Below are 115,343 nucleotides of genomic sequence, written 5' to 3'. Positions count from 1 at the left end.
TCTATGAAGCAACGCCTAAAAAGCTTACTCAAAAAATGGTTTCCTACGATTCATCCGCTGCCAGCTAAACGGCTAGCTTACTGGGAAAAAGAACTTCTGGCTGCACCACCAGATATTAAGGATGAAGAAGCCATTAAACATGTGGAAATACTGGATCGCCTTAATGATAAAGAATGCTGGATTAGAAATCCTCAGCGCCGTTTTAGGAGCATAAACTTGATTCCAGTAACACTGGGGATTATTAGCAGCTTGGTATTAAACGTTAACAATTTTATCGAAGAACGAAAGAGTAATGAATCAGAAATTTATCGGTGGGTTAATATAGCTAAAAAGGAATATGGTGAGAAATTTTACTTACGCGATGATTTACCGGGTTATCTGAAAGATACACGCTATATTGGCAATGATAAAGAAATTTCACTAAGAAAATATTTATATTATCGATATACCTTTTATCCAAGTAGTTCCAGACTTCTCAAAATTGATATAAGTTTCTTGCTGCTCTATCTGCTAATTATCCCTCCTTTTGTCTGGGGAGTGTTTTTTTCACGGCGACAAGCACCATTAATTATCGATCGCGAACAGCAGATCTTTTATACCTGGTATAAAGGCAAAGCTTATGCTGCCCGCTATCCACAAGTAGGTATGGCAGAAAAAACTAATATTATGTTCCTCAAAGTCTACGGCTTGGACGAGAACAATCAACTTATCGGGCGAGGTTTTATCCCTAACGTCAGCAGTTACTCTTTTGCTTTCTTAAGCAGTGGTAATGATAAAGGTTTGGCGCTGGCTTTTATTGTGAAATTCTTATTAAATGGTAAAGAGGCAGTCAGTAAAGTGGATTATAAACGCCGTGAGCCGCTTATTTGGTGGAGTAAAGATAAAAGACCCGCCGACTTAGAAGCTCAAATTCCGTTGATTTTGGCCGAATTGGATCGCTTAGGTCCCCCTGATGAAGATCTTTCCGAATGAAGCAACGATTGAAAAATTTACTCAAAAAATGGTTTCCTACTATTCATCCATTGCCAGCCCAACGGCTGGCATGCTGGGAAAAAGAAATTCTGGCAGCACCATCAGATATTAAGGATGCAGAAACCATCAAACATGTGGAAATACTGGATCGCCTTAATGATAAGGAGTGCTGGGTTAGAAATCCCCAGCGCCGTTTCAGGAGTCTTAACTTGATCCCAGTAACTCTGGGAATTATTAGCAGTCTGGTGTTAAATGTTAACGATTTTATTGAAACATGGCGGGCAGCGGAAAAGAATCTGCTTTGGTCTGTTAATGATGCAAAAAAAGATTATGGTGAGAAATTTTATTTGGATCCTGCTCTACCAGATTTTCTTAAAAAGTATGAATATATTGCTCATGATAAAGAAATTTCCTTGAGAAAATACCTGTATTATCGCTATAATCATTATAGATATAGCAATAATATTTTAATAACTGATATGGCATTTTTATTGCTTTACCTACTGATTATTCCACCCTTTGTATATTGTATATTTTTTTGGCAGAGTCAGGCACCATTAATTATCGACCGTGAACGACAGATTTTCTACACTTGGCATAAAGGTAAAGCCTATGCTGCCCGTTATCCACAATTAGGTATGCTGGAAAAAACCAATATTCTGTATCTCAAAGTCTACGGACTGGATGAAAATAATAACCTTATCGAGCGTGTCTTTATCCCTAATGTCAGCAGTTATTCTTTTGCTTTCTTAAGTAGTGGCAATGATAAAGCGCTGGCAGTAGCCTTTATGGTGAAATTCTTATTAAACGGCAAAGAAGCGGTCAGTAAAGTGGACTATAAACGCCGTGAGCCGCTTATTTGGTGGAGTAAAGATAAAAGACCTGCTGATTTAGAAGCCCAAATTCCCCTAATTCTGGCTGAATTGGATCGCTTAGGTCTCCCTGATGAAGATCTTTCCGAATGAAGCAACGATTAAAAAACTTACTCAAAAAATGGTTTCCCACTATTCATCCATTGCCAACCAAACGGCTGGTCCGTTGGGAAAAAGAAATTCTGACAGTACCGCCAGATATTAAGGATGAAAAAACCATTAAACATGTAGAAATATTGGATCGCCTTAATGATAAGGAATGTCACATTCGCAATCCACAACGCCGTTTTAGGAGTATTACTCTAATTCCTGTTACACTAGGACTAATTACCAGTCTAGTGTTAACTGTGAATGATTTTATAAAAGAACGAAAGGATACTGAATCAGATATTCATTCCTGGGTAGAGCTAGTAAAAGAAAAATATGGAGAAAAGTTTTATCTGCGTAACGATTTACCAGACTATATGGAAAATGCCCGTTATATTGGTAATGATAAAGAAATATCACTAAGAAAGTATTTATATTATCGTTATACTTTTTACCCAAGCAGTACTCGATTGCTCATAATTGATATAAGTTTCCTGCTACTCTATCTACTGATTATTCCCCCATTTGTATATTGTATATTTTTTTGGCAGAGCCAAGCGCCATTAATTATCGACCGTGAACGACAGATTTTCTACACCTGGTATAAAGGTAAAGCTTATGCCGCCCGTTATCCACAATTAGGTATGATGGAAAAAACTAATATTTTGTATCTCAAAGTTTATGGATTGAATGAAAATAACAACCTTATCGAACGTGTCTTTATCCCTAACGTCAGCAGTTATACTTTTGCTTTTTTAAGCAGTGGCAATGATAAAGGTCTGGCATTGGCTTTTATGGTGGAATTCTTATTAAACGGCAAAGAGGCAGTCAGTAAGGTGGACTACAAACGCCGTGAGCCGCTTATTTGGTGGAGTAAAGATAAAAGACCTGCCGATTTAGAAGCCCAAATTCCCCTAATTCTGGCAGAATTGGATCGCTTGGGTCCCCCTGATGAAGATCTTTCCGAATGAAGCAACGATTAAAAAACTTACTCAAAAAATGGTTTCCTACTATTCATCCATTGCCAGCCCAACGGCTGGTCCGTTGGGAAAAAGAAATTCTGACAGTACCGCCAGATATTAAGGATGAAGAAACCATTAAACACGTGGAGATACTGGATTACCTTGATAACAGGGAGTGCCATGTTCGTAACACTCAACGCCGCGCTCGGAGTATTGCCTTGATCCCAGTCACACTGGGGATTATTAGCAGCCTGGTATTAAACGTTAACGATTTTATTGAAACATGGCGGGCAGCAGAAAAGAATTTGCTTTGGTATGTTAACGATGCAAAAAAAGATTATGGTGAGAAGTTTTATTTGGATCCTGCTCTACCGGATTTTCTTAAAAAGTATGAGTATATTGCTTATGATAAAGAAATTTCCTTAAGAAAATACCTATATTATCGCTATAACCATTATAGATATAGTAATGATATTTTGGTAACTGATATAACATTTCTGCTACTTTATCTACTGATTATTCCTCCTTTTGTCTGGGCCATCTTTTTCTTACGCCGTCAGGCACCATTAATTATCGATCGCGAACGGCAGATCTTTTATACTTGGTATAAAGGCAAAGCTTATGCCGCCCGCTATCCCCAAGTAGGCATGGAAGAAAAAACTAATATTCTGTTCCTCAAAGTTTATGGCCTAGACGAAAATAATAACCTTGTCGGGCGTGGTTTTATCCCTAACGTCAGCAGCTATACTTTTGCTTTCTTAAGTAGTGGCAATGATAAAGCGCTGGCAGTCGCCTTTATGGTGAAATTCTTATTAAACGGCAAAGAAGCGGTCAGTAAAGTGGACTATAAACGCCGTGAGCCGCTTATCTGGTGGAGTAAAGATAAAAGACCCACTGATTTAGAGGTACAAATTCCGTTGATTTTGGCCGAATTGGATCGTTTAGGTCCCCCTGATGAAGATCTTTCCGAATGAAGAAACGATTAAAAAATTTACTCAAAAAATGGTTTCCTACTATTCATCCATTGCCAGCCAAACGGTTGGCTCGTTGGGAAAAAGAGATTCTGGCGGCACCACCGGATATCAAAAATGAGGAAACGATTAAGCACGTGGAAATATTGGACTACCTTGATAATAAAGAATGTCATATTCGCAATACCCAACGCCGCGCTCGGAGTATTGCCTTGATCCCGGTCACACTGGGGATTATTAGTAGCCTAGTGTTAAACGTTAACGATTTTATAGAGTCACGAAAAAATAATGAAGTATGGATACATGGTTGGGTAGATTTAGCGAAAAAAAATATGGCGATAATTTTTATCTGCGTAATGATTTACCAGACTATAGGGAAGGAGCTAGTTATATTGGTAATGACAAAGATATCTCTCTCAGAAAATACCTACATTATCGCTATAACTTTTCTGAATATGGTAATGATGTTTTTATCACTGACATGATATTTCTATTACTCTATCTTTTAATTATTCCACCTTTTGTATGGGCTATGTTTTTTTTACGCCGCCAGGCACCATTAATTATCGACCGTGAACGACAGATTTTCTACACCTGGTATAAAGGCAAAGCTTATGCTGCTCGCTATCCACAAGTAGGCATGGCAGAAAAAACTAATATTCTATTCCTCAAAGTCTACGGCCTGGACGAGAACAATCAACTTATCGGGCGAGGTTTTATCCCTAACGTCAGCAGTTACTCTTTTGCTTTCTTAAGCAGTGGTAATGATAAAGGTTTGGCGCTGGCTTTTATTGTGAAATTCTTATTAAATGGTAAAGAGGCAGTCAGTAAAGTGGATTTAATAAAGAATGTCATATTCGCAATACCCAGCGCCGTGCTCGGAGTATTGCCTTGATCCCAGTCACACTGGGGATTATTAGCAGTCTGGTCTTAAACGTTAACGATTTTATTGAAACATGGCGGGCAGCGGAAAAGAATCTGCTTTGGTCTGTTAACGATGCAAAAAAAGATTATGGTGAGAAATTTTATTTGGATCCTGCTCTACCGGATTTTCTTAAAAAGTATGAATATATTGCTTATGATAAAGAAATTTCCCTAAGAAAATACCTATATTATCGCTATAACCATTATGAATATAGCAATAATATTTTAATAACTGATATGGCATTTTTATTGCTTTACCTACTGATTATTCCTCCTTTTGTCTGGGCCATCTTTTTCTTACGCCGTCAGGCACCATTAATTATCGATCGCGAACGGCAGATCTTTTATACTTGGTATAAAGGCAAAGCTTATGCCGCCCGCTATCCCCAAGTAGGCATGGCAGAAAAAACTAATATTCTGTTCCTCAAAGTTTATGGCCTAGACGAAAATAATAACCTTGTCGGGCGTGGTTTTATCCCTAACGTCAGCAGTTATTCTTTTGCTTTTTTAAGTAGTGGCAATGATAAAGCTCTGGCAGTCGCCTTTATGGTGAAATTCTTATTAAACGGCAAAGAAGCGGTCAGTAAAGTGGATTATAAATGCCGTGAGCCGCTTATTTGGTGGAGTAAAGATAAAAGACCTACTGATTTAGAAGCCCAAATTCCCCTAATTCTGGCTGAATTAGATCGCTTAGGTCCCCCTGATGAAGATCTTTCCGAATGAAGCAACGATTAAAAAACTTACTCAAAAAATGGTTTCCCACTATTCATCCATTGCCATCCCAACGGCTGGCCCGCTGGGAAAAAGAAATTCTGGCGGCACCACCAGATATTAAGGATGCAGAAACCATTAAGCACGTGGAGATATTGGACTACCTTGATAATAAAGAATGTCATATTCGTAACACTCAACGCCGCGCTCGGAGTATTACTTTAATCCCAGTTACATTAGGAATTCTTAGTAGTCTTATTCTAAATATTAATGAATTTATCAAAGAACGGAAAATTGATGAAAAAGCTATTCATCGATGGGTTGGCTACGCAAAAAAAGACTATGGCGAAAAATTTTATCTACGGAATGATCTACCTGCTGATATGGAAGATGTCCGTTATATTGGTAATGATCAAGAAATTTCGCTAAAAAAATATTTATATTATCGTTATACCTTTTACCCAAGTAGCACTCGACTTCTCATTATTGATATAAGCTTCCTATTGCTTTATCTGCTGATTATTCCACCTTTTGTATGGGCTATATTTTTCTTACGCCGTCAGGCACCATTAATTATCGATCGTGAACAACAGATCTTTTACACTTGGTATAAAGGAAAAGCCTATGCTGCCCGCTATCCACAAGTAGGCATGGGGGAAAAAACTAATATTTTTTATCTCAAAGTGTATGGCCTAGACGAAAATAATAACCTTGTCGGGCGTGGTTTTATCCCTAACGTCAGCAGTTATTCTTTTGCTTTTTTAAGTAGTGGTAATGATAAAGCTCTGGCAGTCGCCTTTATGGTGAAATTCTTATTAAACGGCAAAGAAGCGGTCAGTAAAGTGGATTATAAATGCCGTGAGCCGCTTATCTGGTGGAGTAAAGATAAAAGACCCACTGATTTAGAGGTACAAATTCCGTTGATTTTGGCCGAATTGGATCGTTTAGGTCCCTCTGATGAAGATCTTTCCGAATGAAAGCTAGCGTTAAAAAGTCATTTCCTACTATTCATCTTACACCAGCCAAATGGTTGGCATGCTGGAGAAAAGAAATTCTGACTGTATCGCTGGATATCAGGAATGAAGAAATCATTAAACATGTGAAAATACTGTATTGCCTGAATGATTTCTTTCTATCCGCATTTACAATTTATTCACAAGCATAATTTGTAATAACAACGCTTATTGAGGCGAACAGTAAAAATCCTTATTTTCCGCTTTTTCCATCATATAGGGGTAAAATTGCCAGAATAGTGCTTCAAAGTCAGCGTAATGTTGTTCTATATCCTGAAATGATCCAGATAAAGCCGATAATCTGGGATGCCTTCGGGCCATGCCTGTTAATACATCTGCGATAAATGCAAGATCTGCATAGCGGATTAGCCAGTTTTGCGGCCATAAAAATTCATTCAGCTCCTGAAATTTTTCAGGAGTGTAATAAAGATGAGGTTCAATTTGGTTGCGGGCATGGTGAATAAATGCCGGTAATGAGTAAGTGGGAACTAATTTATCCCAATACAAGGAGAGGAAGTGATCCCAGATAATATCCAAAGTGATCGGCGCAACCCGTCGATATGGAGCACTGAACAAGTGACGAGCTTGAATAACCAATGGATGGGTATCTGTTAATACGTCAACCCGCCGATGCATACGAATACCGGCAACCACATCAGCGCTGTATTGCCCCTCTGGATTACCGCGCACAAAATCTGCCATCAGATTCCCTAACAGGGAACTGTCAGCCAGAGTAGCTAAGTGAAGGTGAGCGAGAAAATTCATTCGGTGATTGTAATATAAATCCGCGAAGTTATGTGCTTATTTGTTGCACCCTCAGAGCTGCGGCACTAGACTAGTCCGCCTGTTTTTCTGAATGATTAAATATAATGCGTGTCTCCGATTTTACTTTTGAACTTCCTGACGAAATGATTGCTCATTACCCTCAACCACAACGCAGTGGCTGTCGTTTGCTCTCGCTTGATGGTGAAACGGGGGCATTAACGCATGGTGTTTTTACGGATGTTCTCGATAAGCTGAATGCCGGAGATTTACTAGTTTTCAATAATACTCGCGTCATACCTGCGCGTATTTTCGGCCGAAAGGCTACGGGCGGTAGGTTGGAAGTGCTGGTTGAACGGGTGTTGGATGATAAGCGGGTACTTGCACATGTGCGTGCTTCCAAAGCGCCAAAAGCGGGAACTGAGCTGTTGTTGGGTGACAATGAAAGTCTTAAAGCAACCATGTTGGCCCGCCATGATAGTCTGTTCGAAATACGTTTTGATGATGAGCGCGATGTGTTGTCTATTTTGGATGATGTCGGTCATATGCCTTTGCCGCCTTATATTAATCGTCCTGATGAAGAGGCAGACCGTGAGTTGTATCAAACTGTATACAGTGAGCGGCCCGGGGCGGTAGCTGCGCCAACCGCCGGTCTGCATTTTGATGAGCCATTGTTGGAAGCGCTGCGTAAAAAGGGCGTGGAGATGGTTTTTGTGACATTGCATGTTGGTGCCGGTACTTTCCAACCAGTGCGGGTAGAGACTATTGAAGACCATATTATGCATGCCGAATATGCAGAAGTGCCACAGGATGTGGTTGATGCTGTGCTGGCGTGTAAGGCGCGAGGTAACAAAGTTGTTGCTGTTGGCACAACCTCAGTGCGATCGCTGGAAAGTGCAGCAAAAGCCTGCCAGGATGGGTTAATTGCGCCATTTTTTAATGACACGCAAATTTTTATCTATCCGGGTTTTGAATATCGAGTTGTGGACGCGTTGATTACTAATTTCCATTTGCCGGAATCGACACTTATCATGCTGGTTTCTGCGTTTGCGGGTTATAAAAATACGATGAATGCTTATAAAGAGGCGGTTGCGGAAAAATACCGTTTCTTTAGTTACGGTGATGCTATGTTTATTCGTCGTAATCCTTTGGCTTGCAAGGAAAAGATTTCTTAATTTAATGTAATAATTATGGCATTGACTGGAATATATTGTTGAAGTTGTTGTAAATAGGGTTATGTGAATATCTCAGCTCAACGGTAAATTTCAATTTTGTCTGGTTTTAAACAACAGCATCGGACTGTTTATCTGATGCCTGGAGGTTAAGTGAAATTTGAATTACAAACTACCGATGGTCAAGCCCGTCGTGGTCGTCTGATTTTTGAGCGTGGCGTGGTAGAAACGCCGGCATTTATGCCAGTTGGGACTTATGGCACGGTAAAAGGGATGACACCGGAAGAGGTAAAGGAAACTGGTGCGCAGATCCTGCTTGGCAATACTTTCCATCTGTGGCTACGTCCAGGGCAGGAAATCATGAAACTTCATGGTGATCTGCATGGGTTTATGCAATGGCATGGTCCAATCTTGACGGATTCAGGCGGTTTTCAGGTATTCAGCCTTGGCGCAATGCGTAAAATCAAAGAGGAAGGTGTACATTTCCGTAACCCAATCAATGGTACCCCAGTTTTCCTTAGCCCAGAAAAATCGATGGAAATTCAGTATGATTTGGGCTCTGATATTGTCATGATTTTTGATGAATGTACGCCATATCCTGCTGATTGGGATTATGCGAAACGTTCGATGGAGATGTCCTTACGTTGGGCGGCGCGTAGTCGTAAGCGTTTTGATGAATTACAGAATAAAAACGCGTTGTTTGGTATTATTCAGGGAAGTATTTACGAAGATTTACGTGACATCTCAGTAAAAGGTCTGGTAGAGATTGGTTTTGATGGATACGCTGTAGGTGGTCTGGCGGTAGGGGAGCCTAAAGAGGATATGCACCGTATTCTTGAGCATGTCTGTCCGCAAATCCCGCAAGATAAACCGCGCTACCTGATGGGCGTGGGGAAGCCAGAAGATTTGGTGGAAGGGGTTCGTCGCGGCATTGATATGTTTGATTGTGTGATGCCGACCCGAAATGCCCGTAATGGTCATCTTTTTGTGACCAATGGTGTGATTAAGATCCGTAATGCCAAACATAAAGAGGATACTTCTCCGTTGGATGAGCAGTGTGACTGTTATACTTGTCGGAATTATAGTCGGGCATATTTGCATCATCTCGACCGTTGTAACGAAATTCTCGGTGCAAGGCTGAATACTATCCATAATTTGCGGTATTATCAGCGCCTGATGGCTAAGATTCGTCAAGCTATCGAAGAGGGTAATCTTGAACAGTTTGTTGAAGATTTTTATCAACGGATTGGTAAACCCGTTCCGGCATTAAGTATTTGACTTAAGTTGTGATTGACTGGTTTCAGTGTGTATAGCATATTGCGGCTGGTTTTTGATTACTATTGAATTTGATAACAATGAGGGAAGTTTAATGAGTATTATTTCTGAAGCAGCAGCATCTGCTGGCGCACCGGCTCAGGGAAGCCCATATTCTTTGATCATCATGCTGGTCGTTTTTGGCTTGATCTTCTACTTCATGATCCTGCGTCCACAACAGAAACGTACTAAAGAACATAAAAAGCTGATGGATTCTATTTCCAAAGGTGATGAGGTGATGACCAATGGTGGTTTGATTGGTCGCGTCACTAAAGTTTCTGACACGGGTTATATCGTTGTAGCACTGAATGAGACTACTGAAGTGACCATTAAACGTGATTTCGTCGCTGCCGTTTTACCGAAAGGTACGATGAAAGCTCTATAATTTCTGATTTTCCCGAAGGGAACTGCCGTGCTAAACCGTTATCCTTTGTGGAAGTATCTGATGCTGATCGCTGCGATCCTCATCGGTTTGCTTTATGCACTTCCCAACCTTTATGGTGAGGATCCGGCTGTACAAATCACTGGCGTGCGAGGTGTCGCCGCCAGTGAGCAAACGCTGGTCCAAGTCCATAATGTTTTAGAAAAGAATCAAATCGCGAGTAAATCTATTACGCTGGAAAATGGCGCGATTCTTGCTCGTTTCAATAATTCCGATATTCAGCTTCGTGCCCGTGAAGTATTGATGTCCACATTAGGCGATCAATACGTGGTGGCATTGAACCTGGCGCCAGCAACACCAACCTGGTTAAGTAAGGTTGGTGCCGAACCAATGAAGTTGGGCCTTGATCTGCGAGGTGGGGTGCACTTCCTGATGGAAGTGGATATGGAAACCGCGTTAGGCAAACTGCAAGAGCAGAATATTGATGGTCTGCGCACTGATTTGCGTGAAAAGGGTATTCCTTATTCCACTGTTCGTAAAATTGATAATTACGGCGTAGAAATCCGCTTCCGTGATGAAAAAGCGCGTGCTGAGGCGGAAAACTATCTGACAGGTCGTCACCGTGATTTAGTTTTCAGTATCGGAACTAATAATACTCTGAAAGCGGTGATGAGTGATGAACGTCAGCGCGAAGCCCGTTCTTATGCGGTACAACAGAACATTACTATTCTACGTAACCGTGTTAATCAACTGGGGGTGGCTGAACCATTGGTTCAGCGTCAGGGCGCTGACCGTATTGTGGTTGAATTACCGGGTATTCAGGATACCGCTCGTGCAAAAGAGATTCTTGGCGCGACAGCAACGTTGGAATTCCGTCTGGTTAATACCGGTATTGATTCTACCGCGGCTGCATCAGGTCGTGTGCCTGGTGATTCTGAGGTGAAAAACACCCGTGACGGTAATCCGGTTGTGCTATATAAGCGTGTTATTCTGACCGGTGATCACATTACAGATTCAATCTCGGATGCCGATGAATATGGTAATCCACAGGTGAGTATTTCACTGGACAGTGCCGGTGGCACAGCGATGTCTAATTTCACCAAAGACAATGTTGGTAAGCCAATGGCAACACTGTTTGTGGAATATAAAGACAGCGGTAAGAAAGATGCTAACGGTCGGGCGGTGTTAGTTAAACATGAAGAAGTGATTAACATTGCTAATATTCAGACTCGTCTGGGGAACAATTTCCGTATCACGGGCCTTTCCAATGCAACCGAAGCGCGTCAGTTATCCTTATTGTTGCGTGCGGGAGCTTTGATTGCGCCGATTCAGATTGTGGAAGAGCGTACCATTGGACCAACCCTTGGTCTGCAAAATATTGAACAAGGTTTAGAAGCTTGTCTGTGGGGCTTAATTGCATCAATTCTGTTTATGGTGATTTACTATCGTAAATTTGGCGTGATTGCGAGCAGTGCGTTGTTGGCTAACTTGGTGTTGATTGTCGGTATCATGTCTCTGCTGCCAGGGGCGACGTTAACCATGCCGGGGATCGCGGGTATTGTGCTAACGCTGGCGGTGGCGGTTGATGCTAACGTGCTGATTAACGAACGTATCAAAGAAGAATTGCGTAATGGCCGGACAGTGCAACAAGCGATACATGAAGGTTATAAAGGGGCTTTCTCCAGTATTATTGACGCTAACCTGACTACGTTGATTACTGCGGTCATTCTTTATGCTGTTGGTACCGGGTCAATTAAAGGCTTTGCGATAACAACGTCAATTGGTGTCGCGACTTCTATGTTCACCGCTATTGTAGGTACTCGAGGGATCGTCAACCTGCTATACGGCGGTAAGCGTATTAAGAAGCTGTCAATTTAAGGAGCACGTTGTGGCACAGGATTATACTGTTGAACAATTGAACTATGGTCGCAGAGTCTATGACTTTATGCGCTGGGACAACGTTGCTTTCGGAATTTCGTTGCTGCTGTTGGTAGCTTCTGTTTTTGTGATGGCAACCCGCGGATTTAACTGGGGACTCGATTTTACCGGTGGTACGGTAATCGAAATCAAACTCAGTCAATCTGCTGATCTGGATAAGATGCGTGATAGCCTGGCAAAAGCGGGTTTTGAAGATCCGCTGTTGCAAAATTTCGGTAGTAGCCGTGATGTCATGGTGCGTATGCCACCGGTTACGGGAGCGGCTAATGAGGAACTGGGTAAAAAGGTTATTAAGGTCGTTAATGACACCATTGATAAAGATGCGAGTGTCAATCGTATTGAAATTGTTGGTCCGAGTGTCGGTGCTGAGCTCGCCCAAGATGGTGCAATGGCGTTACTGGCGGCGCTTGTCTGTATCTTGATTTATGTTGGGTTCCGTTTTGAATGGCGTTTAGCATTGGGTGCGGTTCTTGCCCTTGCCCATGACGTCATCATCACATTAGGGGTTCTATCACTGTTTCATATCGAGATTGACCTGACCATTGTGGCATCGCTGATGTCGGTTATCGGTTACTCATTGAATGACAGTATCGTGGTTTCTGATCGTATCCGTGAGAATTTCCGTAAGATCCGTCGTGGTACGTCGTATGAAATTATGAACGTCTCTCTGACGCAAACATTGAGCCGTACAATCATGACGTCCGCGACTACCTTACTGGTGGTGCTGATGTTGTATATTTTCGGTGGCGCGATGTTGAAGGGTTTCTCACTAGCGATGTTAATCGGTGTTTCTATCGGTACGGTATCTTCTATCTATGTTGCTTCCGCTTTAGCGTTGAAACTGGGTATGAAGCGTGAACACATGATCCAGCAAAAAGTTGAAAAAGAAGGGGCTGATCAGCCATCTTTGTTACCTTAATTATTCTGCCTTGATGCTGTTCAAACACCCTGTGAGTATCCGGCTGACAGGGTGTTTTTTATTCAGATTAAGGATAAACTGTAAATTTAGTTTGGATTAACCATCAGGAAACGATATGCATTGCCCATTTTGTGCTGCTGTTGATACCAAAGTGATTGACTCTCGTTTAGTTGGGGATGGCTCGCAGGTGCGCCGACGGCGCCAGTGTCTTGAGTGTCATGAGCGATTCACCACTTTTGAAATGGCTGAGTTGGTTATGCCTAGAGTAATAAAAAGTGACGATATCCGAGAGCCGTTCGATGAAGAAAAATTGCGCCGCGGTATGCAAAAAGCACTGGAGAAGCGCCCGGTTAGTTCTGATGATGTAGAGATGGCGATTAGCTATATTAAATCTCAGTTACGTGCTACCGGTGAACGGGAAGTTCCATCCAAAATGATTGGTAATCTGGTCATGGATGAATTGAAGAAATTGGATAAAGTTGCTTATATCCGTTTTGCTTCTGTTTATCGCAGCTTTGAAGATATTCGTGAATTTGGCGAAGAGATTGCTAAATTACAAGGTTGAGCCAGTGAATAACGATAAAAAATATATGGCGCGTGCTTTGGAATTAGCGCGTCAAGGGCGCTTTACCACGTCACCTAATCCCAATGTAGGTTGTGTGATTGTGCGTGATGGGCAGATTATTGGGGAAGGTTTTCATTTACGTTCTGGCGAGCCACATGCTGAGGTTCACGCTTTACGGATGGCCGGAGATAAAGCTAAGGGCGCAACTGTTTATGTCACGCTTGAGCCGTGCAGTCATCACGGTAAAACACCGCCTTGTGCTGATGCGTTGATTGCGGCTGGCGTTAGCCGTGTGGTCGCGGCGATGCAGGACCCTAATCCACAGGTAGCAGGAAGGGGACTTTATAAGCTGCAACAGGCTGGTATTGCAGTAGAGCATGGTCTGATGATGGAAGAAGCTGAATCTCTCAACCGGGGATTTTTGAAACGGATGCGTACCGGATTCCCGTATGTTCAGTTGAAGATGGCTTCTTCTCTTGACGGGCGAACTGCATTAGCTTCTGGTGAAAGTAAATGGATTACATCATCTCAAGCTCGCGATGATGTACAAAAATTCCGTGCTCAATGTAGCGCGATTCTGAGTTCCAGTAGTACAGTTCTGGCTGATGATCCTCACTTGACGGTTCGTTGGAGTGAATTGGATGCGGAAACTCAGGCGGCTTATCCCGAGGAAAATCTTTGTCAACCGGTACGTGTTATTGTTGACAGTCAGAATCGTGTTGGTCCTCAGCATCAGGTGATACAACAGCCCGGTTATTGTTGGCTGGCTCGCACTAAAGCAGATGAACATGACTTATCTGAAAATGTAGAACAGATACTGTTGCCTGCTCATGGTGTTGGGGTAGATTTAGTGTCATTGATGATGCAGTTGGGGAGGCGCCAGATCAATACGGTCTGGACTGAGTGCGGGGCGTTGTTGGCGGGGGCGTTGCTAACTTTAGGATTGGTGGATGAACTGGTTCTTTATGTTGCGCCAAAAGTGCTAGGTGATACGGCTTGTGGTTTGTTTGCTATTCCTGAACTCAAAAATCTGGCAGCGGCGCCAGAATTTGACATTTTTGATATACAGCAAGTTGGCCCTGATCTTCGTTTGCGTTTGCGGCCGGTATACTGACTGAATATATGAGTGTGGATTAATTTGCCTGTTTTTATGCTCCGTTGCTAAATCGGCAGGCGCGGCTAACGAAAGAATATGATAGAATCCGCCCCCCTGCGGATATGAACAGATAGAAGGAAGGCTATGAACGTAATCAAAGGTGTTGTTGCAGCTCCACAAGCTCGTGTGGCGATTGCCATTGCACGTTTCAACAACTTCATTAATGACAGTCTGTTAGGAGGCGCGATAGATGCGCTTGAGCGTATCGGTCAGGTTGCCTCAGAGAATATCACTGTTGTCTGGGTTCCTGGCGCTTACGAGTTACCATTAGCAGTTAAGACATTGGTTGAAACCCGAAAATATGACGCCGTTGTCGCGCTAGGTACAGTTATCCGTGGTGGTACCGCTCATTTTGAATACGTTGCTGGTGAATGCAGTTCTGGTTTGTCTAATGTGGCGATGTCCAGTGAAATCCCAGTGGCATTTGGTGTTCTGACTACAGAAAGCATTGAACAGGCGATTGAGCGCGCTGGAACCAAAGCGGGTAATAAAGGCGCAGAAGCTGCATTAACCGCGCTGGAAATGGTCAATGTAATTAATGCCATTAAAGGCTGATTTTAGTTTTAATTAAGGGGAATCTTGTGAAACCTGCTGCTCGTCGTCGTGCTCGTGAGTGCGCTGTTCAGGCTATATATTCATGGCAATTATCTGGCAATAGCGTTGCTGATGTTGAATTACAGTTTCTGTCGGAGCAGGACGTCACTGGTGTTGACGTAACCTATTTTCGTGAATTGCTGTCAGGAGTAGCTGTGAATGCAGTTAAGCTGGATGCTTTGATGGCTCCTTATCTTTCCCGTCAGCTCGAAGAGTTAGGTCAGGTAGAAAAAGCCATTTTGCGTGTTGCTATGTTTGAACTAAGTTATCGTGATGATGTCCCTTATAAAGTGGCTATTAACGAAGCTATCGAATTGGCAAAAGTCTTCGGTGCTGAAGATAGTCACAAATTCGTGAACGGAGTACTGGATAAATCTGGTCCAGCAGTACGCAGAAAAAGATAAGCTACTGCTTGTCGGGTTTTTCCCACCGTAGACGATGATTTGTAAGGCCGGGATACCGGCCTTATGTTCATGATCATCAGTAATTTTTTGGGATTTTATTATGGCATGTGGCGAATTTGACCTCATTGCACGTTATTTTGATCGCCAGGAGACTAACCGGCGTGATGTAAATTTAGGTATCGGTGATGACTGCGCACTGATGACACTGGCCGATAAACAACAATTGGCGGTTAGTACGGATACCTTAGTTTCAGGCGTTCATTTTTTACCTGATATCTCCCCTGAAGATTTAGCTTACAAATCTCTCGCTGTGAATCTTAGTGATCTGGCCGCAGTCGGCGCTGATCCTGCTTGGCTTTCATTGGCTTTAACATTACCAGAAGTGGATGAATGCTGGCTGAGTAGTTTCAGTGACAGTTTGTTTGAACAATTGCGTTATTACGGTATGCAGCTTATTGGCGGCGACACTACCCGCGGCCCAATGAGTCTGACGTTGACGATTCATGGCTTAGTTCCCGCAAGCAGAGCGTTACGGCGTGCTGGCGCAAAAAATGGCGATTGGATTTATGTGAGTGGATCGTTGGGTGATAGTGCGGCGGGTTTAGCCCTGTTGCAAAACCGTCTACAAATTTCTGATCCGATATCCCACAACTGGTTAGTTCAGCGTCATCTCAGGCCGCAGCCTCGTATTTTACAAGGGCAAGCGCTACGTGGCCTGGCAACATCAGCTATTGATTTGTCTGATGGTTTGATTTCTGATTTGGGTCACATCCTGAAAGCCAGCCGATGTGGAGCCAGAATAAACCTGGATGCGATTCCTTACTCTGATGCGATGAAACAATATGTTGAACCGCAGCAAGCTTTGATGTGGGCTTTGAGTGGTGGTGAGGACTATGAATTATGTTTTACCGTCCCGGAGCGGAATCGTGGTGCGTTGGAAATTGCGTTAGCGCATACCGGTGCTGGTTTTAGCTGTGTTGGACAGATCATGGCGGAATCGGAAGGTATTCGTTACTACAGCAATAATAAAGAGATTAAATTAGATCTAAAAGGGTTCGATCATTTTATTACCGAGGAAGCACATGGATAAGGCAAAGCGTCGCTTACGGATGAGCAATCCCTGGCATCTATTAGCGACAGGTTTTGGTAGTGGGCTGTCGCCGGTCGTGCCGGGGACAATGGGATCGGCAGCGGCTATTCCGTTCTGGTTATTACTGGTTCAGTTCCCGGAATGGATTTGCTGGTTGGTGATTATTGTCGGGATGTTTTTCGGCATAATGATTTGTCAGCGTACTTCTGATGATATGAAGGTTCATGACCACGGCAGTATTGTCTGGGATGAATTTATCGGTATGTGGATCACATTGATGGCAATCCCTGTGATTAACTGGCAGTGGGTTTTGACCGGTTTTATGGTGTTCCGTATTCTCGATATGTGGAAACCGTGGCCAATTCGCTGGTTTGATCGCTATGTTCATGGAGGATTAGGCATCATGTTGGATGATATTATCGCCGGTGCATTTTCTTTCGTGATTGTTTGGTTACTGGCGTTTTATCAGATTTTGACTTTTTGAGGTGTGGTGTATTGGCTACCTCTGAAAGGGGGACTCATTTTTTGCTTCATACTTGGAGTAGTGATCGGGTAGCTGCGATAACCGCTAACTTCTGTGGTAGGTGATTTTTCTACAGAAAATTCCGGTTTGGGATAGTTGTGTGAGGACAAAACCGTAAGTTTCTGCGTAAAAGTGCCCCAACAGAGATTCTCGTTGAGTTCAATCAACCGCTTGTTCATGTTATCTGGATGCTCCCAATACACCTCCCCTTTCCTTGGGCATGTAAATGCTTCGCGATGTTATCATCGTCGCAGTCAGGTGCGCCAAGTACCCATACCGGATAGTCAGAAACGAAGGCTTCCAGCTCAAGTTTTTTGCCGACAGTTTCCATTTCTTCAACGGATGCAGAATCCCAAGAGAACACCAGTCTGGCAATGATCTGGTTGCACTTGGTACAAGGAAATATCTTAGGTTGAAGTTGGGTATCACCCAACCGAGTACCGTGAACAACTACTCCGCCGATTTCTTAATGCCCATTTTTAAATATGACGTAGGCGTTTCCCTGTCGTTTAGCAGAGATATCTGGTAGTAGTTGTAATTTATTGTGATTGGTTGGCTTCGTTCATTTAAAGCTTTCCCGCAGTGACTAGTGCCGCATGTATTGTTTTTAATGGTAACAGCAAAGATAGATGGGCATCTAATAGCGGAATAGCACCATAGCTGGTGTACCACTCGGCAACACGCTCATTCTTGGCATCAATTAGCAATGCAACCCCGCCAGCCTGCGTGGCCACCAATAAACAGCGCCGACCAGCAGCTAGCAACAACTGGCCACCGAGTCCTTGACTCTGTACTGAAAGATCTACAGCCAGACGGCCAAGCCGAAATACTGGCACTTCATGTCGAGCCAGACCACGTTTAATCACTTCCGGTGCACGTTCATAAGCAATAGAAGCGGGGCTTAGACTGTAGTAACCCAATACCGTCCGATTGCTCTCGCTAACCGCAAGGTAGGTTTTTGCCCCACCTTTCTCATGGCTCTGCCTTGCATGGCGATGTAAAAACTGATTCAACGCCTCATCACCACAGTCAAAAGCACCGCGATAATGATGTTTGCCTATAGGCTCTTCGTGCCAGATTGGTAGCATCATGATTGTTTCGGCAAGGCAAATGCTGCGGCCAACAATTTATCATTCGGTGCCGGTGGGTTATCCAAAAGATCCAGAACATGCAAACTATCTCTTTCGGTCAGCTCCAGTCGTTCGTTCTCGTCGATAATCTTCCGTGCTGCTGACATCACATTGCGGAGCACGAACTCAGTCAAGTTGGTATGTTGTAAAGCGGCTGCACGCATCAACAGCGACTTTTCTTCTGAGGCAATACGTAGCGACATTCGGTCATTAGTTTCTACTGGGATCTGAGGCATTGTTATGTCCTCCTATTTATACGCATTGAAATTGTACACTAAGGTGTGCCTATTAGCAAAATGTACACAATGAAAGCGTACGCGTACCGTATCAAATACGAACGTTTTTGGCACGGCAGTGACCTCTATCGATTTTGTTATTTTCAGAAGACGACTGCACTGGATTACTGGGTTTGTGTAGAGCCTTTGGTAGGTATTGTTACTTGATTCTGAAAATAGTGCCTTTTTATAGAGAAGAATGCGGAAAATACATATCATCTAACTTGAGGCACTTCCTACTATAATCCTAAACTGAGGATAATAGAATAAATATCCTATTATCCCTATACACTCAGGAAAATAGCCTTTTATTGATACTATTTTGAATACCTACGGCATCAAGCCCTAAATCCGCTCTGATTTCTTCCTGACTACCTTGTGGAACAAATTGGTCAGGCAAGCCAATATTCAGAATTTGCACCAGACGACCTTCCTGCATTAGCAGTTCATTAACGCCACTTCCGGCGCCGCCCATAATGGCATTTTCTTCCAGCGTGACCAATAAATCATGGTTATCAGCCATTTCTAATATCAATTCTTTATCCAGTGGTTTGACAAAACGCATATCAACAACAGTCGCATCCAGTGACTCTGCTGCTGTTATTGCATCGGGTAGCAGAGTACCAAAGTTCAGGATCGCCACCTTCTTACCTTGACGACGAATAACACCTTTACCAATTGGTAATTGTTCGAATGGTTGGCGTTCTGCCCCCGTCCCGGTTCCTCGTGGATAGCGCACGGCTACTGGACCTTGCTGATAATGATAGCCGGTATGCAGCATCTGTCGGCATTCGTTCTCGTCACTGGGCGCCATAATGACCATGTTGGGGATGCAACGAAGGAATGAAAGATCAAAGGCGCCTTGATGTGTCTGACCATCAGCACCTACGATACCTCCGCGATCTATTGCAAATAGAACAGGTAGATTCTGAATGGCGATATCATGGATAACTTGGTCATAAGCACGTTGGAGAAATGTTGAATAGATAGCAACAATCGGCTTGTAACCACCAATTGCCAAACCAGCGGCAAAAGTCACGGCATGTTGTTCTGCAATGGCGACATCGAAGTATTGATCAGGATATTCACGGGAGAAACGCACCATACCAGAGCCTTCGCGCATGGCTGGTGTGATTGCCATCAGTTTTTTGTCATTGGCGGCTTCTTCGCATAACCAGTCTCCAAAGATTTTGGAGAAAGTAGGGCGGTTGTCTGAGCTTTTAGGTAATGCGCCAGTAGTCGGATCAAATTTAGGTACCGCATGCCAACTGATAGGATCTTTTTCGGCGGGTGCATAGCCTCGACCCTTTTTAGTCATGATGTGCAGTAGCTGTGGCCCTTTCAACTCACGCATATTTTTCAGCGTTTGGGTCAATGTCAGTACATCATGTCCGTCGATGGGGCCAATGTAATTAAAACCCAATTCTTCAAACAGAGTGCCAGGAACAACCATGCCTTTGATATGTTCTTCGGTTTTTTTCAGTAGTTCTTTAATCGGAGGTAGATTGGAAAAGACTTTTTTCCCACCTTCCCGCAATGTGGTGTAGAGTTTACCGGATAGAAGTTGAGCTAGATGGTTATTTAACGCACCAACGTTCTCTGAGATAGACATTTCGTTGTCATTAAGAATAACTAACATATCCGGGTCGATATCCCCGGCATGGTTCATCGCTTCGAAAGCCATGCCTGCTGTTATCGCGCCATCACCGATAACACAAACTGTACGGCGACCTTTGCTTTCGCGTTGAGCGGCAATTGCCATACCTAATCCAGCACTGATAGAGGTCGATGAGTGGCCGACACATAAGGTGTCGTATTCACTTTCATCCCGCCACGGGAAAGGGTGAAGCCCATTCTTTTGACGAATCGTATCAATACGATCTCGGCGTCCTGTCAAGATTTTGTGAGGATAAGCCTGATGGCCGACGTCCCATACCAATTTGTCGAAAGGCGTTTTATAGACATAATGTAACGCTACAGTCAGCTCAATGGTGCCAAGACCGGAGGCAAAGTGACCACTAGAGCGACTGACACTGTTTAGCAGGAATTGCCGAAGTTCATCACATAACTTCGGCAGGCTCTCTTTTGGTAACATACGAAGTTCTTCAGGATTTTCCGCTAATGCCAATGTTGGGTATTTGGCTATATCAATGCTCATTTGATACTCGTTAAGAAGTGTTTATTAATAGCGCTGCCAGTGGGTAAATTTACCGGCAGACCTTAGTTGTTACGTTCAATGATAAAGCTGGCAAGTGCGCGCAGCATGGTTGTGTTATAAGATTTATCTTCCAGTTTATTCAAAGCTTGTAATGCTTCTTGATACAGTTCGTATGCTTTTTTCTGTGCTTGTTCTAACCCTAGTAATGCGGGGTAAGTGCTTTTTCCTAGCTGTTGGTCACTGCCTTGGCGTTTTCCTATCATTTCGGTATCGCCAATGACATCAAGAATGTCGTCCTGAACTTGGAATGCGAGCCCGATGGCTTGGGCATATTGATCCAATTCAGGCAAGACGTCATGCCCACGTTGACCTGCGCCATATGCGCCCATTCTGACTGCGGAACGGATAAGTGCGCCCGTTTTGTGGCGATGAATTTTTTCTAGCATATGGAGATCGATGTGTTTGCCTTCTGCTGCCAGATCCAGGGCTTGGCCGCCACACATACCGGCTACGCCACTGGCGGTTGCCAATTCAGCAAGCATTTCGAGGCGATCTGCTGTTGTAACATCCGGCATTTCTCTTTTAGATAGGATTTCAAATGCCAGCGCTTGTAATGCATCTCCCGCCAGAATTGCGTGAGCTTCGCCAAATTTTATGTGGCAGGTCGGTTGTCCACGGCGTAAATCATCGTTATCCATCGCCGGTAAGTCGTCATGGATTAATGAAAAGGCGTGGATACATTCAACGGCTGCTGCTGGAGCATCCAGATTATTTGCGGATAACCCAAACATTTCACCAACGGCATAAACTAAAAATGGGCGCAGGCGTTTACCACCGAGCAAAGTACCATGTTGCATTGCGTGAACGAGCGGGTTGTCTGCAAATGCCAGTGAAGATAGTGTGCTTATCAGAACGTTATTGACTCGTTGTTGACAGATTTTAAGCTGTTCTTTAAATTGGGTTGAATTTTGTTCAGACATAGGCTTATTCAGTATCCGGGGAGAAATGACTCAGTGGAGATTGGGTGTCGTCGTTAAGCAGAATCTGAACTCGCTGTTCTGCTTGTTGCAAAGTCTGTTGCCCTTGACGGGCTAATTGAATACCACGCTCAAACTCGCTTAGGGCTTCTTCCAGTGCCAGTTCACCTGATTCCAGCCGGGCGACGATCTGTTCCAGCTCTTTTAATGAGCTTTCAAATGTCATTGCCGGGGCAGGTTCTGGCGTACTGTTTGTACTTTCTGATATTGCGTTTTTCTTTGGCATAATTTTTTACTATTTACAGAGTTCGCCTGAGGGTTGCAGACTATCTTATTATGCTGGTGCAAACAAATCCTTAACTGATTTTGTGTTTTTTCCGCGCTATACCACGAGATAGTGTTATACTCCGCGGCCTGATTTGACAACCAAGACATACCATCAGTTTTTTTATCAAAATGCCTAACTACTACTATAACTCACTATGAAGTTTATTATTAAATTATTCCCGGAAATCACGATCAAGAGCCAAACTGTTCGTTTGCGCTTTATTAAAATTCTCGCTAGTAATATTCGCAATGTGCTGAAAACGTTAGGAGATAATATTGCAGTGGTTCGCCATTGGGATAATATCGAAGTTCGTACTAAAGATGAAAACCTTGGCGCTCAAATTTGTGATGTGTTGACACGTATCCCCGGTATTCACCATATTCTGCAAGTAGAGGAGCGTGAGTTTCGTGACATGCATCATATCTTTGAACAAGCTTATGAGGCTTATGGCGAATCGCTCCACAATAAGACATTTTGTGTTCGGGTAAAACGTCGTGGTAAACATCAATTTACGTCTAATGAAGTAGAACGTTATGTCGGTGGTGGTTTAAACCAGCATATTGAATCTGCGAAAGTAAAACTCAATCATCCTGATGTTACCGTCAATTTGGAAATTGATCAGGATGTGCTGATTTTGGTAAAAGCCCGTTATGAAGGGATTGGTGGTTTTCCTATCGGAACGCAGGAAGATGTATTGTCTCTGATTTCTGGGGGTTTTGATTCTGGTGTTTCCAGCTATATGCTAATGCGCCGTGGCTGCCGTGTTCACTATTGCTTCTTCAATCTTGGCGGCTCCGCTCATGAAATTGGCGTGAAGCAGGTTGCTCATTATCTTTGGAATCGTTTTGGTAGTTCCCATAAAGTCCGTTTCGTTGCTGTGGATTTTGAACCTGTTGTCGCTGAAATTTTGGAAAAAATTGATGATGGCCAAATGGGGGTGGTGCTTAAACGGATGATGGTAAGAGCGGCATCTAAAGTTGCAGAGCGTTATGGCGTGCAAGCGATTGTTACCGGTGAAGCTTTGGGACAAGTTTCCAGCCAGACACTCACTAATTTGCGTTTGATTGATAATGCGTCGGATACATTGATTCTGCGGCCGCTGATTTCTCATGATAAGGAGCACATTATCAGGTTAGCGCGTGAGATTGGCACTGAGGATTTTGCCCGTACGATGCCTGAATTCTGTGGTGTTATTTCAAAAAGCCCAACAGTAAAAGCTGTTAAAGCTAAAATTGAAGCAGAAGAGGCAAATTTCGATTTTAATATTCTGGAAAAAGTGATCAGTGAGGCTCAGAATATTGATATTCGCCAGATCGCAGAACAAAGCAATGAGCAAGTGGTTGAAATTGAAACGGTGACAGCGTTCGTTCCAACGGATGTGTTATTGGATATTCGTTCGCCTGATGAACAAGATGATCGGCCATTGCAGTTAAATGGTGTGGAAATCAAATCATTGCCATTCTATAAGTTGAGCAGCCAATTTGGTGATTTGCCAAAGGATAAGACCTATCTACTCTATTGTGAACGTGGAGTTATGAGTCGTTTGCAGGCACTCTATTTATCTGAACAGGGTTTTGATAACGTGAAAGTTTATCGGCCTTAATTGTTTTAGTTATACATTTCGGGGTTCTTATTACGTGAACCCCGAATCGTATAAAGTAAGATGCTTTTGTCTATTTTTTCAATCTTGATAAGAATATACACCTAGTGGCAATATGAGTTGAGTCGCCACTTCTGCTGCTGTTTCTCGTCCTTTTAATAATTCAATGAGTTTTAATGCAAAATCGAAAGCTGTCGCTGGCCCTTGGCTGGTCAATAGATTGACTCGATCATCAAAACAGACTCGGCAATCAATCCATTTATCGGACGAAATTTTGTCTTGCAAACCGGGATAACCGGTCATTTTGCCAGTAGGGAATAAATTGTGGTGTTCAAGTACGATAGCGGGCACGGCACAAATTGCCGCGATAATTTTCCCTTGATAATGTGCCTGGCGGATTTTTTCGATAACGAGTGGATTATCACGGAAACATTCGGCACCTTGCATACCGCCGGGTAAGATGATGGCATCGAAAGATTCATCAATAACTTTTTCCAGAGGGACATCAGCAACCAGTTTCACACCTCTGGAGCAAGTTAAAATCAGTTCTCCATCGTTGGCGGTGCTGGCGATCGTGACACTGATACCAGCGCGTACCAGTAAATCAATAGTTGTAACGGCTTCTGTTTCTTCACTACCGTGAGTCAGGCAGATGAGTGCTGAAGGGGTCATAATCATCTTTCCTTATGTTTAACTAGGTTATAGATACGGGTATTTTCAGGGGCTGCCAGACCATGCACGCCGGCCCGGCGTAATAAATAACCGGTGATATAGTCAATTTCAGTGCGACGTTTTGCGCGGACATCCTGCAACATGGAAGAGTAGTTTTTTGCTGTAAGTTTTATCACATCGTAGACATAGGCAATCAGGTTGTCGATAGTGGTATGTATATTCTCTCTCTGCATAACCTGAATAATTTCTTCGCACAAAGTATTTAGTTGTTCCGGGTAGCGAAGCAAATCTCCATTTTGGCATTCATAAAGTGCAGTCAGCGGGTTTACGACACAGTTAGCGGCAAGTTTTAGCCAACTAATAGAGAGGATTTCATTATGCCATGCAACGTCTGGCAAAGATTGGTGTAATACATTAGCCAGAGAGTTAAGCCCAGTTGCATTTGACGTTGCCGAGCCAATATGGGTTAGCCCGGACGCAGTATGATAAACCTGTTGATCATCCTGATATGCGCCATGTGTTGTGACGCCAAGCAGTATGGGATTAGGCGCTGATAATAGTTCTTCTTGGGTACCCATGCCGTTGTGTAGTAATAAAATTGGGCAATTAGGTGAAAGCTTGGGGAGTAAATTATTCACTGCATCAGCGACTTGCCATGCTTTCAGGCAGACAATCAGTAATTCGCTGTTAGCAAGATGGTTACTGTTATTAGTTGGGATTGGTTGGTTGAATACTTGCCCATTCATTTCGTCAATATGAACAGATAAATGAGATTGTGGGGTTTTTAACCAGCCCTGTACTTGATGTTTTTGTTGTGATAATGCAGCTAGCCACAGTTTTCCTATAGCGCCACAGCCAAGAACGGTTATCTTCATATACACCTTTTGAAAGACGCTGCCATAATATTGGATGGAAATAATAAGATCCCGCTAATCCAAGTATAGCGCTTTTGCTGACAGTGGAAAGCGGTTATCATGCCAACTTATTGATTATCAGGAGGTCATGGATAATGCCATCTTTCGATATTGTTTCAGAAATTGATATGCATGAAGTTCGCAACGCGGTAGAAAATGCGCAGCGCGAGCTTGCTAGCCGTTGGGATTTCCGTAATGTCAGCGCCAGTTTCGAGTTAAATGAAAAAAGCGAATCTATCAAGATTGCTAGTGAGTCAGATTTTCAGGTAAATCAGTTGGTTGATATCATGCGTGAAAAGTTGGCTAAACGTGGTATCGATGGCGCTGCATTGAATATCCCTGATGATATGTTGCACAGTGGTAAGACTTACAGCGTTGAAGCGACTTTGAAGCAGGGGATTGATACCCCTACGGCGAAAAAGATCGTGAAGCTGATTAAGGACAGTAAACTGAAAGTGCAAGCACAGATTCAGGGTGAGCAGGTGCGAGTGACAGGTAAAGCTCGTGATGATTTGCAAAGTGTTATGGCATTAGTTCGTGGCGCAGAGCTGGGACAGCCATTCCAGTTTACTAATTTCCGGGATTGATTTTCTGCCTAGTGGATTGAGATATCTAGCCTAATATGGAGTGGGGTATTCCTGACCAGAATACCCCACTCCCAGTTTCCCTTAATATCAAATCGGAGTGAGTGGAGTTATCTGGTTTGATACTTAATCTATAGTGTCATTATTGTTAGCTATCAATTGTTCAAGTTGTGCCCTGCTTGTCAGTTTAGTGTCTACTTTTATGTAAGCACTATGCTCCTCCGGCACAATAACGACGTCGCAAACGCCTGGCTGAACAAGAATTTTTTGTTCCAGCAATGCTTTATTGACTATATTTTCTGGCAGAGAAATTCTGATGCTGCTGACATAGGGGGGGTGTTTCATTGTTGTGCTGATAATCAACCAAATGATTGTCAGAACGATACCTGCCATAAATACCAGCGGTGCTCCTTTTAATTCAGATAACCAACCACCAAGGCTCCCCCCTAAAGCAACACCTAAAAATTGGCTAGTGGAGTAGACGCCCATTGCTGTACCTTTATAACCTGCCGGTGCTTCTTTACTGATAAGTGATGGCAGGATAGCTTCCATTACATTGAAAGCAATAAAGAAAATTTGTATGCCGATGAAAATTACCCATAAGTGATGTCCCGCTGCCCACAATACAATTTCAGCAATCAGTAGCATTGTGATACACAGTGAAAACACTTGTTTCATGCGGCGCTTTTTTTCTGCGTAAATAATGAAAGGTAAAACAGATACAAATGAAACCAGCATGGTGATCAGGTAAACCTTCCAATGTTGTTGGTTAGGGAATCCTGCTTGTTGCATCACTAAAGGAAAGGCGACAAAACTTGCCATTAGCAAAGTGTGCAAACTGAGTATGCCAAAGTTGAGTTTCAGCAATTGGCTATCAGTCAGAACTTTACTGAAACTGTGACGAACAATGCCTGATTCACGGTTAAGGATGTGTTTATCTGTGGAAGGAACAGCAAATAGCGTTATCAGAATGCCACAACCGGCTAGAATGGTAATTACCCAAAATAGACCGTTTAATCCAATGGCATGAGCCAGGATTGGGCCAAGTACAATGGCTGTGGCGAAAGTTATTCCGAAGCTAATGCCAATAAAAGCCATCGCTTTAGTTCGATTTTGTTCACGGGTTAAATCAGAAAGTAGCGCCATAATTGCAGCAGATATGGCTCCAGCACCTTGTAGCGCTCGTCCAATTATTATGCCCCAGATAGAATCACTGAGAGCAGCAATGATACTGCCTAAGACGAATAGTAGTAACCCACCAACAATTAAGGGCTTAGCGCCAATTTTGTCAGAAAGCAGTCCAACAGGGATCTGTAAAATTGCTTGGGTTAAACCATAAATGCCAATGGCGATGCCAATAAGTGTTTTAGTGGCATCTTCTAGATGCAGGCCATAGGTTGTTAATACAGGAATCACCATGAACAAGCCTAGCATTCGCAGAGAAAAAACTGAACCTAGGCCCCATGTCGCCCGAAGCTCAAGTGGCGTCATTTTATTATCGTTCATGATTACCTCGAAATATTTTGATGTGTCATTGTAGATAGGTTTTCAATAAGGGGTAAATAGTTAATTGAATTAATAATATTGAAGTATTAAGGAGAGGGAATAACAGGCTGGAAGGAAACTGATGGCAGGGGGGACCACTGCCATCAGGGAAAATTACCGGACGTAAGTTAGGAAGGCTTCTGAGGGTACATGTGGGTCAATAGACATCATGACACTCAGGGAAGTGATTGCCACAATGGAAAATATAAATAATTTACGAGCCCAAATGCGGTCATTATCAGTTTTGTAACCGGATAACGCCATTCCTAGCCACCAGACGCTCACTGCTGCTGCAACAACCAAATATTTGTAACCAGCGTAACCGCTGATGGCTAACATAAGGGTTGCAATCATAAATGCCAGGATATAAAGGATAATGTGGTTTTTCGCCACGGATATGCCTTTGATCACGGGCAGTACAGGAATATTGGCTGCCTGGTAATCTTTGAAACGAAAAATAGCAATGGCATAGGAGTGCGGCATTTGCCACAGGCTGAAAATCAGTAACAGGATCAACGCGCCCGTATCAAACTGACCAGTTACTGCACAATAACCGATAACCGGAGGTGCCGCACCGGACAAACTGCCGATCAATGTGCCATAAACAGATTTCCTTTTCATATAGAGGCTATAAACCCCTACATAGACGACAAAACCGATAATCGCTAATTGCATTGCTAAAGCATTGGCTGCTGCATAGAGCAGCACTATGCCAGCAATACCCAGTATTGATGCATAAATCAGGCTGATTTTCGGATCAATAAGTCCTTTTACAAGGACGCGGTTTTTTGTTCTTTCCATGATCCGATCGATGTCTCGGTCAATGTAGTTGTTAAATACACAACCAGAAGCCACGACTAATGAAACGCCGAGCAGAGTCGAAATGAACAAAGGGTAATCGATCACCCCTTTCGAGGCGAGTAGAAAACCACCGATCACAGAAATTAAATTGCCGAAAATAATTCCTGGTTTAGTTACTTGCAGGTATTGCTTAATCATATATGCAGCTCTTTAATCAACCATCATATTAATGTTGAGGTTGTACATAATCCATAGTGAGCCAACAACAACAATACCGATAATTAAAATGGTGAACAGCAATGCTACTAAGTTCCAGCGTTCTTCTGACGAAGTGTTCATGTGCAGGAAGTAGATAAAATGAACAATAATCTGCACCACAGCCAGAGCGACTACCGTTGTCAGGATAGTCGTATGGGAGGCAGAACCATCCATTACCATCCAGAACGGAATCACAGTCAGGATGACTGAAAGAACAAAGCCGATCAGATAAGATTTCAGGCTACCGTGGCTAGCTCCAGTATGAGCAGTATTAGAATGACTCATTACATAGCTCCTAACAGATAAACAACGGTAAATACACAGATCCAGACCACATCCAGGAAGTGCCAGAACAAGCTCAGGCAGTTCAGACGGGTTTTATTGACATCAGTTAAACCGCGGCGGGTGACTTGGATTATCATGATGATAATCCAGACCAGACCACAGGTAACGTGGATACCGTGAGTAGCAACTAGTGCGAAGAATCCGGACAAGAATGCACTGCGGTCAGGACCGTAGCCTTCAACAATCAGGTGATGGAATTCGTACAATTCCATCGCCACGAAGCCAAGGCCGAACAGGAAAGTCATGCCGAGCCAGGCGTTAACCTGGCCGATTTTTCCTTTGTTCATTCCCAGCATGGCAAAGCCATAAGTGATACTACTGAATAGCAGTAGGAAAGTTTCAACCAATACAAAAGAGAGGCCGAAAATCTCTTTGCCAGATGGACCGTCCGCGGTTCCGTTAACGAGTACTGCATAAGTCGCAAACAGACATGCGAACAGAATACAGTCACTCATCAAGTAGACCCAGAAACCGAATACTTTAGTGGCTCCCGCATCGTGGTGCCCATGATGCTCGTGGGCATGATTGTGGTTAGTCATAGTTTCAGTTGACATGGTTCAGACCTGCCTTGCTAATTTGTTCATGGTGTTGATTCTCAATTTGCTCAACTTCAGCAACGGGTACGTAGTAATCAACATCTTCATCAAAGCTTTTTGCAATCCAAGTGATAATCATGCCTGCAAAGCTTGCGATAACCAGCCACCAGATATGCCAAATCATGGCGAAACCAAACAGCAAGCTAAAGCCAGCAATGATTACACCTGCCCCGGCATTTTTAGGCATATGAATTTCTTCATACTGAGCAGGACGCTTATAAGCAGTGCCTTTTTCTTTCATATCCCACCATGCGTCACGGGTTTGCACATGTGGAACGTCAGCAAAGTTGTAGAACGGTGGTGGAGAAGATGTTGCCCACTCCAAAGTACGTCCGCCCCAAGGGTCACCGGTCAGGTCACGGTTTTGGTCACGGTCACGGATACTCACGTAGAATTGAATGACCTGACACAGGATACCAACGGCAATCAGTGCGACACCAATCGCGGAGACGACCAGCAGAGTATGGAATTCAGGGTTGATATCTTGGCTAATACGACGGGTCATTCCCATAAAGCCGAGCGCGTAAACTGGCATAAAGGCGATAAAGAAGCCGATGATCCAGAACCAGAATGCGCGGACACCCCATTTTTCATTCAGTGTGAAACCAAAAGCTTTCGGGAACCAGTAAGCAGTACCGGCGAAACAACCGAAGACAACACCACCGATGATCACGTTATGGAAGTGTGCAATCAGGAACAAGCTGTTATGCAGAACGAAGTTTGCGCCTGGAACTGCTAGCAGAACGCCGGTCATACCACCGATAGAGAAGGTGACGATGAAGCCAACGGTCCACAACATCGGTGTTTTATACTCAATACGGCCTCGATACATCGTGAACAGCCAGTTGAAAATCTTAACGCCTGTCGGAATCGAGATAATCATGGTGGCTATGCCGAAGAAGGCGTTAACGTTCGCGCCAGAACCCATCGTAAAGAAGTGGTGCAGCCATACGATAAACGACAATACGGTGATGGCAATGGTCGCCCACACCAGAGAAGTGTAGCCGAACAGTCGTTTTTTCGAGAACGTCGCAGTCACTTCAGAGAAAACACCAAAGACCGGCAGCACCAGAATATAAACTTCAGGGTGACCCCAAGCCCATATCAGGTTGATATACATCATCATGTTACCGCCCATATCATTGGTGAAGAAATGGGTACCCATGTAACGGTCAAAAGTTAGCAGGGCAATGGTAACGGTCAGAATCGGGAATGCGGCGATGATAAGTACGTTAGTACAGAGTGCTGCCCAAGAGAATACAGGCATTTTCATCATGGACATGCCAGGGGCACGCATACGCAGGATCGTCGCAAAGAAGTTAACGCCGGTCAGCAAGGTACCGATACCGGATATTTGAAGACTCCATATCCAATAATCGACCCCAACGCCCGGACTATATTCTATACCTGAGAGCGGAGGATAAGCTAACCAGCCGGTCTGAGCGAATTCACCCACACCCAGAGAGATGTTAATCAGCGCAACGCCAACGACGAAGAACCAGAAACTCAGTGAGTTCAGGAATGGGAATGCTACGTCACGAGCGCCGATCTGTAGTGGAACCACGATGTTCATCAGGCCGACAACAAAAGGTGTCGCCATGAAGAAAATCATGATGACGCCGTGGGCGGTAAAGATCTGGTCATAGTGGTGCGGCGGCAGGAAACCTTCTGCACCCGCAGAGGCGACAGCCTGCTGACCACGCATCATGATGGCATCGGCGAAGCCACGGAGCATCATGACCAGCGCCACGATAATGTACATAATACCGATTTTCTTGTGGTCAACGCTGGTTAACCACTCGCTCCACAGCCATTTCCATTTACGGAAATAGGTCAGGGCTCCGACAATCGCGAGCCCTGCGAAGAGAATCCCAGCAAGAGTGACCATGACAATGGGCTCATGCAATGGGATTGCATCAAGTGTTAATTTTCCCAACATTACTTTATTCCTCAACTCCGGCATGAGCGGTCTCGCTCATATTCATGTTATGACCTGTCGTTGCACCGTGGCCGCCATGCATATTCATGTTGCCCATAAATTTGGCAATAATGTCTTGATACAGGTTAGGCTTAACGCTTGAGAAGTATTCAACCGGATGGTTCTGGCTCTGTTTAGCTAACTCGTTAAATGCCTGCATGGTATCCAAGGTTTTGGGAGAGGCTTTCACTTTTTGAACCCATTGTTCAAAACCTTCACGATCTGCGGTAGCGGTAGCAGTAAATTTCATGCCGGAGAAGCCGTGGCCACTGTAGCTACTGGACAAACCTTTATAAGTGCCAGGTTCATCGGCAATTAAGTGAAGTTTAGTCTGCATGCCAGCCATTGCATAGATTTGACCACCTAACTGTGGGATGAAGAATGAGTTCATCACAGAATCAGAGGTGATTTTGAAGTTAATAGGAACTCCAGTAGGGAAAGCAATTTCGTTAACTGTAGCGATACCTTGCTCCGGGTAAACGAATAGCCACTTCCAATCAAGGGAGATAACTTCAATAGTCACTGGTTTTTCATCACTGACCAGTGGTTTATATGGGTCAAGCTCGTGGGTTGTTTTCCAGGTAATGGTTGCTAAAATAATAATGATAATGATAGGAACGGTCCATACTACCAGCTCAATTTTATTTGAGTGTGCCCAGTTAGGGTGATAGGTAGCACTTTTGTTGGCTTCGCGGTAACGCAGGGCAAAAGTGAATGCCATGATGATCACCGGAATAACGATGATTAGCATCAGGCCAATAGCCGTAAGTATCAGCGTTTTTTGTTCAGCGCCGATAGCGCCTTTAGGATTCATCAATACCATATCGCAGCCACTCAGCATAAGAGTAGCCGCTAGTATTGACAATATCCCAATACTTTTATTGTATTTCATAAGTCTCATCTAACGACCCCAAATAACAAAAGCTCTATTGTCGTTTCATCAGTGCGGGCATTCTACGGTAAGGCTACTGGAGTGTAAACATTTGTAATAGTTAGTTGAGGGGTTGTTAACCCTTTATGTTACTGGGATCACATGCAACTGTAAGATTAATCAGAAGTTAGCTTGAAAAGGTTATTTAATTGTAACGAAATAGTGCGGAAATATGAATTTGTACTGAATCATTTTATATTTTTTAGGTGAAAGGAAAAAAATAAAAAAATTTGCTTTAAAAATTTCCACCGTAGTCATTTTATTTAGGAATTAAATTAATTGTGAGCCACTTTTGGCAGCTCACAATTAAAATCAATAATTAGAAATTATATTTAATGGAGTAGACAATCGCATCCTGCCAGAAGTCTTCACCTAATTTATGATCGGCATATCGATATTGAATGCCGGTTGTGAAGGATTGGTGAGGTGTCCACCATAACGCGATTGCGCCATTGGTACCGTTCCGACCACCGTTGCCGTAGCGTTCATTCCGGTTAAGTTCTATTTCATTCCAGTTAGTTATGCTGAATTTTTCTTCCCAGAGCTGAAAATCGTAACCCGCAACCCAGCCAACAACATAGCCGTTATTACCGGAGTAGAAAGTTTGGTCAACATAGTGCAGCGCAACAAACGGTTTGAACCAGACACCGGCGAAATCAGTGTTGTAGCCAATACCATAAAGGGTATTTACCTCATGAAAGTTCCCGCCGTGCGCTGTACCTGGGAGAGAGTAAGTACCGTAAACATGACCATAGAGATTGAAACCAGTATCAGCCAGATAAAAGCGACCGGTTGTTTTAAAAGTGTATCTTTGGTTATCCCCTGGTTCAGCATGCTGACTGTTGAAAGCATTTTCCAGATCAAAGAACCCGTATAATTCACCCCAGTCAAAGCCGGCTCCGCCTTCCAGTTCCAAATAGGCAAAGTCGTCTTTATGAGAGGTTTGCCCTGACTTGTGTGTGGTATGGCTAGTCCAGTCGAGGTAGTTCATGCTGATATTAGCAAAGCCCCCTTGATATTCAGCATAAGCGGGAACTGAGACGGTGGTGAGTAAAGCAGTAGCCAGAATGGTTGTTCTCATAAATTTCTCTAACGCATCCATGAAAAGAGGTTTTGGGTTTTAAAGCTATATTAAATAACCCTTAAAATGGTAGTCTGATTCTACGCAGATATAAATATTGAACAATCAAATAATCACTCGAAAATAGCACTTTTGGCAAATGACTATTTGAAGTGTGATCGCTATCACTTAAATATTTAAGAAAGAGGGCATGAATATCAAAGGCTGACAGTGATCAACCTTTGATAAATTAACTTAATATTTTTACCTTTTTAAATCAATTTGCACCTTACTTAATGCAAGATAATCTAGAAAGCTACCGAGAATGATGCTTGTGATACCAATTTGTACTCCCCATGATAGTAATGTTTCGGCCAGATCAGGTATATGAGTCCAGTTAAGAGCATTGGTGATGATGATAAGTAACCAAAATGTGAGCAAGATGCTTGCTAATGATAGTAAGCCAAGCGCTAGACGATAGAAATTTTTGAACTCAGTACGTGGCATAAAATCATTAGTTCGCTGGGTATAAACCAGAGTCTGGCGGCAGACAAATAACAGTAATAAGCCTGGAACAGAGGCCGCTATAGAGAATAGATAGAAGTTTGGCCAGCCATGTAATTCAACGAACCAACCCGCAATTGGGCCGACATAGACTCGTCCAACAGCAGATAAAGCAGATAATAAAGCAAATTGTGTTGCAGAGAATGATTTATGACATAACGCCATAATTAGGGCAACAAATGCAGCGGTCCCCATTCCGCCACAGATATTTTCCAGAAAAACGGCGCTACCCATAGTGTAGATATTTTTGTCAGTAATAGATAACAGCCAGTATCCGATATTGGAAATCGCTTGAAGGATGCCAAAGATCATGAGTGAGCGGAATAAACTCCATCGTTGCATTAAATAACCACCATATAATGCACCAATGATAGTTGCTATTAATCCTAGCGTTTTGTTGATCATTCCGACTTCACCAGCATCAAAGCCAATACCACGGATCAGAAATGGGGTACTTAGGCTGGCGGCAAAGGCATCTCCCATTTTATACATGACAATTAACAGTAGTATCAGCCATGCATTATTGCGATTAAAAAAATCGGCTAATGGTTCTATTGCGGCTTGCTGGAGTGTTTTTGGTGGCGGAGCGTCAATGTCAGGTTCTTTAGCTTTTAACGTCGTATAGATGCCAATTAACATCAATCCAGCCATCAACCAGTAGGTGTGTTGCCAGCCAATATAGCGGTCTGCGATCCATAGCGCTAACCCGCCTGAAACCAACATGGCTAACCGATAACCAAGTACTGAAACGGCAGCGCCTACACCCCGCTCTTCGCTACTCAATAAATCGGCTTTATAAGCATCAAAGACGATATCCTGTGATGCGGAGCAGAAAGTAACAGTTACCGCTAGTATGGCCAGCCACCATAAATGTTGAGATGGTTGGAGAAAACCCATTGCAGCGATACTGGCTATGAGTAATAACTGTGTAACAAGTAGCCAACCACGGCGCCGTCCAAGAAAAGGGAGGGTAAATCGGTCCATAAAAGGGGACCAAAGAAATTTGAAAACATATGCTTGGCCGACAAGAGAAAAGAAGCCAATTGTTTTAAGATCAATGTCTTCAACAGTCATCCATGCTTGCAGGGTGCTGGCAGTCAATGCGAGCGGTAAACCAGAAACAAAGCCGAGTAAAAGCAGGATTCGTGAGTTATGTTGGGTAAAAACGGTGAGATAACGATAAGACATGTGCCTCCCAAAACCCTGCCCTTGGCGGGCAGAGTAAATAATTAGTCCTTTAATAAACAATTAGTCTTTTAATTAGCGAGCATTTTGTTTGATGAAATTACTGACGGAAAGATCTTGCGCCATATCTGCTATGACTTCTGATAAGACAGTATTGACCGCATCAGCAATTTTCTCATTAGTTGCGCCTAAAGGGCCTTGTACATTGTAACTGGTGCGGTAATTTTTAACTTGTTTACTGCCATTTTGCGCTGTACTAATGATGGAAATATCAGCTTTTGTTGAAATATTATGGCGCAGGCTACCTTCTTTAACGTCTGCATATAGATTGTTCATAATAATTTGCAGATTGGCATTGGCTGGTGAGCCAATCATATAACCACGGGCGGTCATCTGTTTTTCCAGGATTTCCTGGAGTAGAAAGCGCAGATCACGGGAGGGTTTCAGTATTTCCAGCTTTGCATTGCGGTTAACTTGAGCAAGTGTCTGAGACTGACGATTGTCGGCACCGCTGATACTGATGGTAATCGCGCCCATTGTTGGATCTGCTGTTGGCAATGTAATTTTAGGTTCAATGGTCAAGGTATTGCTGGGAGCAGCACAACCAGCAAGAAGAAAAAGCGCAATGAGTGGGAATAAGATTCTTTTCAACATGTTAATTTTCTCATCGGTGATAAGGATATCCAGTCATACTTATCAATAGCATAAATTGCGTCAATAATAGCACTGCCTTTTGATCATGGCATATCCCTGATGGGGTAAACGCATATAAAAACCTTATGATGTGGGATTCGATTAAAAGATATTTTAATGCGTTGGTGCTATAACTCATGGAGAATAGACTAAAATTATTAGTATGGTTGGCAGTACGACTGCTGTGTGGTTAAGGAGAATGATATGGTGTATCAGGATATAGAAGAGAAATTACAGGCTGCATTTAATCCCTCATATCTTGAGGTCATTGATGAAAGTTATCGTCACAATGTACCCGTAGGTTCTGAAAGCCATTTTAAGGTCGTAATCATCAGTAATAAATTTGCTGGTGAACGTATGCTGAACCGCCATCGTTCTGTTTACAGCGTATTATCGGCAGAATTGTCCGCAGGTGTTCATGCTTTGGCGTTGCATACCTATACAGAAAAAGAGTGGAATGAATTACAGGATACTGTTTTAGCGTCACCAGCATGTCGCGGGGGTAATATTGTTGCCTGAAATCCGCTGATTGATACTTAGTTTTGGACATTTTCTTACACAATAAAATAAATTTAGCGAACGGTCTTCGGGCCGTTTTTATGTTTTATATATGCATCCGTTTTGGATGTAAATTTAGCCGCTGAATAATCGTTATCCTGTGAAGTTGATGAATAGTTCGGCCTTTTTTCAGCAATTCTCGACTCACACCGTCTGCATCGCTATAATGTCGCGTCTAATTTTTAGAATGGTTTCGGGACGCTTCTGACATCAGGGATTCTCGGTTTTTAAATGCGACCGCCCCGGTTCTTAGAGAGTGTTGCGATTGGTACATACAAATATGTGCTGGTTGTATGGTCTCTGGAGTTGACCGAGCACTATGATTTTTTTGAGGTAAAAAGATGCAAGTTTCTGTTGAAACCACTCAAGGCCTTGGGCGTCGTGTGACAATCACCGTTCCTGCTGCCGATGTTGAGAAAGCAGTTAGTAGTGAGTTGGTCAATGTAGCAAAAAAAGTTCGTATCGATGGTTTCCGTAAAGGCAAAGTGCCTATGAACATTGTTAAACAACGTTACGGTGCTTCTGTCATTCAGGACGTTCTGAGTGATCTGATGCAACGTAACTTTATTAATGCAATCATCGAGCAAAAAATTAATCCAGCAGGTGCGCCAAGTTATGCACCAGAACAATTCAAAAATGGTGAAGATTTCACTTACTCTGTAGAGTTTGAAGTTTATCCAGAAGTTGAATTGAAAGATCTGGAAGCCATTGAAGTTGAAAAACCTGTTGTTGAAGTAAAAGACGAAGATGTTGATGCGATGCTGGAAACATTGCGTAAGCAGCAGGCTAATTGGAAAGAAACCGAAGAAGCTGTTGGCGCAGAAGATCGTGTTACTGTTGACTTCAATGGCTCTGTTGATGGTGAAGAGTTTGAAGGTGGTAAGGCATCTGATTTTGTTCTGGCTATGGGGCAGGGCCGCATGATCCCAGGTTTTGAAGAGGGCATTGTTGGTCATAAAGCTGGGGAAGAATTTACCATTGATGTCAATTTCCCAGAAGATTATCATGCTGAAAATCTGAAAGGTAAAGCTGCTAAGTTTGCGATCACATTGAAAAAAGTGGAACAGCGTGAACTGCCGGAGTTGAATGAAGAATTCATCAAACGTTTCGGTATTGCTGATGGCACCGTTGATGGTCTGCGTGCAGAAGTACGTAAAAATATGGAACGTGAACTGAAAAATGCGGTCCGTAACCGTATTAAATCTCAGGTTATCGATGGTTTGGTTAAGGCTAACGAAATCGATGTTCCGGCCGCTGTTGTTGATAGCGAAATTGATGTTCTGCGTCGTCAATCGGCTCAGCGTTTTGGCGGCAATGAAAAACAAGCTCTGGAACTGCCTCGTGAACTGTTTGAAGAACAAGCTAAACGTCGCGTTGTGGTTGGCCTGCTGTTAGGTGAAGTTATCAGCAGTAATGAACTGAAAGCTGATGAAGAGCGTGTTAAAGCATTAATCGAGGAAATGGCTTCTGCCTATGAAGATCCTCAAGAAGTGATCGAATTCTATGGTAAAAACCAAGAATTGATGAACAATGTTCGTAATATTGCTTTGGAAGAACAAGCTGTTGAAGTTCTTCTGGGTAAAGCAAAAGTTTCTGAAAAAGAAACCACTTTCAATGAGTTAATGAATCAGAATCAAATGGCATAAGTTTTAATTTTGTCATGAGATAATGAATTTGTTGTCTTAGTGAAATGAACCCGCAGATAAATCTGCGGGTTTTTTTATAAGTAAGAGGCAAGATTTTTCTTGAAAAAAGTGGGTTTAACCCCAGATCCTTTTTAATATTATGTATATGATTGCAAAATTTTTCAGGGGTAATTCCCCCTTGATTGGTTAACTTTGAATCATGGTCATCATCGCTTATCTCAAGTAGAATTGGTTATGAATGGCACCAACATGAATTCTATTAGGAGACGAAAATGTCATATAGCGACAAGCGGGATCAATATGCGCCTCACATGGCTCTGGTGCCGATGGTAGTTGAACAGACTGCGCGTGGGGAACGTTCGTACGATATCTATTCGCGCTTATTAAAAGAACGTATTATTTTTCTGACCGGTCAGGTTGAAGATCATATGGCAAACCTGGTTGTAGCTCAGATGCTGTTTCTTGAGGCGGAGAATCCGGAAAAAGATATTTTCTTATATATCAACTCGCCAGGTGGTGTGATTACTGCGGGAATGTCCATCTATGATACGATGCAGTTTATTAAACCGGATGTCAGTACTATTTGTATGGGGCAGGCATGTTCAATGGGAGCATTCTTGTTGACTGCTGGGGCAAAGGGAAAACGTATCTGTTTGCCAAATTCCCGGGTTATGATCCATCAGCCATTAGGCGGTTTCCAGGGACAAGCTACAGATATTGAAATTCACGCTCAGGAAATATTGAAAGTAAAATCGCGTATGAATGAGTTAATGGCAAAACATACGGGAAGACCTATTGAAGAGATCGCGAAAGATACAGAACGTGATCGTTTCTTGTCGGCAGATGAAGCCGTAGAGTATGGATTGGTTGATAAGATTTTCACCCATCGCGATTAATTTATTATTCCCGGAAGCTATAATATAAACATTCGGCTTACCATTTGGTAAAGCTATGACGTTTGGGGTAATAGCAGAAGTTTCCTGCTTTGCCAGATAAATCTGGGGGAGCAGTTGATAAAGTGAGGTTGTGACTGATGACAGATAAGCGCAAAGACGGTTCAGGAAAGCTGCTGTATTGCTCTTTCTGCGGGAAAAGCCAACATGAAGTGCGAAAATTGATTGCTGGCCCGTCAGTATATATTTGCGATGAGTGTGTGGATTTATGTAACGACATTATTCGCGAAGAAATTAAAGAGCTTGTACCACATCGTGAGCGTAGTGCATTACCAACGCCTCATGAAATCCGTCAGCATTTGGATGATTATGTTATCGGCCAGGAAACGGCGAAAAAAGTGTTGGCGGTTGCTGTTTATAACCATTACAAACGGTTACGTAATGGCGATATCAGTAACGGTGTTGAATTAGGTAAAAGTAATATTCTGCTTATTGGGCCGACAGGGAGTGGTAAAACGCTATTGGCTGAAACATTGGCTCGTTATCTTGACGTTCCTTTTACCATGGCCGATGCGACTACGCTGACCGAAGCGGGATATGTGGGAGAAGACGTAGAAAACATTATTCAGAAATTACTGCAAAAATGTGACTACGATGTACAAAAAGCTCAACGCGGTATTGTTTACATTGATGAAATTGACAAAATTTCACGTAAATCTGATAACCCATCAATTACTCGGGATGTTTCAGGTGAAGGTGTACAGCAAGCGTTGCTGAAACTGATTGAAGGTACAATTGCGGCAGTTCCTCCTCAGGGGGGGCGTAAACATCCACAACAGGAGTTTTTACAGGTAGATACCTCCAAAATCCTATTTATTTGTGGTGGTGCATTTGCAGGTCTGGATAAAGTCATTGGCCAGCGTTTAAATACCAGTACGGGTATTGGATTTGGTGCGAAAGTCAAAGGTGAGTCAGAAAAAGCGACTGAAGGCGAATTGCTTGCACAGGCTGAGCCGGAAGATCTCATTAAGTTTGGGCTTATCCCTGAATTTATTGGGCGGTTACCTGTTGTTGCCACGCTCAGTGAATTGAGTGAGGAAGCGTTGATTCAGATTTTGAAAGAGCCTAAAAATGCGTTGACCAAGCAGTATCAAGCACTGTTTAACCTTGAAGGCGTTGATCTGGAATTCAGAAGTGAAGCCCTGACTGCTATTGCTAAGAGAGCAATGGTTCGTAAAACGGGGGCCCGCGGCCTACGCTCTATTGTTGAAGGCGCCTTGTTGGACACTATGTATGATCTACCATCAATGGAAAACGTTGGAAAAGTTGTTGTAGATGAATCTGTTATCAATGGTCAATCTGCGCCTTTGCTGATTTACAGCAAACCGGATGCCCAGGTTTCTGGTGAATAATTGAGTCTAGGGCAGAGAATTCACTAAACGAGATATTATTGAATAAAATGAGGGGATTACCCTCATTTTGTTTTTATTAAAGTGCCATACCATTGAATGTCAAATTCCTGTCCCCATATATTTTATATTCTATGGAGTGAAACTCGTGAGAACCGTGTTTCACGAGATTCCTAAAAACTGGCGAAAGCTAAACGAAGAGAGAGCTCTATGAATCTTGAGCGTTCCGAACGCATAGAAATCCCTGTATTGCCTCTGCGCGATGTGGTGGTTTACCCGCATATGGTGATCCCATTGTTTGTAGGGCGTGAGAAGTCTATTCACTGCCTGGAAGCAGCAATGGATCATGACAAACAGATCATGTTGGTTGCGCAAAAAGAAGCTTCAACTGATGAGCCAGGGGTTAATGACCTTTTCTCCGTTGGTACCGTAGCTTCTATTTTACAGATGTTAAAACTGCCTGACGGCACGGTAAAAGTGCTTGTCGAAGGGTTGAAACGTGCCCGCATTACGACTCTGGCTGATAATGGCGAACATTTTTCTGCTCATGCTGAGTATCTTGACTCGCCGCTCGTTGATGAGCGTGAGCAAGAAGTTATGATCAGGACTGCTATTAATCAGTTTGAAGGTTACATCAAATTAAATAAGAAAATTCCGCCAGAGGTTCTGACCTCGTTACACAGTGTCGAAGATGCCGCTAAATTAGCTGATACAATTGCTGCGCATATGCCATTGAAGCTTAGTGATAAACAGACTGTTTTGGAAATGTCTGATGTCGTTGAGCGTCTTGAATATCTGATGGCAATGATGGAGTCAGAAATTGATTTGTTACAGGTAGAAAAACGCATTCGTAACCGCGTGAAGAAACAAATGGAAAAAAGCCAGCGCGAGTACTACCTGAATGAACAGATGAAAGCGATTCAGAAAGAATTGGGTGAAATGGATGATGCGCCTGATGAGTATGAAACCCTAAAGCGTAAAATTGAAGCAGCAAAAATGCCCAAAGAGGCTCGTGAAAAAGCCGAAGCTGAATTGCAAAAACTGAAGATGATGTCTCCTATGTCGGCGGAAGCGACGGTTGTCCGTAGTTACATCGATTGGATGGTGCAGGTTCCGTGGGTTGCTCGAAGTAAAGTCAAAAAAGATTTGGTTAAAGCTCAGGAAACTTTGGATACCGACCATTATGGTTTGGAGCGTGTGAAAGAGCGTATCCTTGAGTACTTGGCAGTACAAAGCCGAATTAGTAAAATTAAAGGGCCGATTTTATGTTTGGTTGGGCCTCCTGGGGTGGGTAAAACCTCTTTAGGTCAGTCCATTGCGCGAGCGACCGGGCGGAAATATGTGCGTATGGCACTGGGTGGGGTTCGTGATGAGGCTGAAATCCGTGGTCATCGCCGAACCTATATTGGCTCTATGCCGGGCAAATTGATCCAAAAAATGTCCAAAGTTGGAGTGAAGAACCCTCTGTTTCTGCTGGATGAGATTGATAAGATGTCATCCGATATGCGTGGTGATCCAGCTTCTGCCTTGCTGGAAGTTTTGGACCCGGAACAGAACGTGGCATTTAACGACCATTATCTGGAGGTCGATTATGATCTGTCAGATGTCATGTTTGTTGCAACATCCAACTCTATGAATATTCCGGCGCCATTGTTGGATCGTATGGAGATTATTCGTCTTTCCGGTTATACCGAAGATGAAAAATTGAATATTGCCAAACGTCATTTGCTGCCTAAGCAGATTGAACGTAATGCCCTGAAAAAAAGCGAATTAACTGTTGATGACAGTGCTATTATTGGGATTATCCGTTATTACACTCGTGAAGCAGGAGTGCGTAGTTTAGAGCGAGAAATTTCTAAGCTGTGCCGTAAGACGGTAAAAGCATTGTTAATGGATAAAAATTTAAAACATATTGAAATCAATTCAGATAACTTAAAAGAGTATCTGGGTGTTCAACGTGTGGATTATGGCCGTGCAGATACGGAAAACCGTATTGGTCAGGTCACAGGACTTGCATGGACTGAAGTTGGTGGTGATTTACTAACCATTGAAACCGCGTGTGTTCCAGGGAAAGGTAAACTAACCTATACTGGCTCACTCGGTGAGGTTATGCAGGAATCCATTCAAGCAGCATTAACTGTTGTTCGTGCTCGTGCTGATAAGTTGGGTATCAACGCTGATTTTTATGAGAAACGGGATATTCACGTCCACGTTCCGGAAGGTGCGACGCCGAAAGATGGCCCAAGTGCGGGTATCGCCATGTGTACAGCATTGGTCTCCTGTCTGACCGGTAATCCGGTTCGAGCTGATGTTGCTATGACCGGTGAAATCACATTGCGTGGTTTAGTTCTGCCAATCGGTGGCTTGAAAGAGAAGCTACTGGCTGCTCATCGAGGCGGAATTAAAACAGTCTTAATTCCGGAAGAGAATAAACGTGATCTGGAAGAAATTCCCCAAAATATTATTGCAGATCTACAGATCCATCCAGTAAAACGTATTGAAGATGTTTTGGCTATTACATTGCAGGATCCTGTGTTTGGCGCAGAATTAGTGTCAGTTCAATAGTGCAAAAATAGTGAACTATCTTAATAATTATGGATGAAATATAGGCTGGTAAGCGAATTCAGGCTTGCCAGCCTTTTTATATTGCTAACTTGGATGAACTGTCTAATAAATATTTTGTTGTCTTATGATTTCTTGCCAATATCGGAAAGGATTGATATAACGGCACTGCTATCGGGTTATCCGTTAGGATTCTGATGCGATAGTAAAAACTATATGGGGATGATAAGAGTGAATAAATCACAACTGATCGACAAGATTGCTGCTGACTCTAATATTTCTAAAGCAGCCGCAGGGCGTGTAGTAGATGCATTTATTTCTTCTGTAACGGGTGCATTGAAGGATGGCGATGATGTTGCTCTGGTGGGATTCGGTACTTTTGCTGTTCGTGAACGTTCTGCACGTACAGGCCGTAACCCTCAAACAGGAAAAGAGCTCAAAATTGCTGCGGCTAAAGTACCTGCTTTCCGTCCAGGTAAAGGTTTGAAAGACGCTGTTAATGGGTGACATGAACCAAATATTGTTTATCAGTCCTTGTTATATTGGCAAACATAGACTGACGATACAGGTTTGGTAAGTTAAAATAGAAGCGCATCAATTGATTGGTGCGCTTTTTTTCTCTTAGCGCTTGAATTAGCGTAATATGGCGTTTTCAATTTCACCAAAGCGGAGTTTTGCCTCTTTATGATGGACAACCTACGCACGGCGGCAAACAGTCCTGTGCTTAAAATCGTGCTGGCTCTCATTATCCTGTCTTTTGTTTTGACGGGGGTTGGCGGCTACCTGACAAGTGGAGCTGGTAGTTATGCTGCCGAAGTGAATGGCCAGGCTATCAGTCGTGCTCAATTGGAGGGTGCGTTTCAGCAAGAGAGAAACGCATTGCAAGAGCAATTGGGAGATAAATTCTCAGTGTTGGCAAGTGACGAACAAAGCATGAAGCAGATTCGTAATCAGGCTTTGGAGCGTCTAATTAATAATGTACTGATTGAGCAATATTCCCGTGCATTGGGTTTATCTGCCAGCGATGAGCAAGTTAAGGATTCTATCCGAAATATCTCTTACTTTCAGACAAATGGTAAATTTGATAACAACAAATATCTGGAGTTGCTCGACCGTTCCAATATGAGTCCAGATATTTTTGCTGAACAAACACGCCAGAACTTAGTTAATCAACAATTAATTATGGCTTTTTCTGGTAGTGAAATAGCATTGCCTAGTGAGGTAAAACTCAGCGCTGAATTACTTCTGCAACAGAGAACTGCCCGTATGGCTACACTGGAGCTGAAGAAAATTCAGGCGCAGCAGGAAGTAACAGATAAAGACTTACAAGATTACTATAATCTGAATAAAAGCAGCTTTATTGCTCCAGAAGAAGTGAAAGTTAGCTATATCAAGATGGACGCTGTAGATGAAATGAATAAAGTTTCAGCTACATCTGCTGATGTTGATGCTTACTACGAACATAATCTGAAACGTTATACCCAACCAGAGCAGAAAAAATACAGTCTGATTCAGCTTGCAACTGAAGCTGAAGCTAAAACAGTGCTTGATGAGTTAAATAAAGGTGCTGATTTTGGTAAATTAGCGACTAAAAAATCTACGGATAAGTTTTCAGCGAAAAATAGTGGTGAGATCGGTTGGATGGAAGAGGATGCTCTTCCTGAAGAGTTGAAACAAGCTAATTTGAAAGAGAAAGGCCAAATTTCTTCTGTGCTTAAGGTTTCTAATGGCTTCGCTATTTTCCATTTGGATGATGTTAAGCCTCAAGTAATTAAGCCCTTATCTGAAGTTCGTTCTGAAATTGAGAAAACGGTTAAGCAGGAAAAAGCAGTAGATGCTTTCTATGCTATGCAACAGAAGGTTAGTGATGCTGCTACTAGCGATAATGAATCTCTAGCTGCGGCTGAGGAAGTTTCAGGTATTAAGATTGTGACGACTGATTGGTTTGATCGCAATAGTGTGCCGACAGAGATTAATTTTGGGGCCGTCATTCATGCCATTTTTGAAGGTAATCTTGTTGATGGACAGGGGCCAACAGGGACTAACTCTGATGTTATCTCCGTTGAAGGTGATCGTGCATTTGTTCTCCGTGTAGATAATTATAAGCCAGAAACAGTACAACCCTTCGAGAAAGTTAAAGAGCAAGTTACTGAATTGGTTAAACGTCAGAAAGCTGAAAAACAACTTCAAGTCGAAAGTGAGAAATTACTGGCTGCCTTAAAAGAAGGTAAAGGTGAGCAAGCCTTGAAAGATGCAGGTATTCAATTTGGTGAATCTCAGGTTATTCAGCGTACATCTCAGGATAATGTGTTAGTTGGTGCAGTATTTGCTTTACCACGGCCGAAAGGAGGTAAGGCAGAATATGGTTTGACGAAAAATAGTTTGGATGATGTTGTGTTGATCCAACTAGATAAAGTTACTCCAGGTGTTGTATCCGAAGAGCAAATTAAAAGCATGATTGATAGCTATCAGAGTGAAATGGGTAACGCTATGCTGGAGTCTTTACTGGTTAGCTTGCGTGAAAAAGCCAAAATTAAGTTAGGTCATATCGAATAAAAATTTGCGAAGAGTATCGCAAATATCTTTGTAATTATCTTGTCAATAAAGGCCGCTTTCGCGGCCTTTCGCATATCTGATCTTTGTCCATTGTACTCAAATTTATCTGTGGCAATCTTTTTTCCGCTCATAAAACATGGAGGAATTAATATGAAAAAATCGGGAATTTTATCTGTTTTGCTCGCTGGCTTGCTTTATGCGTGTGGAGGGCAATTTGCGATTGCCACTGAACAAGTAAAAGATAAAGTAGCTAAAACAGTCAATGCTACCAGTAATTCTTCATCAGAAAAGCAATTACAGCAGCAGGATGCTTTGAAAGTAGAAGAAAAGGGAAAGGTGAATATTAATACTGCAAGTGCGGAAGAGTTAGCAAAAGCACTAAATGGTATTGGGGTAAAAAAAGCACAAGGAATCGTTGAATATCGGGAAAAACATGGTGCGTTTACTACGGTGGAACAGTTACAGGAGGTTCAGGGAATAGGGCCAGTTTTCATTGAGCGAAATAGAAGTAAGTTGAGTTACTAGTATATTATCTATCATCCTCATTCATGATTTTTTTTATGAATGGGGATGTTGTGATCAAGGTTGCAAATAAATCACTTTAATTAGTATGAATTTTTTGTTTTGCTATTGTGAAATCAACCTGGTCAGATGAGTGACTTTAACATAAAGGCAATATTATGAGTTCAATTATAAAAGTTCATGGTTATCATATAGATTTGTTTCAGCATGTGAACAATGCTCGCTATTTGGAATTTCTGGAAAGTGCTCGATGGGAATGGTTGCATAAGCATTCTGTAGTGGAATGGATACAGAAAAACAATGTTGGGTTTGCAGTGGTCAACATTAATATTAATTATCGCAGTTCAGCAGTTCTTGGCGATGAATTGGAGGTGGATTGCCGATTGACGGAGCTGAGAAACAGAAGTGGTGTATTTTCTCAGGAAATCATACGCAGAAGGAACAATCAACTCATCGCAGATGCTAAGACTACATTTGTTTGGATTGATAGAAAAACGCAAAGAGCATTATCTATTGAAGGTGAATTACGTGAAATAATGGGAGCTTTGGTGAAAACAGAGCAATGAGAGGGGACGGCTCTCATTGCCATTTGGATTAAACTAAATGTGTTTTTGCTTTCATTTCAGCCATTATTTTATCCGGAGCATTCAAATATTGTTCTAATCCGTTAGCTCTGAGATGACAAGCGGCACATGTACCACATCCATTACCTTGAATGCCGTTGTAGCAAGTTAGTGTCTGACTACGAACAAAGTCTAAATGCTGGTAGTAGTCGGACAATGCCCAAGTTTCAGCTTTGTTGAGCCACATCAATGGAGTTTCAAAGCGGATATCACGGGCAATGCCAAGGTTTACAGCTTTATTCATTGCTTTGATAAATTCATCACGGCTATCAGGGTAACCGGAGAAATCAGTTTCACATACTCCAGTAATAACTGCTTCTGCTTCAACTTGGTAAGCATATATAGCAGCCAGTGTCAGGAACAAGATATTGCGGCCAGGGACAAATGTATTGGGTATAGCGCTTTTTTTGCTTTCACTGTAATCGGGAATAGGGATGTTATCGCGAGTCAGACTGCTGAGAGCCAGTTCACTAAGTAATGTGACATCCAGTACTTTATGAGCAACAACACCAAGAGAATGGATGATATTACGTGCAACATCAATTTCGGCGCGATGGCGCTGACCATAATCAAAAGTGACACAATGTACTTCGTCATATTGATTAATTGCTTGAATTAGGCAGGTCGTGGAATCTTGTCCACCACTGAATACAACAACAGCTCGTCTCATTGTAACATCCTCATTAGAATAAAATGGTTATGTTACTTATAACTACGGAAATTGGATAGTTGTTTGAGATAAGATGAGATATCGCCGATGTTATTTTTTACCCAATCTGGATTGTAATAGGTATCGAGATAACGTTCACCACTGTCGCACAGTAAAGTTACTATTGCGCCTTGTTCTCCACGCTCATGCATTTGGTTAGCAAGCAGGAGAGCTCCCCAGACATTAGTTCCCGTAGATGCGCCAACTTTTCTGCCTAGTAATTTTTCCAGCCAGTAAATTGTTGCAATGCTGGCGCAATCAGGTATTTGGATCATGTCATCAATAACCGAGGGAATAAAAGAAGGCTCAGCCCGAGGGCGGCCAATACCCTCAATCTTACTGCTATAATTGCCATGAATATCACAGCAATTTTGACGGTAATAGTCATAGAATATAGAGTTTTCTGGATCGACAACAATTAGTTTCGTGTTATGCCCTTGGTAACGGATATAGCGTCCTAACGTTGCAGAAGTTCCCCCAGTACCAGCGCTCATAACGATATAATCTGGTTCAGGAAATGGTTCCATTTGCATCTGGCGAAAAATACTTTCAGCAATATTGTTGTTACCTCGCCAGTCTGTTGCTCTTTCGGCGTAAGTAAATTGATCCATATAATGTCCATTTAGTTCTTTCGCCAGTCGTTCTGACTCGTCATAAATTTGTGCTGAATGGTTAACAAAATGGCATTTACCACCATAAAATTCAATTTCCTGAATCTTACGTTTAGCGGTATATGAGGGCATAACAGCAATAAAAGGTAACCCAAGCAGGCGGGCAAAATAGGCTTCGGATACAGCGGTACTACCCGATGAGGATTCAATAACCGGGGTACCTTCCTTTATCCAGCCGTTACTAAGTGCGTAAAGGAATAAAGAACGAGCAAGCCTGTGTTTCAGACTACCGGTTGGGTGGGTGCTTTCATCTTTTAGATATAAATGGATACCTGGGAAAACCGGTAAATTAAGGCGGATAAGATGAGTGTCAGAACTGCGTTGATGGTCTGCTTGAATCTCTCTGATTGCCTTGGTGGTCCAACTGTGTGACATTAATTATTAACTCTGTAATTTAAAAATAATTGGTGGCGGGTAGATTAACTTGATACTGGGAGAAAGAGATTGTTATTTTTCTTAATGTGTGGTTTCTTTATGGAAAAATTTTCTATGAGAGGTAGTTATGTTAGATAAAACAGACCGCAAATTGCTAAAGTTACTACAGAAAGATTGCAGTCTGTCTCTGAATGCATTGTCGGAAGCTGTTAATCTTACCTCTACTCCTTGTTGGAAGCGGCTAAAACGACTTGAAGATGAAGGTTATATTATCGGTAAGGTTGCTTTGCTTGATAGTGAAAAGTTAGGACTAGGGCTGACAGTAATTGTGATGATCAGAACTCAGCAGCATAATAGTGCTTGGTATGAGCAATTTGTCGCATTTATAAAACAAATGCCAGAAGTCTTGGCTTTTTATCGTATGGCTGGTGAGTGTGATTATCTGATGCATGTTGAAGTTGTAGATATGAAAAGTTATGATCTTTTCTACAAGCGTATGGTGAACGGTATCCCGGGGTTGATTGATGTTACATCCAACTTTGCAATGGAAAAAATTAAGTATACTACAGTATTGCCGATACCAGATTAGTCCATTATTATTCAGAGAATTAATTCAATTATTTTGAGTTTGGTTCAATGTTCTTATTATTTATTTAAATTTATATTTAAGTTTATATTTAAATATAAATTTATATTTCGGGATATACATTTGTGATATTATTTTCTCAATTAAGTTGGTACTTCCGTCGCGAATGGCGTCGCTACCTTGGAGCAGTAACCCTGCTTATTATCATTTCTGTTCTGCTACTGATTCCTCCATATTTGGTGGGTATCATTGTTGACGGCATTAGTACTCGATCTATGTCATCTTACCAATTGATGATATGGATTGGTGTTATGTTGGTCGTAGCGTTGTTTGTCTATATTCTACGATATATATGGCGATTATGGTTGTTTGGGGCGTCATATCAATTAGCGGTTAAATTACGGAATAATTTTTATCAGCAATTCAGTCGCCAAAATCCGGAATTTTATCTGCGTCACCGTACCGGCGATTTGATGGCTCGTGCTACTAATGATGTGGAACGGGTGGTGTTTGCCGCGGGGGAAGGTGTGTTAACGTTGGTTGATTCGCTAGTTATGGGCTGCGCGGTGTTGATTGTAATGAGTGTCCAAATTAGTTGGCAGTTAACGTTATTGGCTATGTTACCTATGCCTATTATGGCAATTATTATTAAACGATATGGTGATCAACTACATCATCGTTTTAAATCGGCACAAGGTGCATTTTCTGCTCTGAATAATCAAGCTCAAGAAAGTTTGACTAGTATTCGTATGATCAAGGCATTTGGTCTTGAAGATCTACAAGCAAATCAGTTTGAGCAAGTTGCAGTAGAGGCTAGCCGTAAGAATATGTATGTTGCCAGAGTAGATGCCCGGTTTGATCCGACAATTGTTATTGCAATCGGTATATCAGATTTGTTGGCTGTCGGAGGGGGTAGTTGGATGGTGTTGAATGGGGGATTAACACTGGGTGAACTTACTAGCTTCGTAATGTACCTTGGTTTGATGATTTGGCCAATGTTGGCGCTAGCATGGATGTTTAATATTGTTGAACGGGGAGGTGCTGCATATAGCCGTATCCGTAGTTTATTACAAGAACCTCCTGTCATTAAAAATGGTTTCCGTCATTTATCACCTGAGCGTAGTATCCTGAATGTGGATATTAAATCTTTTAATTATCCTCAAAGTAATAAAAGTGTTCTGAATCAAATTAATTTCAGGTTATCTCCTGGGCAGTTACTAGGGATCTGTGGTCTAACAGGTTCAGGTAAGAGTACCCTGCTTGCTCTGATGCAGAGACAGTTTGATGTAACTGAGGGAGAAATTCTTTTCCAGTCGATAAAAATTGCAGATATCCAGTTGGATGAATGGCGGGCTCGTTTTGCCGTTGTCAATCAAACACCTTTTCTGTTTTCAGATACCGTTGCCAGTAATATTGCTTTGGGACGTCCGGATGCTACACAGGAGCAAATTGAAGAAGTTGCTCGTTTTGCCTGTGTTCATGAAGATATTCTTCGTTTACCGGAAGGGTATCAAACGGAGGTGGGGGAGCGTGGTGTGATGCTTTCTGGTGGGCAGAAGCAGCGTATCTCTATTGCGAGAGCATTACTCTTAGATACAGAGATTTTGATTTTGGATGATGCCTTATCTGCGGTTGATGGGCAAACTGAATACAGTATTTTGCAAAACTTAAGGCAATGGAGACAACAACGTACTGTCATTATTAGTGCCCATCGTCTGTCGGCATTAACTGATGCTGATAATATTTTGGTGATGCAGCAAGGTTCGATTATACAGCAGGGACAGCATCAGCAACTGGTGGAGCAACCAGGATGGTATCGTGATATGTATCATTATCAGCAGATTGAAGCAGCACTGGATAGTGAGGATGGAATCGTATGAAGGAGATAGAGATGACTAAGGTTCGTCAATTGTGGCCGTCTCTGAAACGTTTGCTGGTTTATGGGAAAGATTATCGTAAGCTGCTGGTGCTGGCGGTACTTATGTTGTGGGTGGCTGCAATTGCGGAGGTAAGTGGTCCTGTTCTAATTTGTTATTTTATCGATAATATGGTTGCAACAGGTAATATGCCCATTGGATTGGTTATTGGCTTGGCTGTAGCCTTTATTGCTCTGCAACTGATCACCGCTGTATTACACTATTTCCAGGCTTTATTGTTCAATCAAATATCAGTTGATGTTGTTCGTCAACTTCGTACTGATGTGATGAATGCGGCATTGCGTCAGCCTTTGAGTGCTTTTGATAATCAACCAGTAGGGCAATTAATTTCTCGTGTAACGAATGATACAGAGGCTGTTCTAGATCTTTATGTCAATGTGGTCCCTACGATATTCCGTGGTATAGCATTAATTAGCGCTATGTTGATTGCCATGTTTGTACTGGAATGGCGTATGGCATTGATTGCAATTCTTATTTTTCCTATCGTATTAATTGTTATGGCGATATATCAGTATCTAAGTACACCAATTGTCCGACAGGTACGTAGTTATTTAGCTGACGTTAATGATAATTTTAACGAGATTATCAATGGAATGAGTGTCATCCAACAATTCCGGCAGCAGGCCCGTTTTGGTGAACGAATGCTGGCAACTAATCTTGCTCATTATCAAGCAAGAATGCAGGCACTACGGTTAGACGGGCTTTTATTACGACCATTACTGAATTTTGTGTCAGCTATGGTACTGTGTGGCCTTATCATGCTATTTGGTTTTAATGGAATCGGCGTAATTAGTGTTGGGGTGTTGTATGCCTTTATCGATTACTTGGCACGATTGAATGAACCACTCATTGAGTTGACCTCCCAGCAATCTATCTTGCAGCAGGCTGTGGTTGCTGGTGAGAGAATATTTGAATTAATGGATAGTCCTCAACAAGGCTATGGCATGGATAATCAGCCACTGTCTAGCGGTCGAATTGATATAGAAAATGTTAGCTTTTCTTATCGGGATGACAAAGTAGTTTTACAAGACATCAATTTACAGGTTCCGGCTCATGGTTTTGTTGCTTTGGTTGGTCATACCGGTAGTGGTAAAAGTACGTTGGCAAATTTACTGATGGGATATTATCCGTGGCAGAAAGGGGAAATTTACCTCGATGGTCGGCCTGTATCATCCCTGTCTCATTCGGTACTACGCAATGGTATAGCGATGGTTCAGCAGGACCCGGTCGTTCTTGCTGATTCTTTTTTTGATAATATTACGCTTGGCCGGAATATCTCAGAAGAGAAAGTTTGGCAGGTATTGGAAACCGTGCAATTAGCTGAGTTAGTACGTACATTACCTAATGGACTTCATACTATTTTGGGAGAGCAGGGTAATACGTTGTCGGCTGGTCAAAAACAGTTGCTTGCTATGGCGAGAGTGTTAGTGCAAACGCCACAAATTTTGATCCTTGATGAAGCGACTGCAAACATTGATTCTAGTACAGAACAGATGGTACAACAGGCTTTGAGGTTGATTCGTCAGCAAACGACGTTGATCGTGATTGCTCACCGCCTGTCTACTATTGTGGAAGCTGATACCATTCTGGTGCTACATCGTGGTGCAGTTGTTGAACAGGGATGCCATCAGCAATTATTGGCGAGGTGTGGACGTTATTATCAGATGTATCAATTGCAACAAGTCGGTGAGACACTAAATGAATGTGGCACAATCTCTGAAAAAGAGGTACTAATTTAATCAGGCTTGCACTGATTAGGTGCACTCTGGGAGAGTATATCCGCTACTCTCCCTCCTTCTTACTTCTCCAGAATTTTTATTTTCTTTATTATTATTTGATTTTTATATTCTTTTAGTTTCTGGCACACCCTTTGCTATTTCCTTATTGCAAACATAATAGCCGGATGGAAAGGGGATATATGAAGCTCATTACGACAATTATAAAACCATTCAAATTAGAGGATATTCGGGAAGTTCTCTCTAATCTTGGTGTTCAGGGGTTGACCATAACAGAGGTAAAAGGATTTGGGCGTCAGAAAGGGCATGCGGAGCTTTACCGTGGAGCTGAATATAATGTCAACTTTTTACCTAAAATAAAGATAGATATTGCTGTAGCAGATGAATTAGTTGAGGAAGTAATTCATGCTATTCAGCAATCAGCTTTCACTGGAAAAGTTGGTGACGGTAAAATTTTTGTCGTTGAATTACAACAGGCTATTCGTATTAGAACAGGAGAGACTAATGATGCGGCACTGTAACTTACTGATAGAGAAGATAGATGTGAAAAAACGATTCTCAGTGGCTGCCGGTATTATGGTCAGTTGTGTACCATCATTATCTCAGGCTGCGGAAGGCGTTGCTGATAAAGCTGATAATGCTTTTATGATGATTTGTACAGTCCTTGTTCTGTTTATGACCATTCCGGGAATTGCTCTGTTTTATGGTGGCTTGCTACGGAGTAAAAACGTTTTATCGCTCATGGCTCAGGTTATGGTGAGCTTTGCTTTAGTATGTGTGTTGTGGGTGATTTACGGTTACAGCTTGGCTTTTGAACCAGGGAATGGTTTTCTCGGTGGTTTTAGTCAAATGATGCTAAAGAATTTGGCATTCACTGACTTAAGTGGCAGTTTTTATCAGCTAATTCATGTGGCATTTCAGGGTTCTTTCGCTTGTATCACTGTTGCTTTGATTGTTGGTGCATTAGGGGAGCGTATTCGCTTTTCGGCTTTGTTAATTTTTAGTGTGCTGTGGTTGACATTTTCTTACCTGCCTATGGCGCATATGGTTTGGGGCGGTGGTGTACTTTCACAGGATGGAGCATTGGATTTTGCGGGTGGTACAGTTGTCCATGTTAACGCTGCTGTAGCTGGATTAGTTGGTGCTTACTTGCTGGGAAAACGCACTGGTTTTGGGAAAGAAGCATTTAAACCACATAATTTACCGATGGTTTTCACTGGTACTGCTGTGCTCTATATTGGTTGGTTCGGTTTTAATGCGGGTTCTGCTAATGCTGCTAATGAGATAGCTGCTCTGGCATTTTTAAATACCATTGTGGCGACTGCTGCCGCCATTCTGTCATGGGTTTTTGCAGAATGGTTTTTCCGTAATAAGCCGTCTCTTCTAGGGGCATGTTCAGGCTGTATTGCTGGACTGGTTGGTATTACACCTGCTGCTGGAATGGTGGGTGTTGGTGGTGCATTAATCATTGGCCTGATCGCGGGTTTTACCGGACTTTGGGGGGTGGTGGCGTTAAAACGATGGTTACGCGTTGACGATGTATGTGATGTATTTGGTATACACGGCGTATGTGGGATCGTGGGTTGCCTCCTGACTGGGGTTTTTACGGCTAAATCTTTGGGAGGAACCGGGCATGCAGAGGGTATAACCATGTTGGAGCAAGTTGGTATCCAGGCTTTTAGTATACTGGTTTGTGTGGTTTGGTCAGTCATTGTTGCCTTTGTTGCTTTTAAAATAGCAGAGCTGTTGGTAGGGCTGCGGGTTACAGTTGAAGTTGAAAGGGAAGGGTTGGATATTAATTCTCATGGAGAGAGTGCTTATAATTAAGTTGTAATATTAAAAGGCAGCAATAAGACCATAAAATACAATGCTGATTTCTTAATTTGCTGCCTTATTCATTTATCTGTTGCGTTTCCTAATCAGACCTTCCTGTACAGTGGAAGCAACAAGTACCCCTTCACGATTATAAATTTGTCCCCGAACAAAACCACGGGCACCGGAAGCTGATGGACTATCTATAGCATATAGTAGCCAGTCGTCTAGTTTAAACGGGCGGTGAAACCACATAGAATGGTCAATTGTTGCTATCTGAATATTTTTCTCAAGGAACCCGACACCATGTGGCTGTAATGCTGTTGGCAGAAAGTTAAAATCGGAGGCATAGCCAAGTAGATATTGATGAATAAAAGGGTCATCAGGCATATTGCCATTACTGCGGAACCAAACATAGCGTATAGGTTCTTCTGGTGGGCAATTAAATGGACTGTGATATTTTACGGGCCTCATTTCTAGCGGGCAGGGAAAGAGAAGAATATTCTGCATCTTCTGTGGCAGCAGATGCGACATCTTTTTCACGATTTCGTTCTGAGGGATAAGTTCTTCTGGATATGGTATATCCGGCATCATATTCTGATGTTCAAAACCTTCTTCGTGACTTTGAAATGAGGCAGTCATATAAAAGATAGGTTTGCCATTTTGAATGGCACTGACTCTCCGGGCACTAAAACTTCCCCCATCACGTAGAATTTCAACATCATAGACGATAGGTTTGTGGCTGTCTCCGGGGCGTAAGAAATAGCTATGGAAAGAGTTGCCCATCCGGTCATCGACAACGGTTTGTTTGGCTGCATACAGTGCCTGACCAATCACTTGCCCCCCGAAAACCTGAGGAAAACCGAGATCTTTACTTTGCCCTCGGTAAATACCTTCCTCAATTTTTTCCAATTTCATCAAATTTATCAGATTCTGTAATGACTTGCTCATAATATGCCTTTGTTTTCTATTAGGTTATCGAGAGTACAAGGGATGATTATTGTCTCATTAATATATGATTAATAAATAACTAAATTGTAAATGTTTTAAGTCCTGACAGTAGTGCAATAAAGAATATGAGATTTGTTGGTGTCTGATATTCAATTTTTTAATCTATAATCCAGATGGTTTAGATTTAATGATTTGATATTTCAATTTATTTTAATGTTTAATATATACCCTATGGATTTCAAGATGCATCGCGACGGCAAGGGAGCGAATCCCCGGGAGCATAGGTAACTATGTGGCCGGGGTGAGTGAACGCAGCCAACAAAGAGGCAACTTGAAAGATAACGGGTAGAGGTTAGTTAATAATGGAGGAATGTATATGAAGTTATGGCAACTCCCCGTTGGTGTACTACTAGCGGTTGCTTTGGTTGGGTGTAATGCTCAAGGTGCTGAGGTAGTAGATACTCAGGTGGAAAAGATTGAAAATCCAATGAAACGCTCTTTTGTTGAAGGCAATATTAATATACTACAGCGTATAGCATTGCCAGCAGATGCTGTTCTGACAGTGGCTTTATCTGATGTATCTTTGCTTGATGCACCTTCAGTTACTCTGTCTCAGAAGGTTGAGCGTTTAGGAGGGAAACAATCGCCTTTCCATTTTGTTTTGCCTTATCAATCAGACAAAATTAAGCCGGGTGCACGCATTGTTGTCAGTGCTTCTGTTTCGCTGCATAGTCGATTGATGTTTGTTACAGATACAGCGTATGAAGTGATTAATAATGGGAAGACTAAAAATATCGAAATTACGTTGAAAGCCGTTAGATAATACATTTCCTTAATTGTATTCACTTGTAATGTGCAATAAATCAGCATTCGGGCCTGCTTGTCTTGCTATTTGAGTAGGTATGAATGATAATGGCACCGCTTTGAAGTTAAAGCAACACGTCACAATGGGGGCTCTGTTGGTTCTCCCGCAACGCTAACTTGTTAACTTGGTCAGGTCCGGAAGGAAGCAGCCATAGCAGGGGATGTGTGTGCCGGGATGTCGCTGGCAGAGCCCTCGCCAATTTTCATTGATAACCTAAATACATAGATGATCTAAATAAGCCGATAGCACTTTACCGGCTCGGATCACTTTCTATCTGATAAAGACTATTTTAGTTTAGCGAACGTATTTCCATACTGAAGGTGGAATTCTATCATACAGTTTATTCATGGTCAGCTCAGCTAGGCGGTGATCCGCAGCAGAGTAGAATAGTTCAAGTTCATCTCCTGAAAGTTCATATTTGTTCTTTTCAATCACACGTTCTAGTGTATCAATCGTGGTGCATTTTCTTAAACGCATCAGATAATCAGTTTTAGTCATAATCGCCTTTCTTATTTAACATATATAAAAAATTATTGAGGGAAATATTCAATCAAATTTTGCTCAAGGAACAACTTAAATCCTGTAACAGGACGCTGATTGAGCGTTCATTAGTTTTTACCATTCCACAAGTCTGGAAACGCTAATCTTAATTTGTTTCCAAGAGATTTGTAAGTATATGTATTATCAATACATTTATCAATTCAAGAGAGAAGGTTGAAATCATCAGAATATTTTATTTTAAAGTACTAAACGAAAGTTGATATGTATTCGTTCTATTTGTTTAGCTCTAAATTATTCTGAGATGTAAAAATTATTTTCACAACCAGTCTCATCTCTGTGTACTTTGTACTAGACGTACCTCTTGCCTTAGATTCTCACATAAGCATTTTAATTCATCAATATTATGTCATCTTGAGTGAATATTCATCCATGCTATGTTGATCTTCCAGTATATGCCATTACTTAATTTTTTGAGTTAAACACTAAGCATATACACGTATTATAAAATTTTTTTCGAGAGATTATTATTATGTATCTATAATCGTTCTTTGGGATTATTTATCTTTTTTACAGATAGCTCTGATTTTCTTCTAGTAAATCAGGATCAGCTCTTAACAAAAATTCATACCTTAACTCAATAAACTATAAATATCGGCTAGTATGTGTGAGTTAATATGTAGGTTTATATAAAACAGTATTACTCTCAGATACCAGTAACGGCAGATTATAGCCTGATGGCTACAATAATCAATGAATATAACATCATTATTACATAAGTCACTATGTGCTGGTATTGTTTTTTGTCATTTAGTGTAAAAAAAGATAAAGTAATTTTTGTCCGACAACTTTCATATTAATTTTATTAAAGTCACTAATGCTTGGATTTTTAAAGCTATTTTATACTCATAAGTGGTGATCATAATTAAATTTAAACAAAATTACTTAAAGATTAAGCGGATAGGTTAATGATCAGAATCTTGCCAGGTGGAAGCAACTATTATATTAAGAAGGCCGATCTGACGGCCTTCTGGTTATTGTTGGTAGCATTAATGAGATTCTGACGCAGGTTCAATCTCCTCCGCTTTCTTACTGAAACGTCGTCTTATAACCACAAAGAATACTGGCACGAAAAAGATTGCTAGCGAGGTTGCTGCAATCATTCCGCCTAATACCCCAGTACCCACCGCGTTTTGAGAGCCAGAACCTGCACCATTACTCAGTACTAGGGGAATAACACCTAACATAAATGCTAGTGATGTCATTAGGATTGGGCGAAGACGCATTCTTACCGCATCTAGCGTAGCTTCTATCAACCCCTTGCCTTCTTTTTCCATCAGATCCTTAGCGAATTCAACGATGAGTATCGCGTTCTTCGCCGACAACCCGATAGTGGTTAATAAGCCAACTTTAAAATAAACATCGTTATCCAAACCGCGGAATGTTGTTGCCAACAAGGCCCCAACAATACCCAATGGTACTACTAACATAACTGAGAATGGAATTGACCAGCTTTCATATAGTGCTGCCAGACAGAGGAATACCACTATCAACGATAATGCATACAGAGCTGGAGCCTGATTACCGGATAGGCGTTCTTGATAGGACATACCTGTCCAATCGAAACCGATCCCATTCGGTAGCTTGGATGCCAGCTCTTCCATCAGGGCCATTGCATCGCCGGTACTTTTACCTGGAGCTGCTTCACCCAGAATTTCCATTGATGGTAAACCGTTGTAACGTTCCAGACGTGGTGAGCCGTAGGTCCAGGGTTCTTTGGATGTATCTATAAAGGCAGAAAATGGAACCATTTCACCTTGTTTGTTACGGACATACAGCTTGTAGATATCACTTGGCAACATACGATAAGGTGCTTCCGACTGAACGTAAACTTTTTTGACGCGACCGCGATCAATAAAGTCGTTCACATAGTTACTACCAAACATCGTGCTGAGTGTTGAGTTAATATCAGCAATGGAAACACCGAGAGCTTCAGCTTTTTCCTGATCAATTCTGAGCCGATATTGAGGAGTATCTTCCTGACCATTAGGACGAACACCTACTAACATATCTGGATGCTGTTGTATCATGCCAAGTAATTGGTTACGAGCTTCTGTCAGTTTGTCATGTCCAAGGTTTGCTTTATCAATTAATTCAAAATCAAAGCCGGTTGCTGAACCTAACTCTACAATTGCCGGGATGTTAAACGCAAAAACCATACCTTCTTTGATTTTCTGGAAGTGAGCGCTAGCCCTGGCAACAATCGCAGGTACTTTGTTTTCAGCGCCAGGACGTTCACTCCAGTCTTTCAGGCTTATAAAGCCCAACCCAGTGTTTTGCCCTTGACCACTAAAACCAAAGCCGCTGACGGTAAATACAGAAACCACACGATCTTTTTCTTCTGTATTGAAGTAATCGCTTATTTTATCCAGAACTTTCTCTGTTTGTTCCTGTGTCGCCCCCGCAGGTAATTGAACCATTGTCAGCAATACTCCCTGATCTTCTTCAGGAAGAAAGGAAGATGGTAAACGCGTGAACATGACAGCCATACCAGCCACTAGGAATACATAAATTACCAGATAACGGCCTGTATTGCGTAGAATACGACCAACACTGTCAGTATAGTGGTGGGTACTTTTGTCAAATATGCGGTTGAACCAGCCAAAGACGCCGGTCTGCTTACCGTGGCTACCTTTGGCAATGGGTTTCAACATAGTGGCACATAGAGCTGGTGTCAGGATTAAGGCTACCAGCACAGAGAGTACCATTGCAGATACGATAGTAATCGAGAATTGACGATAAATTGCACCGGTTGAACCGCCGAAGAAGGCCATTGGGATAAATACAGCAGACAGCACCATTGCAATACCAACCAAGGCGCTTTGGATTTGTCCCATTGATTTCCTGGTTGCTTCTTTTGGCGATAGACCTTCTTCCTGCATAACACGTTCAACGTTTTCTACAACAACAATGGCATCATCTACCAGTAAGCCAATGGCAAGAACCATAGCAAACATGGTTAATGTATTTATTGAATAGCCAAATGTAGCGAGTATCGCAAATGTTCCTAAGAGTACGACTGGAACCGCAATGGTTGGAATGAGTGTTGCGCGGAAATTTTGGAGAAATAGGTACATTACCACGAACACTAGCATAATTGCTTCAACCAGTGTTTTTACCACTTCGTTAATAGAGATTTTAACGAATGGTGTGGTGTCATATGGATAGACAATTTTCAGCCCGTGAGGGAAGAAAGGTTCCATATTTTTTAGTGCTTCTTTTACTGCTTTGGATGTATCCAAAGCGTTAGCGCCTGTCGCTAGTTTGACACCGATACCCGCAGCAGGTTTACCGTTATAGCGGGCAATGATGTTGTAGCTTTCTGCACCTAGTTCCACGTTTGCTACATCTTTCAGACGGACTTGAGAACCGTCAGTATTGACGCGCAGGAGAATATTACTGAACTCTTCTGGTGAGGTTAGACGTGTTTGAGCAATGATCGAAGCATTCAGGCGTTGACCTGGAACGGGAGGAGTTCCCCCTAATTGACCGGCGGCTATTTGGTTATTTTGCGCTTTGATTGCATTTATTACATCTAAAGTCGTCATTTTGTAGTTAACGAGCTTGTCAGGATTTAACCAGATACGCATGGCATACTGGTTACCGAAAAGCATTGTGTCACCTACACCGGTTACGCGACTTAAAGGGTCCTTGACAGTTGCACCAACATAATCAGAGATATCGTCCTGTGACATGGAACCATCTTCAGAGATGAATCCGGCAACCATTAGGAAAGAGGTTGTGGACTTATCTACACGTATCCCTTGCTGTTGTACTTCTTGTGGTAACAGAGGCATAGCGAGTTGCAGCTTGTTTTGCACCTGTACCTGTGCAATGTCGGGGTTAGTACCTGCTTCAAAGGTTAGTGTGATATTCATGTTTCCAGCAGAATCACTGTCGGAAGACATATAAACCAGGTTGTCGATACCATTCATGTTCTGTTCGATAACCTGAGTAACTGTGTTTTGTACAGTGGTGGCATCTGCGCCGGGATAAGTTGCAGCGATAGAAATCGCCGGTGGTGCGATAGTAGGGTATTGCGCCACGGGTAATTTCATAATTGCCAGCAGCCCAGCCAGCATGGTGATAATTGCGATTACCCATGCAAAGATTGGCCGATCTATAAAAAACTTAGGCATGAATCACCGACTCCTAAATTAAGACTTTTTCGCAGGTTCAGTTTGGTTCGCAGCAGATTTTGCATTTAAGTCTACTTCTGCTGCTTTAACCGGGATGCCGGGTTTAATTTTTTGCAAACCAGTAACAATGACCCGATCACCTGCTTTCAGACCGGAAGTTACTAGCCATTTATCACCAATAGCTTGGTTAGCGGTGATAACGCGTGGTTCGACTTTTTCGTCTGCACCAACCACCATGACAGTAGCTTCACCACGAGGTGTACGGGTAACTCCTTGTTGAGGAACGAGTATTGAATCCCGGCGAATACCCTCTTCCAGTTTTGCTCGAACAAACATGCCTGGCAGTAACTCTTCATTTGGATTAGGGAATATTGCACGGATAGTGATAGAGCCCGTTGTTTCATCTACAGCGATATCAGAGAATTCCAAATAGCCTGTTTCACTGTAATTTTTACCATTCTCCATGATCAGGTGAACTTTAGCCTTACTGTCCCCTTTCTGCACAACACCTTTGGCGATTTCACTTTTAAGGCGCAGATAATCATCACTTGACTGAGTGACATCCACATAAATTGGATCTAGTTGTTGAACAGTTGTCAGTGCTGTTGGTTGACCAACAGAAACAAGAGCGCCTTCAGTTATAGTCGATTTGCCGGAACGACCACTAATCGGCGCTGTAACTTTGGTATATGCCAAATTGATACGGGCAGTCTCTACAGCCGCTTTTGCTGCCTGTACTATAGCATTCGCTTCAGCATAGTCAGCGCTGGCTTTATCAAATTCCTGTTGACTAACATAGTTTGTACCTAACAGTGACTTATATCGGTTCACTGTCAAGCGTGTGATCTCTGCATTAGCTTGAGCTTTTGCCAAATCAGCTTTAGCACTGTCATAGGTAGCCTGGTAAGTTGCTGGATCTATCTGATATAAAGATGTGCCTGCTTTTACATCGCTACCTTCTTTATAATTTCGTTTCAGAATTATACCACTTACTTGTGGACGAACTTCTGCAATGCGGAAGGCTGACGTTCGGCCTGGAAGTTCTGTCGTGACCATCAGAGGTTCATTTTTCAGCGTCACGATACCGACTTCAGGAGCCTGTTGATTCCCAGCAGCTTGCTGAGAGTCTTTGTCGTTACATCCTGAAAGAGCTAAGCTGCCTGAGAATACCAGTATTGTAGCCAGAGGCAAAACTCCCCTGTTTATTCGCATAAGTAAACCTCAATATTTTTAGATGTTGACCCTTCAATCCGTAAAACCATTACTCCATTAATAACAGCATGCTATAATACAAACATACGTGAATGTATGTAAATCCATTTTAGGTTAAAATTAGAGTGTATGGCACGAAAAACTAAACAACAGGCTGAGGAGACCCGGCAACAGATTATAGACGCAGCTATAAAAGAGTTTTCTGAGCGCGGTGTCTCTGCTACTTCACTGACAGATATTGCCACAACGGCCGGCGTAACCCGAGGGGCAATTTACTGGCACTTTAAAAATAAAGTAGACCTGTTTTCCGAAGCCTGTAGAATAACAGATTCTAAGATTGACGAATTAGAAAAAGAGTATCAAGCAAAATATCCTAATAATCCACTCCTGATTTTAAGAACTTTAATCATCCATATCCTGACGTCGGTCATTGACGATCCGAAAAACCGGCTATTAATGGAGATTTTTTTCCACAAATGTGAGTTTGTTGGTGAAATGTCTGCCTTGGTGGAAGTCCGTCAGGAGCTGTGTGTTGCAGACTATGTTCGTATTGAAGAGTCTCTTTCTAGTTGTATTGCATCAGGCCAGCTTCCTTATAATCTTCATCTGCGGCGAGCGGCTATCATGTTAAGAGGATTGATAACGGGCTTGCTGGAAAACTGGTTATTTGCGCCAGATAGTTTTGATATTCAGAAAGAAGCGGAGTCGTTAGTAGATAGTTTTATCGATATGCTTAAATATAGTGAGCATATGAAAGTTGCTGAAAAATGAAGAACCAGAATAATAGAGGTGAATTCTATTTTGGTAATTGCTAACAATGTGGCTAATGGCAAAAAATCATTATCTTATGCTCTTTGTTTATCTGCTGCTATATAAGAGATGAGACAGAGAAACTAAGTTGAAAATATTTCTAATATCAGATGCTGTTGCCGGTTTTGTTAGGGAAGAGGTCAAAGAAAAGCTATAACTTAAGGTAAATTTTTAAGATTCTGACTGTATAAAATGTACTGATTAAATTTAGAAGGGTGGAACAGGAGCTTGTGATATCAGCAAGTTGGAACTGGTTGATAACGCTGAAATCAGTATATTGATTGAATTTTCCCTACGGATTCTGTAGGCAGACACAGTGCTAAGTAGGAGTAGTGTTAAGTTGCTGGCTGCAATGTTAAGAGATAACCATCTATGTTGGAAGTACGAAATGTGACGCATGCCTATGGCGAGCGAGTAATATTGAAAGAGTTAAATTTGCAGCTTAAGGAAAAACGGATTGCCATCATAGGTAGTAACGGTTGTGGCAAAAGTACATTTGCACGTCTTCTTAATGGATTATTGGTACCGAAAAGTGGTGATGTTTTGGTGGATGGTTTGAACACCAGAACAGAGGGTAAGGCGATCCGACGTAAGGTTGGTTTCGTATTCCAGAATCCTGACAATCAGATCGTTTTTCCAGTCGTTGAGGAGGATTTGGCCTTTGGAATGAAAAATCTCGGTTTTACCAAGGACAAGATTCGGCAAAGAACGCAGGAAGCTCTTTCTCGGTATGATTTACTTCAATTTAGGGAGCATCCTGCCCATCTTTTAAGTGGTGGTCAGAAACAACTCCTTGCGATTTCTGGTGTCCTTGTGATGGAGCCCGATTACATTATTTTCGATGAGCCTACAACCTTGTTGGATTTACGAAACAAGCGCCGTGTTGCTGAAGCAATCGATAACTTATCTCAAACTGTGATTGTAGTTTCTCATGACCTTGATTTTTTGGCGGGATTTGATCGTGTTCTGGTTTTTGATGATGGTCGCGTTGTTGTTGATGACATACCCTCTATTGCTATTCCTGAATACGTAAGGATGATGTTATGAGCCTGTCTGGGTATGACCCTGGTTCATCATTTGTACATAGAATTAGCCCGGGGCTTAAAATTATTGCTTTGGTCATTCTGGGAACATTACTTTTCGTTATTCCACGTATCGATCTCTCTGTTGCAGCGTTGGCGTGCATAGTACTTTTATACTTATTAGCCAGAATCTCATTAAAAACTGCTTGGATGCAATTACGGTCAGCGCTATGGATCTTCGTACTTATTTTTATAGTCCAATTGCTTCTACACCACTGGACCGCAGGTGTACTTGTGGTAGTTCGTCTTGTCTCACTTTTATTGCTGGCCTCACTTGTCACTCTTACTACTCGCTCTTCTGATATGATCGACGCCTTGGAAAAGGGCCTTGGGTGGTTGTACTATCTTGGCATCAATCCTGGAAAAGTGAGTTTGGCTCTATCGCTTGCTTTGCGGTTTATCCCTGTTCTGGCGTCAATTACAGAAGAAGTACGGGAGGCGCAGAAAGCAAGAGGTCTCGATAAGAGTGTCATTGCAATTGCAGTTCCTGTTATTGTGCGAATGCTCAAAATGGCAGACGATATTTCTGCTGCTATTGAAGCTCGGTCCTATGATCCAGGATTTGACAGAAATAAATCAAGCAGCAAGTAAAGCAGGGGTTGTGGCTTTATCGAAAAGAAAGGGGGATTAAATGTCTACCAAAGATATTGTTTATATAGCACTATTTGCCTCTCTAACCGTAGCACTGGGTTTATTTCCGCCACTGACACTTCCCGTTGTGGGCGTTCCGATAACAGCGCAGTCAATGGGAGCAATGCTTGCTGGTGCCATCATTGGTGCGAAACGGGGTGGATTAGCACTGTTGCTCTTTTGTGTGTTTGTTTCCGTTGGATTACCGGTAATGTCTGGAGGGAGGGGAGGATTGAGTGTATTTCTCAGTCCAAGTGGTGGTTTTATTTTGTCATGGCCGATTGCCGCTTTTGTCATCGGCTATTTGTATGAGAAGAATCTTGCAAAACTGAATACCTTTAAAGAAGCTGTATTTCTTGTCTTTGGCGGCATTATGGTTGTTTATGTCATCGGTATCCCGTGGATTGCCTTATTTGCTAATATCAGCATTCGGCAAGCAGCCGCAGGTTCAATTGGGTTCATACCGGGAGATATTATCAAAATCGTACTGGTTATTTTGATTGCGAAGACGGTCCGTCGGGCTTACCCTACTCTTGAACCGCGTTCTTAAGTGTCATCATTGTGCTTATTATGGACCAGACGACTGGACGATAACCTTCAACGGTAACTTAAAGATATAATGTCAGTTAATTGTAGTTTTTCTGCATATCACGACATTTCCCTCGTGATAATTGTTACAACATATAAAATAGCGGTAGGGTAGGAAAAAGTGCTCTTAATGTTCAACTTCCAGATATCTTACTGAAATACTATTACGACCATAAAATCAACTTTTTCTCATTTAATACACCGATGAAGGAGCCTGTTGCAATGCGATTGCTGCTTGCAGGCAGGATAATATGAGGGTTACTGGTGTTGAAAATGACGACAGAGCCAACTTGAGGTCGGAAAGTGAAAGACTCACAATCAACCAATAAAGCACGATCATACGGTTTGTACGTTTTATCAACGACAGTACTCTTGAATGGTTGGTTATAGATCACGGTTTCTCCTCCCTGAGAGGGAGATAAAATATAGAGGTTCCAGGCAAGTTGAGTCGATATATCTCCGACGACTAAATTTCCTTTCGCAAAAGTAGGTGCGTAGTCCACATGTAGATCCGAACCACCGGAGATAATCCGGACGATACCGGCAAAATAGGGGCCAAATCCCGGTTCTTCAGCGACCGAAATGCTGAAATTTGTATCGTGATTGATATATCGTATGAACCGAGCAACTGGATCAAAAGCTTGATTGATAATTTGGGTGAGATCTTGTTCAGCTACGCTAACTTGAGCGAAATATTGCTCTTTTGGTCGATTACGGTAATGAGCGAGTGGATTTCCTAAATAAGACCCCGGCCTTCCAAACTCATATGGCTTTGCCTTCATGCTCAGTATTGCAGACGAAAGCTGTTCTGCTTCTTCTTTAGTTGCAAAATCATCTATCATCGCTGCTGGAATCTTGTTATCTATGATTGCCTGCAAGCTTTCTGATGATAATTTGACAAGCTCGTTTGATACCCACCGTGACGACATAGTAGTCGATTCCTAGCCGATTTTCTTTATATTAGAAAAACTGATCTATTGATGGTCAGTATTAATCATATAGCATTGGTTGTATAAAAATGCAACATCTGATCACATTCGGGAGCGCAATAATGACAATATCTCTGAGAGGTCATCACCTTTTGTGTATTCTTACCTACGCAGGCAACGGATATTCCCCTGATTTTGTTGAAAATTATAATAGGATTATTCCTCGAATTCGGGATGAAGATATTCTGATTGTGGCAGGGCCGGATGACATATGTATTCCTTTGCTTGGAGAAGACAAACCTCATTGTTTTGGCGAGAGTGTTATTGTCCGGGATGGTCGAGCTTTGGAAGCCATTGGTTCTCTTATGGGCCGATCAATTGAGGTAGGTCATACGTTGAGGCTTGATGAAACCTATTTAGAACGGGCTCGATGGGCTTTTAATCGCGGGATCATAAGAGCCGCTTGTGTAGGTTGTGAATGGGAACCGCTTTGCACTCGAATTGCTGCGGATGATTATTCTTCAACGTTTCTTAAACGAAATAGCGGAAAGAGCGAGTGACGATATAAAGCCGTTTGAAATTTTGCAAAGGCTGATATTGATATGAATGTATGACCACATACTTAAGACAAATGTGAATCTCTTATAGTATCGATCAGGGTATCTATTAAGGTGTTGAAGTAAATGGCTCAATACTCCTTTGTCGACGGTGATTGCTTCGCTAATTTTGCTTGATAGTCGTGTTTGACTATTTCCAGTGCGGCGAGGGCGATTTCAGGAGTGATTTCATTGCATTCCAGTAAATAGATCAGATCAACAGCAAGTTGAACTTCGGGTGGTGCATGTTCGACGGACATAAAACATTCCTCATCTGAATCGTTAGTCCATGTTCTCTTTGTATTCGATTGATTTTTCAATTCGCATCAGAGATTGACGGCAACGTGCTAGCCTTCCGGCTAATGCCGCGATTTCTTTCTGTATTTTTTGTTGATGACTAAGTGTAGTTTGTTGATTCAATTTTAGCTCTCTATCATTGATCATTGCGAGTAGACGGCGTTCATAATCCTGATGTTCAGCCAGTTTGTGATACAGGTCAGTAGCTTGTTGTTTATGTTCAAATCGGCTCTCTTTTTTTCTTAATGATTGGGTGGACAATTCACGCTTTAATGCCTCTATTTGGGCAACTAGGCGTTCAGTTAGAAATGCGACCTGTTCGGTTCGGTGATCCTGAACACACTCTTTGAGTTGTTCCATGTTGTGCCTGACTTCTTGTAGATAGCCTCGGAGTTTATCGCTATGTCGGTTAAATAAAGCCTGATCAAACCGGGCAGTAGAGAATGGCGTGTCAGCTAATGGTGCTATCTCTTCTGCCAGTATATCGACCTGTTTTTCGAGTAAATTTAATAACGGCTGTGTATTCATTTATACCCTAAAATGGTTATGTCTTGCGAAGCAGAATTAATCTGGGACGACAAAAAGTAGGCTGATGCGTGTTCATCAGTTGCTTTTTTCTATCAGTTTACATAGATTTTAGAACCTCCGTGTTCTACTCATCATTGGCCCGATTATGACCGCAAACGCGCAGCAACTGCAATTTATTAAAGACAGCATTGAAACGATTCCTGATTACCCGAAACCAGGGATTCTTTTTCGTGATATTACTACTTTATTGGATAACCCTCTTGCCTACCAAATGACAATTGATCTTCTGGTAGCGCGATATCAAGACAAAGGCATTACAAAAGTTGTTGGCACAGAAGCTCGCGGTTTTCTGTTTGGCGCTCCGGTTGCGTTACGTCTTGGTGTTGGTTTTGTTCCTGTTCGTAAAGCGGGCAAACTACCTCGGGAAACATTGAGTGAAACGTACGATCTAGAGTATGGCGCTGATAAGTTGGAAATGCATAAAGATAGCGTAAAAGAAAACGATAAGGTGTTGGTTATTGATGATTTGCTGGCAACGGGGGGAACGGTTGAAGCCACTGTTCGTTTAATCCGTCGCTTAGGCGGTGAAGTTTTTGAAGCGGCCTTTATTATTGGTTTGCTTGGTTTAGGCGGTGCTGAGCGTCTGCAAAAACAAGGTGTAAGTAGTTTTACTCTACTTGAATTCCCAGATCATTAATCTACTTATTTTCGTATTACTAACATATCGGCCTCGCTGTCTGTAGTGAGGCTGTGTTAGCATGGTACCCAACTGTATTCGATTTTCCCGGTATCAATGAGCTATCAGGTACTTGCCCGTAAGTGGCGCCCACAAATATTTTCTGATGTCATTGGTCAGGAATATATCCTGACTGCGTTGGCTAATGGTCTTGCCCACGGTCGGCTTCATCACGCCTACTTATTTTCTGGCACGAGAGGTGTCGGGAAAACAACGATCGCCCGTTTGTTTGCCAAAGGGCTAAATTGTGAAACGGGTATTACTGATGAGCCTTGTGGTAAATGTGTTAATTGCCTTGAAATTGAACAGGGGCGATTTGTCGATTTAATTGAAATTGATGCGGCTTCCCGTACCAAAGTCGAAGACACGCGTGAATTGCTAGATAACGTGCAATATGCTCCGGCTCGTGGGCGTTTTAAAGTCTACCTGATTGATGAAGTGCATATGCTTTCCCGCCACAGCTTCAATGCGTTATTGAAAACGTTGGAAGAGCCGCCTGAGCATGTGAAATTTCTACTGGCAACGACTGATCCGCAAAAATTGCCAGTGACCATTCTTTCCCGTTGCTTGCAGTTCCATCTCAAATCGCTGGATATTGGTCAAATAAGCGATCAGCTTGAACGTATTCTTAAAGCTGAACATATAGAGAGTGACAGCCGTGCTCGTCAGCTATTGGCTCGCGCTGCTGATGGCAGCATGCGTGATGCGTTGAGTCTAACAGATCAGGCTATTGCTATCGGGCAGGGCCAGGTAACAGCCGAAATAGTTAGCTTGATGCTAGGAACATTAGATGATGAGCAACCGTTATCAATTATTGAAGCATTGATTCGAGCTGACGGTCAGCAGGTTATGGCATTGGTGGAACAAGTTGCTTCACGTGGTGCTGACTGGGAAGATTTGTTGGTAGAGATCCTTTCATTGCTACATCGGATTGCAATGCTCCAACTATTACCTTCCCAACCAGAGATCGTTTCTTCATCGATTGAAGGTCGTTTGCGCATATTGGCAAAAGCTATTTCACCGGAAGATTTGCAACTTTATTACCAAACTTTGCTGATTGGTCGTAGGGACTTGCCGTATGCACCGGAGCGCAGGATGGGGGTTGAAATGGCTCTGTTCAGAGCTTTGGCATTTCATCCCAAAAAAGTTATTGAAGAGGTTGCTGCGCCGGTGGTAAATCCTGCGGTTATACCATCAGTTACAACACCAGTTACAGCACAGCCGAAACATAAACAGAGTGATCAGGGGGATGTGCCACCTGCTAATGATATTAATGAACCGGCACAATTGGATAGAACTTCTCCGTCGCAACCTCAGATACCTCAGGCGCTTTCATCAAGCCCAACCGCGCAGTTGCTGAAAGCAAGGAGTGTGTTATCCCGACAACAAGAGCAAGCGCCAGCAAAAAAGCCTGAATCGGCTACGTCGGTTAAGATGAAGTCAGCAACTTCAACACTGGAACGGCTTGCCGCAGTGTCAGGGCAGCGACCTCAGTCATCAATAGATAAAAAACAGGAAAACAAACCTGAGAAAAAAGAAGCTTACCGTTGGCGTGCCAAGAATATTGAGGAGAAAACAGAAACTCATGTGGCTACACCAAAGGCTTTAAGAACAGCTTTGGAACATGAGAAAACACCGGAGCTGGCAGAGAAATTAGCGGAAGAATCTAAACAGAGAGATGAATGGGCCGCAGAAGTTGGTAAACTTAAAATTCCTAAACTGGTGCAACAATTGGCATTAAATGCGTTCAAAGAGCAGATTAGTGCAAATAATATCCGTTTACACCTACGTTCGAGCCAGCGTCACCTTAATTCCGCTTTCGCACAAAAATCATTAGCGGGGGCTTTGAGCGAGTTGTATGGCGCAACGGTTGAATTCAGCATTATTGAAGATGATAATCCTGCGGAGAAAACTCCGCTGGAGTGGCGACAAGCCATTTATGAAGAGAAATTGGCACAAGCTCGCCAATCAATTATTGCGGATAAAACTATTCAAACATTGCGGCAGGTATTTGATGCTGAATTGGATGAAGAGAGTATCCGACCGGTTTAACCATGCTGCAATCTGTACCTTGTTGTACGATGTAGCCATAGCGAAGAGAGAAATCTATGTTTGGTAAAGGTGGTTTGGGCAATTTGATGAAACAGGCCCAGCAAATGCAGGACAAAATGCAGAAAATGCAAGAAGAGATCGCCAATCTGGAAGTGACGGGTGAATCGGGTGCAGGTCTGGTTAAAGTGACTATCAATGGTGCCCATAATTGCCGTCGTGTTGAGATCGATCCAAGCCTGATGGAAGATGACAAAGAGATGCTGGAGGACCTGATTGCTGCTGCATTCAACGACGCAGCTCGTCGTATTGAAGAGACTCAGAAAGAGAAGATGGCAAGTGTTTCCAGTGGGATGCAACTGCCGCCAGGCTTTAAGATGCCATTCTGATGCAAACCAGTCCTCTCCTTGAATCCTTGATGGAAGCATTACGCTGTTTACCAGGGGTTGGCCCTAAATCTGGGCAGCGGATGGCTTTTCATCTGCTACAGCGTGATCGCAGTGGTGGAATGCGTTTGGCTCAGACATTGACCAGAGCGATGTCAGAAATTGGACACTGCAAATATTGCCGGACTTTTACCGAGCAGGAACAGTGCACGATTTGTGCTAATCCACGCCGTCAACAAAATGGTCAAATCTGTGTGGTTGAAAGCCCTGCGGATATTCATGCTATTGAACAAACTGGGCAGTTTGCCGGGCGTTACTTTGTATTGATGGGGCATTTATCCCCATTAGATGGTATTGGCCCAATGGATATTGGTTTAGATCGTCTTGAGGATCGGCTCGCCACTGAAGAGATTTCAGAGGTGATTCTGGCGACTAATCCGACAGTAGAGGGAGAGGCCACTGCCAATTATATCGCAGAGATATGCGTTCAATACGGTGTAACAGCAAGTCGTATTGCTCATGGCGTACCAGTTGGTGGTGAACTTGAGATGGTAGATGGTACAACACTGTCTCATTCAATTGCCGGGCGGCAGAAGATTACTTATTGATTTTCTGTTAGTGCCTTACGGTTTTGACCGAATAGTGTTGTAACCAGATTAGAGCAAATCGTAAAGGTTTTGAGGCGCTACATTTATGTGGCGCATGCCTTTTAGTTCATTATTGCTATGATCAAAAGTTACTTCATAATTCTTTTGGATAATCAAACTTGAAATTCAACTTATTTATCCCCATCTGCATATCATCGTCTGATTTTGTCTGTCTGAACTGGATTTAGATTGAGGTAATAAATGAGTATGAAAGGTCAGGAAACCCGTGGATTTCAGTCTGAAGTAAAACAACTTCTGCAATTAATGATCCATTCACTCTATTCCAATAAAGAGATTTTCCTTCGTGAGCTAATCTCAAACGCTTCCGATGCTGCTGACAAATTACGTTTCCGCGCATTATCTGTTCCAGAACTTTATGAAAATGATGGTGAACTACGCGTTCGTCTTTCTTTTGATAAAGAAAAGAGAAGCATCACGATCAGTGATAATGGCATTGGAATGACTCGTGATGAAGTTATCGATAATCTTGGAACAATCGCTAAATCAGGAACAAAAGCTTTTCTGGAATCTATTGGTTCAGATCAGGCTAAAGACAGCCAGTTAATTGGTCAGTTTGGTGTTGGGTTTTACTCTGCATTTATTGTGTCTGATAAAGTCACTGTACGTACTCGTGCGGCTGGCGCTTCAATTGATCAGGGCGTATTTTGGGAGTCTGCCGGAGAAGGCGATTACACGGTTGCTGATATTGAAAAAGAGACGCGCGGTACAGAGATCACCCTTCATTTACGTGAAGGAGAAGATGAATTCCTGAATGACTGGCGTTTGCGTTCTGTTATTAGTAAATACTCTGACCATATTGCTTTGCCGGTTGAAATTGAAACCAAAAACAAGAGCGAAGAAGAGGGTGAAGAGGATACAGTAACTTGGGAAAAGATTAATAAAGCTCAAGCTTTGTGGACTCGTGGTAAATCTGAAATTACAGATGAAGAGTACAAAGAGTTCTACAAACATATTTCTCATGATTTTTCTGATCCGCTGATCTGGAGCCATAACCGCGTAGAAGGTAAACAGGAATATACTAGCATGCTCTATATTCCGTCTCAGGCTCCGTGGGATATGTGGAACCGTGAGCATAAGCACGGTCTGAAATTGTATGTCCAGCGAGTGTTTATTATGGATGATGCGGAACAGTTTATGCCGAACTATTTACGCTTTGTCCGTGGCCTGATTGACTCCAACGACTTGCCGCTGAATGTTTCCCGTGAAATTTTACAAGATAATTCTATTACCCGTAATTTACGTAATGCATTGACCAAACGTGCATTACAGATGCTGGATAAACTGGCGAAAGATGATGCAGAAAAGTACCAGCAATTCTGGCAACAGTTTGGTCTGGTAATGAAAGAAGGTCCGGCAGAGGATAGTACCAATAAGGAAACTATCGCTAAATTACTGCGTTTTGCTTCTACTCATAATGATAGCTCGGCACAGACAGTTTCTCTGGAAGAGTATGTTAGCAGGCTGACCGAAGGTCAGGATAAGATCTACTACATCACCGCAGACAGTTACGCTGCGGCGAAAAACAGTCCTCATTTGGAGCTGTTCCGTAAAAAAGGTATTGAAGTTCTGTTGCTGTCAGAGCGCATTGATGAATGGATGATGGGATACCTCACTGATTTTGATGGTAAAAAATTCCAGTCAGTCAGTAAAGCCGATGAGTCCCTGGATAAACTGGCAGATGAAAACAAAGCCGAGCAGGAAGAAATTGAAAAGCAACTGGAACCGTTTGTTGAGCGTGTGAAAACACTGCTTGGTGATCGCGTGAAAGAGGTTAAATTGACTCACCGTCTGACTGATACTCCAGCAATTGTGACAACAAATGCGGATGAAATGAGCACGCAGATGGCGAAATTGTTTGCTGCGGCTGGTCAACAAGTGCCGGATGTTAAGTACAATTTTGAACTGAATCCTGATCATCAGTTGGTAAAACTGGCTGCTGATATCAGTGATGAGGCTCAATTTGCGGATTGGATTGAACTGTTGCTTGATCAGGCATTGTTTGCCGAACGTGGCACATTAGAAGACCCAAATCAGTTTATTCGCCGTATGAATCAGTTGCTATTGTCTGAAAAAGCTTGATTTAACTATATTTCTTGATAACGATTGTAAACCACGCCTCTAATAATAAGATGGGGCGTGGTTTATTTTTACAGAAAAATATCACGAAATCGTTTACCTGTTTCCTTGAGCGAACCCCATGCTAAATGGTATGGTGATTCGTTTTCTGAAAATATAAAAACTAACTAGCAAGGGGATTTACGCAATGCGTATTATTCTGCTGGGCGCTCCGGGCGCCGGTAAAGGGACTCAGGCGCAATTCATCGTGGAGAAATATGGGGTCCCTCAAATTTCTACTGGCGATATGTTGCGTACTGCGGTTAAGGCTGGCACAGAATTGGGTTTAAAAGCGAAAGCGCTGATGGATCATGGTAAGCTGGTTACTGATGAACTGGTTATTGCTTTGGTCAAAGAGCGTATCAAACAAGATGACTGCCGCAATGGTTTCTTGTTGGATGGGTTCCCTCGTACGATTCCCCAAGCTGATGCAATGAAAGAAGCGGGGATTAATGTTGATTATGTCCTGGAATTCGATGTTCCTGATGAACTGATTATTGAACGTATCATTGGGCGCCGTATACATGTGCCATCTGGCCGTGTTTATCACATCAAATTTAATCCGCCGGCAGTGGAGAACAAGGATGATGTGACGGGTGAAGAGTTGACCGTTCGTAAAGACGATAACGAAGATATCGTGCGTAAACGTTTAGTTGAATATCATCAACAGACAGCACCTTTAGTATCCTACTATCAAAAAGAAGCAGAGGCAGATTATACCAAATATTTTAGAATTGATGGTACTCGTAAGGTATCTGAGATTAGTGAAGAATTATCTAAAATTTTGGATTAATCAACCTGAATGATTCTTAGAAGGCGACTAATAAGTCGCCTTATCTTATATTATTTATTTACTGTATCAGGTAAATTAGTCGGTTTTTCCTCATTGTTTTCGTATATAAACATGATTTTCATCTGTACTTTATTATGCTAGGGTTTTCACCAGCGAAACAATTAAGGATCGACATAATGAACAACGGTAAATATGGTGTTTTATTAGTTAATCTTGGTACTCCTGATAAGCCAACAACTGCGGCTATAAGACGTTATTTAGCCGAGTTTCTGAGCGATAAAAGAGTCGTAGACTTATCTCGATTTATCTGGAAGCCGATATTATATGGTTTTGTTTTGCCTTTACGTTCTTCACGTGTAGCAAAGTTATATCAGAAAATTTGGACTGATGAAGGTTCTCCTCTGTTAGTATATGGCCGTCGGCAACAGAAATTACTGGCAGAGAAACTTGCTGACATCCCTGTTGAACTGGGAATGAATTACGGTTCTCCATCTCTTGAGCAAGCGATTGATAACTTACTTAAGCAGAATGTTGAACAATTGATTGTTTTGCCGCTTTATCCCCAATATTCCAGCTCCTCATCTGCGGCGGTATTTGATGGTATCAGTCGGGTATTGCAAAAATATCGCACTATTCCTGGGATTCACTTTATTCGTAATTATGCTGCTCATCCGGCTTATATTTCTGCACTGAAAGAGACTATTGAGCAGAGTTTCGATAAGCATGGTCAACCAGACAGATTATTGCTTTCCTATCATGGCATTCCGCAGCGTTTTGTTGATACGGGTGATATTTATGCTGAGCAGTGTAAATTAACAACACGATTGCTAAAGCAAGCAATTAATTATCCGGCAGAGCAGGTAATAATGGCTTATCAGTCGCGTTTTGGTCGTGAACAATGGTTGACGCCATACATGGATCAAACAGTGAAATCCCTGCCTAATCAGGGAATAAAGCATATTCAGGTGATTTGCCCCGGATTTTCGTCTGATTGTCTGGAAACTTTGGAAGAGATAAAACAGCTAAATAAAGAGATATTTCTTAATGCTGGAGGGGAAAAATTTGAATATATTCCGGCGCTTAACGACAATACTAGTCATATTTTACTCCTTGAAGCGTTGGTTAACGGGTTTGTCAGAAACAGAAATGAATAGTGATAGGATTAATCTATCATTAGGGTTCATTGGCTTTTTAAGGTATATTGCTACAAGGATGCCAGCCTAGTGGAACTGCCATACTTATTTCAGAGTAAATGGGAACTAACCTATAGGCTAGTGGGATGATTTTTTGTATATCAATTAGTAACAGCATATTTGAATTTGGATATAAATAATGAGTAATAAACCGATTAAAAGCACTAATTTCAGTGAAGAATATTTTAATTATTACAACTCAAAACAAGATGATGAAATTGATTTGTTTGAGTTATTCTCTGTTTTATTTCAATCAAAGTTATTGATTATTGCTGTTACTATTCTTTTTGCTGTTATTGGCTTTGCAGCAGCTTCTTTGATGCCACAAAAGTGGAGTAGTTCGGCTTCTGTTGTTAAACCTCAACTTGAAGAGATACAACCACTTAAAGATACCCTGACTAAGTTAGAGGTTTTAAGTTTACAACCATCAATAACTTCGTCGTCGTTGTATAATAATTTTTTAAATAATTTTAATTCACGGGTTTTACGTGAAGAATATCTGATCAATACAGATTATTTTAAAAATCTGATAGCGAAATCAGATGATCATTCACCGCTTGCAAAAAGAAAACTTATTGAAAAGATTGTAAATGATAATATTTCATCTTCTTCAAAAGCGGAGAAAGATGATGAAAGTGGTGAAACTAAATTGATTTTCAGTGCTGGAACTGCTGAGGATGCATATAACCTGTTAAATGGCTATATTGACTATGTGTCGTCTGTTGTTCATGAGCAGGTGAAGAGTGAATTAAGTGATATGGTAAAACAAAAGCTTGCTTACTCTGAAGGTTTATATAAGGTTGATTTAAATCGTGTGAATAACGTACAGGAAGCAAATATTGAGCGATTGAAACATGCATTATCTATTGCTAATTCAGCAGGAATTAAAAAACCTATTTCCAGTGAAGGTGCAATGATCAAAGACGATCCAGATTATTCCATTGCTTTGGGGGCTGATGCATTACAACGTAAGCTGAAAATTACGGAGGATATTAAAGATCCCGCCTCAGTTGATGCTGACTTACGTAACCGTTTGTTCTATATAAAGGCGCTTAAGGCACTTAAAATAGACACAGTTAATTTCCAACCATTCAAATATATGCAGGCTCCTTATGAGCCAACGGCGAAAGATTCACCGAAACGTTTACTTATTTTGGTAGGCAGTGCTTTTATTGGGCTGATCCTAGCTGTGGTGTTTGTTCTGATCCGTCATATGGCACGTAGTCGTCAGAAAGCGGCGTAGTTTTTTTGGTAGCAAATGTCGAATGACATTTGCTGCCTGTTAGTCTTTTGTTGTGCTAATATGCTGCATCTTTTAGCGTTATAGCATCAACCAAAAATGAAATTCCCCGGTAAACGTAAATCAAAACACTATTTTCCCGTCAGTCTGCGTGATCCTTTACTCCAGCCAATTAAAGAGATGATGGATGGTGAGAATAACCGAGCTTATATCGTTGGCATCGATCAGACATTAGTAGATATTGAAGCGAAAGTAGACGAAGATTTTATCCAGCGCTATAACCTCAGCCAAGGGCATTCATTAGTTATTGAAGATGATGTCGCTGAAGCCCTGTATAAAGAACTTACTGATAATAATCTTATTAGCCACGAATTTGCTGGCGGCACTATTGGTAATACCTTACATAATTACTCGGTTCTTGCCGATGATCGTTCTGTCTTACTAGGTACTATGTGCAATAATATTCAGATTGGCAGCTATGCTTACCGCTATTTATGTAACACATCTAGCCGTACTGATCTGAACTACTTACAAGGTGTGAACGGGGCAATTGGGCGCTGTTTTACGCTAGTAACGGAAAATGGTGAGCGCACTTTTGCCATCAGTCCTGGGCAAATGAATCAACTTAAGCCGGAGAGTATTCCTGAGAAGATTATTGCTGAAGCTTCTGCATTGGTGTTAACCGCTTACCTGGTTCGTTGTAAACCGGGAGAACCAATGCCAGAAGCGACCATGAAGGCCATTGAATATGCGAAAAAACATAGTGTGCCTGTCGTTCTGACGTTGGGGACAAAATATGTTATTGCTGATGATCCACAATGGTGGCGTGACTTTTTAGTTGAGAATATTTCTGTTTTGGCAATGAATGAAGATGAGGCTTATGAGCTTACTGGTTGCAGTGATCCGCTATTAGCTTCAGATATGGCGTTGGATTGGGTTGATTTAGTTTTGTGTACCGCTGGTCCGGCTGGACTATATATGGCAGGTTATACGGAAAAAGATTACATGCGTCAGACAACTCACCCATTGCTACCGGGGGCTATTGCTGAATTTAACCGTTATGAATTCAGCCGCGCTATGCGTAAATCTGATTGCCAAATCCCAATGAAAGTTTATTCCCATATTGAACCTTATATGGGGGGGCCGGAAAGAATCATGAATACCAATGGTGCTGGTGATGGTGCTTTATCTGCTTTACTGCATGATATAACGGCTAATAATCACCACAGAATGAATGTGCCTAATTCCAGTAAACATCTCCGTACTTATCTGACATATTCATCACTTGCTCAGGTTTGTAAATATGCAAATAGAGTTAGCTATCAGGTATTGAGTCAGCATTCCCCACGATTAAGTCGTGGCTTACCTGAAAAAGAAGACAGTTTGGAAGAGTCTTATTGGGAGCGATAATTCTGAAATTTCGGCGCCGTATTAATTTATACGGTGCCGAAATTTAGGTATAAAATCATTTATTAAGATTATGAATGATAGTTAAAGTTTATTTTATTAAGAATAATGATTTTTTGTTGAATTGATAAAAGAAAAAGTATTTTGTTCTTATTTATATATCTGTCTAAATAAATTCACATAATATGTAAAAATATTCTGGAATAGAATATTTATATCATTCAGATAGCAAAAATATGCAAATGAAATTTTCTGTTTGTTTTTTTCTTTCAACTTATCCTATTGTTTTATATATGATAATTACGCATGATAGAGCATTTATAATATAGCTATATATCGCTAAAATTATCAACTAGACTTGTGCTGATTTAATGATTTCTCTAATTTTTCTATTTATTTTATGAGGTAACAGATGGAAGATGAATTTGGACTAAAATCACAATTTTTAAAAATATTGGAACTGATTTTTCAATTGTTGATGGCGGATTCGACTAATAAGCGCAATTTTTCAGAAAGGCGGTCAGTTGCTATAGTAGGCATCTTTCCCGCCACAGGAGAATGCGCTATGGCCTATACACAACTGACCGAGACAGAAAGATATCAGATTTCCAGTTTAAAAACAGCGGGTTTTTCACAGCTTTTCATTGCTGAGTCACTTAAGCGAAGTCCGTCGACCATCAGCAGAGAATTGAAGAGAAATCAAGAAGTTCAAACCTATTGCCCTGAACAGGCTCATTTGAAGGGATTGGCTCGTCGTTATTTTGCTAAAAAAGCCGTAAAAATAACGCCGGAAGTCAAAAAATGGATAAAACGGTTAATTTGGCAAGATTTAAGTCCTGAACAGGTGGTTGATTATTTGAAGCGGCATAAAGGGATATTTTTGCATCATGAGACGATTTATAGGCTGATTTATCAAGATAAAATAGAGGGGGGTGATTTATGGCAACATCTGCGAATTGCCAGAAAACCCTATCGTAAACGCTATGGCCGCTATGAAAAAAGAGGCAAAATTAAAAATCGGGCCAGTATTGATGAACGCCCGGAATTCGTTGATAAAAAAGAACGTATTGGCGACTGGGAAGGTGATACGATAATAGGGAAAGATAAAAAAAGTGTCTTATTAACCCTGGTTGACCGCAAAACGTTGTATACCATAATTGTTAAACTTGATAGCAAGCGGGCATTAGAAGTCGCAAAAGCGGTAGTGAAAGTATTATTCCAGTTAAAACAAAGGGTTAAGACCATCACATTCGATAACGGTTTGGAGTTCGCAGAGCATGAAATCATGAGTAAAAAATTAGAAACCCAAATTTATTTTGCTCACCCTTACTCGCCTTGGGAAAGAGGGATAAATGAGAATATCAATGGACTCATCAGACAATACTTTCCAAAGGGAACGGATTTTAATGAAGTCTCAGATCAGGAAATAAATTTTGTGGTAAACCGATTAAATAATCGCCCCCGAAAAACACGGGGAGGGAAAACACCGAATGAATTATTTAAAGGAATACGAACATGTTTACTTCCGGATTAACGATGTTGCACTTATTATGTGAATCCAAGGATTTTAATAATTATAATCAAGATGATTGGCTAGAGGATACTCCTTTATTAGTAATATACTGAAATGATATTCTTTATATATTGAAATGATATCGACCATATATAGAAATGATATTAGTTATATATGGATTGGTGCTGCTATATTCTAGAAATAGCCCCTAGGCTGATACGGAGTTTAATATTTTTTTGTATAGTATTGATATGTGAGTTAGTGTTTTCTAATCCTAATTCCGATAGCGAAATTTTATCGATGATTGATAACTTAGAAGGATCATTTAGCGAAATACTTTTTGTTTACTGTAATTATTTGATTTTGTGGCCTATATTAGGACAGATTTTTTGTATCTTTTATTATTGAATTGGAGTTATTGAGACTACTAACATTTGAAGAAAATACGTAGCTAATAGCTATTAAATGAAAGTCATAGTATTTAATGACTATAACGTATTATTGCTAATTTAAAGAAATGGAGGAACGTGATGAAATTTTTTATTAAAAATTTCCTATTATATTTCAAGTAATTAATTATTATCTATAACAGCCATTGAGGATACTATGAATAGTTACTACGATTATATAAGAATTGCCAGTATGGTGAGTATGGTCTTAATTATGCCGGGACCAACCAATACTCTTTTGGTATCGTCTGGATATTCACATGGTTTTATTAGTACACTCAGGCTGATATTAGCTGAGGCACTGGGTTATATAACAGCAATTAGTTTGTGGGGGTTATTTTTATCTACTGTCTCTCATGCTTTCGTATGGTCATTAGTTATCTTAAAGATGTGTGCTTCGACATACATTGCTTATTTGGCTTTTAAAGTTTGGCATTTCTCATTAGACAAGAATGCGGCGAAAATCCACTTTATCACGGTATTATTTGCCACGTTGCTGAATCCTAAGGCTTTTGTGTTTGCTACATATATATTTCCTCTTACTGCATTTACTTTGTGGTCAGAATACATTCCATGTATGGCGGTTTTTGTTTGCGCGTTATTGCCTGTTTCTTTAATTTGGGTGGGGGTTGGGAAAATGCTATATGCAGGAAAGCTGGGAAAAGGGAGTTTAAAACCTGATCTGTTTTATCGTCTCGCTTCTGTAGTGTTATGTGTTTTCTCTGTTTCAATGTTTTACACGTCAATGAAAGGTGTTTTATATCTTTGACGTAATGAAATATTTGATATTACGACTTTCCGATTGATTTTTGCTGTACAGAATTGAGTAGATCGATACTGTAACTGAAAGCTTTGTTTCCTCTGAGCCGTTCTTATCGCTGGTACTTAAAGTGATAAGAACAGGCTCATATGGTTCACTATAGAATAGAAGAAAAAACCCTACTCGGTAAGGAATAGGGAATGATTTCATCAACAGTCGCGTCTTCTTAGATTAATGGCGAAAAGGGCGACGCAGGGGGAGGCTCAGTCGGATAGCCTTGCTCACTATTGGCTAATACACTTGCCATTGTTTTGGCAATTTCACGCTCGCCAATAATAACGTGGCTAGCCCCACGCTCCGTGATATAGGTAACTTCATCGTCATAGTCAGCTCGGACAATGATATTAATATCTGGGCGTGCTTCTCTTGCACTAGCGACAATCTCACCTGCTTCATAGCCATTGGGAATGGTCAGTAGAAGGGAGCAGGCGCAATCCAAGCGAGCCAGTGACATAATATCTTTGCTGGCGGCGTTGCCCATGACGGCACTGATACCTTGTTCACCGAGTTCCTCAAATTTGGCTCTGGTGTTTTCAATAACAACCAGAGGGATCTCTTTTTCCTGCAAGCGTTGGCATAGCAAGCTGCCGATACGTCCGTAGCCGACAACGATAGTGTGACCGCAGATATCGACAGGAATTTGCGTCTCTTCCTCCAGCGTTTCTTCCAGCAACTGTTCCTCAATAGTTTCTGTTTTTTCCAGATAGCGATCCAACAGGCTAAATAGAACTGGGTTTAGCATGATAGAAACAATCGCGCCAGCTAGAACAAGATTACGGGCATTTCCATCCAGTAAGCCAAGTGCGACCCCAAGACCAGCCAGAATAAAGGCAAATTCACCGATTTGTGCCAGACTGACTGAAATTGTCAACGCAGTCCGGCGTGAGTGGCCGAACATCTTTACGAGTAACATTGCAGCCGCGGACTTACCAATAATAATGATTGCTAACGTTGCCAATATAGATAGTGGCTGTTGAATGAGGACCATTGGATCGAACAGCATGCCAACAGAAACGAAGAACAATACGGCGAAAGCATCTCTGAGTGGCAGCGTATCTTGGGCGGCACGGTGGCTTAGTTCTGATTCGTTTAATACCATACCGGCGAAGAACGCCCCTAGTGCGAATGAAGCATCAAACAGAGCAACGGCGCCGTAAGCGATACCCAAGGCGATAACCAACACGGCAAGGGTAAACAGTTCTCTGGAGCCAGTACTGGCGGTTTTTGCCAGTACCCACGGAATTAGACGACGGCCAACAACAATCATCAGCAGGATAAACGCGATAACTTTGCCGACGGTCATGGCGAGTTCGATAACTAACTGCCCAATATCGGCTTCTTTATTACCAAGAATACCGGCAGCCGCAGGCAGTAATACCAGAGTCAGCACCATCGCCAGATCTTCGACAATCAGCCAGCCAATAGCTATTTGACCTCGTTGGCTATCGATCAGTTGGCGCTCTTCTAGCGCTCGTAACAGAACAACGGTACTGGCGGTTGATAGACAGAGACCAAAGACGATACCGCTAAATAATTCCCACCCCAGTATTGCTGATAATCCTACTCCGAGTAATGTCGCGACCAATATTTGCGCAATCGCTCCGGGGATAGCAATGGATTTTACAGCGAGCAGATCTTTGAGTGAAAAATGCAGTCCAACACCAAACATCAATAAGATGACACCAATTTCTGCCAATTCGGGGGCCAGTGATGCATCAGCGACAAAACCAGGAGTGAAAGGACCAGCGAGTACTCCCGCAGTAAGATAACCAACCAGCGGTGAGATTTTCAGGCGTTGTGCCAGCATACCGAGCAGATAAGCGATAAAGAACCCGCCAACGATAGTGGTGATAAGTGGTGTCGAGTGCTCCATTAAGACTCCTTCGTGCTGAGGCTAGTAAATAGCATAGTGAAGAGGTAGGTGTAACTGTATTTTATAGATAATTCGAGGTAAATTCGCTAAAAAAATGAATAAAACATCAAAAAATATGGATTGAAAGGATTAAATTACCCGTAACAGGGATTTGTGTTGTTCTATTTGAATATTTATAAGGTAAATAAGCACTATTCCCACATAAAAAGTAAATTTTATGTGGGGTTGGATGGTGATTTTTCTAGTTCTTATCTTCTATATTAGGTAATAAAGCGGTAAATATGCCAAGTAATGGCAGAAAAGCACAAATCTGATAAACCAGTTCAATACTTGTTCTGTCTGCAATATCACCAAGTACCGCTGCGCCAATACCTCCCATACCAAAAGCTAGCCCAAAAAACAGGCCGGATACCATCCCGGTTTTACCTGGAATAAGTTCCTGAGCGTATACCAGGATTGCAGAGAACGCAGATGCTAGAATCACACCAATAATCACTGATAGAATACTTGTCCAGTATAGAGAAGCGTAAGGCAGAACTAAGGTAAAAGGTGCAACTCCTAGGATAGATATCCAGATAACATACTTTCGGCCGATCCTGTCGCCAATTGGTCCACCAATAATGGTTCCTGCTGCAACTGCGAATAAAAAAATAAACAGATGAAATTGGGCGTTTTGTACGGAAATGCCAAATTTGTGTATTAAGTAAAAAGTATAATAGCTACTGATACTGGTGAGATAAAAATATTTGGAAAATATTAAAATTAGCAAAATAACCAAGGAACCTATCACGGTTTTTCTTGATAAAACTTTGACGGCGAAGTCAGTTTTAGCTTGATTTTTCTTGATGTAATTCTGAGCCTTATACCATTTACTGATCTGTAGCAGCACGATGATGCCGAGTAATGCTGCCAGAGTGAACCAGCCAACGTTGCCTCTGCCATAGGGAGCAATAAACACAGCAGCTAGCAAAGGCCCAAGGGAACTGCCGAAATTACCGCCGACCTGGAAAAGAGATTGAGCTAATCCGTGTCGACCACCGGATGCCATACGTGCTACGCGCGACGATTCCGGGTGGAATACCGAAGAGCCTGTACCAATTAATGCAGATGCTAATAGAATTAACGAGAAATTGTTGGCGTAGGCCAGCAGTAATAGACCGGATAAAGTGAAACTCATTCCAACAGGTAATGAATAGGGTTGTGGATGTTTATCAGTATAGAGACCTATCAGTGGTTGTAATAAAGAGGCGGTAATCTGATAGGTCAGTGTGATCATACCGATTTGCACAAAACTTAGGTTAAATTCTAATTGTAGTAAAGGATAAATCGCCAGAATCAGCGATTGGATCATATCGTTCAATAAGTGTGAAACACTGATTGCACCAAGAATAGTGAAAACGGTATTCCTGGTTTTTCTTGTGGGAGATGGGGCTATAGTAGTATTGCTCTGTTCACTCATATTCGCTGCCAACCTGTCTTAATCAGTAATCAGTAATCAGTAATCAGTAATCAGTAATCAGTAATCAGTATATTGGTTATTTGTTGAATTTTAATACATATTAGGTAGAGAGTTGATTTTTTACTATTTTGGGTATAGTTTTATGGTACTCCCGCGAAGACGAAGCAAAACATGTTCTAATAACTGCATAACATACATAACCTATCTCAAGAAATGATCAATTTATCCCGCCTTGTTAGCTTTTGAAGCTGTTTTTGCATGGCAATTCACTAAAAAAAACATGGAGATATACCATGAAACTCTCGTTCAAGACCTCAGCTTGCGCTTTGGTTGTATCTATAGCATTACTTCCTGCAATCGCAAGTGCGTGGGAGAAGGACAAAACCTATGACATTACCATTTTGCACACCAATGACCATCATGGGCATTTTTGGCATAACGATTATGGCGAGTATGGTTTAGCCGCTCAAAAAACGGTAGTTGATGAAATCCGCCAAGAGGTCGTGAAAAAAGGTGGTAGTGTGTTGCTACTTTCCGGCGGAGATATTAATACCGGTGTACCAGAATCTGATTTGCAAGATGCCGAACCTGATTTTAAGGGCATGAATTTGGTGGGCTATGATGCAATGGCGTTGGGGAACCATGAGTTTGATAATCCTTTGTCAATACTACGTCAACAGGAAAAATGGGCAAATTTTCCATTTCTGGCTGCCAATATTTACCAAGCAAGCACCGGCAAACGTTTGTTCAAGCCTTATACCATTTTCGATAAACAGGGTGTGAAAATTGCCGTTATTGGTCTGACGACTGATGATACGGCGAAAATCGGCAACCCGGCTAATTTTCCTGATGTTGAATTTCGGGTTCCTGCGACAGAAGCCAAAATGGTTGTTGAAGAACTAAAGAGAGATGAAAAGCCAGATGTGATTATTGCCGCAACCCATATGGGGCACTATGACAACGGTAATCATGGTTCTAATGCGCCGGGCGATGTTGAAATGGCTCGCAGTTTGCCAGCAGGCTATCTGGATATGATTGTTGGTGGTCACTCACAAGATCCGGTCTGTATGTCCGCGGAAAAGAAAAATTATAAGCAGATCGATTATGTGCCAGGAACGCCATGTTCGCCGGATCGTCAGAACGGTACTTGGATTGTTCAGGCTCATGAGTGGGGGAAATACGTTGGTCGAGCTGATTTCCAATTTCGTAATGGTGAATTGAAGTTGACTCACTATCAGTTGATCCCTATTAACCTCAAAAAGAAAGTGCAGAAGGGAGACGGTTCTACTGAACGTGTTTACTACACTCATGAAATTGCACAAAACCCGGATATGTTAAAGTTGCTGATGCCTTATCAGGATAAAGGTGATAAACAGCTTGGTGCAAAAGTGGGTTCTATTGAGGGTAAATTGGAAGGGGATCGCAGCAAAGTTCGTTTTGTTCAGACTAATATGGCCCGTGTTGCCCTCTCTGCCATGATGGAACGCGCGGATGCCGATTTTGCGATTATGAGTGGCGGTGGTATTCGCGATTCGATTGAATCTGGCGATATCACTTATAAAGATGTGTTGAAAGTGCATCCATTTGCCAACTCATTGGTTTACGTTGATATGAAAGGCAGCGAAATTGAACCATATCTGGCAGTGATTGCTAATATGAAAGTTGATTCTGGTGCTTACGCACAGTTTGTGAATGTTAGCCTGATCGCTGATGGTAAAGGCGTTAAAGAGGTAAAAATCGGTGGAAAACCACTAGAGCCGAATAAAACTTACCGCATGGCAATGCTTGACTTTAATGCTATCGGTGGTGATGGCTATCCACGAGTTGATAATTATCCAACCTATGTCAACACCGGTTTTGTTGATGCAGAAGTTTTGAAAGACTATATCGAGAAGCATTCACCATTGAAAGCGGCTGATTATGAGCCAAAGGGTGAAATTATTTATCAATAATCCCTGACAGAATGATAAATCGACAGGGCTGCAATCTTGGCAGCCCTTTTGGGGGAATAATTTAAACTCTTGCGATATCAGCGAAGGTGCCTTTCGCTAACCTACAGAGATCAGATGGCGCTAATTCAATATCTAACCCTCGTTTGCCACCAGAGACAAAGATAGTAGGGAACTGTCGCGCCTGATTATCAATAACCGTTGGCAAGAGTTTTTTCTGTCCTAGCGGACTGATCCCGCCGACGAGATATCCTGTCACTTTCTGGGCGATTTGCGGATCAGCCATCTCAGCTTTTTTGACTTTAAAAACTTTGGCGACCTTTTTTAAATCTAGTTCACTTGAAACGGGGGTGACCGCTACTACCAAATTTTTAGCCTCACCATTAAGTGCAACCAGCAAAGTTTTGAAGACTTGCCTGGCATTGAGTCTTAATTTCCTCACTGCTTCATCACCAAAGTTATGCTCATTTGCGTCGTGTTCGTAGGTATGAAGAGTAAAGCTAACTTTCTGTTTCTCTAGTAAAATGATCGCAGGTGTCATGATTTCATTACATAGGATGATTTTGTAATTAAAGATAATGGATGAAATGGAATGATGGAATTGATAATCTGACTATGGCTCTGTTGCTTGTATACAAACAGGTAATATCCCGTACTTAAGAATAACAAAAATGACAGATTATACCTCATATGATTGGCCAATATTATTATAGCGATATATGTAATATTGGCCTTTTTTTAATGCTGTTTTTCTGTCAGCATCTTGGGCAAATTCCCTTCACCATACAGATGCAAAACTCCAACAGCAATGAGGTATCGACCGGCAGGTAATTCCCGTAAACGCTTATTCCATCGTTTATTGCGCTCAGTCATCAATAGTTGGTATATCTCTTTACTGAAAGTTGTTGGTAAAGCATGTTCTTGTTGTTCTGGTTGATAGTCCATCCACCAACTGATCATAGTTTGTAAAGCACGGGCATTTGCGTGCCAATGGGTTAATGTATCTTCCAGTAGTGGCAGGCCGTTATTGGGAATTTGATTAAGTAAATTAATTTGTGATTCAGTACCTTCTAGTTCAATAATCGTTTTCCCTTGAGCTTTGGCCGCATTCAGGAGCTGATAATCGATACCGTATTGGGGATGCAATCCAAGGTTTTGTGCTTGTCCAGCTTGTAAAATTAAAGCGATTTGCCATGAGGGCAACAGATTGAGGAATTCTTCTTGCTGTTGGATCTCATTGCAACAGTCCTGAAAATTCTGATACATCTCAGAAGATAAACGTTGTTCGATACGGTGATATGATTGAAACTCATCATGAAATGGAGAGTCTGACTGAGTAATATCTGCTTCCACGATTAATGTATCGGATTGATTAAGCTGTGCTATCAATATTTCCGACAGTGGGAACATATTTTTCGTACCCATATGAATACTGCCCACCAGATGCAAATGCCTATCACCTGCCAGTGTAATATCGTGAGCGGGATAGGGATAACGATGGAGAGCATTGATTCCTAATATATTGGTAAGGTGTTTAATCAGTCGTCCCATTTGAGCTCCGGTTTAGCATTTATTCTTTAAACTAGCTATTTTTCTAGGTTAATATTACAACTGTATCTCTATCCATTTCCATTGAATGTTCTTTTACTACTATTCAGTATACAAGGAGATTTTACTTGACCTCCGCATTTACCTTTCCAGTTCTTTAAAAATGATAACTAGAGATTTGTAATGAAAACATTGTCGGAGATGTGGTGATTTGATGCAGTAACATGGGGGACATTGCTATATGAAAAAGTGCTGGGGTAGAAGTGTAAAATGCGATCATGGATGCGCATTTTTACGACTCACTTTACGACTCACCCCAACATCATCAAAGCAGACTTATTTCTTTAGTAATTCATAATTTAGGTTTAAACCTCAATAAGCGGTTAGCATTACTCACCACCGTAATTGAAGAGAGCGCCATTGCCGCACCTGCGACTACCGGATCTAACAGGGTTCCGGTAAAGGGATAGAGCACACCAGCGGCAATTGGAATCCCTAATGTGTTGTAGATAAATGCCCCCAATAGGTTCTGTTTCATATTGCGCAGCGTTCCTTTGGACAGTTCAATCGCATCAGCCACACCATGCAGACTATGACGCATCAGTGTTATCGCCGCGGTTTCAATGGCGATATCGCTACCACCTCCCATTGCAATCCCCACATCAGCTTGAGCTAGGGCAGGAGCATCGTTAATACCATCCCCCACCATAGCAACCTTGCGACCTGCTGCTTGCAGTTTCTGAATCGCCTCAGCTTTGCCATCAGGTAATACACCCGCAATCACTTGATCAATACCTGCTTCTTTTGCAATCGCATTGGCAGTAGCCGGGTTATCACCGGTCAGCATCACTAAACGGTAGCCTTGGTGATGTAATCGCTGTAATGCAGTAATGGTATCTTCACGCAGTGGATCGCGAATTGATAGCACTGCCGCCGCTTTACCTCCTGCTGCCAGGAGAACCGGTGTGATGCCTTTTTCTGCCTGTTGAGCAATCAGCGGTTTTAATTCTTGCGTATCAACTTGATTTTGTTCTAGCCAGGCTTGATTACCTAGCAACAAGATTGTGCCATTCACTTCACCACTGATACCGAGTCCAGCCAGAGTACGGAATTGTTCAACTTGCGGTAATTGCAGCCCTTCGGCTTTGGCAAGAATGGCTTTGGCTAATGGATGGTTAGAACCTTTTTCCAGTGCGCCAGCCCAACGCAATACCTCTTGTTCACTGTACCCATTGAAAGTGTGGATATCAGTCACTTGAGGCATCCCTTCCGTCAGCGTACCGGTTTTATCGAAAACAAGGGTATCCAAGGTGCTCGCTTGTTGCAGCGCATCCGCATCCCGCACCAGAACCCCAAATTCTGCTGCCCGGCCGACACCAGAGATAATTGACATCGGAGTCGCCAACCCAAGGGCACAGGGACAGGCAATAATCAACACGGTGGTAATAATGACCAATGAATACATGATCTGTGGCGCTGGACCCACGAAATACCAAATAGCACCGGCAATCAGGGCAATGGCGACCACAACGGGAACGAACACGGAGGAAATTTTATCTGCTAACTGACCAATTTCGGGCTTACTACTTTGCGCCTGACGGACCAGTTTAATAATTCGTGCTAATGTTGTCTGACTGCCAACTGCGGCGGCAGTAAACAGCACCGTACCGTCTTGCACTGTCGTACCGGCATGAATGTTATCACCTTTGGATTTTTGCTGTGGAATCGGCTCACCGGTGAGCATTGCTTCATCTATCCAAATCTCACCTTGAATGATTTCACCATCAACGGGAACACGATCACCGGTTGCCAAACGTAATGTCATGCCGGGTTTGACATCAGCCAATCGCATCTCTTTTTCGCCATCTTCTGTCACCACACGGGCAGTCGGTGGCGTCAGGTCTAGCAGACGCTCCAGTGCTTTTGAAGAACGCTGACGGGCACGTTGTTCCAGAGCATGACCCAGGTTTATCAAGCCGATAATCATCGCGCTGGCTTCATAATAGAGATGACGGGCTTGTGGCGGAAAAATATCCGGCCATAGATTGACACTGATAGAGTAAAGCCAGGCTGCGCCGGTTCCTAATGCCACCAATGTGTCCATTGTGGCACTACGGTTTTTCAGGCTTTGCCATGCATTGCGATAGAAGTGACCACCGGCAAAGATCATCACGGCAAGCGTGATAACGCCGATAGTCAGCCAGATATGACGGTTTTCAGGTGTGAGCATCATATTATCGCCCATCATGCCCCACACCATCACGGGAATACCGACGACCAATGCTAATGCTGATTGCCAACGAAAACGGCGCATATTAGCGTCAGAAGCTTGTTGCTGACGTTCACGCCGTTCAGCTTCGTCCTGAATCAGTTCTGCGCCATACCCGGCTTTTTCTACGGCTTTAATCAGTGTCTCTGGTGAGGCACTACCGATAATTAAAGCGCTGCGTTCAGCAAGATTCACTCTGGCATTTTCCACGCCATCAACACCTTGTAATGCTTTCTGAACTTTGTTCACGCAACTGGCACAAGTCATGCCGTCCAACAGCAACTGGATACTATCATTGCTATCACTCACAACGGAGACGTCAGTTTTTTCGACCGGAACAGAGGAGGTTGCCGCTGCCAAAGGTTCCGGTCTATTCGAAGCAGGTAGTGTCAGCGGCTCAGATTTTGGGGAGTTTTGCCCAGAAGCGAGTTTTGCGTGATAGCCAGTTTGTTCAACAGCAGCAATCAACGTATCGACATCGGCTTTACCGTAAATTTTAGCTGTTTCAGTGTTCACATCTGCGGCGATAACGCCATCTACGGCCTCCAGCGCTTTACGAGTCGTACCGGCACAATGCATGCAACTCAGGCCGGAGAGCGCCAGTTCAACGTCAGGTTGGCTGGCGATTATCGCATCGTAACCGGCTGCTTGAATTGTTTCGATTAATGATTCAGCAGAGGCTGCGCCGGTGATTTTGGCATAATCAATCGTAATATCCGCCTGTTCCACATCTGCACGATTTGCCAGTGCCTTTTTCACACTGTTAACACAATGCATACAGGAGAGTCCCTGCAAGGTTAAAATGATTGTGTGTGACATAAAAAAACTCCTAACACATAGTGATGTAATTATTCTTCACACCTGTGTGATAATTGATGATATCTACACAGTTCAAGTGAGTTTCTGACTTGTTGCGAAGGTTAAACCTTCCCGCAAGGGTAAGGTCAAGGGGAAAAATGAACATCAGTGAAGTTGCCCAAAAAACCGGTCTTACCAGTAAAGCTATTCGGTTTTATGAAGAAAAGGATCTGATTACACCGCCGGCAAGGGGGGATAACGGCTACCGTTATTATCAGCAGAAACATATTGATGAATTAACGCTGTTGCGTCAGGCGAAACAGGTCGGTTTTACGCTTGATGAATGCCGTGAATTTTTAGTGTTATTTCGCAATCCCAATCGTCACAGTGCTGATGTAAAAACGGCAACCTTGCATAAGGTGGCTGAAATAGAAAAGGCGATTGAAGAGTTGCAGAAAATGAGAAGTAAATTGTTATCTTTGGCGGAAGAGTGCCCTGGAGATGATGGGGCTGAATGCCCCATCATAGATCATTTATCGGGTTGTTGCTCTCATCACTGAGAATTGACCGGCTTTACTTTCAGGGTAATGCCATCAACAGCGATTACTTCTACTTCGGTATTGGCGGGTAGTTCACTGTCACAGTGAACCCGCCAGCTTCCATCAGCCAGTTTGATCCGGCTGTAACCATTTTCAGTGTCTGTAGCTAGTTTGGCCCGGATACCGATAAGTTGGTGGTCTTTCTGGTTTAGGTTATCGCTGCCTTTTGAGGGGCGGCGACGTAACCAGTAGCGCCATAATATTGCGGAAAGCAGCGTCAGAGTGGCAAACAGAACGCCTTGCCATTCCCAGCTCATTCCTGGCAGCAGCCAGGTGACAAACGCAACAACGATAGCGGCTATCCCCGTCCATAACAGATAGCCGCCGGTTCCAAGAAGCTCTGCGATTAACAGTAAGCCGCCAAAAGAGAACCAGAGCCAGGGTGTTTGAGCCGCAATCTGTGCAATCATGATTACTTACCTTTTTTGCTTTCGCCAATCAGTTCAGTAATACCGCCAATCGCACCCATTAGATTGCTCGCTTCCAGAGGCATCATAATGACTTTGCTGTTATCGGAGGCGCCGATACTGGTCAGTGCGTCCGTATATTTTTGGGCAACAAAGTAGTTAATTGCTTGCATGTTACCGTCAGCAATCGCATCGGACACCATTTTAGTTGCGCGAGCTTCCGCTTCGGCGGCGCGTTCACGTGCTTCTGCCTGGAGAAATGCCGATTGACGTTCCCCTTCCGCTTTCAGAATTTGAGACTGTTTTTCTCCTTCTGCTTTCAGAATAGCCGCCTGACGAATACCTTCCGCTTCCAGAATATCAGCACGTTTTGTACGTTCTGCTTTCATCTGTGCGTTCATGGCGGAGATCAACTCTTTGGGTGGACGCACATCACGGATTTCAATACGGGTAATTTTCACTCCCCACGGGTTAGTGGCTTCATCAACAATATGCAATAGACGACTGTTGATAGAATCACGCTGTGACAGCATTTCATCCAGCTCCATTGAACCCAAAACGGTACGGAAGTTGGTCATCGTCAGATTGATAATGGAGAGTTCAAGGTTACTGACTTCATAAGCCGCTCGAACAGGATCGACAACTTGAATGAAGCAGACCGCATCAATAGTAACATTGGCGTTATCGCGGGAAATTACCTCTTGTGAAGGAATATCCAACACTTGTTCCATCATATTAATTTTACGGCCAATGCGATCGATAAAAGGGACGATAATATGCAAACCCGGTAATAAAGTCCGGGTATAACGACCGAAGCGTTCTACCGTCCATTGATAGCCTTGTGGCACTGTTTTTACACAAGTAAAGACAATAACCACCGCAATAAAGATCAGAATGGGTACGGCACCAAAAGCGAATAAATCCATAGCAATTCCTTACAATTAAATAAATCAGTAAAGTAGTGAATAGACCTGGCGACGGTATTTTGAAGCCAGGGTGTTACTGGTCCCCATTGCAGACATAATATCCATCATTGTTTTCCGTACTGCGCCATTGGCAGCGGAAAGGTCCTTTTTCAGGAAGCTAAGTAATAATTCCAGCGCTTCTTCATTACGACTAACTTCGTGCAGTTTCAGCGAGAGCTTAACAGCCAGCTCTGCATTTTCTGGTTGAATGGCGAATTCTTGCTGCAATTGTTGGATCTCTGGTGTATCCGCCGCTTGCTTTTGTAACTCAATTTGAGCCAGTAAACTGTGATAATGAGTATCTTGGTCCTGTAATGGAATAAGACTCAGAATTTCCTCGGCTTCTTCTATATTATTGAGCATAATTTGCACTTCGGTCAACATAAGTGCGATTTCACTGTTTTTGGGGGCTAATTGCCAGGCTTCTTTCAGTAGTGGCAGCGCTTCCTGATGTTTTCCCGCTGCGATAAGTTCCTCTGCCTGAGCGACTTTCAACTCTTCCGGCTTGGGTAATACGCGGGCAAGCATCTCTCTAATAACTGTTTCAGGTTGTGGCCCTTGAAAACCATCTACCGGTTGGCCTTGTTGCATAATATAAACCGTAGGAATGGCTCGTAAGCCAAACTGTGCCGCGACCATTTGCTCTTTATCGCAATCCACTTTTGCCAATATGAATTGATTTGCATATTCTGCTGCCAGTTTATCCAATATTACGCCTAATTCTTGACAATGAGAGCTACGTTCAGACCAAAAATAAAATAAAACAGGTACAGTCATAGACTGTTCAACGGTTTGATGTAGATTGCTTTCGTTAACATTAATTCCAGTAGAAGTTGGTAACATATAATTAGTCTCTTAAATTTGGTTGTCGCAGGGTATGATTAAATAGATTGAGGTTATTTTCTTAACTTTCAAGTTGTACCGCTCTGCTTACTCAGTATTTTATCCATTACTCTTCCTGGTAAAATCCGGCGCATAATCGTGACTGCGTGGGTTATCCAAGTCACTGGATAACGTAATTTGGGGTTCGGACTTTCCAGAGCATGGATCAGTTTGCGCACAACGGCTTCGGGGGTTAGGGTAAAATGGCGGGCGATCCTGGGGTTTCTGACCGGTTTATCGCTTTGCGTTTGATTCACGTTTTCTGCGAAACGTGTTTTTATCGGGCCAGGGACAATCAGACAAGCTTTAATTCCGGTTCCGGCTAATTCCATTCTTAATGCATCTGACCAGGCTTCCAAGGCATATTTACTGGCGGAGTAAGCGCCGCGGCCTGGGGTTGAAATTAGTCCCATAACTGAACTGGTTTGGATAATACGGCCTTCACCATGAAGTTGCATTGCTGGAAGTAATAAGCAGGTAAGTTGATGTGTACCAAATAGATTAGTAGAGAATTGCCGTTCCAGTTGTTCACGACTGATCGTATTTAGTGGGCCATAAATACCAAAGCCGCCGTTATTAAACAGCCCGTAAAGACGGCCATTGGTGAGCCTGATGACCTCGGCGGCGGCGCGTTCAACACTCATTTTGTCATCAAGATCCAATTCGATAGGTTCCAGTCCTAACTCGCGCATATGTTGTAAATCTGCGGGTTTCCGGCAGGCTGCTAATACTCTATAGCCCCGCTGATGTAGTGTTTTGGCCGCCACCAGACCAATTCCACTGGAACAGCCGGTGATAAGAACGGACTTTTGCATAACTTTACCTGCTTATAGACATCAATTTGTTGAAACTAATAGTTTACTACTTAAGAATAATTAAGATGTGCTGATAGTGTGTCAGACATCCAGTCGGCGATAAATGGTTGGGCTGCCAGATTAGGATGTAATCCATCTTGTTGCACCCACTCCGGTTTAATAGCGACTTGTTCCATATAAAACGGAAGCAGGGGGATTTGATTATGTTCTGCCAATTTGGGATAAATCTTGGCAAAAGATTCGGTATAACGGCGCCCATAGTTTGGCGGCAGACGGATCTGCATCAATAAAGGCTGAATATTGGTTTGTTTCACTAACGTAATGATTTGTTGCAGATCTTGCTCTGTTTGTTGTGGAGGAAAACCGCGTAGTCCATCGTTGGCGCCCAGTTCTATCAGTACCCAACGGGGTTTATGTTGTTTAAGTAATTCAGGTAGCCGCTCAAGACCTTGAGCGGCGGTATTACCGCTGATACTGCCATTGATGACCGTGATTTTATTACCGGATTTCCGCCACTTTTTTTCCATCAAAGCAGGCCATGACTGCTCAATAGACAGATGATAACCGGCACTAAGGCTATCTCCGAGAATCAGAAGGGTATCAGCCGCAGTCGCTCTGGCGCTAAATAGCATCACTAATAAAAGGAAAAGTAAATGGTAACGGGGAGTATTCTTGAAGTTCAGCATCTTAGTAAGCACGTTGGTCAGGGAGAAAATAAGATCACTATATTGCAGGGAGTCGAGTTGGTTGTCGAGTCGGCACAGACTATCGCTTTAGTGGGAGAATCGGGTTCGGGTAAATCCACATTGCTTGGCATTATTGCCGGGTTGGATGATGGCAGTGACGGCGAGGTTTGGCTGCTAGGGCATAATTTAAGCCAGATGAACGAGGAACGGCGGGCGCAACTGCGGGCTGAAAATGTCGGTTTTGTCTTTCAGTCATTTATGTTAATTCCGACGTTGAACGCATTGGAAAATGTCCAGCTTCCTGCTTTATTGCGTGGCGAATCTGAACAGAGTAGCAGGAAACAAGCGGTTGAATTACTGGAACAATTGGGATTGGGAAAACGTTTGAAACATATGCCGGCCCAACTTTCTGGTGGTGAGCAACAGAGGGTGGCATTGGCGCGGGCATTCAGCAGCCAACCTAAAATTCTGTTTGCTGATGAGCCGACGGGTAATCTGGATCGGCAAACTGGTGATCGGATTGCTGATTTACTGTTTTCTCTCAATCGTGATTACGCCACAACATTAATTCTGGTCACGCATGACAGCCAGCTTGCGGCTCGTTGTCAACGTTGTTTGCGGTTAGTTGATGGCAAATTGAGGGAAGAAAGATGATTTGGCGTTGGTTTTGGCGCGAGTGGCGCACTCCTTCTTTATTGATTGTCTGGTTATCGCTTACGCTGGCGGTGGCTTGTGTGCTGGCGCTGGGAAGGATAAGTGATCGGATTGATCAAAGTGTTCATTATCAGAGTCGGGATTTTCTGGCGGGTGATTTAGTCCTGCGTGCGGCTTATCCGGTAGACGAAGGATGGTTACAACAGGCGAAAAGTCTGGGATTAAAGTTGAGTCGCCAGCTCTCTTTCACCACAATGACTTATGCCGGGGATATTCCTCAACTTGCTAATGTAAAAGCGGCGGATAGTCGTTACCCGCTATATGGTGAGCTGGAAACCCATCCACCGGGTTTGAAAGCGGAAAAAGGAACAGCACTGGTTGCGCCTCGTTTGCTTGAACTGTTGAAAATCAAAGTTGGCGATAATCTGGATGTCGGAGATACCACGCTTAAGGTGAGTGGAGAATTAATTCAGGAACCGGACAGTGGTTTCAATCCCTTTCAGATTGCGCCTCGGATTTTAATCAGTCTTGATGATGCTCAATCTACCGGAGCGATTCAACCGGGTAGCCGTCTGACTTATCGTTATATGTTTTCTGGCGATAAAGAAGCGGTTTATCAGTATCAGCAGTTCATTGATCCCCAACTTAAAGTTGATCAGCGCTGGTATACCTTGAAACAGGATAGTGGGGCGCTCGCGAAATCCATTGAAAGGGCGCAGCAATTCTTGTTGTTATCGGCTTTGCTGACATTATTACTCGCTGTCGCCGCGGTAGCGGTATCAATGACCCACTATTGCCGTAGCCGTCATGACTTAATCGCGGTGCTAAAAACACTGGGTGCCGGGCGTTGGGCGTTGCGTAAATGGGTGATTGGTCAATGGCTAGTGATATTGATTGCGGCAGCGGTAGTGGGGACGCTTCTGGGATTGATGTTTGAATATCTGCTCGTACAGATTTTGGCGCCCATGTTACCGAAAATGTTGCCGCAAGCCGGATTCTGGCCGTGGATATGGGCGTTAGGCGCGTTATCTGTTATCGCTTTACTGGTGGGAATACGTCCGTACAAGCAGTTAATGGCAACCCAACCATCAAGGGTATTGCGTGATGATGTTATCGCGCCTATCTGGCCGTTGCGCTATTACCTGCCGTTGGCGGCATTGATGGTCATTAGCGGGTTGGGTCTGTTGGTTGGAACCAAACCTATGCTATGGGCGTTACTGGCTGGCATGGTGATGGTTGCGCTATTACTGGCGGTGTTTGGTTGGGGAGGATTGTGGCTATTACGCCATTTGAAACTCCGCCAGCTCAGTTTTCGCCTGGCGGTTAATCGACTACTGCGGCAGCCGTTCCAGACAGGAGCCCAACTGGCCGCTTTCTCTTTATCCTTTATGTTATTTGCTTTGTTGCTGGTGGTCCGGGGAGACTTACTTGACCGTTGGCAGCAACAATTGCCTCCGGACAGTCCAAACTATTTTCTGATTAATATGACTGGACAGCAAATTCCACAAGTAGAACATTTGCTGGCTCAGTATCAGGTTAAACCTACGGCATTCTATCCAGTGGTATTGGCTCGCTTAACAGAAATTAATGGTCAGTCAGCTATCGCGTGGGCAGAGGCTAGGGAATCGGATAGCAACACGGTACAGCGGGAGTTGAACCTGACATGGAAAGAGGAATTACCTCCGTTTAATACCTTGGTGGAAGGTCACTGGCCGCCAAAGGCGGATGAAGTTTCTATTGAGCAAGGTCTTGCAGAGCGTTTGGCAATCAAAATTGGCGATAAGCTAACATTCAGTGGTGATACGCAGCAATTTAGCGCCATAGTTAGCAGTATTCGACTGGTGGATTGGGAAAGTTTGCGGCCAAATTTCTTTTTTATTTTCCCGAAACAAGCATTGGAGAATCAGCAGCAAACCTGGCTGACTAGTTTCCATTATGAAGGCGATGGCCGACTTCTGACGGATCTTAATCGTCAATTTCCAACCTTGAGCCTGCTTGATACCGGCGCGATGATTAAGCAAATTCAGGGTATTTTGCAGCAGGTCAGTAAGGCGTTGGAGGTTATGGTTGGGTTGGTCATGGTCTGCGGCGCATTACTGCTATTGGCACAGGTTCAGGTAGGGATGCATCAACGGCAACTTGAACTGGTGGTTTACCGCACCTTGGGAGCCAGTAAACAGTTACTGCGTCGTACCCTTTGGAATGAATTTGCTCTGCTTGGATTAATGGCGGGTTTTACTGCGGCACTGGGAGCTGAAGTTGCGCTTTGGTTGTTGCAGACCAAGGTATTTGATTTTCCGTGGCAACCAGCATGGCAGATGTGGCTATTACTACCAATAATCAGCAGCTTGTTACTTTCATTGTGTGGAAGCGGGTTGGGGCTTCGGTTGTTACGGGGGACGGGATTACACCGGCGAGTTCAGGGATAAAGGGGCGATATTTGCAGACATTCAGGGAATGGGTAATCGCTCGTCGAGATGTGATGAACCTATTCCAAGCTTATTGGCCTACTATACCCTATGGATTTCAAGATTCATCGCGACGGCAAAGGAGTGAATCCCCGGTCGCATAGCGAACTATGTGACCGGGGTGAGCGCAGCCAACAAAGAGGCAACTTGAAAAATAACGGGTATATCGTTGTTTAGGTAAATTCGGCTCTAAGTTGTGGCAATATTTTCTCGCCGAAAGTGGTCAATCCCTTAACATAATCAGGGAAGATCAACATAACCCCGTCCAGTTCGCATTCACGCAGTAAATCTGACAATTGTTTACGACATGTTTCCGGGTTGCCGATAGCAGTGTGGGTCATAAAAGCGTTTTGGGATCTTTCAACCATCGCATTGCTTTTTCCGTCAATATCGACGCCAAAACTGTGCATCATGCTTTTAACTGCGTCTATATCCAAGCCATCACGATAGAACTCAGCCAGCGTTTTAGCTTCTTCATCTGTTTCAGCGCAAATAATCGTACACATACAAAAGGTTTTGGTGGTTGTGTCGTATTCGGCTGCAAGACGCTTAGCCATTAGATTAATTTGTCGCGTTTCTTCTTCATCTTTACCACCAATGAAACACACATCGGTGTTCCGTACACTAAAACGTAGCCCACATTCTGATTGACCGGCACAGACCAAATAAGGGCGCGGAACGGAAACAGGTTTAGGCTCAGAAACACAATTCTTGAAATTAAAGTAATCTCCCTGATGATTAACCTGCTTCTCACTCCAAAGCCGTTTGATCAATTGGGTCCACTCTTCGGTCATTGCGTAACGTTGATCGTGGTCTAAATTGTTATCCCATTCCCCCATTTGTTCAAATTCGTCTTTGAATGAACCAGAGACAATATTCAGCCCGGCGCGGCCATGACTAATTTGATCCAGTGTCGCAATCATTTTGGCTGTCACGGCGGGATTATGCAGCCCGGCATGCATGGTTGCGATCAGCCGGGCATGATGAGTCACTTCGGCAATACCGGCCATCATCGTAACGGATTCCAGCGAACAGCCCCAATGTTCCGTTTCACCACCGAAGCCACGCCATTTACTCATCGACATGATGAAATCCAAACCAATTTGATCAGCCAGAATAGCCGCTTCACGGTTTTGCTGATAAGAAGCATCGAGTGGTGGTGTATTTTTGGAAATAATCCATCCACCTTTCGCTATGGGTAGAAATACACCGAATTCTTTTTTTGCCATGATTAATTCCTTGTTTGTCTGTGGTAAGGAATATTTTATAGGTTCATTTTATTGTTAAATTCAGTTAAGTAGTGTGTTGTCATCAGGACATTTCTTCACGATTTGTGACGGTGGTTGCATCATGAATGTGATGATCAGAATAGCTAGCACTGGTATGGCGATAATGAGAAATGCCGGTGTAAAACTACCTGAATAATCCTTAATTGCGCCCACTAGGAAAGGGGCGATACAGGCGGTAGTAGAGATTAGATTCATCACCGAAAACAGTTCCAAGTAAGGCGTGCGCCCAAAATAATTGAATAGCAATATACTGGATGCCAGAAAAGTCATGCCATAACCGATGCCAATACACAATGTGAACAGGATTAAAAATGTCCATGAAGTGGTGACACTGAGTGCGATAAGGCCGCAGATAATTATCGACAGACTACCGATAAGCAATTTTTTGGGATCGAGCCATTCACCAACAGCGCCTCCTGCAAATCGTGAGAATGCGTTGATAAAAGCCAAAATACTGAGTGAGGAGGCAGCGACAGATTCACTGAATCCGTTTTCAGTAATATGGGCGACTGCAAAACTATTAACGGTTATCCCACACAGTAAAAAAGAGGTATAAGCGGCGGCAATGGCATAAAATTGCCAAGTGTGCAGCGCCTGCCGGACGTTCCATATTTCCTTGGTGCGATAGATACTGGTGGGGAGCTGGTCTTGTTGATTTTTACTAACCTTTTCAGCGTGGGCGTTTTCCTTTTTACCTTCGCGCATAAATAAAATGGTTAATAAACTAATCAGAGTGAGTGATATCCCGGAAATTGCCCAGTGCATACGCCAGTTTTCCCAAAATATTGTTGCCAGGAAATAGATCCACGGACCGACCACGCCTCCTAATCCTCCAATGGTGAAATAGATACCAAAGGCTAATGACTGTTTTTTAAAAAGTCGACTAATGACATAAGTACCGGGAACCGTCGCCATAAGACTAAAGCCAATTCCTAATAATGTGGTACCGGTAAAATAGGCTGCGATACTGTGGGTGTTATAGAGGATGTAAAAACTGGTGATAAAGGTGAGAGTACCGATCATTAAGGTAGCGCGGACGCCGGTACGACGAATAAACATCGCTGGGAGGTAACTGGACAGCCCGCATGACAGGCCAAGTAACGTGAACCCTAAACCGGCATCAGTCCAACTCCAGTGTAATTCCTTAATCATGCTAGGTAATACAACGCCTAGCGAAGTAAATGTGGTTGCGGTGACCAGAAAGTAAATCAAACCCAAAAGTATCAGTAGGAGCCACTGATAAGTACGTCCGAACTGGTCATGTTGAATGGGCATTTTGACTCCATCAGGATAAAGGCCATCAGAAAATTTCTGATATTTTATTCCGATATCAGAAAAAACTATATCGAATAAAGAGCCCGTAGCTAAATTGATCCGTTCGATAATAAGGGGTATCTCTTATTTTGTATTTATTTTTTATGGGGTTCAGAACAATGCCTGTCCATAAATGACCGGATTGATGACCAAGGAGTTTCCCTAAATCGTAATGTAACTCTGGTTTGAAATCGATAGTTTCAGGCTGTCCATGCAAACCTAAGGTATAGTCAAAAGTGCCGACAACCCGAAAATCTCCTAAGCTATTATTGAAGGGAATGCCGTAATCGATATGAATTCGCTGATCATTCCAGCTTCCTTTGGCGTTATTCTCAAAATAAAAAATTGTACGTAACCAGCTAATCCAGCTAGCTTGCCAGTCAATACTGATACCGGGGAAATAGTCGTAATCTACCCCTTTCGTTTTGGCAACCCATTGAGCGAACAAAATATCTTTCACTGGCCCAAAAGAGATGTCATTACCAGTAACTTTACTCAAGCTCACTCTGGGGACAAATTTATAATAGTAAGTGCTTTTATCACCTTGGTAATCACTTTGCAGCGAGTTTTGCCAAATACTATAGACGTACATATCGCCGACACTATAGTCGCCGAAAGCTTCTAAAATCGGCGAAATGGTTTTTTGGGGATCGACCCGATTTTCAAATTGCATATAAAGGCTGGTATCAATCGATTGAAAATTGACAAAATGACCGGCTTGAGCTTGATTGATTGCCGACAGCAGTAATAGCATTGCAGGTAATCCGCTCTTCCTTAATCGAGTGCCTATCCAGCGCCAAATCATTGCCAGATAAGCGGCGCCACAAAATGGAGAAGAGAGCCTTGAGGTGAAAAAAAGCGGGGGATAGTTTTTCGTATTATGGATTTTTGTGGCAAGTAACACGAAGATTCCCTTTCTCATGCGGTATTGGGCTGGTGATTGCTAACATTGATCTAATGAGACGGTTTTGTCAAAGGGATATTTGATTTTATTGATGAAAGGAGGAGGGAGTAGAAAGATAAGATTATTTTAACCTTAGTGATTTTTCAGTGTTACTAATACACTGATTATTGAATTAGTAATAGGTTTTTTATTTAACTTTGTGTTGAGAGTTGGGGAAATATTGTTGATTAATGGTTTTGTGAAAATATTTTTTAATTATATTTTAGTTAACTTAAATATATAATTTATTTTAAATGGAAAATAGTAATGAAAAATAATAATAAATTGGCGTCTTTTTTGTATAATCAAAATCATTTTCGAATTTAAATAATTATTGCTTTGGTTTTAAAATATATAGATAAAATATCTTTGTTAATATTTATCTTGAGTAATTAACCCTAACTAGCTCAATGTATCTTTGCATTTTTCACAAATCACTTATACATGAAGTACATATTCAAAAAATAAAGAATAGATTATGAATAGTTAGGTATTCCAAGACTAAATCGTCTTGGCAAGCCTCTTTTGCAATAACGACATAAATACTGTTAATTTTGCTGGCGGGTGAGCAAGTGCCCGCAGTAAATAAATATCTTCTTTACGTCCATCAGGATCATTAAATAAAGGCACCAATTTTCCAGAACGAATATCGGTGGATACCACCCAATTAGGTAAAAGCCCTATCCCAAATCCACTGACAGCGGCCATTCTCAATGTTTCAAAGTCATCGCTGCAAAAAATTCTATTATCATCGTTGAAGTTAATAGCACTGCGATAACGTGACCAGCAAATACCTGCGGGGTCATGATGTTTATCAAGCAAGTAGTGTTCACTCAGTTCCGTCAGTGTTGTCGGTGTTCCATGCTTTTGAATGTAGTTTGGGCTGGCACAAATAACCCAAGTTTGTGTGGCGATGCGTTTTGAATAAAGTGTGCTGTCCTTTAATTCACCAATACGAATAACTGCGTTGAGACGATCCCTGACCGGATCAGTCAAACGCTCGGTTTGATCAAGTTCAACCTGAATTTTAGGATATCGCGTGAATAGTTCCGCTAGCATCGGAATAATATGTTGGCGTCCAAACGTTGGCAGGCAAGCTATGCGTAATGCCCCTTGCGGTTCGCCATTCAACGCCGCCAACTCAGCCTGGACATCGACAAGATCATTGATAATACCTTGCGCCCTTGCAAATAAAATCTCCCCTGCGTCAGTCAGTGATAAACCACGAGTAGAGCGAAAGAATAGTTTTGTCTCTAGCATTTTTTCAAGGTTGTCTATCTGACGAGTGATAGAAGACGCAGTCATACCTTGCAAACGAGCAACGGCAGAAAAACTTTGTGAACGGACAACATGAATGAATGTTGTTAGCATATCGGTACGTAATAAATCTTTCATCGCAATTTTTACCTATACATTTCATATATTACAAATAATACATAACATCTGGTAGCGCTATCACTTTTGCATTCTATGCAAAACAATTTCGTTCGCTCTCTTTATTCCCACGATTTCAAAATGGTGCCAGAATCACTTCATCATAATTCCGGCCCAAATGCTGAGAGTTCCCATGTCAAATACAGCAATTAAACCAAATCCTATTTCTTCCATTTCTCTTATCTTATTATCTGTAGCTTGTGGTTTTGCTGTCGCGAATATTTATTATAACCAACCACTATTGCCAACAATTGGGACAAGTTTTAGCGTTAATGGTTCAATATCCGGCTGGATCGCGACACTAACGCAGATTGGCTACGCGGCGGGGCTTCTCTTTTTTGGGCCGCTTGGCGATACACTAAGCCGTCGCAAGCTGATTTTCTGCCTCTTAATCGGTAACATAGTCAGTCTTATCTTATGTGCCACAGCCCCAAATTTTACATGTCTTTTGACAAGTAGTCTGATTGTGGGGCTAACTTCTATTTCAGCACAAATCATCATTCCCGCCGTATCCGGTTGGGTAATACCAGAAAAGCGTGGCCGGGCGGTAGGAAGTCTGATGAGTGGCCTTTTCGCTGGAGCACTGCTTGCCAGAGCATTGAGTGGTGCGGTTGGAGAGCATTTCGGTTGGCGTGAAATGTTTGTATTAGCAGCTTTAATTGATATCTTCCTGTTTTTTCTGGTCTGGTTTGTACTGCCAGAAATAAAAACATCACACACTATGACTTATAGCCAACTTCTTATTTCACTTGGTAAGTTGGTAAAGCAACAACCCCTTTTGCGTGAAGCAGCATTATCCGGTTTTTTACTGTTCGCCGCTTTTAATACTTTATGGGGTTCTCTGGCCTTATTACTGTCCCAACCACCTTACGGTTGGGGAAGCGATATCGCCGGTCTTTTTGGCTTAACGGGCATTGTGGGAATGCTAGCTTCACCAGTAATAGGTTCGTTGACAGATCGCCTCGGCGGGAGAGCGATTGTTACCACAGGCGCTTTATTGGTGACGTTAGCCTTGTGCCTAATTAGCGGCGCGAACCACAATATTCTATTTTTATTCGCCGGTATTATTCTGTTAGATCTTGGCAGCAGAGCGGGTTTAGTGGCAAATCAAACACGGTTATATACATTATTACCTGATGCCCGCAGTCGACTAAATACCGTATTTATGACCTGTTATTTCGCCGGTGGCGCAATAGGTTCTTCTTTGGGAGCTGTCGCAGCCTGGCATTTTTCTTGGTATGGCGTCGCTTGCAGCGGCGGAGGATGCGCATTATTAGCCGCTCTAGTGGTTATATTTAGTTCAAAGAGCAGTTAGTGATGAATATTCAAATTAAAGTGTTTCCATAAGTTATAAAAATAATCTTCGATTCTATCTCTGTTTATATTTGATAATTGTCAATTTAATAGTAAGAAATAATCCATTCTACAAAAAGCTTGATATAGTTAAAAACTATAGGGTAAAGTAGTTTATTGGCTTTTAAATGTTTTATTGAAATTTTTATTTAAATCAAGTATATAAAAGATATTTTGTAAATATGGGGTAGGAAAATGTGGTTAATGGAGCTAATAAAATTTTATTAGATATATTCATGAAAATCATAAATTCTATTAATGTAACAAGGGCATTTCTACTTAATATAAATAAAAGAGGGTGATTATGTATACTGGAATTGTGCAAGGAAAAGAAAGCGTATTATCTCTTGATAAAAAAGACGGGTTTAGTACATTAACCGTCAGTAATAATAACCATTTCTTTGATGATGTTTCTGTGGGGGCTAGTGTGGCGATTAATGGTACATGCCTGACTGTCACCCAATTTAAGAACGATATCGTCTGGTTTGATATATCAGATTTTACGGCTGATGTGACCACATTAAAGTTTTTAAATGTGGGGGATGAAGTTAATATTGAAAGATCACATCAAATGAATAAAGAGAATGGCGGTCATAGTCTATATGGGCATATTGAAGGTGTGGCAGAAGTCGTTGAATTTATCAAAACTGGCGAAACTTATCGATTAGTGATTAATATTCCTGGCGATAATATAAGATATTTTTTCCATAAAGGTTTTATTGGGTTACATGGTTGTAGCTTGACAATAAATGGTATAAATGAAGAAGATAAAACCATAGAATTGAATTTAATTCCAGAAACGTTAAGGGCTACCAATCTTAGTAATATTAAAGTTGGTGACTTACTTAATTACGAAATAGATCAAACAACCAGAACGATTGTAGACACAATATCCAGATCGATGAATGCTAATAGATCAATATGATAATTGAAGTTTGAAGTTTGAAGTTTGAAGTTTGAAGTAATATATACCCTATGGATTTCAAGATGCATCGCGACGGCAAGGGAGTGAATCCCCGGGAGCATAGAAAACTATGTGACCGGGGTGAGCGAGTGCAGCCAACAAAGAGGCAACTTGAAAGATGACGGGTATAAATAAGCTGGAATGTGGGGCGGTAAGTTATTTACTTCCGCTTCGACAGTTAATCCCAAGCCATTAAATGGCAAACGTTTGATTATTTTGATGGACGTTTGTCATCTATTATTTTATCCCAAAATTCATCTATGGTACCTACACTTGTACCGCCACCACTTTCCAGCTCATGGATCGCTGCCTGTGTTGTAGCATTAGGAACATGGTGTTCTTTTGTCGCTCTAGTTAATACCAGACGGACAAAGCTAGACATATTCAAATTATTATTCCGGGCGGCTTGTGCCATCGCATTTTTCAGTTTTTCAGAAACACGAACTTTTAATATAGCCGTATTCATATGTCCCTCTTTGTCTCTTAATTTGTATCCTTACTGTGGGACTATTGTGGATACAAATCAAGATAACAAGATCGATAAATAAACAACGTTAGTGTTAGGCGTTAGTTAAATTAATTTTTCCTGCGCCCATTCAAGGCCACTCTGATATTCAGGAGGCAGCATAGGAACAAGTTTCTGCAATGTATCTTTTAATTCATTTTTATCAAAGTGAGAAAGATTAAGATGACCAACTTTACGTGCAGGGCGAACTTCTTTTTCATACCAATGTAAATGTACTAATGGCAAGCTTAACCATTGGGTATTGATATCTGTACCAATCAAATTGATCATAACTGACGGCGCAGTGACTTCTGGTCGAGGCAGGGGCAAATCCAGAATAGCGCGAAGATGTAATTCGAACTGGCTGATAGACGCGCCGTTCTGAGTCCAATGACCGCTGTTGTGAACGCGTGGCGCGAGTTCGTTAATCAATAAATTATCACCGACAATAAAACATTCCATTGCCATCACGCCGATATATTTCAGCTCGTGCATAATAGCTGACAACATATTTTCAGCCTGTTGTTGTAAATGGTAATGTTGTAACTGGTTATTTTCCTGAGGAGAAACAATACTGGCGCGGAGAATGCCATCTTGATGCAGATTATGTGCTAAGGGGTAGAACACACAATCGCCATTTTTATTGCGGGCGCCGACCAGTGAAACTTCGCCAGAGAAAGGAATGGCTTGCTCAGCAATACATTCACCATAAATATCAGCGGGTAATGCTGTTTCATCTCCGGGACGAATACGCCATTGCCCTCGGCCGTCATAACCGCCAGTACGGCGCTTAACGATAACGAAACTACCGAGTTCAGAGAATAATTGCGGCCATTGGTTGGTATCGGAGAGTAATTGCCACGGAGCCGTTGCCAGTCCAAGGCTATCCATTAACTGTTTTTGCGGCAGCCGATCAGCCAGACGGGGAAAGATATCTCGATTAGCGAAAGCCTTATGGCGGGCAAGTTCCTGAGTAAGAGCCGTTTCCGGCCAGCGCTCAATTTCAGCGGTAATAACGCTATTTTGATAAGGAACCGCTTCGGGTTCTGCATCCAAGCCAACAGGATAAACCGTGATACCTAAAGGCTCACCAGCTTGACGTAACATGCGGCCGAGCTGACCATTGCCTAATACACAAACTGGCTTCATGCTTCCTCCCGCGGATCAGGATTATCGAGTACATCCTGAGTTTGTATTTCACGCCAATGGCTGAGGCGTTGCAGTAAATCTTTATCATGACGAGCCAGAATCTGTGCCGCCAGTAGAGCTGCATTTGCCGCGCCGGCTTTCCCAATTGCAAGTGTGCCGACAGGAATCCCTTTTGGCATCTGTACGATAGAGTAAAGACTGTCTACCCCATTCAGTGTAGCGCTTTGTACGGGTACGCCGAGAACCGGCACCAGCGTTTTAGCCGCCAACATGCCGGGTAAATGAGCAGCGCCGCCGGCGCCAGCGATAATGACATCAAAACCATTTTGTTCAGCTTGCTCGGCAAAACTGAATAGTTTATCGGGTGTACGGTGAGCAGAAACAATTTCAACATGAAAAGGTACATTAAGAGAAGTGAGAATATCAGCCGCGTGCTGCATCGTCGTCCAATCGCTTTTAGAACCCATGACAATGGCGATTTTGGCATTGTGTTGAGTTGTTCCTGCTAAATCAGGCTGGGCAGTCATAAATCAAATGCTCCTGTGTTTTAACGTCCACCAGAATAAAAATAACGCTTTAAGGCCGCGGATCATATCATGCTCACAAGCTAAGGAAAACGATTGCGTTACTTTATACTTTTGTTGTGACACTTGGATGTCGGGGTTCCCGGTTAATCAGAATGGGAAAGAGATAAGATCGATTGATGTATCCGTTACTTTGAACATCGATCCCTGATGATGCCATGCGCCAAGCACACCACGGTAAACGGTTTTATCATGCAGAGGAATTTCATGTACAAAAGGGCGGTGGGTGTGTCCATGAATCATCCAGTCAGCTTGATACCGCTCAAAAGCATCAATAACAGCTTGCTGGTTTACATCCATAATGGCTTCGGATTTTCTGCTGTTGACCGATTGGCTGTTGGCTCGCATTTTTACGGCAATTTTTTGGCGGATAGACAGAGGTAGCAGTAGAAACAGACGTTGGACCCACGGGGTATGAACCCGCTTACGATATCGTTGATAATCTTCGTCATCAGTACACAAGGTATCGCCGTGCAGAATAAGTACTCGCTTACCGTACAGTTCTAGTACTTTTTCCTGTGGAAGCAATATGACGCCGCTCTCTTTTGCAAAGTGCGAACCGAACAGAAAGTCACGGTTGCCATGAATAAAGTAACAGGTAACACCTTGTTGTTGCACAGTTTTTAATGCGCTAGCGATTTCACGGTGGAGAGGATTGTTATCATCATCGCCGATCCAGTAATCGAACAGATCACCGAGAATATAGAGGCTATCGGCCTGAATGGCATCCTCATGCAAAAAACGCAGAAAACCGGCAGTGATTGCCGGTTCATGTTCGCTGAGATGTAAATCTGCGATAAAAAGTGTGCACATATTCAGTGAGTTATTCGCTGACAGTTACTTTTTCGATGATAACATCTTCGAGTGGTACATCTTGGTGCATACCGCTGCGACCGGTAGAAACGCCTTTGATCTTATCAACAACATCCATACCTTCGGTCACTTCGGCAAAGACGCAGTAACCCCAGCCATCAGGGCGCTCAGAACGGAAGTTCAGGAAATCATTATCAACAACGTTAATGAAGAACTGCGCAGTTGCTGAGTGTGGATCGTTGGTGCGGGCCATTGCCAAAGTACCACGGTTGTTTTTCAGACCGTTATTGGCTTCGTTTTTGATAGCTGCATCCGTCGGCTTTTGTTTCATACCAGGTTCAAATCCACCACCCTGAATCATGAAACCGTTAATAACACGGTGGAAAATAGTATTATCGTAGAAGCTATTGCGGCAGTAGTTCAAGAAATTCTCAACAGTTACAGGAGCTTTGTCGGCGAAAGTATTAATTACGATATCGCCAAAATTGGTATGGAAAGTCACCATAATTGAAATCCTAATAATAGTTTTGACTAACCCAGTTAGAGCATTCGGACCAGGCGGCTTTTATATCACATATACCATAATGAGTCAGTACCTATTAGTTTCAGTAAGCTATATTGATCGCTAGCCTTGCAAAGCGCTTGATATCAGGTTTCAATATCCTATTGGACTATGCCATATCGAGCCGTTATTGATGAGATAGGGACATAAATCCAGAATTATCAATTCGTTATTTTTAACACACGTACAGTGAATTTACGGAAAATCTCGATGCTAAAAATTTTCAATACCCTCAGCCGTCAGAAAGAAGAATTTAAGCCAATCCATCCGGGGAAAGTAGGGATGTACGTGTGTGGTATCACGATTTATGACCTGTGTCATATTGGTCACGGCAGAACCTTTGTTTCTTTTGATGTGGTTGCTCGTTATCTGCGTTATCTGGGATACGATTTAACTTATGTACGCAATGTGACCGATGTTGATGACAAAATCATCAAGCGGGCGGCAGAAAACCGTGAAAGTTGTGATGATCTGACTGGCCGTATGTTGGCGGAAATGTATAAAGATTTTGACGCGCTGAATATCTTACGCCCTGATCTGGAACCACGTGCGACCCGGCATATCCCGGAGATTATTACACTGACCGAATCGTTGATAAAACGTGGTCATGCTTATGTTGCGGATAATGGCGATGTCATGTTTTCCGTCGAGAGTGATCAGGATTACGGATCACTTTCCCGTCAGGATCTCAGCCAGTTACAAGCGGGGGCGCGAGTGGAAGTGGCTGATGTTAAGCGTAACCCGATGGATTTTGTGTTGTGGAAAATGTCCAAACCTGGGGAACCAAGTTGGGAATCGCCGTGGGGAGCGGGCCGTCCGGGTTGGCATATTGAATGTTCTGCCATGAACAGTAAACAGCTAGGTAATCATTTTGATATTCATGGTGGTGGCGCTGATCTGATGTTTCCCCATCATGAAAATGAAATTGCACAATCTACCTGCGCCCATGATGGTCCGTATGTGAATTACTGGATGCATTCAGGGATGGTGATGGTGGATAAAGAGAAGATGTCCAAATCGCTGAACAATTTCTTTACTATCCGTGACGTATTGGAATATTACGATGCGGAGACGGTACGCTACTTCTTATTGTCAGGCCATTACCGCAGTCAACTTAACTATACAGAAGATAACCTAAAGCAGGCCCGTACCGCACTTGAACGATTTTATACAGCTCTGCGAGGTACAGATGCTTCTGTACAGCCGGCCGGTGGTGAAGTATTTGAGGAGCGTTTCATTGAAGCGATGAATGATGACTTCAATACGCCAGAGGCTTATTCGGTATTGTTTGATATGGCACGTGAAATTAACCGCCTGAAATCAGAAGATATGGACGCAGCGAATGGTTTAGCGGCTGAATTACGCAAGTTGGCTGGTATTCTAGGTTTATTGCAACAAGAGCCGGAGCAATTCCTGCACCGTGGTGTTCAGGCTGACGATGAAGAGATTGCTAAAATTGAAGCGCTAATTAAGCAGCGTAATGATGCCCGTAAAAACAAAGATTGGGCGCTGGCAGATTCTGCTCGTAATCAGTTAAATGAGATGGGTATTGAACTGGAAGATGGTCCGCAAGGGACAAGCTGGCGTCGTAAGTAAGTTCGATCTATTTTTGGTGTTAATTTATAATTTAGGCTCCCTACTGAGGGAGTCTAAGATTGATGGTTTATCTCTATTATCCCACTTGTTGCTTTATGAAATTTCCTGATTAAGAAATAAGGCAAGTTTGAAAAAAATGTTTATGATTTTTTGAATAAATTCAAAAAAAACTCTCTGGCTTATAAGGTTTCTATTTAAACAAGTCACAATCTTTTAATTCCCACAAGCTGAATATCTATAAAAGTATATTGCTTGTCATGTCTGAATGGATAACTCAACAACCACCGACTAAAATCGGTGGTTGTTGAGTTGAGACTGTCACCAAGGTCTCAGTGACAATCTCATGCAACATTATAGTCCTAAAAATTCAATATGCTGAATTAACCCTTGACCAGATAGACGTTTACCTTCTTCTTCATGTAATGTTAACAATAGAGGCCCTGCCTCTAAATCAACTTCAGTTGTCCGATATACAACCGGCCCGTAGTTTGAACCTGATTTATAAGGTGTTAAAACTCTTTCGGTAAAGAATTTGATATTTTGATCGAAAATAGTGTTGTTTGACTGTTCTAGCTTCATTTGGATTGCCGAATCAAAATTGAATGAATCTGCCATATAAGCATAATACATGCGTAAACGATACCGTCCTGCCGATTTAACCTGTAAGGTAATTTGAGTCGGGCCACGCTCATACATTTGCGGTTCTGCTGCTGAAAGATAATTATAGCCCTTGTTAATAGATGTCCTACCGCCATTCAAAAATACATCACCGAGAAAAATATTGTTATAGTTATGGTCGATAAATAAATTATCTGTGTCACTTGGATTTAAACAGACACGTGAAGATTTTCGTTGTGCGCCAAAAGTTAAATGGGATTGAATATTAGTATAGTCACTTGTCCAATATATCATTGAACGCTTTGCCTGTGATTCCGGCTCGTAAAAGTCGTCACTGTTATATCTATGAATAGCAGCAACTATGATATCGTTAAACATAATATCTGCTTGTTCGGCTATTGCTTTGCTGTATTTTTGAAGATCATCAGGTGAATAACCCCATTCCGATCCATTAACCAAGGTATCTCTTAATGTAAAGAAATATAATAAACAGGAAAGGGAACAAATGCTGGATAAGAGCGTAATACTGTTTTTCTTCGCTGTATTAATACTGAGAATACACAAACGACGCATATCCGCTATCGCGATTTCATTACGAACTACAATTAATTGTCTTGCTTCATCTGTGGGATTTTTTTGATAAGATGCGATGGCATCTTGTAAACTTTCTGCATCTTTTCTTACGGCTTGATACTCTGCTTCTAACCATTCACTAGTATATTTAATTAATGCATCTTGAATAATCCCAATGACATCGACTTCTTTAGGTTCTGTCAGTTTTTTGTACGTCAGTTTTAATAAAATACTTAATACACTGGATACAACACCTTGTGGAGACACAGAATCTGACTGATTAAAACTTTTCTTTTTAATCATATCTAACGCTTCTAAAGTCAAAAGGTGTAATTTAATATTATTGTCTTGTACATCTATATTATTTTCCAATGATATTGTCATTTTAGTTACCTTATTTTTGGTTATAAAATACATTCTTGTTTTTAATTATATTACACGACCATTTGATGGAATGGAATTTTATTTCATAATATTTGGTTGATAAACAAGACTTATTATTTAAATCTTTAGAAATTTAATTCGGTTCTGATGTCAATCAAGCGAACAAACTATAGCACTATTGTGAAATGCTATTTATATCCAGTAATTTATAGCCATAATATTTTAAGCAATTATTTTCTTTAATAATAATCTTGGTAATAACCGTTCGAGTAATAAATTGATAATAATCAGATTATTGATAAAGTTTTTTTGCTTTTATTGAACGACTTATAACTTGTAAAATAATAACGATGAATCATCTAATTAATAAATGATGAGGTAGTAAATGTAATTATTATTGTTTTTGAGCCAGACTGTGATTATTGTGAATTACAATGAGTTATTGACATAATAATTTAATATATCAATTATAAGATAACATTATTTAATCTAAGGAGAGTATATGAGCCAAAAAAATGATTTTAAAGCTTTTTCTATTAGTAATAATGCAAATGTAGTGAGCCAAGAGGGATATGAAGAAAGCCGGAGTTTGAGTACTGGATTTCCACCTGAGAATATTACTACTCACTTATTAAATAAGGTATTACGTCAATCTTCAACAATAGCATCTGTGGTTGCTAATTTTATTGCGACACAATCTGGCGATAATGTTTTAGATGATGGTAATATCGCTAAGCTTTCTGCTCAATTAAATAGAGCGTTGGAACAAAAAATCACTACAACAGCACCAGATGCTTCGTTAACACAAAAAGGGGTTGTTCAGCTTACCGATGTAATTGGTAATAGTGACTCATTGGCAGTAACGCAAAAGCTTGCCCAGGAGATAATAAATTCGTTGCGTGAGAATATTAATAGTAGAGTACTTAATACCCGAAAAGTGAATGGGAAGGCGTTGTCGAGTGACATCAATTTGAATGCCGGGGATGTGGGAAGTTATGATAAATCTGAATCTGACTCTCGTTATGGTAATAAAAATACATCCTTAAAAGCGGTAAATGGTTGGTGGAAATGTGGCAATACTGGGATGATATTTCAATGGGGAATTTCAGATGTTACCACGCATGATAATCCTGATAGACATGTTAATTTCCCAATTCCGTTCCCAGAAAGGGTTATTGTAGTTGGTGAACACGATAACGAAGGTAGTGTTAATAAAGCAGTTTGGCAAATAAATAATATTCAATTGTCAGGTTTCACTGCGTCGAATCTTGGCATGTTAAGCCGAGGTGTTAAAGAATTTGGGCCGATACCTCAATCAAGATGTGTTTGGTTTGCTTGGGGGTTCTAATCTGGAAATGAGTGATAATAGTTCTTTGCGTTAATAATCGTTAGTCATTAAAATTGGATTGATTTATTTAAGTCATTTGTTATTAAATGTATTTAATCGGTTATCTTTCCTATATCAGAATGTTTTATAGATGAAAAAAACAAACCTCGCTATTTTGAACGAGGTTTGTTAACTGATTTTCTGTGTTTCAACGAATTGTAATAATGCAGGAGAGCTAAGTAGCTCTGATTACATTATTATGGTTTTTCAGGTAGTTGCACACGAATATTAATTACTCTTCCGTCTGGAATATCGCATGGTTCAGCATCATGGTAATAAACAACTTCTCCTGTTGCAGTTACGCTTTTGACACGTTTATTTTGAGCAAATTCAGGAGCGTCTTTATTTTGACGATGGTAACATTCGATGGTTATATCGCCGCTGGCGGTGTCTACCGATTCACGCACCCAAATCAGATTTAACCCGTTGCTGTCTGCCGGGATGATAGTTCCACCGTGAATTCCCCACGCGCCATCTTTGGCAAAACCATTGCAACCGCTGATACGATATTTCCCTGTATCTACACGCTTAACCGTCACTCCCTCAGCTTCGTTGGTTAACTCGTAAGTTCCGTCTGGATGAATATCTACAACTGGGCTGGATGCTCTGAGAATGCCGTTAGTGTCGAAGTGTGTGTTTTTATCTGTCCGAAGTTGGCTAACTTTTGTAATTCCGCCTCCATCACTTCCGTGGATAAAGCTAATACCGGCATAGTCATAATGCGCGACAAATCCCGCCCATATATCATGCATTCTTGTTACATAGCCGCCTGACCACGGATATCCAATGCCACCATGATTTTCTGCAAATCTGAATGCATGACCACCCTGCGGTAATGATTTTATCCATGCTGTAAGATCACTTATATTCGCTGGATTAATATACTTTGGTTGGATAAATTCAGATCCTTCGGATTTTGCATATGCCCCGATATCCGCCGGCGTCGGTTTATTTTTTGTTGTATAAATATCAGTCCAATCTTCCTCAAAACCATAATTATCACGGGAAGAGCGATAAGCAATCCCTCGGTTTTTGTACAGCACTTTTAACTGAAAAGCAGGGCAGCTTCCAATACCATTATTGAAATGAGCAATATGCGAAGAATCTATGCCAGGGTTCAGTAAATCATATAACCCTGTGTTTGCGTTCCAGGGGACTTGATTACTAACAGTGTATCTTTCTGTTAATCCAAGCTTAAATGCCCCAACATCCGCTGCCGTTGGTTTATTTTTTGTTGTATAAATATCAGTCCAATCTTCCTCAAAACCATGATTATCACGGGCAGAGCGATAAGCAATTCCCCGGTTTTTGTACAGCACTTTCAATTGAAAAGCTGGACAGCTTCCAACGCCATTATTGAAATGAGCGATATGAGAAGAATCTATTCCAGGGTTCAGCAAATCATATAACCCTGTGTTTGCGTTCCAGG

The 115,343-nt window shown here is 42.2% G+C and carries 110 protein-coding genes and 1 other RNA gene (2 of these 111 only partly in view); 63 read left to right on the top strand and 48 right to left on the bottom strand.

The features are described 5' to 3' along the window. The 9 genes in view from B0X70_RS19285 to B0X70_RS19245 are tightly spaced (at most 47 nt apart) and all read left to right on the top strand, a layout consistent with a single transcriptional unit that may run on beyond the window. Positions 1-7: the 3' portion of a toxin VasX gene (locus tag B0X70_RS19285; protein WP_217470140.1), read on the top strand. The gene continues 3,008 nt to the left of window position 1, outside the view; only the last 7 of its 3,015 coding nucleotides appear in the window; its start codon lies beyond the left edge, outside the window; its stop codon occupies positions 5-7. After that, entirely contained in the window at positions 4-972 is a 969-nt protein-coding gene (locus B0X70_RS19280; protein WP_036808787.1) for a hypothetical protein, read from the top strand. The genes B0X70_RS19285 and B0X70_RS19280 overlap by 4 nt, the downstream gene beginning before the upstream one ends. After that, positions 969-1,937: a hypothetical protein gene (locus B0X70_RS19275; RefSeq protein ID WP_217470139.1), complete on the top strand. Its 969-nt coding sequence runs from the start codon at positions 969-971 to the stop codon at positions 1,935-1,937. Before B0X70_RS19280 ends, B0X70_RS19275 begins: the two co-directional genes overlap by 4 nt. After that, positions 1,934-2,902, top strand: a complete 969-nt coding sequence (locus tag B0X70_RS19270; protein ID WP_217470138.1) for a hypothetical protein — start codon at positions 1,934-1,936, stop codon at positions 2,900-2,902. The genes B0X70_RS19275 and B0X70_RS19270 overlap by 4 nt, the downstream gene beginning before the upstream one ends. Continuing rightward, positions 2,899-3,867, top strand: a complete 969-nt coding sequence (locus B0X70_RS19265; RefSeq protein ID WP_217470137.1) for a hypothetical protein — start codon at positions 2,899-2,901, stop codon at positions 3,865-3,867. Before B0X70_RS19270 ends, B0X70_RS19265 begins: the two co-directional genes overlap by 4 nt. Then, on the top strand, positions 3,864-4,349 hold the full coding sequence (locus B0X70_RS19260; RefSeq protein ID WP_217470136.1) for a hypothetical protein: 486 nt from the start codon (positions 3,864-3,866) through the stop codon (positions 4,347-4,349). Before B0X70_RS19265 ends, B0X70_RS19260 begins: the two co-directional genes overlap by 4 nt. 47 nt (positions 4,350-4,396) lie before the next feature. Then, complete coding sequence (locus B0X70_RS19255; RefSeq protein ID WP_217470135.1) at positions 4,397-4,759, top strand: hypothetical protein; 363 nt, start codon at positions 4,397-4,399, stop codon at positions 4,757-4,759. Then, on the top strand, positions 4,756-5,511 hold the full coding sequence (locus tag B0X70_RS19250) for a hypothetical protein (protein ID WP_217470134.1): 756 nt from the start codon (positions 4,756-4,758) through the stop codon (positions 5,509-5,511). The genes B0X70_RS19255 and B0X70_RS19250 overlap by 4 nt, the downstream gene beginning before the upstream one ends. Further along, on the top strand, positions 5,508-6,476 hold the full coding sequence (locus B0X70_RS19245) for a hypothetical protein (protein WP_217470133.1): 969 nt from the start codon (positions 5,508-5,510) through the stop codon (positions 6,474-6,476). The genes B0X70_RS19250 and B0X70_RS19245 overlap by 4 nt, the downstream gene beginning before the upstream one ends. Before the next feature lie 204 nt (positions 6,477-6,680). On the opposite strand, the gene B0X70_RS19240 is transcribed toward B0X70_RS19245, so the two are convergent. Continuing rightward, positions 6,681-7,277 (bottom strand): acyl carrier protein phosphodiesterase, encoded by a 597-nt coding sequence (locus B0X70_RS19240; protein ID WP_036808806.1) that lies wholly within the window; start codon positions 7,275-7,277, stop codon positions 6,681-6,683. 104 nt (positions 7,278-7,381) lie between these two features. Between B0X70_RS19240 and queA the strand changes: the two genes are divergently transcribed. The 11 genes from queA to pgpA all read left to right on the top strand — a co-directional run bounded on the left by queA (position 7,382) and on the right by pgpA (position 17,292). Beyond that, positions 7,382-8,449: a tRNA preQ1(34) S-adenosylmethionine ribosyltransferase-isomerase QueA gene (queA, locus tag B0X70_RS19235; protein WP_036808809.1), complete on the top strand. Its 1,068-nt coding sequence runs from the start codon at positions 7,382-7,384 to the stop codon at positions 8,447-8,449. 150 nt (positions 8,450-8,599) lie between these two features. After that, the gene (gene tgt, locus B0X70_RS19230) at positions 8,600-9,724 is read left to right on the top strand and encodes a tRNA guanosine(34) transglycosylase Tgt (RefSeq protein WP_036808812.1); all 1,125 of its coding nucleotides are present in this window, start codon (positions 8,600-8,602) and stop codon (positions 9,722-9,724) included. Positions 9,725-9,815: 91 nt separating this feature from the next. Next, positions 9,816-10,145 carry a preprotein translocase subunit YajC gene (gene yajC, locus B0X70_RS19225; RefSeq protein WP_036808815.1) on the top strand — a complete coding sequence of 110 codons (330 nt, stop codon included), beginning with the start codon at positions 9,816-9,818 and terminating at the stop codon, positions 10,143-10,145. Between the two features lie 27 nt (positions 10,146-10,172). Further along, a complete protein-coding gene (gene secD / locus B0X70_RS19220; protein ID WP_072165566.1) occupies positions 10,173-12,020 on the top strand; it encodes a protein translocase subunit SecD in 1,848 nt (615 codons plus the stop codon). A 10-nt stretch (positions 12,021-12,030) separates the two neighbouring features. Beyond that, positions 12,031-12,999, top strand: coding sequence for a protein translocase subunit SecF (gene secF, locus B0X70_RS19215; RefSeq protein WP_036775069.1), 969 nt, complete (start codon positions 12,031-12,033; stop codon positions 12,997-12,999). 115 nt (positions 13,000-13,114) lie between these two features. Further along, positions 13,115-13,564 carry a transcriptional regulator NrdR gene (nrdR, locus tag B0X70_RS19210; protein WP_036775072.1) on the top strand — a complete coding sequence of 150 codons (450 nt, stop codon included), beginning with the start codon at positions 13,115-13,117 and terminating at the stop codon, positions 13,562-13,564. A 4-nt stretch (positions 13,565-13,568) separates the two neighbouring features. Next, a complete protein-coding gene (ribD, locus tag B0X70_RS19205; RefSeq protein ID WP_181148284.1) occupies positions 13,569-14,678 on the top strand; it encodes a bifunctional diaminohydroxyphosphoribosylaminopyrimidine deaminase/5-amino-6-(5-phosphoribosylamino)uracil reductase RibD in 1,110 nt (369 codons plus the stop codon). Between the two features lie 126 nt (positions 14,679-14,804). Then, on the top strand, positions 14,805-15,275 hold the full coding sequence (gene ribH / locus B0X70_RS19200; RefSeq protein ID WP_105397750.1) for a 6,7-dimethyl-8-ribityllumazine synthase: 471 nt from the start codon (positions 14,805-14,807) through the stop codon (positions 15,273-15,275). A gap of 26 nt (positions 15,276-15,301) precedes the next feature. Continuing rightward, positions 15,302-15,718 carry a transcription antitermination factor NusB gene (nusB, locus tag B0X70_RS19195; RefSeq protein WP_036775075.1) on the top strand — a complete coding sequence of 139 codons (417 nt, stop codon included), beginning with the start codon at positions 15,302-15,304 and terminating at the stop codon, positions 15,716-15,718. A 100-nt stretch (positions 15,719-15,818) separates the two neighbouring features. Further along, entirely contained in the window at positions 15,819-16,808 is a 990-nt protein-coding gene (gene thiL / locus B0X70_RS19190) for a thiamine-phosphate kinase (protein ID WP_036775077.1), read from the top strand. Next, positions 16,801-17,292 (top strand): phosphatidylglycerophosphatase A, encoded by a 492-nt coding sequence (gene pgpA / locus B0X70_RS19185; protein ID WP_040150005.1) that lies wholly within the window; start codon positions 16,801-16,803, stop codon positions 17,290-17,292. Before thiL ends, pgpA begins: the two co-directional genes overlap by 8 nt. Here the strand turns inward: pgpA and B0X70_RS19180 are convergent. The 3 genes from B0X70_RS19180 to B0X70_RS19170 form a co-directional block, all read right to left on the bottom strand. Then, positions 17,274-17,534 carry a hypothetical protein gene (locus B0X70_RS19180; RefSeq protein WP_217470132.1) on the bottom strand — a complete coding sequence of 87 codons (261 nt, stop codon included), beginning with the start codon at positions 17,532-17,534 and terminating at the stop codon, positions 17,274-17,276. The genes pgpA and B0X70_RS19180 overlap by 19 nt on opposite strands. 363 nt (positions 17,535-17,897) lie before the next feature. Beyond that, complete coding sequence (locus tag B0X70_RS19175) at positions 17,898-18,422, bottom strand: GNAT family N-acetyltransferase (RefSeq protein WP_036775081.1); 525 nt, start codon at positions 18,420-18,422, stop codon at positions 17,898-17,900. Further along, on the bottom strand, positions 18,419-18,697 hold the full coding sequence (locus B0X70_RS19170; RefSeq protein WP_036775083.1) for a type II toxin-antitoxin system TacA family antitoxin: 279 nt from the start codon (positions 18,695-18,697) through the stop codon (positions 18,419-18,421). The genes B0X70_RS19175 and B0X70_RS19170 overlap by 4 nt, the downstream gene beginning before the upstream one ends. Positions 18,698-18,766: 69 nt before the next feature. Between B0X70_RS19170 and B0X70_RS19165 the strand changes: the two genes are divergently transcribed. Further along, the gene (locus B0X70_RS19165; protein WP_160169972.1) at positions 18,767-18,904 is read left to right on the top strand and encodes a hypothetical protein; all 138 of its coding nucleotides are present in this window, start codon (positions 18,767-18,769) and stop codon (positions 18,902-18,904) included. Between the two features lie 124 nt (positions 18,905-19,028). On the opposite strand, the gene dxs is transcribed toward B0X70_RS19165, so the two are convergent. From dxs to xseB, 3 genes are all read right to left on the bottom strand, one after another. Continuing rightward, positions 19,029-20,894, bottom strand: a complete 1,866-nt coding sequence (gene dxs / locus B0X70_RS19160) for a 1-deoxy-D-xylulose-5-phosphate synthase (RefSeq protein WP_217470131.1) — start codon at positions 20,892-20,894, stop codon at positions 19,029-19,031. Positions 20,895-20,956: 62 nt separating this feature from the next. Beyond that, on the bottom strand, positions 20,957-21,874 hold the full coding sequence (gene ispA / locus B0X70_RS19155; RefSeq protein WP_217470130.1) for a (2E,6E)-farnesyl diphosphate synthase: 918 nt from the start codon (positions 21,872-21,874) through the stop codon (positions 20,957-20,959). 4 nt (positions 21,875-21,878) lie between these two features. Next, positions 21,879-22,157: an exodeoxyribonuclease VII small subunit gene (xseB, locus tag B0X70_RS19150; protein ID WP_036775087.1), complete on the bottom strand. Its 279-nt coding sequence runs from the start codon at positions 22,155-22,157 to the stop codon at positions 21,879-21,881. A 196-nt stretch (positions 22,158-22,353) separates the two neighbouring features. Here xseB and thiI point away from each other — a divergent pair, with 196 nt between their 5' ends. Then, a complete protein-coding gene (gene thiI / locus B0X70_RS19145) occupies positions 22,354-23,802 on the top strand; it encodes a tRNA uracil 4-sulfurtransferase ThiI (RefSeq protein WP_217470129.1) in 1,449 nt (482 codons plus the stop codon). A 78-nt stretch (positions 23,803-23,880) separates the two neighbouring features. On the opposite strand, the gene yajL is transcribed toward thiI, so the two are convergent. Both yajL and panE read right to left on the bottom strand, forming a co-directional pair. Continuing rightward, complete coding sequence (gene yajL, locus B0X70_RS19140) at positions 23,881-24,471, bottom strand: protein deglycase YajL (RefSeq protein ID WP_217470128.1); 591 nt, start codon at positions 24,469-24,471, stop codon at positions 23,881-23,883. 2 nt (positions 24,472-24,473) lie between these two features. Continuing rightward, positions 24,474-25,346, bottom strand: a complete 873-nt coding sequence (panE, locus tag B0X70_RS19135) for a 2-dehydropantoate 2-reductase (RefSeq protein ID WP_217470127.1) — start codon at positions 25,344-25,346, stop codon at positions 24,474-24,476. Between the two features lie 134 nt (positions 25,347-25,480). On the opposite strand from panE, the gene B0X70_RS19130 reads away from it, so the two are divergent. Next, positions 25,481-25,972, top strand: a complete 492-nt coding sequence (locus B0X70_RS19130) for a YajQ family cyclic di-GMP-binding protein (RefSeq protein ID WP_040150012.1) — start codon at positions 25,481-25,483, stop codon at positions 25,970-25,972. A 123-nt stretch (positions 25,973-26,095) separates the two neighbouring features. On the opposite strand, the gene B0X70_RS19125 is transcribed toward B0X70_RS19130, so the two are convergent. The 9 genes from B0X70_RS19125 to B0X70_RS19085 form a co-directional block, all read right to left on the bottom strand. Continuing rightward, positions 26,096-27,475 (bottom strand): MFS transporter, encoded by a 1,380-nt coding sequence (locus B0X70_RS19125; protein ID WP_217470126.1) that lies wholly within the window; start codon positions 27,473-27,475, stop codon positions 26,096-26,098. 153 nt (positions 27,476-27,628) lie between these two features. Then, positions 27,629-28,513: a heme o synthase gene (gene cyoE, locus B0X70_RS19120; protein ID WP_011148018.1), complete on the bottom strand. Its 885-nt coding sequence runs from the start codon at positions 28,511-28,513 to the stop codon at positions 27,629-27,631. 12 nt (positions 28,514-28,525) lie between these two features. Then, a complete protein-coding gene (locus tag B0X70_RS19115; RefSeq protein WP_036775099.1) occupies positions 28,526-28,858 on the bottom strand; it encodes a cytochrome o ubiquinol oxidase subunit IV in 333 nt (110 codons plus the stop codon). Further along, the gene (locus B0X70_RS19110; RefSeq protein ID WP_217470124.1) at positions 28,858-29,472 is read right to left on the bottom strand and encodes a cytochrome o ubiquinol oxidase subunit III; all 615 of its coding nucleotides are present in this window, start codon (positions 29,470-29,472) and stop codon (positions 28,858-28,860) included. Before B0X70_RS19110 ends, B0X70_RS19115 begins: the two co-directional genes overlap by 1 nt. Further along, positions 29,462-31,453 carry a cytochrome o ubiquinol oxidase subunit I gene (gene cyoB / locus B0X70_RS19105; protein WP_036775101.1) on the bottom strand — a complete coding sequence of 664 codons (1,992 nt, stop codon included), beginning with the start codon at positions 31,451-31,453 and terminating at the stop codon, positions 29,462-29,464. Before cyoB ends, B0X70_RS19110 begins: the two co-directional genes overlap by 11 nt. A gap of 4 nt (positions 31,454-31,457) precedes the next feature. Then, on the bottom strand, positions 31,458-32,393 hold the full coding sequence (gene cyoA, locus B0X70_RS19100) for a cytochrome o ubiquinol oxidase subunit II (RefSeq protein ID WP_036775103.1): 936 nt from the start codon (positions 32,391-32,393) through the stop codon (positions 31,458-31,460). Positions 32,394-32,742: 349 nt separating this feature from the next. Next, on the bottom strand, positions 32,743-33,504 hold the full coding sequence (locus B0X70_RS19095; protein WP_036775106.1) for a nucleoside-specific channel-forming Tsx family protein: 762 nt from the start codon (positions 33,502-33,504) through the stop codon (positions 32,743-32,745). A 243-nt stretch (positions 33,505-33,747) separates the two neighbouring features. Next, entirely contained in the window at positions 33,748-35,235 is a 1,488-nt protein-coding gene (gene ampG / locus B0X70_RS19090; RefSeq protein ID WP_046394477.1) for a muropeptide MFS transporter AmpG, read from the bottom strand. Between the two features lie 72 nt (positions 35,236-35,307). Further along, a complete protein-coding gene (locus B0X70_RS19085) occupies positions 35,308-35,886 on the bottom strand; it encodes a lipoprotein (RefSeq protein WP_046394478.1) in 579 nt (192 codons plus the stop codon). A 243-nt stretch (positions 35,887-36,129) separates the two neighbouring features. Between B0X70_RS19085 and bolA the strand changes: the two genes are divergently transcribed. From bolA to B0X70_RS19040, 9 genes are all read left to right on the top strand, one after another. Continuing rightward, entirely contained in the window at positions 36,130-36,444 is a 315-nt protein-coding gene (bolA, locus tag B0X70_RS19080; protein ID WP_036775112.1) for a transcriptional regulator BolA, read from the top strand. Between the two features lie 380 nt (positions 36,445-36,824). Beyond that, entirely contained in the window at positions 36,825-38,129 is a 1,305-nt protein-coding gene (tig, locus tag B0X70_RS19075) for a trigger factor (RefSeq protein ID WP_040150024.1), read from the top strand. A gap of 272 nt (positions 38,130-38,401) precedes the next feature. After that, complete coding sequence (clpP, locus tag B0X70_RS19070; RefSeq protein WP_036775116.1) at positions 38,402-39,025, top strand: ATP-dependent Clp endopeptidase proteolytic subunit ClpP; 624 nt, start codon at positions 38,402-38,404, stop codon at positions 39,023-39,025. Between the two features lie 137 nt (positions 39,026-39,162). Continuing rightward, complete coding sequence (clpX, locus tag B0X70_RS19065) at positions 39,163-40,434, top strand: ATP-dependent protease ATP-binding subunit ClpX (protein ID WP_036775117.1); 1,272 nt, start codon at positions 39,163-39,165, stop codon at positions 40,432-40,434. Positions 40,435-40,641: 207 nt separating this feature from the next. Next, positions 40,642-42,996: an endopeptidase La gene (lon, locus tag B0X70_RS19060; protein WP_036775120.1), complete on the top strand. Its 2,355-nt coding sequence runs from the start codon at positions 40,642-40,644 to the stop codon at positions 42,994-42,996. A 228-nt stretch (positions 42,997-43,224) separates the two neighbouring features. After that, positions 43,225-43,500, top strand: coding sequence for a nucleoid-associated protein HU-beta (gene hupB, locus B0X70_RS19055; protein WP_011148005.1), 276 nt, complete (start codon positions 43,225-43,227; stop codon positions 43,498-43,500). A gap of 177 nt (positions 43,501-43,677) precedes the next feature. Further along, complete coding sequence (gene ppiD / locus B0X70_RS19050; RefSeq protein WP_217470123.1) at positions 43,678-45,549, top strand: peptidylprolyl isomerase; 1,872 nt, start codon at positions 43,678-43,680, stop codon at positions 45,547-45,549. A 150-nt stretch (positions 45,550-45,699) separates the two neighbouring features. Further along, positions 45,700-46,074, top strand: a complete 375-nt coding sequence (locus B0X70_RS19045; RefSeq protein ID WP_105397729.1) for a ComEA family DNA-binding protein — start codon at positions 45,700-45,702, stop codon at positions 46,072-46,074. Positions 46,075-46,229: 155 nt separating this feature from the next. Beyond that, a complete protein-coding gene (locus B0X70_RS19040; protein ID WP_036775130.1) occupies positions 46,230-46,637 on the top strand; it encodes an acyl-CoA thioesterase in 408 nt (135 codons plus the stop codon). Positions 46,638-46,665: 28 nt separating this feature from the next. Here the strand turns inward: B0X70_RS19040 and queC are convergent, their stop codons facing one another. Then, complete coding sequence (gene queC, locus B0X70_RS19035) at positions 46,666-47,364, bottom strand: 7-cyano-7-deazaguanine synthase QueC (RefSeq protein ID WP_217470121.1); 699 nt, start codon at positions 47,362-47,364, stop codon at positions 46,666-46,668. Positions 47,365-47,396: 32 nt separating this feature from the next. Then, positions 47,397-48,449 carry a PLP-dependent cysteine synthase family protein gene (locus B0X70_RS19030; protein WP_217470120.1) on the bottom strand — a complete coding sequence of 351 codons (1,053 nt, stop codon included), beginning with the start codon at positions 48,447-48,449 and terminating at the stop codon, positions 47,397-47,399. A gap of 127 nt (positions 48,450-48,576) precedes the next feature. On the opposite strand from B0X70_RS19030, the gene B0X70_RS19025 reads away from it, so the two are divergent. From B0X70_RS19025 to amtB, 5 genes are all read left to right on the top strand, one after another. Next, positions 48,577-49,038, top strand: coding sequence for an Lrp/AsnC family transcriptional regulator (locus B0X70_RS19025; protein WP_217470118.1), 462 nt, complete (start codon positions 48,577-48,579; stop codon positions 49,036-49,038). Between the two features lie 122 nt (positions 49,039-49,160). Beyond that, positions 49,161-50,915, top strand: a complete 1,755-nt coding sequence (locus B0X70_RS19020; protein WP_036775137.1) for a SmdA family multidrug ABC transporter permease/ATP-binding protein — start codon at positions 49,161-49,163, stop codon at positions 50,913-50,915. 11 nt (positions 50,916-50,926) lie between these two features. Beyond that, positions 50,927-52,711 (top strand): SmdB family multidrug efflux ABC transporter permease/ATP-binding protein, encoded by a 1,785-nt coding sequence (locus tag B0X70_RS19015; RefSeq protein WP_040150028.1) that lies wholly within the window; start codon positions 50,927-50,929, stop codon positions 52,709-52,711. A 179-nt stretch (positions 52,712-52,890) separates the two neighbouring features. Next, positions 52,891-53,229, top strand: coding sequence for a P-II family nitrogen regulator (gene glnK, locus B0X70_RS19010; RefSeq protein WP_036775141.1), 339 nt, complete (start codon positions 52,891-52,893; stop codon positions 53,227-53,229). A 22-nt stretch (positions 53,230-53,251) separates the two neighbouring features. After that, entirely contained in the window at positions 53,252-54,535 is a 1,284-nt protein-coding gene (gene amtB, locus B0X70_RS19005) for an ammonium transporter AmtB (protein WP_418889075.1), read from the top strand. A gap of 72 nt (positions 54,536-54,607) precedes the next feature. Here the strand turns inward: amtB and tesB are convergent, their stop codons facing one another. Then, a complete protein-coding gene (gene tesB, locus B0X70_RS19000) occupies positions 54,608-55,471 on the bottom strand; it encodes an acyl-CoA thioesterase II (RefSeq protein ID WP_036808880.1) in 864 nt (287 codons plus the stop codon). A 376-nt stretch (positions 55,472-55,847) separates the two neighbouring features. Here tesB and B0X70_RS18995 point away from each other — a divergent pair, with 376 nt between their 5' ends. Both B0X70_RS18995 and ffs read left to right on the top strand, forming a co-directional pair. Further along, entirely contained in the window at positions 55,848-56,294 is a 447-nt protein-coding gene (locus B0X70_RS18995; protein ID WP_036775144.1) for a YbaY family lipoprotein, read from the top strand. Positions 56,295-56,428: 134 nt separating this feature from the next. Beyond that, an RNA gene (gene ffs / locus B0X70_RS18990) (signal recognition particle sRNA small type) lies at positions 56,429-56,525 on the top strand. Between the two features lie 105 nt (positions 56,526-56,630). Here the strand turns inward: ffs and B0X70_RS18985 are convergent. The 3 genes from B0X70_RS18985 to B0X70_RS18975 form a co-directional block, all read right to left on the bottom strand. Next, complete coding sequence (locus tag B0X70_RS18985) at positions 56,631-56,834, bottom strand: HHA domain-containing protein (RefSeq protein WP_011147992.1); 204 nt, start codon at positions 56,832-56,834, stop codon at positions 56,631-56,633. Positions 56,835-57,883: 1,049 nt separating this feature from the next. Beyond that, entirely contained in the window at positions 57,884-61,033 is a 3,150-nt protein-coding gene (locus tag B0X70_RS18980) for an efflux RND transporter permease subunit (RefSeq protein WP_046394853.1), read from the bottom strand. An 18-nt stretch (positions 61,034-61,051) separates the two neighbouring features. Continuing rightward, on the bottom strand, positions 61,052-62,245 hold the full coding sequence (locus B0X70_RS18975) for an efflux RND transporter periplasmic adaptor subunit (protein ID WP_036808887.1): 1,194 nt from the start codon (positions 62,243-62,245) through the stop codon (positions 61,052-61,054). Between the two features lie 129 nt (positions 62,246-62,374). Here B0X70_RS18975 and acrR point away from each other — a divergent pair, with 129 nt between their 5' ends. The 4 genes from acrR (at position 62,375) to B0X70_RS18955 (ending at position 65,317) form a co-directional block, all read left to right on the top strand. Next, complete coding sequence (gene acrR, locus B0X70_RS18970; protein ID WP_036775150.1) at positions 62,375-63,016, top strand: multidrug efflux transporter transcriptional repressor AcrR; 642 nt, start codon at positions 62,375-62,377, stop codon at positions 63,014-63,016. A 411-nt stretch (positions 63,017-63,427) separates the two neighbouring features. Next, entirely contained in the window at positions 63,428-64,102 is a 675-nt protein-coding gene (locus tag B0X70_RS18965) for an energy-coupling factor ABC transporter ATP-binding protein (protein ID WP_040150038.1), read from the top strand. Then, on the top strand, positions 64,099-64,728 hold the full coding sequence (locus tag B0X70_RS18960; RefSeq protein ID WP_214039649.1) for an energy-coupling factor transporter transmembrane component T family protein: 630 nt from the start codon (positions 64,099-64,101) through the stop codon (positions 64,726-64,728). Before B0X70_RS18965 ends, B0X70_RS18960 begins: the two co-directional genes overlap by 4 nt. Positions 64,729-64,768: 40 nt before the next feature. Further along, on the top strand, positions 64,769-65,317 hold the full coding sequence (locus tag B0X70_RS18955) for a biotin transporter BioY (protein WP_217470117.1): 549 nt from the start codon (positions 64,769-64,771) through the stop codon (positions 65,315-65,317). Positions 65,318-65,519: 202 nt separating this feature from the next. Here the strand turns inward: B0X70_RS18955 and B0X70_RS18950 are convergent, their stop codons facing one another. Continuing rightward, complete coding sequence (locus tag B0X70_RS18950) at positions 65,520-66,284, bottom strand: 2OG-Fe(II)-dependent halogenase WelO5 family protein (protein ID WP_217470116.1); 765 nt, start codon at positions 66,282-66,284, stop codon at positions 65,520-65,522. A 122-nt stretch (positions 66,285-66,406) separates the two neighbouring features. Here B0X70_RS18950 and B0X70_RS18945 point away from each other — a divergent pair, with 122 nt between their 5' ends. Then, complete coding sequence (locus tag B0X70_RS18945) at positions 66,407-66,844, top strand: DUF1284 domain-containing protein (RefSeq protein ID WP_040150173.1); 438 nt, start codon at positions 66,407-66,409, stop codon at positions 66,842-66,844. Positions 66,845-66,972: 128 nt separating this feature from the next. Here the strand turns inward: B0X70_RS18945 and rsmS are convergent, their stop codons facing one another. Together rsmS and priC are read right to left on the bottom strand one after the other, a co-directional pair. Beyond that, a complete protein-coding gene (gene rsmS, locus B0X70_RS18940) occupies positions 66,973-67,140 on the bottom strand; it encodes a pleiotropic regulatory protein RsmS (RefSeq protein ID WP_065389291.1) in 168 nt (55 codons plus the stop codon). A gap of 22 nt (positions 67,141-67,162) precedes the next feature. Beyond that, complete coding sequence (priC, locus tag B0X70_RS18935; protein ID WP_036808903.1) at positions 67,163-67,705, bottom strand: primosomal replication protein PriC; 543 nt, start codon at positions 67,703-67,705, stop codon at positions 67,163-67,165. Between the two features lie 145 nt (positions 67,706-67,850). Between priC and apt the strand changes: the two genes are divergently transcribed. The 11 genes from apt (at position 67,851) to B0X70_RS18880 (ending at position 81,023) form a co-directional block, all read left to right on the top strand. Beyond that, the gene (gene apt / locus B0X70_RS18930) at positions 67,851-68,402 is read left to right on the top strand and encodes an adenine phosphoribosyltransferase (protein ID WP_036775164.1); all 552 of its coding nucleotides are present in this window, start codon (positions 67,851-67,853) and stop codon (positions 68,400-68,402) included. Between the two features lie 96 nt (positions 68,403-68,498). Further along, positions 68,499-70,493, top strand: coding sequence for a DNA polymerase III subunit gamma/tau (dnaX, locus tag B0X70_RS18925; protein ID WP_110085828.1), 1,995 nt, complete (start codon positions 68,499-68,501; stop codon positions 70,491-70,493). Positions 70,494-70,549: 56 nt separating this feature from the next. Beyond that, positions 70,550-70,879: a YbaB/EbfC family nucleoid-associated protein gene (locus B0X70_RS18920; RefSeq protein WP_021323842.1), complete on the top strand. Its 330-nt coding sequence runs from the start codon at positions 70,550-70,552 to the stop codon at positions 70,877-70,879. Then, positions 70,879-71,484 (top strand): recombination mediator RecR, encoded by a 606-nt coding sequence (gene recR / locus B0X70_RS18915; protein ID WP_040150051.1) that lies wholly within the window; start codon positions 70,879-70,881, stop codon positions 71,482-71,484. The genes B0X70_RS18920 and recR overlap by 1 nt, the downstream gene beginning before the upstream one ends. Positions 71,485-71,730: 246 nt before the next feature. Continuing rightward, on the top strand, positions 71,731-73,623 hold the full coding sequence (htpG, locus tag B0X70_RS18910; protein WP_181147765.1) for a molecular chaperone HtpG: 1,893 nt from the start codon (positions 71,731-71,733) through the stop codon (positions 73,621-73,623). Between the two features lie 184 nt (positions 73,624-73,807). Beyond that, positions 73,808-74,452: an adenylate kinase gene (adk, locus tag B0X70_RS18905; protein WP_036775173.1), complete on the top strand. Its 645-nt coding sequence runs from the start codon at positions 73,808-73,810 to the stop codon at positions 74,450-74,452. 176 nt (positions 74,453-74,628) lie between these two features. Further along, a complete protein-coding gene (gene hemH / locus B0X70_RS18900; RefSeq protein ID WP_036775176.1) occupies positions 74,629-75,606 on the top strand; it encodes a ferrochelatase in 978 nt (325 codons plus the stop codon). A gap of 178 nt (positions 75,607-75,784) precedes the next feature. Continuing rightward, positions 75,785-76,888, top strand: a complete 1,104-nt coding sequence (gene wzz(fepE), locus B0X70_RS18895) for an LPS O-antigen length regulator Wzz(fepE) (RefSeq protein ID WP_217470115.1) — start codon at positions 75,785-75,787, stop codon at positions 76,886-76,888. Between the two features lie 96 nt (positions 76,889-76,984). Continuing rightward, a complete protein-coding gene (locus B0X70_RS18890; RefSeq protein WP_036808913.1) occupies positions 76,985-78,295 on the top strand; it encodes an inosine/guanosine kinase in 1,311 nt (436 codons plus the stop codon). 562 nt (positions 78,296-78,857) lie between these two features. Then, positions 78,858-79,826: an IS30 family transposase gene (locus B0X70_RS18885; RefSeq protein ID WP_217471769.1), complete on the top strand. Its 969-nt coding sequence runs from the start codon at positions 78,858-78,860 to the stop codon at positions 79,824-79,826. 585 nt (positions 79,827-80,411) lie between these two features. Further along, positions 80,412-81,023: a LysE family translocator gene (locus tag B0X70_RS18880; protein WP_036808915.1), complete on the top strand. Its 612-nt coding sequence runs from the start codon at positions 80,412-80,414 to the stop codon at positions 81,021-81,023. Positions 81,024-81,240: 217 nt separating this feature from the next. On the opposite strand, the gene ybaL is transcribed toward B0X70_RS18880, so the two are convergent. Further along, positions 81,241-82,947: a YbaL family putative K(+) efflux transporter gene (ybaL, locus tag B0X70_RS18875; RefSeq protein ID WP_036808918.1), complete on the bottom strand. Its 1,707-nt coding sequence runs from the start codon at positions 82,945-82,947 to the stop codon at positions 81,241-81,243. 241 nt (positions 82,948-83,188) lie between these two features. Then, the gene (locus tag B0X70_RS18870) at positions 83,189-84,406 is read right to left on the bottom strand and encodes an MFS transporter (protein ID WP_036808922.1); all 1,218 of its coding nucleotides are present in this window, start codon (positions 84,404-84,406) and stop codon (positions 83,189-83,191) included. Between the two features lie 293 nt (positions 84,407-84,699). Between B0X70_RS18870 and ushA the strand changes: the two genes are divergently transcribed. Beyond that, the gene (ushA, locus tag B0X70_RS18865) at positions 84,700-86,358 is read left to right on the top strand and encodes a bifunctional UDP-sugar hydrolase/5'-nucleotidase UshA (protein ID WP_036808925.1); all 1,659 of its coding nucleotides are present in this window, start codon (positions 84,700-84,702) and stop codon (positions 86,356-86,358) included. A 61-nt stretch (positions 86,359-86,419) separates the two neighbouring features. Here ushA and ybaK read toward each other — a convergent pair whose 3' ends face one another. The 3 genes from ybaK to copA form a co-directional block, all read right to left on the bottom strand. After that, positions 86,420-86,896 (bottom strand): Cys-tRNA(Pro)/Cys-tRNA(Cys) deacylase YbaK, encoded by a 477-nt coding sequence (ybaK, locus tag B0X70_RS18860; protein WP_065389278.1) that lies wholly within the window; start codon positions 86,894-86,896, stop codon positions 86,420-86,422. Between the two features lie 197 nt (positions 86,897-87,093). After that, on the bottom strand, positions 87,094-87,906 hold the full coding sequence (locus B0X70_RS18855; protein ID WP_217470113.1) for a TraB/GumN family protein: 813 nt from the start codon (positions 87,904-87,906) through the stop codon (positions 87,094-87,096). Positions 87,907-88,255: 349 nt separating this feature from the next. Continuing rightward, positions 88,256-90,991: a copper-exporting P-type ATPase CopA gene (copA, locus tag B0X70_RS18850; RefSeq protein ID WP_217470112.1), complete on the bottom strand. Its 2,736-nt coding sequence runs from the start codon at positions 90,989-90,991 to the stop codon at positions 88,256-88,258. Positions 90,992-91,128: 137 nt separating this feature from the next. On the opposite strand from copA, the gene cueR reads away from it, so the two are divergent. After that, complete coding sequence (cueR, locus tag B0X70_RS18845; protein ID WP_040150066.1) at positions 91,129-91,530, top strand: Cu(I)-responsive transcriptional regulator; 402 nt, start codon at positions 91,129-91,131, stop codon at positions 91,528-91,530. On the opposite strand, the gene B0X70_RS18840 is transcribed toward cueR, so the two are convergent. From B0X70_RS18840 to tesA, 5 genes are all read right to left on the bottom strand, one after another. After that, on the bottom strand, positions 91,524-91,979 hold the full coding sequence (locus tag B0X70_RS18840) for an NfeD family protein (protein ID WP_217470111.1): 456 nt from the start codon (positions 91,977-91,979) through the stop codon (positions 91,524-91,526). The genes cueR and B0X70_RS18840 overlap by 7 nt on opposite strands. Before the next feature lie 2 nt (positions 91,980-91,981). Next, positions 91,982-92,902 (bottom strand): SPFH domain-containing protein, encoded by a 921-nt coding sequence (locus B0X70_RS18835; RefSeq protein WP_036775200.1) that lies wholly within the window; start codon positions 92,900-92,902, stop codon positions 91,982-91,984. Between the two features lie 24 nt (positions 92,903-92,926). Then, positions 92,927-93,784 carry a co-chaperone YbbN gene (locus B0X70_RS18830; RefSeq protein ID WP_217470110.1) on the bottom strand — a complete coding sequence of 286 codons (858 nt, stop codon included), beginning with the start codon at positions 93,782-93,784 and terminating at the stop codon, positions 92,927-92,929. A 68-nt stretch (positions 93,785-93,852) separates the two neighbouring features. Then, positions 93,853-94,638: an SDR family oxidoreductase gene (locus B0X70_RS18825; RefSeq protein ID WP_036775204.1), complete on the bottom strand. Its 786-nt coding sequence runs from the start codon at positions 94,636-94,638 to the stop codon at positions 93,853-93,855. Between the two features lie 50 nt (positions 94,639-94,688). Continuing rightward, the gene (gene tesA / locus B0X70_RS18820; RefSeq protein WP_217471768.1) at positions 94,689-95,321 is read right to left on the bottom strand and encodes a multifunctional acyl-CoA thioesterase I/protease I/lysophospholipase L1; all 633 of its coding nucleotides are present in this window, start codon (positions 95,319-95,321) and stop codon (positions 94,689-94,691) included. Between tesA and ybbA the strand changes: the two genes are divergently transcribed. Then, on the top strand, positions 95,292-95,978 hold the full coding sequence (gene ybbA, locus B0X70_RS18815) for a putative ABC transporter ATP-binding protein YbbA (protein WP_105397709.1): 687 nt from the start codon (positions 95,292-95,294) through the stop codon (positions 95,976-95,978). The genes tesA and ybbA overlap by 30 nt on opposite strands. Then, complete coding sequence (ybbP, locus tag B0X70_RS18810; RefSeq protein WP_217470108.1) at positions 95,975-98,407, top strand: putative ABC transporter permease subunit YbbP; 2,433 nt, start codon at positions 95,975-95,977, stop codon at positions 98,405-98,407. Before ybbA ends, ybbP begins: the two co-directional genes overlap by 4 nt. Before the next feature lie 212 nt (positions 98,408-98,619). On the opposite strand, the gene B0X70_RS18805 is transcribed toward ybbP, so the two are convergent. The 4 genes from B0X70_RS18805 to B0X70_RS18790 form a co-directional block, all read right to left on the bottom strand. Next, positions 98,620-99,675, bottom strand: a complete 1,056-nt coding sequence (locus B0X70_RS18805; RefSeq protein WP_036808956.1) for an LLM class flavin-dependent oxidoreductase — start codon at positions 99,673-99,675, stop codon at positions 98,620-98,622. A 60-nt stretch (positions 99,676-99,735) separates the two neighbouring features. Beyond that, on the bottom strand, positions 99,736-101,010 hold the full coding sequence (locus B0X70_RS18800; RefSeq protein ID WP_046394880.1) for an MFS transporter: 1,275 nt from the start codon (positions 101,008-101,010) through the stop codon (positions 99,736-99,738). 55 nt (positions 101,011-101,065) lie between these two features. Further along, positions 101,066-101,953: an outer membrane protein OmpK gene (locus tag B0X70_RS18795; protein ID WP_246593340.1), complete on the bottom strand. Its 888-nt coding sequence runs from the start codon at positions 101,951-101,953 to the stop codon at positions 101,066-101,068. A 540-nt stretch (positions 101,954-102,493) separates the two neighbouring features. Next, positions 102,494-103,387: a LysR family transcriptional regulator gene (locus tag B0X70_RS18790; RefSeq protein ID WP_217470106.1), complete on the bottom strand. Its 894-nt coding sequence runs from the start codon at positions 103,385-103,387 to the stop codon at positions 102,494-102,496. 172 nt (positions 103,388-103,559) lie between these two features. On the opposite strand from B0X70_RS18790, the gene B0X70_RS18785 reads away from it, so the two are divergent. Next, positions 103,560-104,741: an MFS transporter gene (locus B0X70_RS18785; protein ID WP_110090801.1), complete on the top strand. Its 1,182-nt coding sequence runs from the start codon at positions 103,560-103,562 to the stop codon at positions 104,739-104,741. Positions 104,742-105,083: 342 nt separating this feature from the next. Continuing rightward, positions 105,084-105,704 carry a riboflavin synthase gene (locus B0X70_RS18780; protein ID WP_036808967.1) on the top strand — a complete coding sequence of 207 codons (621 nt, stop codon included), beginning with the start codon at positions 105,084-105,086 and terminating at the stop codon, positions 105,702-105,704. A 250-nt stretch (positions 105,705-105,954) separates the two neighbouring features. On the opposite strand, the gene B0X70_RS18775 is transcribed toward B0X70_RS18780, so the two are convergent. The 5 genes from B0X70_RS18775 to ppiB all read right to left on the bottom strand — a co-directional run bounded on the left by B0X70_RS18775 (position 105,955) and on the right by ppiB (position 109,299). Continuing rightward, entirely contained in the window at positions 105,955-106,209 is a 255-nt protein-coding gene (locus tag B0X70_RS18775) for a type II toxin-antitoxin system RelB/DinJ family antitoxin (protein WP_036808970.1), read from the bottom strand. Positions 106,210-106,314: 105 nt separating this feature from the next. Continuing rightward, positions 106,315-107,397 carry a 5-(carboxyamino)imidazole ribonucleotide synthase gene (gene purK, locus B0X70_RS18770; RefSeq protein WP_217470104.1) on the bottom strand — a complete coding sequence of 361 codons (1,083 nt, stop codon included), beginning with the start codon at positions 107,395-107,397 and terminating at the stop codon, positions 106,315-106,317. Continuing rightward, positions 107,394-107,924, bottom strand: coding sequence for a 5-(carboxyamino)imidazole ribonucleotide mutase (gene purE / locus B0X70_RS18765; protein ID WP_040150085.1), 531 nt, complete (start codon positions 107,922-107,924; stop codon positions 107,394-107,396). The genes purK and purE overlap by 4 nt, the downstream gene beginning before the upstream one ends. Positions 107,925-108,071: 147 nt before the next feature. After that, on the bottom strand, positions 108,072-108,794 hold the full coding sequence (gene lpxH / locus B0X70_RS18760) for a UDP-2,3-diacylglucosamine diphosphatase (protein ID WP_217470103.1): 723 nt from the start codon (positions 108,792-108,794) through the stop codon (positions 108,072-108,074). 10 nt (positions 108,795-108,804) lie between these two features. Then, positions 108,805-109,299, bottom strand: coding sequence for a peptidylprolyl isomerase B (ppiB, locus tag B0X70_RS18755; protein WP_217470102.1), 495 nt, complete (start codon positions 109,297-109,299; stop codon positions 108,805-108,807). 267 nt (positions 109,300-109,566) lie between these two features. Here ppiB and cysS point away from each other — a divergent pair, with 267 nt between their 5' ends. After that, entirely contained in the window at positions 109,567-110,952 is a 1,386-nt protein-coding gene (gene cysS / locus B0X70_RS18750; RefSeq protein WP_040150091.1) for a cysteine--tRNA ligase, read from the top strand. 351 nt (positions 110,953-111,303) lie between these two features. On the opposite strand, the gene B0X70_RS18745 is transcribed toward cysS, so the two are convergent. Next, entirely contained in the window at positions 111,304-112,527 is a 1,224-nt protein-coding gene (locus B0X70_RS18745; RefSeq protein ID WP_036808984.1) for an insecticidal delta-endotoxin domain-containing protein, read from the bottom strand. A 502-nt stretch (positions 112,528-113,029) separates the two neighbouring features. On the opposite strand from B0X70_RS18745, the gene B0X70_RS18740 reads away from it, so the two are divergent. After that, positions 113,030-113,875 carry a gp53-like domain-containing protein gene (locus tag B0X70_RS18740; RefSeq protein WP_217470101.1) on the top strand — a complete coding sequence of 282 codons (846 nt, stop codon included), beginning with the start codon at positions 113,030-113,032 and terminating at the stop codon, positions 113,873-113,875. A 236-nt stretch (positions 113,876-114,111) separates the two neighbouring features. Here the strand turns inward: B0X70_RS18740 and B0X70_RS18735 are convergent, their stop codons facing one another. Then, positions 114,112-115,343: the 3' portion of a phage tail protein gene (locus B0X70_RS18735; RefSeq protein WP_217470100.1), read on the bottom strand. Its footprint extends 622 nt past the window's final position; 1,232 of the gene's 1,854 nt are visible here — the last part of the coding sequence; its start codon lies off the right edge, out of view; it ends in the stop codon at positions 114,112-114,114.

Origin of the sequence: Photorhabdus akhurstii, assembly GCF_019090985.1 — a bacterium.
Classification (GTDB): domain Bacteria; phylum Pseudomonadota; class Gammaproteobacteria; order Enterobacterales; family Enterobacteriaceae; genus Photorhabdus; species Photorhabdus akhurstii.
Note: the sequence above shows the minus strand (reverse complement) of the source record. Positions and strands in the feature narration are given on the sequence as shown.

Coding starts and splice junctions, on each gene's coding strand:
- B0X70_RS19280 (WP_036808787.1), top strand. CDS start 4: ATGAAGCAACGCCTAAAAAGCTTACTCAAAAAATGGTTTCCTACGATT.
- B0X70_RS19275 (WP_217470139.1), top strand. CDS start 969: ATGAAGCAACGATTGAAAAATTTACTCAAAAAATGGTTTCCTACTATT.
- B0X70_RS19270 (WP_217470138.1), top strand. CDS start 1,934: ATGAAGCAACGATTAAAAAACTTACTCAAAAAATGGTTTCCCACTATT.
- B0X70_RS19265 (WP_217470137.1), top strand. CDS start 2,899: ATGAAGCAACGATTAAAAAACTTACTCAAAAAATGGTTTCCTACTATT.
- B0X70_RS19260 (WP_217470136.1), top strand. CDS start 3,864: ATGAAGAAACGATTAAAAAATTTACTCAAAAAATGGTTTCCTACTATT.
- B0X70_RS19255 (WP_217470135.1), top strand. CDS start 4,397: ATGTTTTTTTTACGCCGCCAGGCACCATTAATTATCGACCGTGAACGA.
- B0X70_RS19245 (WP_217470133.1), top strand. CDS start 5,508: ATGAAGCAACGATTAAAAAACTTACTCAAAAAATGGTTTCCCACTATT.
- B0X70_RS19240 (WP_036808806.1), bottom strand. CDS start 7,277: ATGAATTTTCTCGCTCACCTTCACTTAGCTACTCTGGCTGACAGTTCC.
- queA (WP_036808809.1), top strand. CDS start 7,382: ATGCGTGTCTCCGATTTTACTTTTGAACTTCCTGACGAAATGATTGCT.
- yajC (WP_036808815.1), top strand. CDS start 9,816: ATGAGTATTATTTCTGAAGCAGCAGCATCTGCTGGCGCACCGGCTCAG.
- nrdR (WP_036775072.1), top strand. CDS start 13,115: ATGCATTGCCCATTTTGTGCTGCTGTTGATACCAAAGTGATTGACTCT.
- ribH (WP_105397750.1), top strand. CDS start 14,805: ATGAACGTAATCAAAGGTGTTGTTGCAGCTCCACAAGCTCGTGTGGCG.
- thiL (WP_036775077.1), top strand. CDS start 15,819: ATGGCATGTGGCGAATTTGACCTCATTGCACGTTATTTTGATCGCCAG.
- pgpA (WP_040150005.1), top strand. CDS start 16,801: ATGGATAAGGCAAAGCGTCGCTTACGGATGAGCAATCCCTGGCATCTA.
- B0X70_RS19175 (WP_036775081.1), bottom strand. CDS start 18,422: ATGATGCTACCAATCTGGCACGAAGAGCCTATAGGCAAACATCATTAT.
- B0X70_RS19170 (WP_036775083.1), bottom strand. CDS start 18,697: ATGCCTCAGATCCCAGTAGAAACTAATGACCGAATGTCGCTACGTATT.
- B0X70_RS19165 (WP_160169972.1), top strand. CDS start 18,767: ATGAAAGCGTACGCGTACCGTATCAAATACGAACGTTTTTGGCACGGC.
- dxs (WP_217470131.1), bottom strand. CDS start 20,894: ATGAGCATTGATATAGCCAAATACCCAACATTGGCATTAGCGGAAAAT.
- ispA (WP_217470130.1), bottom strand. CDS start 21,874: ATGTCTGAACAAAATTCAACCCAATTTAAAGAACAGCTTAAAATCTGT.
- xseB (WP_036775087.1), bottom strand. CDS start 22,157: ATGCCAAAGAAAAACGCAATATCAGAAAGTACAAACAGTACGCCAGAA.
- thiI (WP_217470129.1), top strand. CDS start 22,354: ATGAAGTTTATTATTAAATTATTCCCGGAAATCACGATCAAGAGCCAA.
- yajL (WP_217470128.1), bottom strand. CDS start 24,471: ATGACCCCTTCAGCACTCATCTGCCTGACTCACGGTAGTGAAGAAACA.
- panE (WP_217470127.1), bottom strand. CDS start 25,346: ATGAAGATAACCGTTCTTGGCTGTGGCGCTATAGGAAAACTGTGGCTA.
- B0X70_RS19130 (WP_040150012.1), top strand. CDS start 25,481: ATGCCATCTTTCGATATTGTTTCAGAAATTGATATGCATGAAGTTCGC.
- B0X70_RS19125 (WP_217470126.1), bottom strand. CDS start 27,475: ATGAACGATAATAAAATGACGCCACTTGAGCTTCGGGCGACATGGGGC.
- cyoE (WP_011148018.1), bottom strand. CDS start 28,513: ATGATTAAGCAATACCTGCAAGTAACTAAACCAGGAATTATTTTCGGC.
- B0X70_RS19115 (WP_036775099.1), bottom strand. CDS start 28,858: ATGAGTCATTCTAATACTGCTCATACTGGAGCTAGCCACGGTAGCCTG.
- B0X70_RS19110 (WP_217470124.1), bottom strand. CDS start 29,472: ATGTCAACTGAAACTATGACTAACCACAATCATGCCCACGAGCATCAT.
- cyoB (WP_036775101.1), bottom strand. CDS start 31,453: ATGTTGGGAAAATTAACACTTGATGCAATCCCATTGCATGAGCCCATT.
- cyoA (WP_036775103.1), bottom strand. CDS start 32,393: ATGAGACTTATGAAATACAATAAAAGTATTGGGATATTGTCAATACTA.
- B0X70_RS19095 (WP_036775106.1), bottom strand. CDS start 33,504: ATGAGAACAACCATTCTGGCTACTGCTTTACTCACCACCGTCTCAGTT.
- ampG (WP_046394477.1), bottom strand. CDS start 35,235: ATGTCTTATCGTTATCTCACCGTTTTTACCCAACATAACTCACGAATC.
- B0X70_RS19085 (WP_046394478.1), bottom strand. CDS start 35,886: ATGTTGAAAAGAATCTTATTCCCACTCATTGCGCTTTTTCTTCTTGCT.
- bolA (WP_036775112.1), top strand. CDS start 36,130: ATGGTGTATCAGGATATAGAAGAGAAATTACAGGCTGCATTTAATCCC.
- tig (WP_040150024.1), top strand. CDS start 36,825: ATGCAAGTTTCTGTTGAAACCACTCAAGGCCTTGGGCGTCGTGTGACA.
- clpP (WP_036775116.1), top strand. CDS start 38,402: ATGTCATATAGCGACAAGCGGGATCAATATGCGCCTCACATGGCTCTG.
- clpX (WP_036775117.1), top strand. CDS start 39,163: ATGACAGATAAGCGCAAAGACGGTTCAGGAAAGCTGCTGTATTGCTCT.
- lon (WP_036775120.1), top strand. CDS start 40,642: ATGAATCTTGAGCGTTCCGAACGCATAGAAATCCCTGTATTGCCTCTG.
- ppiD (WP_217470123.1), top strand. CDS start 43,678: ATGATGGACAACCTACGCACGGCGGCAAACAGTCCTGTGCTTAAAATC.
- B0X70_RS19045 (WP_105397729.1), top strand. CDS start 45,700: ATGAAAAAATCGGGAATTTTATCTGTTTTGCTCGCTGGCTTGCTTTAT.
- B0X70_RS19040 (WP_036775130.1), top strand. CDS start 46,230: ATGAGTTCAATTATAAAAGTTCATGGTTATCATATAGATTTGTTTCAG.
- queC (WP_217470121.1), bottom strand. CDS start 47,364: ATGAGACGAGCTGTTGTTGTATTCAGTGGTGGACAAGATTCCACGACC.
- B0X70_RS19030 (WP_217470120.1), bottom strand. CDS start 48,449: ATGTCACACAGTTGGACCACCAAGGCAATCAGAGAGATTCAAGCAGAC.
- B0X70_RS19025 (WP_217470118.1), top strand. CDS start 48,577: ATGTTAGATAAAACAGACCGCAAATTGCTAAAGTTACTACAGAAAGAT.
- B0X70_RS19015 (WP_040150028.1), top strand. CDS start 50,927: ATGACTAAGGTTCGTCAATTGTGGCCGTCTCTGAAACGTTTGCTGGTT.
- glnK (WP_036775141.1), top strand. CDS start 52,891: ATGAAGCTCATTACGACAATTATAAAACCATTCAAATTAGAGGATATT.
- tesB (WP_036808880.1), bottom strand. CDS start 55,471: ATGAGCAAGTCATTACAGAATCTGATAAATTTGATGAAATTGGAAAAA.
- B0X70_RS18995 (WP_036775144.1), top strand. CDS start 55,848: ATGAAGTTATGGCAACTCCCCGTTGGTGTACTACTAGCGGTTGCTTTG.
- B0X70_RS18985 (WP_011147992.1), bottom strand. CDS start 56,834: ATGACTAAAACTGATTATCTGATGCGTTTAAGAAAATGCACCACGATT.
- B0X70_RS18980 (WP_046394853.1), bottom strand. CDS start 61,033: ATGCCTAAGTTTTTTATAGATCGGCCAATCTTTGCATGGGTAATCGCA.
- B0X70_RS18975 (WP_036808887.1), bottom strand. CDS start 62,245: ATGCGAATAAACAGGGGAGTTTTGCCTCTGGCTACAATACTGGTATTC.
- acrR (WP_036775150.1), top strand. CDS start 62,375: ATGGCACGAAAAACTAAACAACAGGCTGAGGAGACCCGGCAACAGATT.
- B0X70_RS18965 (WP_040150038.1), top strand. CDS start 63,428: ATGTTGGAAGTACGAAATGTGACGCATGCCTATGGCGAGCGAGTAATA.
- B0X70_RS18960 (WP_214039649.1), top strand. CDS start 64,099: ATGAGCCTGTCTGGGTATGACCCTGGTTCATCATTTGTACATAGAATT.
- B0X70_RS18955 (WP_217470117.1), top strand. CDS start 64,769: ATGTCTACCAAAGATATTGTTTATATAGCACTATTTGCCTCTCTAACC.
- B0X70_RS18950 (WP_217470116.1), bottom strand. CDS start 66,284: ATGTCGTCACGGTGGGTATCAAACGAGCTTGTCAAATTATCATCAGAA.
- B0X70_RS18945 (WP_040150173.1), top strand. CDS start 66,407: ATGACAATATCTCTGAGAGGTCATCACCTTTTGTGTATTCTTACCTAC.
- rsmS (WP_065389291.1), bottom strand. CDS start 67,140: ATGTCCGTCGAACATGCACCACCCGAAGTTCAACTTGCTGTTGATCTG.
- priC (WP_036808903.1), bottom strand. CDS start 67,705: ATGAATACACAGCCGTTATTAAATTTACTCGAAAAACAGGTCGATATA.
- apt (WP_036775164.1), top strand. CDS start 67,851: ATGACCGCAAACGCGCAGCAACTGCAATTTATTAAAGACAGCATTGAA.
- dnaX (WP_110085828.1), top strand. CDS start 68,499: ATGAGCTATCAGGTACTTGCCCGTAAGTGGCGCCCACAAATATTTTCT.
- B0X70_RS18920 (WP_021323842.1), top strand. CDS start 70,550: ATGTTTGGTAAAGGTGGTTTGGGCAATTTGATGAAACAGGCCCAGCAA.
- recR (WP_040150051.1), top strand. CDS start 70,879: ATGCAAACCAGTCCTCTCCTTGAATCCTTGATGGAAGCATTACGCTGT.
- htpG (WP_181147765.1), top strand. CDS start 71,731: ATGAAAGGTCAGGAAACCCGTGGATTTCAGTCTGAAGTAAAACAACTT.
- adk (WP_036775173.1), top strand. CDS start 73,808: ATGCGTATTATTCTGCTGGGCGCTCCGGGCGCCGGTAAAGGGACTCAG.
- hemH (WP_036775176.1), top strand. CDS start 74,629: ATGAACAACGGTAAATATGGTGTTTTATTAGTTAATCTTGGTACTCCT.
- B0X70_RS18890 (WP_036808913.1), top strand. CDS start 76,985: ATGAAATTCCCCGGTAAACGTAAATCAAAACACTATTTTCCCGTCAGT.
- B0X70_RS18885 (WP_217471769.1), top strand. CDS start 78,858: ATGGCCTATACACAACTGACCGAGACAGAAAGATATCAGATTTCCAGT.
- B0X70_RS18880 (WP_036808915.1), top strand. CDS start 80,412: ATGAATAGTTACTACGATTATATAAGAATTGCCAGTATGGTGAGTATG.
- ybaL (WP_036808918.1), bottom strand. CDS start 82,947: ATGGAGCACTCGACACCACTTATCACCACTATCGTTGGCGGGTTCTTT.
- B0X70_RS18870 (WP_036808922.1), bottom strand. CDS start 84,406: ATGAGTGAACAGAGCAATACTACTATAGCCCCATCTCCCACAAGAAAA.
- ushA (WP_036808925.1), top strand. CDS start 84,700: ATGAAACTCTCGTTCAAGACCTCAGCTTGCGCTTTGGTTGTATCTATA.
- ybaK (WP_065389278.1), bottom strand. CDS start 86,896: ATGACACCTGCGATCATTTTACTAGAGAAACAGAAAGTTAGCTTTACT.
- B0X70_RS18855 (WP_217470113.1), bottom strand. CDS start 87,906: ATGGGACGACTGATTAAACACCTTACCAATATATTAGGAATCAATGCT.
- copA (WP_217470112.1), bottom strand. CDS start 90,991: ATGTCACACACAATCATTTTAACCTTGCAGGGACTCTCCTGTATGCAT.
- cueR (WP_040150066.1), top strand. CDS start 91,129: ATGAACATCAGTGAAGTTGCCCAAAAAACCGGTCTTACCAGTAAAGCT.
- B0X70_RS18840 (WP_217470111.1), bottom strand. CDS start 91,979: ATGATTGCACAGATTGCGGCTCAAACACCCTGGCTCTGGTTCTCTTTT.
- B0X70_RS18835 (WP_036775200.1), bottom strand. CDS start 92,902: ATGGATTTATTCGCTTTTGGTGCCGTACCCATTCTGATCTTTATTGCG.
- B0X70_RS18830 (WP_217470110.1), bottom strand. CDS start 93,784: ATGTTACCAACTTCTACTGGAATTAATGTTAACGAAAGCAATCTACAT.
- B0X70_RS18825 (WP_036775204.1), bottom strand. CDS start 94,638: ATGCAAAAGTCCGTTCTTATCACCGGCTGTTCCAGTGGAATTGGTCTG.
- ybbA (WP_105397709.1), top strand. CDS start 95,292: ATGGTAACGGGGAGTATTCTTGAAGTTCAGCATCTTAGTAAGCACGTT.
- ybbP (WP_217470108.1), top strand. CDS start 95,975: ATGATTTGGCGTTGGTTTTGGCGCGAGTGGCGCACTCCTTCTTTATTG.
- B0X70_RS18805 (WP_036808956.1), bottom strand. CDS start 99,675: ATGGCAAAAAAAGAATTCGGTGTATTTCTACCCATAGCGAAAGGTGGA.
- B0X70_RS18800 (WP_046394880.1), bottom strand. CDS start 101,010: ATGCCCATTCAACATGACCAGTTCGGACGTACTTATCAGTGGCTCCTA.
- B0X70_RS18790 (WP_217470106.1), bottom strand. CDS start 103,387: ATGAAAGATTTATTACGTACCGATATGCTAACAACATTCATTCATGTT.
- B0X70_RS18785 (WP_110090801.1), top strand. CDS start 103,560: ATGTCAAATACAGCAATTAAACCAAATCCTATTTCTTCCATTTCTCTT.
- B0X70_RS18780 (WP_036808967.1), top strand. CDS start 105,084: ATGTATACTGGAATTGTGCAAGGAAAAGAAAGCGTATTATCTCTTGAT.
- B0X70_RS18775 (WP_036808970.1), bottom strand. CDS start 106,209: ATGAATACGGCTATATTAAAAGTTCGTGTTTCTGAAAAACTGAAAAAT.
- purK (WP_217470104.1), bottom strand. CDS start 107,397: ATGAAGCCAGTTTGTGTATTAGGCAATGGTCAGCTCGGCCGCATGTTA.
- purE (WP_040150085.1), bottom strand. CDS start 107,924: ATGACTGCCCAGCCTGATTTAGCAGGAACAACTCAACACAATGCCAAA.
- lpxH (WP_217470103.1), bottom strand. CDS start 108,794: ATGTGCACACTTTTTATCGCAGATTTACATCTCAGCGAACATGAACCG.
- ppiB (WP_217470102.1), bottom strand. CDS start 109,299: ATGGTGACTTTCCATACCAATTTTGGCGATATCGTAATTAATACTTTC.
- cysS (WP_040150091.1), top strand. CDS start 109,567: ATGCTAAAAATTTTCAATACCCTCAGCCGTCAGAAAGAAGAATTTAAG.
- B0X70_RS18745 (WP_036808984.1), bottom strand. CDS start 112,527: ATGACAATATCATTGGAAAATAATATAGATGTACAAGACAATAATATT.
- B0X70_RS18740 (WP_217470101.1), top strand. CDS start 113,030: ATGAGCCAAAAAAATGATTTTAAAGCTTTTTCTATTAGTAATAATGCA.